The sequence below is a fragment of the Methanobrevibacter arboriphilus JCM 13429 = DSM 1125 genome (assembly GCF_002072215.1).
Classification (GTDB): domain Archaea; phylum Methanobacteriota; class Methanobacteria; order Methanobacteriales; family Methanobacteriaceae; genus Methanobinarius; species Methanobinarius arboriphilicus.
Genome location: NZ_JXMW01000004.1, coordinates 12,501 through 112,763 on the forward strand (window position 1 = coordinate 12,501; position 100,263 = coordinate 112,763).

Genomic DNA, 100,263 nt, shown 5'->3' on the forward strand with positions numbered 1-100,263 from the left:
TATTTGACCAATACAACCATAAATAGCTGCAGCGCCTAGTAATATACCTAAATATCCCCCAATCAATTTTATAATAGCTATACCAGTAAAGTCAGCGATTGCTAATAAGAAGAATAAAATAGATACCAAAGCAAACAATATTTGAAGAATTTTTGTATGCTTTAAAGAGCTTATAAACATCAAACTTGTAAAAGAACCAAATAAAAGTAGATAAAATCCCATTGAAATCGGATCAGCTGGTTGAACTCCCCCTATACCTGGTAAAATCCAGATCATTACCATTGAAATCCAAAAAAATCCAAATGAAACAAATACCGTCGCACCGAAAGTATTTTGAAATTTCATTTCAAAAATTCCTGCAATAATCTGAGCTATTCCTCCTAAACAAGTTGCAGCTGCCAATATAACCATTGAAAGTTCTGTTATTCCTGCATTATGCAAACTGAGTAATATTGTAGTAATTCCAAATCCAAAAAGACCTAATGGAGCTGGATTAGCAAATGTATTTCCTGATGTCATATTAATACCATAGTTTTTCTAAATTTTATTTTTAAGTTTAATTTAATATTTTTTAATAAAAGGCTACAAATTATTAAAATATTTAGAACGTTAGATATAGTTCTAACAATATTATAAAAAGTTTGAGCATATATAGATTAATTGTTATTATATTTAAACACTAAGGTTAATAAACCTCTTTTATGTTGTAGAATTGAATTTTTATTGAATGAAACAATATCTAAAAAATAAATGCAATTTAATAAGATAACTATTTCATTTAATAAAAAAATTAAGGTTTAAAAATAATTTAATTATAATTATATACATAATATTGAATAAATTATAAAATTATTAGAAAATATAAAACTAAAATATAAAAATAAAATAAAAAACTAAAATAAAAAACTAAAATATGAAACTAAAATATGAAACTAAAATATGAAAAATATAGAACTAAAATAAAAAATTAAATTAATAAGATAGTTAAATTTATATAATATAACAATTGTTATATTAATTAATATGGTAAAAATATTTTCTAATAAAATGAGATTTTAAATAAAAAGAGAGATAAAGATGACAGATTATTTACTATTAAAAGCATTATTACTTACAGAAGGTGTGCATTCAGATAAAGAAAGTTTAGAAGGAGTAGGAACTAAATATAAAGAACAAAATCATGGACTTTTTGGTTGGGACTTTGAAACCCACAAGGAAATAAAACTTCCAGATGATTTTTATCTTCCAGATGGAACTGTAGTTCAATATCGTTTAAATTCATCTTCACAATATAATATTAAAAAAGTTGATGAAAATTTAATATTATATAAAAATGAAGATTTTATTTGCGAAGTAAAATGGATGGATCGACCAAAATATTATAATAAAAAAACAAAGACTGGAAAGGAAATGGTTAAAATAGGACAGCTTGGAGGAGAAGATTGTTTATTCTTTTGTTTCCAAAACTATTGTTCAAATTTTAAAAATAATAATCAATGTTCATTTTGCAACCTTGTTCCAACATCAAAAACATATAATTCAGTAGTTAGAAAAAAAGAAGCTCAAGAAATAGGAGAAGTCGCAGCTGCAGCATTTAACGAAGGTCAAGCAAAACACATAAATATGACCGGAGGATGTTATATAAGTGGAAAAGAACTTGAAGTAGTTGGTAATATACTATCTGAAATGAGAAGATATACAGGATTAGAAAAAATTCCAGGATTAGTTGCACCAGCACCAGCAAAAGGAGATAATATACAAGGATATTACGATACAGGTATAGAAACACTTAGCTTTAATATGGAAATATGGGATCCAGAATACTATAAAGCAATATGTCCTGGAAAATCTTCAAGCACAAGTCATGAAGAGTTTATAAAATCTATTAAACAAGCTGTGGAAATTTTTGGAGAAGGAAAAGTTTATGTAGCTATGGTAATGGGATTAGAACCAAAAGAAACATTTTTAGAAGGAATTGACTTTTTATCAAATTTAGGAGTTAATATAATTCCATTTGTATGGGCTCCAAACCCAGGATCGAAATTAGAAGGACATAGAGCACCATATGCTAACTGGTATAAAGAAACAATACGAGAAGCTTCTGATATTGTATATGAACACAAAGTTCCATGGGGATTAGAAAATCACTGCTATAAATGTGATGGAAACTCCCTTTTACATGATGCTTTGAGATTAAAAGGAATTGAATGATAATAATAAAAATAATTATAGTAATAATGATAATAAGATGATAATAGCTTGAATAATAATAGTAATAATAATAGTAATAATATTAATGATTTTAATAAATTTAATAAATTTTAATAAATTGTGATAAAAGTTGATAATAAAAAATAATAAAGTAATATAAATAATAGCTAAAATTAAGAATTTAGAAATTAGAATTTAAAATTTATGAAGTTAAAGATTAAAAATTTAGAAATTAAGAATTACAAAGGAGTAAGAAATTGAAATATAACTTTGATAAAATAGAAAATAGAAAAAATACTTCATGCCTTAAATGGGATATGATGGAAGATATATTTGGTTGTGATGATTTAATTCCAATGTGGGTTGCAGATATGGATTTTCCCTCACCTCAACCAATAGTTGAAGCTATTAAAGAGCGTGCAGATCATCCTTTCTTTGGATATACACAAGCTCCTCAAACATTAATAGATGCAGTTGTTGAAAGGGTAAAAAATAAATTTAAATGGAATATAAAACCTGAATGGATTGTATTTACACCAGGAGTTATATCTGGATTAAATATAGCTCTTAAGTCGCTTACCCATCCAGGAGATAGAGTTATACTTCAAGAACCATGTTATCATCAATTTTTCCCAGTTGTTAAAAATAGTGGCTGTCAGATAGTAACAAATCCACTTAAATTAGTTGACAAAAAGTATGAAATAGATTTTGAAAATCTAAAAGAAATATTTTCCTATAAACAGGGACATAACCCATACTACAAACCAATAAAAACCATCATATTTTGCAATCCAAATAATCCCACAGGAAGAGTTTGGAAAAAAGAAGAAATAGAAAAACTTGGAAATATAGCTATAGAAAACAATTTAACTGTTATTGCAGATGAAATACATAGTGAAATTCTTCTAAATGGAAATAAGCATACTACCTTCGGATCAATATCAAAAGAATTTGAAGAAAATTGTATTGTGTGTATATCACCAAGTAAAACATTTAATTTATCAGGAATACATATATCTCCAATAATAATACCTAATGAAAAGATTAGAAGAGAATTTATAGCTACAATGAATGGTATAGTTCCTTCACCAGACATATTTGCATATACAGCCCTTGAAGCAGGATTTAGATATGGTGATGATTGGTTGAAACAAGTTTTAGAATATTTAGAAGAGAATTTAAACCTTTTAAAAGATTATTTCAAAGATATTAAAGGTATGACACCAATTATTCCTGAAGGTACTTATCTAGTATGGATAGATTGTAAAAACCTTGAAATGGATAATGAAGTGTTAAATGAGTTTTTAAAGAAAAAAGCAAAAGTATGTCTTGAGGATGGATCATTATTCGGAAAAAATGGGGAAGGTTTTATGAGGATGAATATAGCGATGCCTCGTCCACTTCTAAAAGAAGCATTGAAACGAATAAAAAATGCTGTTGATACATTAAATTTATAAATATCTTACAAATTAATTATGAATTATTGATTTTCATCCTTTTTTAGTTGCTATTGCACAAATCCAATTATTACCTTCATTTTTCTTAAATATATTTATATCAATAAAATTAGAATCATTTAAAGCTGATTTAAGATCATTTTCTGAATAAATTTTCATATCCAATAAGTCTATATAATCACTCATTTTTTCAAGAATATGTTCTTCACCAGCAGCTTCATTACAAATAAAAATCTTACCATCTTTTTTTAATACTCGATTAACTTCTTTTAAATCTTCAATAAAATCTGGCCAAAAGTAAACTGTTTCAAACCCTGTAACAATATTAAAGGTTTCATCTTCAAAAGGAAGCTTTGATACTGATCCTTGAATTATCTCAACTTTTCCTTCTTTTATAGCTGTTTTGTTAAAATGTTCAGATTTTTCAACACTAATTTCAGAATAATCCAACCCATAAACTTTTCCATTTGGAGCCATTTCACTAAATCTTTTTACATTAACTCCACCACCACAGCCAATATCAAGAACTACATCATTATTTTCAACATTTAAATGACTAACGCCCCACCTAGCTAATTTTTCATGAGATTCATTCATTCTTTCAATCATCTGAGAGCCTAATTCTCCCTTAGGTTTACGTGCATTGATTATTAATTTTTTATCCATAAGTCATACCCACATATATTATTTAATTTTATATTTAATTTTATACTATTAAATTTATACTATTAAAAATATTGTTTTAATATAAATTTTTATATCATTTGAAAATAAAAAGAGAAATAAGTATAATAAAAAAAGTATAATAAAAAAAGTATAGTATATTTAATAGCTAGACCAATGAAAAATTAAAAAAGTAAATAAGTTATATATTTAATAAGACCAACTATTAAAATAAGAGAAGAAGATTACTATATTAATAATAATTACTTACCACATGCACATATATGTATATACAAATTTAATATTTTTTATTATATTGAAAATATATTTTTAATATCTATTTTATTTATATAAAACGTTAAAACAATTAATTAAAAATAAAAAAAATAAATATAGAATATATTATATGTAATATATAATATATGTTATATAATATAGAATATATGATATAAAATATATAATATGTAACATATAATATATGATATTACTCAAATCTATCCATTTTTATATTTAACTCTTCTTCAACAGAACTATAAATATTATTTAAGTGGTTAAGTAACTGTGAATTTAAAATAATAGATTTATCCTTACTAAAATCAGGGTTATTTGAACTTTGATTTTTAACATTATTAATAATATTACAATAATCCTCAATCAAATGTCGAATATTTTTAGGCATATAATAAAAATCATGAATATTATGACGAGTTATTTCAAAACTGTAATAAATATTTTTTCTACTTTCAATAACACTATCTGTAGATTTAATAAGAGAATCAGATTCAATATCCTCTAAAGAATCCTTATTTTTAAACAAAAGATCAAATAAATCTAATAAAACTCTTTCTTTATCTTTATACCTTAGCTCAAGCTTTAAATTTTTTTCACTATATCTTAATTGTTCCCTAATAACTTCTTTTTGCTCATTAAGCTCTTTTTTTAATCTTTCATCTTGATTAGAAAGTTCAACAGTTAAATTATCAACCTCTGTTTTTAATTGAATTTGTAACCTCTCATCAGCTTTTTCAACCTGTTTTCTTACCATTAAATCATTTTTATAATTTGTATAAATTAAACCCATAAAAGCTAATAATGATGATGAAATTGCTATTGTATCTCCCAGCTGAAATCCATAACCATCTAATATAAAAGCTATTATGGATAACATTAATAACCCAATTATTAAAATATAATAACTTCTATTATTCATGAATTAATATTTATTAAAACAAATATTTATTTCTTTATACAAAAAAATTAAACTAAAAATAAAATTAGATAAAATAAATAAAAAAATAAGTAGATTAAAGAATTTAAAAAAATAAAAAAATAAATGAAAAAAAAGATAAATGAAAATTTAGAATTAATCTAAAAAACATCTATCTATTTTATATTAACTTTTCTTAAGCTTTTACTGGAATAATAATACTTATTTCCAACAAATTTTCCTATAACACTAGTTTTCCCCTTAAAATTAATCTCCTTAAGGTTTAGTATAGCTATACCTTTACTATTAGTCTTTGCTTTACCAACATATTTATTTTTGATATAAAACTTAATATAGCCTTTAGAAATGTATTTTTTAGCTTTAAGATTAATAAGCTTAATAGCAATTTTTCCTCTCTTTTCAAACTTACCTAAAAACTTAGGTTTAGAAAGTAAGGATTTAGACTTAGAAACCTTAATATTCTTGTTTGAAACAAAACTATTATAAATATTATCAGAATTAAATACAGCTTTAATCTTTTTTGTTCCAACAAATTTATTAGCTAAATATTTATAAGTTGCCAGACCTTTAGAATTTGTTCTAACAGTTTTAACTTTAACATTGTTAACATAAAAGCTCACTAATTTTCCAGATAATGCTTTACCAGTACTATCTTTTAAAACAGCTTTTAAAGTTATGTAATTATTAAAACTACCTTTAACAGAACTCATAGTTAAAATAGTCTTTTTCTTATTAATTTTAATAGTATTAGTGTTACTTTTTGAGGAATTGTAATCTTCAGCACCATCAAATGAAGCAAACCAATTTGAATTCATAGCTTTATTGAAAACACTGTAATAAACAGCTAATCCATTAGCATCAGTCTTGTTTTGACCAATAAAAACTCCATTAAGATAAAAACGAACAACTTGATTAATAAGTGGATTACCATCTTCATCTGTTAAAACAGCCGAAAATTTAACCTTGTTATTAACAAATCCATCAATTTTTATAATGTTAATTTTAGTCTTTTTTGGATCTTCTTTTTCAGCTACTATTATTTCAGCATTTTTAACAGAAACATTATTTCTACCAGCAGTAGTATTATAATTACCAGATAGAGAATAAGATCCTAAATTATCTAAAATTATAGTATAATTAGCTAAACCTTCATTTACTGGGACTAAATAAGTCACTCCATCGACTATAAAGCTAACATGACCACCTGTAATAGGATTACCCATATCATCACAAATAGTAGCATTCAATTTTACAGTAGTTCCATTTAAAACTTTAACAGTGTTGTTTCCTAAGAAAGTTAATATTACATTGTTTATTGATCCATTATTATAGATATAGTTTCCTTTAATATTAGCAGAACAGTTAGTCATTGTATTGTTTTTGATATTTAATGTTCCATTGTTATATATTGCTCCACCAATATCTGCATGTTCATTAGAAAATTTTGAATTAATTATATCTAATTTAGAACAATTATTACTGTTGTATACTGTTCCACCAAGCTTTGCAGAGTTTTTAGAAAATGTACAATTATTTACTGCAATTATTCCCCAATATGCAGAAGGGAACTCATAATAGCCATAGTTAAATATAGCACCACCATTTTCTCCTGCAATATTAGAAACGAATGAACTGTTATTTATATTCATAATTCCAAGGCAGTTTGAAATAGCACCACCATCATTTACTGCAGTATTATTTTCAAGCTTAGAATTTGAAATATCTACTTTAGAATATGTATTATAATTATATACTACTCCACCAGCTTTTGCAGAATTCTTTGAAAAAGTACAGTTATCTATTGTGACATTTCCCCAGAATTCGGATGGGAAATTATAATGACCATAGTTAAATATAACTCCACCATTTTCACCTGCAGTATTATTAGTGAATCTAGTATTTTTTATATTCAAAATTCCAAAGTAATTTGAAATAGCTCCACCATTTCCAGTTAGTGCATTATTATTCTCAAATATAGAATTTGTTATGTTTCCATAAGGTACAGAATTATAACCAGCAAAGATAGCACCACCATCAACACCAGCAGTATTATTTATCAATGTACAATTATCGATTACAAACCAATCAATTTCAGTTGTGACATTATCACCAGAATAGATAGTTGTATAAGTATTAGCTAGTTCAAGAGCTCCTCCATTAGCTTCAGCAGTATTATTAATAAATTCTGAATTTTTTAGAACTAAATTTGCAGAATGATCATAAATAGCACCACCAGAAGCAATATAACCAGTACCTTTATCAATAGCTTTATTTCCAATAAATGAACAGTTGATAATATAAGCAGGAGCAATATTTAAGAATATAGCACCTCCACGATTTGCATCATTTTCAATGAATTTACTGTTTGTTATTGTAGTGTTACTTCCTGGATAATTACTACTATCTGCATAAATTGCACCAGCATAAGTATTAGCCCTATTATTAATAAATGTTGAATTATCAATAATTAAGCTACCATAACCACTATTTTGAACAGCACCAGCATAAGTTGAAGTAGCAGAATTGTTTCTAAATATTGAATTTTTGATTATTAAAAGACCCCATGACTGGATAGCACCAGCTTCACCAGCAGTATTATTTTCAAAAATACACTTATCAATGGTTAGATTTCCACCAAATTGAACATGAATAGCTCCACCATAACCTGCATAATAGCTTGTAGAAGCATTACCATTAGCAAGGATAAGATTAATTAAGGTTAAAGAAGAGCCTTTATCAATATTAAACAACCTTGTAAGATAATTTCCAGAGATAATTACAGGATTAGATGGATCTAAAGAAGTTATAGTAATAGTTTTATTAATTTCCCAAGGTTCAATTGGCATATATCTATGACCAACATCAACTTCACTAGTAAGGATGTATAAACCACCAACACCTTTAATAATATCATTAAAGTTAGCTGCATCAACAGCTTGCTGTAAAGTTCTATATCCTTTATCACCAATAAACCATTTATAAACAGCTTGCTCAACAATTACATTAAAAGTTTGATTATCAATTCTTGCTTGGATTAAACCAGCATTTTCACCACCAGTAAATGATATATAAGAAGTACCATTTATTAATAAGACATTTGTCCCATTAAATGATCCAGAACCAGAAGTAACATTTAAAACAACAAAATTATCAGGTAAAGGATTTGATAAATTATTATATGTTGTACCATCAGTGACAGTGTTTAGTTTAACTGTAATATAAAAAATTTCACCAGTATAAACTTTAGTAGTATTAATAGTCATTATCACCCAATAATCAACATTTACACAAGTTGGCTTAGTATTAGTTCCCCACCAATTATAATTAGCAGTTACATTTCCACCATTGTTTTTTATAATAGTATTATTGAGGATAGAGTAACTTATATTTAAATTACCAGTATTATTAATAGCTAAATTATTTGAACCACCTTTCTTGTTATTGATAGTTGAATATGTAATAGATAATTTTCCACTTCTAACAACAATTGCACCATTAGTTGAGTTAGCATTTAGTGTTAGTCCATAAAATGAAACATTTCCAGAAACAATATCAAATATCTGTTCATATCCATTTCCATTAATATCATTTCCATTAATTACAACAGTTCCATTAGCTATAATCTCTAAATCATTATTAATAACTAAATTACCTTCATTATAAGTTCCATTTAAAATAACAATTTTATTAGAACCTCCTTGAGCTGTAGCAATTTCAATAGCTTTTGAAATAGAAGCAACAGGTGAATCTTTTGAACCAATATTTGAGTCAGTACCTGTTTTAGACACATAAACAATACCAGAATACTGAGAACCTACAGTGAAATTAAACTTTTTAAAATTACTTGGAATATTAAAGTTTACTGATTCATAACCGACAGTTGAAGCTGTATAAATCATAGACCCATTAGTATTAATTGTAATTGAATCTTGGTCAAATGAACCTAAAGTAGCATTAGCTTTAATTGTAATATATGGCATTATTTCTGAAAGTGTATAATTGTTTACTCCATCAGTATACTTAGTAAAGTCAATTGTGAAATTAATTTTATCTCCAGGATCAGTTTGTCCTGTGGAATTTGAATTAATTAATAAAATAACCCATTTTGTAATATTTACTCCACTAGATACAGTTAAATTTCCTGGTTTACTATTATTTCCCCAGAAATTATAATCAGCTATAGCTTTAATTCCACTTTTTGTATAAATTCCATTTAAACCAGCACTATTTGTAGCAGTATTGTTAATGAAATTACAATAAGTTATGGTTAAATTATTGTCCTGAACATTAATAACTCCACTATAAGCTTGAGAACCAGTAGCAGTATTATTTACAAATGAAGTTCCATTAATTGTAGTTATCATAGTTGTATAAATTACAGCACCATATGAACCGCTATTATTAATAAAACTACAATTATTAATTATTAAATAACGACCAGCATTTCCATTTCCACCACTTACAGAGCCAGTATTAATTGAACCAGCATTACCATTACCATTAATAAAAGTTAAACCTTCAAATCTAGCATATTTAACTGAAGATGCAGAAAAAAAGAACTGTCTTTTATTATTACCATCAATAATTACATTACCGACACCAATAATAGTAAAATTAGCAGTTACAGTATAATCTTCAACATAATAATATCCTTCTTCAACAATTATTGTATAATTGCCTCCAAGTGCTGCATTTTGGGTTAATGCTTTTGTTATTGTGGCATAAGGATTATCTTCAGAACCATTACCTGTACTATCACTTCCTCTACTACTAGAAACATAAATAACAGTAGAAGGAGTTATAGTATTAACAACAACAGTTCCATTAAAAATATTGGACCCATAATCAACTGTGTTTGAGCCAGAATATGAACCTGTAATTATATAATTACCAGTTTGGTTAAATGTATAATTGTAAATAGCTATTCCTTCATTTAAAGAAGTAGAATAAGTATTTCCCCCAATTATAAAGTTTACAGTTCCACCAGTAATTGGATTTCCCATATCATCAGTAACAGTAGCATTTAATACAAAACTATCACCTTTTGTAACATTAACAGTCATATTATTTAAAAAAGATAGATTAGTAAATCCTAATTTACCAGCATTATAATAGATATAATTACCAGTCGGTGCACTACAATTAACCATTGTATTATTATTTAAAATTACATTACTATTTCGAACTACAAGAGCCCCTCCAGTAGAAGTAGCATTATTTGAATTAAAGTTCGAATTTTTAATATTTACAAGTGCACTTGAACCATAAGAATAGATTGCTCCACCATTTTTTGCTTTATTGAATTTGAAAGTAGAACCCTCAATATTGGTTTTACCACTTCCAGAATAAACTGCCCCTCCATCTTCAGAAGCAGTATTAGATTCAAACGTACAATTAGTAATATTTAAAGTCGAATAGCTAAACCCATCAATAGCAACAGCAGAACCATATTCTGCATTATTGTTTTTAAAATAGCTATTACTAATATTTAGATTTCCTCCACCTTGATAGATGGCACCACCATAAGTAGAATATCCATCTTTAGCATTATTATTAGCGAAATAACAATTATCAATAGTAGTAGTTCCATCACCTATATAAATAGCTCCTCCACCATCATAGATATAATCATTCTCATTATTTCCATTTATAAAAGTAACATTTATAAAAGTAACTTCAATGTCAGAATCTATTAAAAAAATTCTTCCATTATTTCCAGCATCTATTATTACACTATCTCTATCTTCTCCAACAATCCTAACCGATTTAGTTATTTCATAACCAGAATCATCATAAACACTATAAGTTCCATTTTTTACAAAAATAGAACCTCCTTTATCTATTGCTTCTTGAATATTGTTAAATGGGTTATCTATTGATCCATTCCCCCCACTTTGAGCATTAGCCGAAACATAATGGTCATAAGTATTAGGATCTTCTGCAAAAGCTGAAGGCATAGAAATGGCTATAAATAAAAATACTAAAATAATTATTATATTTTTTTTATTAGCTTTCATTTTTATATATTTCCCCTTAATTAAATCTCGTTTTTACGATTTTAAAAATCTTTTTAATAAATTTTAAAGATTTTATTTCTCCCTTTAATTTTAATATATTCTACTATTTTTATTTTCCATCACATATTCACTTCCTCCCCCAAACGAGATAATAAATTTATTCAAATAGAATATTCAAGTAGAATATCTAATTAGAAATGAATAAATTTACAATATGATATGTAATAATATTCACAAAGTCTCTTATTTTCCTAATAAATTTTAAAATAGTAAAGCTATATGAATAAATATACATATCGGTTTATATAAAAAATAATATTTATCAGATTAAATATTTAAATCTTATTACTTGAAAATAATCAAAATAATAAAATTAAAAAAATTAAATAGAGAATTATTTAAATAATAAAATTAATTTAAAAGCATTAAAATGAATAAAATATGTATTATAAGCCATAAAAATTGAATAGATAATATAAATGCATAATGCATATCGATAAATTTAAAAACAAATAAAATGTATCCACCATTCATACAAACACAATTCAAAATACATATGAAATACTTCATATCGACAAATGAAAATAAGATAAAATAATAAAAAAAGTAAAAATAATATAAAAAGGTAATAAAAACAGCACATAAGTAAGATAAAAGAAAAATAAGATAAAAAATAAGATAAAAAATAAGAAAAAAAATAAGAATAAAATAAGAAAAAAATAAGAAAAAATAAAATAGAAAAATTAGTATAAAAATATGATGATTAACTTTAAATAATCAATAAAAATTTTAAATTCAATATTAGAAAGTTATCTCAGCATATCTACCATGTATAGTAGGATTATTTGTGTTCCAATTGTTAACTTTACCTAAACTATTGCTTGAACTGGTTGTATCTGCAATAACCCACTTCCCATCAATATAAACTTCTGCCCATACATGACCTAATCTTCCACTTTGAGTAAATGTAACTTCACCATTAACATATCTAGAAGCTATTCCACTTGCTCTTAAAAGAGCTATCAATAAGTGAGTTTGATCTACACAGTTTCCAGACTTTGCATTTAAGGTTCCTACAGCTCCTTTAGCTGTATTATAGTAAAATGAGTAAGAAATTTTGTCTCTCACATAGTTGAATATTGCTGTTGCTTTAGCTAAATCTGTTGTCAATCCAGCTGTTAATTGGCTAGCTAATGACTTTATATTTGCATTATTTACTTCACAATTTTTTGTAGCTTTTAAGTAAATAGCTAAACTACTATTTGTACTAGAATTACCACCACTAGAAGAATCATTACCACTAGAACTAGACCCACCATTAAGAGTACTAGGATTAGAAGTATTTATAGTAAGAGTGTTTGGCATTACTCCATTAGCATTTAAATAATTCAATACTTTAGAAAGTTCATATACTAAAGATTGGAACTGTATATTTCCAAGTGTTGAACTTGCATAATTTGGAGCTTGTACATTAGCTGCTATATAATTTGATACTCTTAATGCAATATCTGTGTAATTTGCTTTATTAATTGTTCCTGCAACCTTAGCTCCACTTGGATTTGAAGGAGAAGCAACAGTAATAGGACTTATTCCACTTGTTAATCCTTTATTTATATTTACAATAGCTTTAGATAAAAGATATAAAAAGCTTGACATTGAATATTGAGTAGTACCAATTGTTACATAATTTGGCAATACTCCATTAATATCAACATAAGCTTTAACTCTTGATGCAGCATCGATTATACTATTTAAACTTATAGTTCCAGAAGAATTAGTAGAACTTCCAAAATTATAAGAATCAACAGTAGATATTAATTTATTTACTAAATCAGAAGTAACAGATGCACTTTCATACATATAAGTTTCATATAATATAGTAGGTATTCCAGCTTGTACAAGAGGATTGGTTAAAAATGGAGGACTAGTCTGTGAAGGAGGATAATAATAAGTGAGTTCTGGTATTTTACTTATTATGGAATCAGCTATTATTTTTGAAGCAGTATGATTCAAAGGAGCAAAAATAAAGTTAGTTTCCTCATATGAACCACCAGTTGTTCCTTGATTAGAATGAACATCAATCACTAAATTATAATTATTGCTTATAATGTGAGGAAGCACAAATTCCTCTGCAAGTAGCTGTCCATTCATTCTACCTTCACTATAATTATTTGGGTCTTTTGTAACATTTATTCTATAAATATAATAACAATACTTCAAATTACTTTTTGAAATTATTGCATTATACAATGCATTATGTACAGCAGATTCAAGAGGGTGTAAACCAATAACATAAGCTATTTTTACCTTTGAAGAAGTATTACCAAATGCACCGATTAATTCAACAGTTCCTTTATTATTAGATCCTAAAATTTTAGTAGATAAACCATTAGTACTATTATTACCATTAGAATTAGTATTATTAGTGCTATTATTAGAATTACTTGAACTAGTATAAACTGGTAAATATTTATTCATTGAATGAGAACTAGCTACTTTTATAGTTAAAGTGGTTGGAATCGCTTTATTAACACCAATATAGCTTCCTACACAGGATAAACCATATAAAGCAGTTTGATATTGTATATTACCAACACCATAACTTGAACTTAAACAGTTAGGAGCTTTATTATATGTATTTATATATTTTACAAATCTTTTCGCCATATCATTATATTGAGATTTTGTAAAAGTTTTACTGATAGTAGCTCCACTAGGAGATGATGGATTTTTAACACCATATTTAATAGCTATAGCACTAGTTGATCCTGATAATCTTGTGTTTATAGCTTTTGATAATAAATATAAAAACTCTGGCATTGAATATTTATATCCAGAAATTGTAACATAATTCGGTAATTTTCCATTTGAATTAACATAATTTTTAATACTTGTAGATGCAGACCATATAAGACTTTGAGAAATAGTTGTTTGTTTAGAGCCACTAACAACTAATGTTTTATTAGTTTGAGTTCTTTCATACTTTGGTAAATTCTTATTCAAAGTATTTGATTTAGAAACACTTAAACTAACTGTTGATGCCAAACTTCCACTATGTGTTGCACTATAGTAAGCTATTTTATTAAGCATGAATATTGCTGTTTGATATTGAATCTTACCAAGCTTTGTATTAACATAATTTGGAGCTTTATTATACTTTTTAATATATTTAACTATATTTTTAGCATAAACATAATATTGAGCTTTTGTTAAACTACCTTTAATTGTAGCTCCAGTAGGACTACTTGGATTTTTTATATTATATTTTATAGATACTTGAGTTGTTTTTTTATTATATTTATAATAAATAGTCATTCCAAGTAAGTAAATATACTCTGGCATCGAAAACTTAACATCAGAAATAGTAATATAATTAGGTAGTTTATTATATTTACTTATATAATTATTAATAGTTTTAGAAACCTGTAAAATTTGACTTTGACTTAATTTAGTAAGTTCACCAGCAGCTTTAACAGTTGTATTAGTCTTTGTATTAGCACTATTAGTATTGACATTATTAATAGTATTATTACTATTAATAGTATTACTATTACTAATATTATTAATAGTATTATTTGATTTAGAATCAGTGTTAGATTTTACATTAGTATTTTCATCAGTACTATTAACATTAGTATTAATATTATCATAATAAGTAATAATATTATTTTGATCATTGCCTTCATTAGTAGTGCTTGTATTAGTATCCGCTGCAAAACTTGCACTCAAACTAATAAAAAACACACTCAATAAAGCAATAATCATGATTGTTTTATTTAATCTAATTTTTCCACCCCATTGATTAAAATAAAATTTTGAAAAATAATCAAGATAATTTTATTAAAATTACCTCATTGATAAAATTACCTCATTGATTAAATTTACATTAAAAAATTATATTTATTATATATATATATTATTTATTATTTAATTAAATAATATTATAAATTTATAATATGCTTATATATTATTGCTATATATAGAGTTAATAGTTTATAAACATTCCTAAAAAGATTAAATGAAGAAAAAAAAGGTTTATTTCTAAAAATCAGTAATATCAGAAACTATTTACTTAAAATTAATATAGTACTAAAAATTTTCTTTATAAGAGTGATAAATATTATTTAAACAAATATACTTTATTAAAATAATATTTGTCCTTTTAAAAATTGTTTAAATTATTTTTTTCCTAATAATTAATCCTAGCTAATAAAACTATTATTATTACCTAAAACAGTAGTAATATTATTAGACATCAAATTACCAGAAACTAATAAACAGCCAGAATTGTAGATAACACCAACAACATAATTATTAGCTGTATTATTTGTGAAATTAGAACCAACAACATTATAGAGGATTATTTATAACTGATTTTATTATTTTTATAATTCTTAGAATATATTAATAATTTCATATTAAATAGTAATTAATTTATAACATTATTCCTAAATATAATAATAACTCTAAACTTTTTATGATGAGTAGGAGGTGAAAATAAAATGAAAATAATACCAAAATCAATTACGTTAATTATAATCTTTTTATTAGTATTTATATCTTTATCTGCTATTAATGCAGCAGAACATAACATAACCAATACAACTTCTGGAGGTTTAAATAGAACCGTTACTGATGCAGGAAATGGAGATATTATAAATCTTGAAGAAGGAATATACACCGAAAATGTGACTAATATAATAATAAACAAAAATTTAACTATAATTGGGAAAAATCCTCAAAATACAATAATAGATGCACAAAAATTTGGGAGAATATTTAACATAACATCAGGAAATTCATTAATATTGATAAATATTACACTACTGAACGGAACTAGTAGCTTTGGAGGTTCAATACTAAACAATGGAACATTAACCTTAGAAAATACCATATTCACTAAAAATAATGTTACAGGATCTGGTGGTGCAATATATAGTAATGGTACGCTAAATATTATTAATTCTAATTTTATCAACAACACAGCTAACTCTGGTGGTGCAATTTACAGTTATGACAACAATACCCTAAATATAAATAATTCTAACTTTACTATCAATAAAGCAAACAATCTTGGAGGAGCTATAGATTCTGAAACAGGACCCTATTTAATATTAATAATTCTAATTTCATTAATAATACAGCAACAAGTCAAGGAGGAGCTATATACACTCAAGATAGATATGGATCATTCGAAGGATCTAATATAACTAATTCTAATTTTATCAACAATAGTGCAAATTTTGGTGGAGCTTGTAATATTAATGGTAAAAATAATTTTACAATAACTAACTCAAATTTTATCAACAACACAGCAACAAGCAATGCAGGAGCTATAGAAGACTTTTTCAATAACAATATTAAAATAATAAATTCAACATTTCAAAATAACAAAGCCAATACAAATGGAGGAGCCATCAATTCATATTCTATAAACTATATGGAAAACTGTAATTTTACTAACAACACAGCGAATAATGGTGGAGCTATTTATAATAACTATGAAATGAACATAAATAACTCTATTTTTACTAATAATACAGCAAATAATGGTGGAGGAATCTTTAATAATAGATTTATGTTAGTTTCCCAAAATATCATGAAAGATAACATTGCTACAGGATTAGGTAGTGCAATCTATAATAATGGAAATATGAGTGTTCTTAATCTTACATACATAAATAATTCTACACTAATAGTTAATAATAACACTTATTTAATATTATACGCTACTTTAACTGATGATATGGGTAATAATATTACCGGTCAAAATATATCATTTTATGTTAATGGAACATTTATAGGTAATCAAACAGTGAATGAAGGATATGTCAGTGTAAATTATTTAATTAACCATGGAACTGGTATAGTTACTGTAACTGGAGATTATAATGGCCATAATGATGCAGGAATAAATATAAACACTGGTCAACTACTAATAACAAATGAAACTACTGTTAATGGAACAATTAACCTAGATAAAAATAAATATAAAGTTAATGAGACCGCTAAAGGAATTATTAATATTATTAATAATGGCCTGTATACTGCATATGAAATTGTAGTAAATCTCCATCTACCTAATGAATTTAGATTAAATGGAAACACCGTTATTGTATCCCATGGTTACTACGACCCAAATACAAATAAATGGCATATTGGTAATTTAGAACCTGGTGAAGAAGCAACTATGACATTTACAGGTAAATTCACAAAAGCAGATAATTACACATTGAACATAACAACCACTGGTGAAAATTTTAACAATACAACAGATTCTGATTATGTCATAGTAACAGAAAAATCAACCCCTACTCCAACACCAGAACCAGATGACAATAATAAAACAATTAACAATCCAACTGCGAATTCAGCTATGAAAAAAACAGGAATACCAATATTTACATTAGTATTATTGTTATTAAGTAGCTTAGGACTAATAATAAGGAAAAAATAATGTTTAAAAATTTATAAGGATAAATTAGTTGTTTTGTCCTTACTTTTATTTTTTCCTTTTATTTCTGCATTTTCCTTCTTTTTTTCCTTTTTTCCCTTTTCTTTTTCCTTTTCCTTTTCCTTTTCTTTTTCCTTTTCTTTTTCTTTTTCTTTTTCTTTTTTTATTTTTTTCCTTTTTATTCTATTATTTAAGAAAATTAATTACAATAAATTACTATAGAAATAATAATATCAAATAATAAAAAAAATATTAATATTATTTGAAAATACTAATAGTAAAAACAATACTATTTACTTTATAATTCAAAATAAATAAAATTAATAGAAATTAAAAACACAAATAAATAAAACTATATGAACAAAGAATCAATAGCCAAAAAAAAAAACTAAAAATTGTGAAAAAACTTTAAACACCCTAATCAAAAAATTAAAGATTTAAAATTCATCCAAATCAATTTATTGATTTTAATAAAAATCTTTTTTAAAAATATCCATAAAATCGATTGTTTAGCTAATATCAAATATACTGGTTCACATCCATAGGGATGAGATTTTTTCAATTTATTATTTTCTAAGATAAAAACATCTGTAATGTTGAAGTTTTTTTATCAGTACTTCTAATATTATATTGCAAAAAAGCTAGTCTACTATTACATTCAAAATTGTTTTTTATCCAAAATATCCTCAATAACCTTATTTATATCATTGTAAATTTCTTCCATACCTTTATCCATATCATTTTAAATTTATTTACTTTTACATTATCCAAATTCCATTCTTGTTTTAATGTTTTTTCATAACTGATTTAGCAATATTTACACCAATCTCAAAAGCTTTCTTGCAATCGATTGGAAATTGTTCTTCTTTGTTTTTGGCTTTTTCTTCCTCTGAAAACATAGAAGATTCATATTTATCATAATCAGAAAATTGATAAGTATTGTATGCATATAGTAATTTTGATTTCTCCCCTAATATTCTATAAATATAATATTGGAATAATTTTAAATTTTCTTTCAGACCAAATTCTTTCATTTGCTTTTCTGTTATATTCATAGTATAAATAAAAGCAGAAGGTATTTTTTTCGGGAAAACTGTAGGTATTTCATTACTATAAATCATATTAGAAAATAAAAAACGTTCTAAAAACCCACTCATTCCTGAGCTAACATTAGCAAAATAAATAGGAGATGCAAAAATAATAGCATCAGCTTCCTTCAATTTCTCAAGAATCGGACTTAAATCATCATCCACAGCGCATACACCATGTCTTTTATCCTTTCTTTTACAATGAAAACAACTTATACATCCTTTATATTCTAAATTATAAAGATTTATCAATTCAATTTCTGCATTTTCTGATTTTGCACCTTCAAGAACTTTATTTATCAAAGTTCCGGTATTCCAATTCTTTCGAGGACTTCCATTAATAGCTATAACTTTCATGATTTCTCCACTATATATGATTATATTTAAAATTTAATAAATAATAAAAATAATAAAAATAATTAAAGATATCTATTTATTAATTTATCAATATAATTAATTTTTTATCTATATGCTAATTTTTTATAATAGTAAATTATAAAAATTGTCTAATATTTAAAATATATAATAATTCTTGATTGATGCCATTAAAAAAGAAATATAAAAAACTAGAAAAAGTGTTAAAAATAAAAATACACTAACTTTATCTATAATTACAATTTACATACCAAGATTAAACTCATTAAACAAAATAAGATCTTCTTCTCTAGAGATTAATTGATTAACATCACTAATATTGTTTAAAGATTCATTATTTACATTCTCATTACTAGAATCAATTTTATTTCCATAATCATAACTAAGTTTATTAATAGAAATATTATTTTCAGAATTTAAACCAGATATATTATTAGTACTATTATTAGTACTATTATTACTTGAATTAGAACCATTAGTGTCATTAGTAATAATATCTTCAATATTTATTGAATTATTGTCTATTGATTGTTTAATACCATATGTATATTGACTTGCATTATATTCTGTTTTTGTTAAATATTTAGTAGAGCCATTAATATGTTCTTTACCAGATACTAGACAAAAATCTGCATCACATATAGTACAAACCCACATTCCTTCAGGACAAGTAGGACCTTCTTCATAAATCATACAACCATCTTTTTTACAGAATGGACAATAATTTTTAAAGGTTGAATTATGATAATGATAATCTCCTGCTACTCCACAACTACATTTTCCAGTACTAATTAAATATTTATCATTATATTTAACCAATAATGGACCACAAATATAATTAGAGCTATTAATAATAATAAATCCATCACCAACAGGATCATAAGGACCATTTGTATTATTTGATGAATTATTTGTCTTATTAGATGAATTAATTCCTCCTATTAAAGGATTTGTAGTAATATTAATAGTTAAATTATTAGGTAGACTACCATTAGAATCAACAAAATCTAATATTCCTGAAAATTCATATACTAAAGATTGGAATTTTATAGTTCCAAGCTTAGAATTAGCATAATTTGGAGCTTGTTTATTTGTATTTATAAAGTTTAAAACATTAGTAGCTAATGTTACAAACTCTACTTTTTGCAAATTACCAGAAGTAAAATTTCCATTTGGATAGCTAGGTGCTTTAACTGAGATAGGAGTAATATCTCCCTTATTTCCCTTATTAATATTTACGATTGCAGAAGATAATAAGTATAAAAATTCAGACATAGAATACTGTTTCCCATCAATTAAAATAGAAGATGGAAGAGAGTTATTCATCTCAACATAACTCTTAACTTGTTTAGATGCTTTTAAAACTTGATTTATAGATAAGGTTTTTTGAGTAGAAGTTTTATTATTTGGAGTTACTGGATTTATAGTGTTTTTTGGGAATTTAGGAACATATCTATTCATAGAATGAGTTTTAGATACCTTTAAAGTTAAAGTTTTTGGTAAAACACCTTTATTATCTTTAGACCAAGCTAATATCTTACTATTACCATAGATAAATGTTTGAAATTTAATTTTTCCTAATCTAGTGCTAGCATAGTTAGGTGCTACATTATATTTATTAATATATTTGTTTACATTCGATGCATAGGTAGAATATTGCTTTTTCGTGAGTTTTCCAGAAATAGAATTTCCAGTTGGACTTTTTGGACTTTTAACACCATATTTAACCACAATATTTGATTTTGATTTCTTATTTTTATAAACAATTGTGGCTGAAGAAATAGACATATATTCCTCCATAGAATATTTATAATTTCCAATTGCAATATAATTTGGTAGCTTTTTATTCTTTTCAATATAAGTTTTGAGATTTTTACTAGCAGATAAAACCTGCGATTGACTTACTTTATTTGGTTTAACTGCTGAATTAGTGTTAGAATCAGCTGCACTAGTTTCACTCACACATACACCCATAAAAAAAACTATGAGTAAAACTAAGACTATTATATTATACTTATTTGAAATAATTTTTCTGGAAATGCCTAAAATAGTCATACCTCCAAAACCATGAAAAGCTCTCCTTAAAAGCCTATTCAACAATAAAAATCCTATTTTAACAATATAATAATATTAAATAAAATATAATATTAGCTAAAATATAATATTAGCCAAAATACAATATTAGCTAAAAATAGTCAATATTATAAATAATTAATATCCTTATAAATAGCTAATATTCTTATAAATATAATTTATCTTAAAATATTAACTTAAAATCTTATACTATATATAATTTCGATGATAAATTATATAAATTTATCTAAAAAAAAATTATATTAAAAATTAAGTTAATTTACAATGAAAATAACATTATAAAAAATATTACAAAAATAAGAAAGAATAAAAAGTATAAAATGAATGATATTATAATTAAAGAATACAAAACTAAATAAAAAATATAGAATATTAAAAATAAAACTATAGAATATTAAAAATAAAAAATTAAAAATAAAAAATATATAATAAAAAAATTAAATTAATATTCTATATATGTCTTAAATTGATTTTATTCTTTTTTATTGAATTTTTATTCAAATTTGCTGATTTTACAGTGATTAATCCATATTTTTTGTTGCTGGAAATTTTATTTTTGTAAATTATTGTTTTAGTAGCTTTGTTGTAAACACCATAATTAGTGTTTTTATAGACATTATTCTTATTTACTTTAGAATATTTAGCTGTTGATGAAAGATAAATTCCTGCTTTATTATATGTCAAATGATTAGATTGGATTATATTTTGTTTTCCTGAGTCTAAAACACCATAATAAAAGCCATTAAACCTATTTCCATAAATAATATTAGATTTAGAAGCTTTATTCATATAAACCCCATAACCTTTATTTTTATTATTTCCAGTGTTTTTATAGATTTTATTTCTTTCACCATCAATATATACAGAATAAATTGTTGAATACTTGATATTATTAGAATATATTGTGTTATTGTTGCCTTTTACGCATATTCCTTTTTTAACAGAGTTAATTGTATTTTTTGAGACTTTATTTACTGATCCATAGCTATAGATTCCATGATTTTTCAATAATTTTATAGAATTATTATAAATAGTACTTGAATTAGCTTTATTTATAATTGCATTAGTTCCACCTGATATTCTGTTGTATTTTATTTTAGAATTATCTCCTTTATTATAAATCCCATTTGTATTAGTACTTAGGTTGTTTCTATCTATATTAGAGGAAGATCCAGTGTTATATATAGCTATTTTACTTGAGTTTGAGATATTATTGTATTTTATTCTTACATTTGTACCATAGTTTTTAATAGCATATTTTCCATTTGAAATAATATTATAGGATATTTCTACATTTTCACCTTTGTTAGTAATTCCTACATTATTATCTGATATTAAAGAACCTTTTAAAGTAACATCGTTTCCATAATTATAGATAGCAGATTCATTATTGTTTTTTAGAATATTTTCTGTTATTTTAACATTAGATCCATTAGCACGGTTGATAATTCCTTTTCCATTGTTATTAACTATATTTCCAGTGATATTTGTAATAGTAGCTAGGTTTTCAATACCAACACTATTTCCAATAACTTCATTATTAGCTATTATTGTATAATTACCCCCATAACTTGCAATTTCTTCAGGAGTCATCTCATCTTCATATCCAACAAAAATTCCAATATTATTATTTTTAACAACATTATTAGTAATATTTACAAAATGACCTGCAATAAAAAGACCATAAAAACTATTACTAACATTGTTATTCTTAATTAGAGTATTATTACAATAATTACCAATACCCACTAAACCATTGCTAATTATATTGTTAATTATAGTTATATTCTCACCAATACTTGTAGCTATACCACTTACAGAATAATTAGTTAAAATATTATTATCTATAATAATATTACTAGCATTTTGAACAGCAATACTTCCCACAGTTTGGATAACAATATTATTAGTTATATTAACATTATCTCCAACAATAAAAATACCTACAAATTCAATATTAGATATATAGTTATCACTAATAATTAAACCAATACCTTTATTATAAATACCATTCTTACTGTAAGAAATATTATTAAATGAAATATTAGTTACAACATTAGATAATCCATCAGCTAGACCATAATTAGCTATAGCAGAACCAGAGTTATTAAATAAGTAATTATTTAAGATAAAAAGATTAGTTCCATTACTATATATAGCTCCACCACCAAATTCAAAGCTGACAGCATTATCAATAAATTTTGAAGTAGATACAGTCAAATTAGCTTTATTATAGATAGCTCCACCACTATTATTTCCAATATTATTATTGAAATTAGAATTAGCAATGGTTAAATAACCATAATTGTTGATTGCACCACCAGTACTTGTTGCAATATTACTTGTAAAATTAGAACTAGTAACAAATGCACTACCTTTATTGTTTATATAAATCGCTCCACCATTAATAGCAGTATTATTAATGAAATTAGACCCTATGATAGTTAAATTACCACCATAAATTTGTATTGTTCCTGTACCATTATCTGCTGTGTTATTTATAAAGATAGAATTATCAACAGTTAGATTACCATAAGATGAACGAATTGCTCCACCACCAATAGTAGTTGCCCTATTACCTTTAAAAGTAGAATTCCTAATATTAACGATACCTGCATTATTAAGAATAGCACCACCAAGCATAGCAGTATTATTTACAAAATTAGAATTATTTAAATCTAAATAACCATTATTCAGATAAATAGCACCACCAATATAATCAGAAGCATTATTACCAATGAAATTAGAATTATTTATATTCATATAACCTTTATTATTATAAATAGCACCACCTTCATCACCAACATAATTATTAATAAAATCAGAACCACTAATATTTAGTGTACCATTATTATAAATAGCACCACCATCATAAGAAGCAAAATTAGTAGTAAAAATAGAATCAATCACAGTTAAATTGCCTTGATTATAAACAGCACCACCATCCCAATTTACAACGTTATCAGAGAATCTACAATTATCTAAAATTAAGACATTTTCATTATAAATAGCACCACCAGATTTCACAGTATTGTTAATGAAATTAGAAGATTTCACAGAAACATTACCTTTATTATTAATATAAATTGCCCCTCCATTAATAGCAGTGTTATTTGTAAAATTAGAATCTATGACAGTTAAATTACCACCATAAATTTGTATTGTTCCTGTACCATTATCTGCTGTGTTATTTACAAAAATAGAATTATCAACAGTTAGATTACCATAAGTTGAGCGTATTGCTCCACCACCAATAGTAGTTGCCCTATTACCTTTAAAAGTAGAATTCCTAATATTAACAATACCCGCATTATTAAGAATAGCACCACCAAGCATAGCAGTATTATTTACAAAATTAGAGTCAGTCAAATTCAAATAACCTTTATATGAATAGATAGCACCACCAATATAATCAAAAGCATTATTTTCAATGAAATTAGAATTATTTATAACCATAGAACCATTATTATTATAAATAGCCCCACCTTCATCACCAGCATAATTACTAACAAAATTAGAACCAGTTATAATTAAATTTCCCTGATTATAAATAGCTCCACCATCATAAGAAGCAACATTATTAATGAAAATAGAATCAACAATGGTTAAATTACCTTGATTATAAATAGCTCCACCATTATTATTTGAATTACCATTTTTTAAGGTTAAGTTATGTATATTTACATTAACCCCATTTGCTATGTTGAATAATTGATTTAAGTTTTCAGCATCAATTATTGTATTTTCCTGACTTTCACCAAAGATAGTCAAATTTTTATTAATTAATATATTTGTGTTATTTTCTCCTTTATAAATTCCATTTGCAATTATAATATTCCAATTATCACCTGCAGAATCTGTTGCATTCCTAATACTCTTTTTAGCCTTATCCCAAGAAGAACCATCCCAATCATCATTACCACCAGTATCATTTATATAAATAGTGTTAACTTCTTCAATTAATAATTCTTCATTAGGAATTGTAATATTTTCCCCATTAGAAATAATTTCAGCATCTTGTGCTGAAACACCACTAATAGTAATACTAAATATAAAAAGAGATAATAAAATCATTAAACCTCTTTTTTGATGTTTAAAAAGATTATAATCTTTTTTTATCTTTAATTGTTTATTAATCATTTTCGCTCCGTTTTCTTACCAATTATTTTTATATATTTGATTTATTTTCGAATAATTAATTTAAAAAATAAAATATAATTCTTATACAAATTTCATAAACATAATAATAAAATTAATCTACCATAGCATAAGCCATCATAACATAAATCATCATAACATAAACCATTATAACATAAACCATTATAACATAAAACATTATAAGATAAGCCATTATAAGATAAATTATTATAAAATCAAACAAACAAATCTAGTTATTGACAGCTAATAAAGCTACATAAAAGCCACCCCCTAATTAAAATAATATTAATTATCAATCAAAAAACATTAATAAATAAATGTTTATTATTAATAAGAACATGGAAAAAATGAAATCAATAATATGATATAATAAAAGTAGATGTTTATACTATAAAAATATTTTGGTATGCCTAAAAATTTGTATAAATATAAAAATATAACAAACATAATAAAAATATAATAAAATATTAATAAAGTTTAATATAATTAATAAATCTAATATATTGACAAAAAGTGAGTATTTCTTTGAAGATAAATTGGGGATAACTAATGGCAAAAAAATTAGATCTAAATAGTGTTGAAGAAAAATTATCTGAAAATAATTATATTCCTAATGAAAATATATCTACTGTAACATTTCTTGCTATTACACTTAAAAAACCTATTTTAGTTGAAGGACCTCCTGGAACAGGAAAAACACAGCTTGCTAAATCTATTGCAAATACATTTGAAAGAGATTTCTTTAGAATACAGTGTTATGAAGGAATAACTTTTGAACAAATTGTTGGAGAATGGAATTATCAAAAACAACTTCTAAGCCTTGAAATATCAAAGTTAAATAAAAGCCAAGAGGATGTTTTTAAAGAAGAATTTTTCATAAAAAGACCACTTTTATCTGCATTTATGAACAAAAAATCTTCTGTAATATTAATTGATGAAATTGATAAAGCTGATGAAGAAGTAGAAAGTTTTTTACTTCAAGCATTAGGAGAAAAACAAATAACTGTTAATGATTTAGGAACATTTGATTTAAATAATGATTTACTTGTCATAATGACATCAAACTCCCAAAGACAGCTACTTGATGAAACAAAAGATAGATGTTTATATTTATATATTGATTATCCTGATTTTGAAAGAGAAGTTGAAATTGTAAAATCTCATGTTCCCGAATCTTCTGAAAAACTAATCAAAAGTGTTGTGAAAACAACACAACGAATAAGAAAGCTTAAACTTAGTAAAAACCCTTCAATAAGAGCCACAATAGATTGGATTAGAAGCCTTATGATTCTTGAAAAAAAAGAGTTAGATGAAGAATCCTTCGATAAAACACTGAATGTAGCAATAAAAAGTGAAGAAGATGCTAAAAAGGTCAGGAAAAACATAAAAATAAAATAATAATATAAAATAATAAGATAATAAAATAGATAATAAAATAAAACAATAATATAAAATAATGATATAAAATAATAAGATAATAAAATAGATAATAAAATAAAATATAAAATAAACAAAAATAATAAGAAATAAATTAATACAAAGAAATATTAAAACAAAATAGAAATTATGATAAAAGATATAGTTAAATTTTCAGCAAAACTTAGGGAAAATGAAATTCCTGCTAGTATTCGAAGTACTGAATTAGCTTGTAAAGCTGCTCCATTAATAAATAAGAACAATGGAAACTTACAAGAAGCATTAGCAGCTATTTACTTAAAAGATCAAAGATACAGAAAAAAATTTGATACAGTTTATGAAAAATTCTTTATTGAAGAAGAAAATAAAGATGAAGGAAAAAAGGAATTTTCAACAGCTGGAAAAAAATCCCCCTTTAAAACATACGATGTTTCTGTAAGTAGTAAAAGAGTTTCTAGATATGATTCTGGAAAAGATGGAGAAAGCTACAGAATAAATTACATTCAAAATAGTCTAGCTGATATAAATAACAATGGAGATAGAGAAGGGAATTCTGAGCTTTTAAAAAATGACATTACAACCTTAAATATGCTTCAAGTAGACTTAGTTGATCTTTGTCAAAAATTAGGTGAAAAAATAGCTACTAAAAGATCTAGACAGAATAAAATTGCTAAAAAACAAAAGCCTGATATAAGAAGAAGTATTAGAAAGAATATGAAACATGGTGGAACTTTATTAGAGCTTATGAAAAGTAAACCAAAGATCAAAAAACATAACCATTATTTTTTAAGTGATATAAGTGTATCCTGTGATTGGATAAGTATGTGGTTTTTTTGTATGGTTTATACTGCCCAAAACTCATTTACTAAAGCTGAAGCATATGAATTTGACAATAAAACTGTTGAAATAACTCCTGCATTATTTGAAAATGATTTAAAAGATGCATTTATAAAAGTTATGAGAATAAGACATGAAAACTCCATGATTCAAGGTAAATCCAATATGTTTACAGCTTTTACTGAATTTGAAAAAAAAGCTAATCTAAATAGTAAGTCATATGTTCTTATTCTAAGTGATTGTAGGGATTGGAAAGGTCCTAAAGAGGGAAAAATTCCAAAAAGTGCAGAAATAATCGAAAATATGGTTAAAAAATCAAAAAGAGTCTTAATATTAAACCCTGAAGAAAAAAAGAAATGGAATGTTGCAGACAGCTGTGTTTCATACTATGAAGACGTTGGTGCTGAGCTATTTGAAGTAAGAAACTTAGAACAACTAGCAGAACTAATTACTGAAATCTAATAGATTATTCTATTTTATAAAAACTATATTCTTTATAGATAGCTTAATTGTTAGCTTATGATTTTATTATTGCTTTACAGGATTTTCACTTTCACATGGACCCCCCACTAAACAAAGACCACACCCATAAGCCTTTTCTGTTTCAATTCCAAGAGATTTCACATGTTTTTTTGCTTTTTTGCCATAAGACATATCAAAACATTTTAACTTATCAATACCATCTTCAGAAAGAGCATTTACTGGACATCTTTTAATGCAATCTTCACATTTTTCATCATGAAAATGTAAACAGTTAGCTGTACGATTTTCATAAGGTATTATGTCTGATTCAACTACTAAATTTGTGACAAATGATAAAAGTAGAACGGCTCTTCCTTTTTCAGTGATAAACCCCCCATTTAAACAGAATGTTCCTAATCCACATGTATAAGCAATATGTTTTTGAGACCAATTTGAATAAGCATTATCATCAATGACAATCTTAAAAAATTCTTGACTAGAAGGATCAACAACATTATATCCTTTTTCTTTTAAAATATGAACAATATAGTTAGAAAGGTCAGAAATGAAATCTTTTGCAAAACATCCCATTAAAATCCATTTTTTAGAAGGCATTTTTATTTCTTTATTACTTTCTATGATCTCATAACTTAAAGGCAAAACTATAGAGATCACTGTACCATTATCAATGGTTTTTCCATCAAAAAATAATTCATAAGCTTCAGTGGGAGTTAAATGAGATTCTTTTATTATCTCTTTAAAGCTATAAAACATTGGATCTTTTACAGATGCAAAACCTATTATAGGTTCTCTAAAAGCATTTCCATCTAAAAAATCAAAATAATTTTTCCCTTTTTCTGCCACATATCCTTTAATTTCATTTATCAAAAAATTTTTCATAAAAAACCTTCTATTTTTAACTTATACTAAGAATTTTTTGTTTCTTCCATTTTCTAACAGATTCTTGGATATCCTTTTAAAATAAACATCTTTCTAATTTATGCTTTTTATTCTATACCTTTTATTCTATGCCTTTTACTTTATGCTTTTACTTTATGTTTTTTACTTTATGTTTTTTATTTTATGCCTTTTATTTTGTGTTTTTTACTTTATTTGTTTATTTTACACTAAAGCTCTTTAAAAGATTATTAGAAGACACTTTTAAAGAATTATCATTTTTAACAATAGGTTTTAAAGTATATTTACCTTTTTTAGCTTTTAATTTCATAGTTAATGTTGCAGACTTAGTTTTATGAACCTTTAAGTTCTTAACAATCCAAGTCAAAATACGAGTCTTCTTATTAAATTTAACATTACCTACAGAAACTTTAGGTTTTTTATAAGTAAAACCCTTAGATAATTTATATGTTACTTTGAAACTAGATTTGCTTGGTCCAAGATTAGCTAAATTAGTTTTAAAAGTAACTATTCTTTTTTTAACAGATTTAGTATTCTTAATTTTTAGAACACTATAATTTGGAACAGTCAATTTACTAATTTTACTTGAATTAACATAAGAATTATCTCCTTCAAAAGTTGCACCAACAGTTAAGTTACCAGCACCCATAACTTTATAATTAAAGGTAGCTAGACCAACACCATTAGTAATAGCTTGACCAATAAATTTATTATTAACATAAAACTTAATAATCTTACCAGAAATAGCTTTACCCTGAGAATCCTTTAAAATAGCAGTTAATTTAGTAAATTTACCATAAAAACCTTTAAAATTATTAATAGATATTATAACACTTTGAGGACCATTATTTAAATAATTTCCTACTTTGTCCATTGATAAAGCACTATTTCCAATTTTTAATCCATTATTAGAATATAAATAATTATCAATAATAGTGTATGTTGCACCATCTAAACTTGATATTGACTTTATAGCATAATCCCCTCCCTTTTTATAGTAAGATATTATTTTGTTATTAGTAATAGTTGCATATCCTGAGTTACCAGCATAATAAATACCACCATGCCCCTTCATTTCGTCATTATTAGAAAAATCAATGTTACTAACATCAGTTCCCTTAACTGTAATGATATTACTAGTAATTATATCATATTTAGAAAATTTTGCAGCATAAGCAAACCCACCTTTACCAATACCAGTTAAAACATTATTAGATATTGTTGTATTAGATCCCATCCAAGATTCTATTAAGTAGAATATTTCACCATTAGCTACAATATTATTGTTTAAAATCTTTGTATATATTGCACTAGATCCCTCTATGTAAATTCCATACATTAAATTAGAATATAAAGATATGTTATTTTTCTCAATAGTTGTATTTTCAGCTGCTGATGAAATACCTGCAACATAATTTTTACACCTCATATTAATTGTATTTCCAGAAATTAGAGTATTTTTAATGTAATTAGAACTTAATGATATTCCATAAGAATAAAGACTTTCAGACAAGCTATTAAAATAAATCAAATTATCTAAAATTTTGTTATTTTCACTATAACCCTTAATATTAATACAATTTACACTACTAAGAGTCCCTAAGCTACTAGTTATATTAAAAAATATTTTCTGAATTATGTTATTTTCAGAATTTTCAATAGTCAATACAGATTCTGGCGAGTTTTTAAAAGGATCATAAACACCCCTAATATTAAGATTTTTAATTACAGAACCATCAGAACCCTGTATAAGTTTAATATAACCATTTGAAAAAACCGACTTGCTATTTTCTCTATCAATGACTAATCTTTTATCTATGATAATAGTTTTTTTATCTAGGTTAGACAATTTTAAAGTATCATTTTCCTTAATACCATCAGTCAAATCTTGTATACGTCCTTCATCATCAAAATAATCATGATAATTGGTTTCATTTATAACAATTTCTTTTGAAAAAACAGATCCAGTAAAGCTAATTACAATAATCAAGAAGATAATAGTAATAAAAATTATTTTATTCTTCATAATCTAACCTCTTATAATAAATCAATACATAATAAAAAATTATTTTTATTATTTATAAATTTTACTTTATAAATAATCAAATGTTCTTTAAAAATAATAAAATATATAGTAATATTAAAATTTATAAATAATAAAAACTTTAAAAGAGATTTTTCAAAAACATAATAAAAAATTAAATAAAATCATTAAGATTTTAAAAAATATAAAAAAGAATAAAATGAGTAAAAAAATTATAAATCCTCATAAAATAATAGAAAATTTCAAAATGTATTTTTAATCCTGTTTTTTCCAAAGCTAACTGTGAATATACTCATCACTACTAAAACTATAGCCAATAAAATATTGAAATAACTATCATAAAAATAATAAATAAGATACAAACTATTGTTTAATAAAGTGTTTCTTCAAGAATTATTAATAGCTGGAAATACTAGCAAAGTTTCATGAGAAAGATATACACTTAGCTATTGCTAAAGACATTGATAAATATAGAAAATAAGAAAAACTCGTACTAAGATCGAGGAAAAAAATAGTGATAAATAGAATAGGTGAGACCTTATTCTAAAAAAATTAATAAAAACATGCTAAAAAAGAAATAATATAATTTGGAAGGATGGAAAAAATTAAATTTTCCTTCCTAAAAGAAAAAAATAGTTTTTTATAATTTTTTATACACTAACATATCTTAAAGTAACTTTAGATTTTAATAAATTTCCAACTTTATCACTAACTATATTTTTAGGAATAGTGAGGAAATATTTAGTCTTTTTAGTTATTTTAGGAACTTTCATGTACAAATAATTATTTTTAACAGCAAACTTCACTGTAATTTTTTTACCTTTACTATTTTTAACAAGCAACTTTTTAAGATATTTAGAATTTATCTTAATACTTTCAGAAAATCTGATTTTAAGTGTTTGTTTTTTAGCTCTAACCTTCTTATAAGACTTAGTATTCTTATCTAAAACTTTAGGACTTGTTTTATCAATAGTATATTTAACAGTTTTCACTTTAGAATTTTTACCAAGAGTATCTTTAAAGTAGTAGCTAATAGTAGATGTTTTAGTAACAGTAATCGGACTTGTGTAAACTTTGTATGAACCTGAACCTACTTTATAGTATAATGTTTTTCCTGTTTGTTTTGGAAGTGAAACTTTCAAATTCTTATTATAAGCTCCTGATGCAATAGAAGGATTACCTGGAACATAATTCTTATTAATTGTATAACTAAAAGATTTAACACTAGAAGTATTACCACTAGCATCTTCATAATAATAACTTAAACTAGAAGACTTACCAATAGTGATAGGGCCATTATAAACCATATAATTTCCATTATCAATTTTATAATAGATTTTAAGACCATTTTCAGTTGGTAAGGAAACTTTTAAATCATTATAATAAGAACCACTGGAAACAGAAGGATTGCCAGGAACAAAATTATTCCTAATCACATAATTTAAAACAGTAACATTAGAAAACTGACCATCACCAACAACATCAGCATCATAACCAACAATTCTAAGAACACAAGATTCATTAACAATTATCTCAGAACCAGTAAGTAAAATTCTTGTTGGAGAAGTTCTAGGATCACTACCATCAATAGTATAATAAATCACACCTTTATCAACACTAACTTTAACAGTCACATTATTAAAGTAAGTACCAGAATCACCATCAACATCAACAACCGGAGGAACAAAATCATCAGCAATAGCATACAATTGACCACCAGCAGTAAAATACAAAGTACCATCAGCACCAATCACAGGATTATAAGCTCCTTCAACCTCATAACTCCACAAAAGAACACCATTACGATATGCAGACACACGAGAAGATTCAGCAACATAAATAGTACCATCAGCACCAATAGCAATATTTTCTGCAGAATCTCCAACAGAAGCATTATGAGTGTTACTACCTAAAATATTTCCACTATTAGCATCAATAATAATGTTTGATAAATAAATAAGCCCATTATTAGACACACTTAATTCAGGTGATGTGCGTGGAGCTGATGGAAAAGTTTGAGAATAATAATATAAAAATAAATTTTCACTTATCCATTTTTGAGTACCATCAGTATTCACAGCAATAACATATTTTTCAGAATTAGTGTTAGCATTGGTACCTTTATCAACAATAGCATAAATAATTCCATCATTACCAATTGTAATAGCAAAAAAACGATAATCTGTGAGAATTCTTTCATAACTACCATTAAGTGGGTTTATTTTATATAAGCCTCCTGCTGTTGTACTACCAAACATTGATCCAAATATAACATATCCATTAGGATCAATAAGTGGCAAAGTAACAGAACGAGGCAAAGTAATATTGAATATTAATTCACCATCCGGAGTAACAGCAAAAAAATTATTACCTGTTGACGTAGGAGAACGATAGCTATTAACATATATTGTGCCATCAGATCCAATTACTGGAGAAGTAGGGTACTTTGTAGCACCAGTTGGTTTTACTCCAATATCAAATCTCCATTTTTCAGTTCCATCATAATTAATTGCATACAATACTCCTTTAGTAAAAACATAAATAGTTTCATTATTTCCTATTGTAGGATAATAAGCTGCACTTCCACTTTCATTAATTAAACTATATTCCCATTTAACTGAACCATTTGCATAAAATGCATAAACCATATTATCTTTTGCACCATATATTGTACCATCAGACCCAATAGAAATATACAAATCAGAAGGAATAGTTTTATTATACTTAGTATTATTAGTTTGAGGACCAGCATAATCTGATTGTCCAGTTCCATTAACACCATTATAACCAGGACTTGGAGAATCCGCAGGACCAGTATAATTAAAATTAGTTGCATTAGTCTCTTCTGCAGAAACACCTGTTAAAACACAGCACACTGCAAAAAACAAAATAATCAACAAAGAAAAAAATTTAAAGTTAACCATAATTATCACGCATTTTTAAAAATATAAAAAAATTAAAAAATAAAAAAGTCATTAAATAACAATTAATGACCACAATTATTATTTTATTTAGCTTGGAAATTCAGTTCCATTTAGAGTATTATTATCCCACTCACTAGAAAATCCAAATAAAGTCAATAGATCTCCTTCTCCTCCAAAGAAATCATTATTAACTACTATAACTGGGTTAGGACTTGGATCATTAACTAAATCTCCAACTTCTACAGCACTATTATTTCCTTGAATTGTATTATCATCTAAATTCAAGTAAGCATAGTTCGGAGTATCAAAAGCTATTCCTATATTGCTTGAGTTAATAGTATTACCAGTAATAGTTGCATTTACAATACCATTGGTTGTAGCCATTCTACCAACAAATTGTATTCCATAGTTACTAACATCTGTAATAATATTGCTATCAATAGTTCCTAGGAAGTTTCCTCCAATGAACATACCAAAGTTAACATCACTTATTGTGTTGTTAGCTATAGTAGATGGTGAAAGAGAGCTTAAATCACCTAATGAAGAGTGGTGAACTAAGGATATTCCATTACCATTACCAACAGTCATATTAGTAATTGTATTACCAACAATAGTAACATCAGAAGATGCTCCGAAGAGATTTACTCCAGCACTACCATCTGAAATAGTACAGTTACTTATAGTAACACCAACAGTATTATTGCCCCTAATACCGTTTTGAGCATTAGCTATTATGGTAAAATTGTAAATTGAAAAACCAACAGTATTATCAATGATAAAAATGTGGTTAATACCATTTCCATAAAGAGTAGCTCCATTACCATTTAAAGTAAGATTTTCAACTGTACTAGGCACAGTTACAGTAAAATTACTGTAATCTCCATTAGGATCAAAGCTTAATACTGTATTATTATTTGCATTTGAAATATTACCTTGTGCCGAAGTTGTATTAGTAACATCATATGCCCATGCAGAGCTAGAAGCACATGCAAATAGTAATAGCATCAAAGCTGATCCCATTAAAATTTTAGTTTTCATATTTTGTTGTTCTCCTTTTTATTTTTTTTATTTAAAAATTGAAAGCGAACAAAAAACCCTTAGACATTATAAAGCTATTAACATGAAAGTAAATAATTTTATAATATTTCAATTAAAGCATTTTTAGAGTAATCTAAGCTTTCAATTTAAATAAATCTTAAAAAATTCCCTATTTAAAAAAATAAAAAAATAATAATAAACAAATATAATTTTATAAGATTTTCAAATATAACATACATATGATAATAAAAAAAGATTTCTCTTTTTATAATCATATCTATGATATGAATTTATTTACAATACGATATAAATGTTACGATTCAAAACTAAAACATACCTCATATAACACTAAAATTTTAATCATTTATCTTAAAGATAATATGATATATCTTATCATTTTAGATGAAAAATTACTTAAATTTAGAAATATGATTATATGAAGTTTCTTTTAGATTTTGAATTTCACTGCGTTGTTTATATAATCACTTTCAGTTATTTTTTTGTTATAATTCAACCATAGGTATTTATAAAGTGAGCGATGTGTAGAGTATTTAAAGAAATTAATCTTAATTGTAACACTTTTACCAACACCAATAGACGGAACTGTGATTTCCATAATATGATTATCATCATACCACATTAAAATCGTACTAGACTTTGCAACAGCACTACCAATATTACGAATTGTAATACTATAAATATTATCACTTCTTTTAATATCAGTAACCTTCAAATCAGGAAGATACTTATAATAATCATCCTTGAAAGTGAAATAATTATTATTATAATTATCCTCACTTACTTTCTTATTATAATTTAGTGTAACATACTTAGTCAAACGCTCACCAGTTGTTTGATTAGTAAAACCTATACCCCAGTCCTCATCATGATTACGATGATCTTCATTAAAGAAAAACACAGTTAAAGATACACTTCCACCAACTTTTAAAGATGGAACATCAATAATCTTATAATGCTCATCAGTAAGAGCCATTTTAAGTTGAGAAGCACCAACAGCTTTACCACCCTCATTTTTAATAGTCACATTATAAATAGTATGATTATAATACTTAGGATCATTCGGATACTTATCAGCTAAAAACAAACGAACAATACTAGTAACAACCAAATCACCACCACGAACAACAGATTTCAAACCAGAAGAACTAGGACTATAAGAATTACGAGTAATAGAATTCTTAAACTTCACAATATTATTATTATAATTAGACTCCTCTGCCACCTTATTAAAATTAACCTTTGCAAACTTACTCTTAGAGATTAAATTCTTGAAAAATTTAACTTTAACCCATTTAGATTTACCTGAACCTATTTTAGAAACCTTAACAGAATTATATTTTTTACCATAATAAACAATTAAAGAAGATTTAGAAGAGCTACTTTTACCAATATTTTTAATCTTAACATAACAATAAGAACCCTTAACCTTAGTAGAAGTAATAACAAGATCAACATTAGACTTACCGATTATAGAACTTCTAAACTTAACTTTATTATTATAATAATCAGACTCTTTGGATAACTTCTTATAATTAATCTCAGCAACTTTGGTTTTACTAGCTAAATTTTTATAAAATTTAACTTTAAGTATTTTAGTTTGACCTTTACCTATCTTAGGCACACTAACAACTTTATAATTTTTCTTATTATAATAAACTAATAAATTACATTTAGAAGATACAGCATTACCAATATTTTTAACTTTAACATACACAAAGCCATTTTTTGTTTTAGTGGAAACTATTTTCAAATCTGGAAGAACAATAGGCTTAGGTTTAACAGCTTTACTAGCCTTACCACTACTACCACTACTATTACTATTATTCTGACCATTATTTTCTAAAATATAGTTAAAAGTATATATAGGTGAAGGATTACCAGACACATCAACAGCTATTAAACGAAGAACAGTACTTTTATTTATTAACAAAGAACCATTCCATAAATTACCCCCTATAACTGGGTTAGAACCATCAATAGTATAATAAATAAATCCTTCTTCATTTATTGTTACATTAACAGTGATAGTCTTATTATACCTGCCACTTGGATTATTAACACTAATATATGGAGCCTTTTTATCATCAACAGTTACAATAAGTGTGAAAACATCGATATGATTACCTGTAGCAATAGTTAAACTAACAGTATAGTTCCCATTACTACTATACCTATGTGTTGGATTTCTCTCAGATGAAAATGTTCCATCTCCAAAATCCCAATAATAATAAAAACCATTACCATTAGTTCTATCAGTAAACTCAACATCCAAATTAGAACTATTATAAGTAAAATTCGCAACAGCTTTATTAAGAGCATATAAATTGTTTTCATCAACAAAATAAATAGTACCATCATTACCAATTATTATAGGACTTTTAACTGTACCTGTAGTCTTTTTCCATTTAAGAGTACCATTAGGGTTAATAGCTAAAATACCTGAAGTAGTACTTAGATAAATCACCCCATTTTTATCAATAACTGGACTAACATAAGATGAAGCAACACCACCATGATTATATTTCCATAAGATATTTCCATTATAAATTGCATATAACGCATTATTATAAACAATATATATAGTTCCATTAGAACTAATAGCTGGAGAGCCAAAGGCATTTAGCCCAGTGCTATTATCTCCCCATTTCCATAAAAGCTCTCCTTCAGGAGAAAAAGCATATAAACTAGTATTATTTATATAAAAATATTCCCATGTGAAATTATAAGGATAAGGACCATCTATATATCCATGAAAGATTTGACCACGAACTAATCCTTCATTCCATTCTCTACAAGTTGTTATATAAACAGTACCATCACTAGCAACTGTTATGGAATTATATTGAATTGAAGCACCATTTTGATCAAAAATATTCTCCCATAAAATATTACCATTACTTGTATTTACACAAATAAGCACAATACCTGTCTGATAAAAACTACCTACATCCAGATCATGAAGATCAGTTATATATAACCTACCATTAGATACAACAGGAGTCCCAAGAATATAAGGTTTTGTTATTATATTAACTCCACTCATTCGATCAACAGATCCATGAATTTGAATACTCCACCTTAAAACACCATTCTTATTAACAGAACCTAAAATACCATTTTTAGTAGTAAAATAAATATTTTCATATTCATCTAGAACCGGTGAAGAACCAGAATTCTGATCTCCAAGAGATCCAATGGTATACTTCCAATTTAAACTTCCATTAGGATTGATCGAGTATAATATATTTGCTCGATTAATAACATAAATAGCTCCACTTTCACCAACAACAGGAGAGTTTAATATAGTAGTTCCAGTGTTAAATTTCCATTTAAGAGAACCATCCTTGTTAAAAGCAGACACATTACCATTATTTTCACAAACATAGATAGTATTACCATCTTTGCTTAAAACTGGTGAGCCTGAAACATTTAACTTATTAGTCCATTGAGTTATATTGGAATCAACACCTGCATTTTCAGAAGAACTAGATTTACTAGTTGAGGACTTTGTCTCAGCAACCGAATAGCTTGTTTTATCAACCGAAGAATCATTTACACCAATTAAAGAATCATTTCCCACATTATTGGTTGAATTTTCATCTGCAGCAACAAAATTTAAAGCAGAAACACAAATCAAAACTAAAGATACTAAAAACAATATTCTTGACAGATTCGTTAATCTTATTGACTTAACATTCATAAATATTCGCCTATTTATTAATTACAATCATGGTATGATTTTAAAATTATATTTATTAAACTTTATTTATTATACTAAAATATATTTTAGTTAAATTACTTTTTTGTCTATTATTATTTAATAATTCTATTTTTATTCTAAAGTAAGAAAAAAATAATCTTAAAAATACTTTTAAAGCTAAAAAAAGTAATTTTAAGATCATTTCTAAATATATATCAATTTCTTTTTAAAAAAATAATAATTATAAATTATATATAAAAATTATATATCTATATATAATAACTATATATCTATGTATACTAATTATATATTTATGTATAATAATTATATATAAATTTATAATAAAATAATTATAAAAAAAATTTTTTTATAGAATAGTTCTCCTCCTATTAATATAACCAAAAATAAGGGCTATAATAAGTATAATGGCCATAATTATCCAACTAATTGGATTTTGGATAATTTCATTCATAGTAGGATTTTTAACTGTGATTTCACTAGATTTTCCAGAACCTTCAGCTCCTCCAGAAGAAGAACTTAATGAAGGTTTTTGGCTCACACCAATTCCCAATCCATTACTACTTTGAACTGAACTTTGATAATTAGTTGAATCCTGAGAATTAGAATTTTGACTTGAATAATCAGAATTAGAGTTTGAAGAAAACAAACTTGCAAATGATTGTGCTTGATTTAACATAAATTTAGTAAAACCAAATCCAAATCCATCTCCCCATCCATCACCTGAACCAGAGCCATCACCATTACCATCACCCCAACCATTACCAGAATCATCACCAGAACCAGGGTTTTGTGAACTATTAGTGTCATTAAAATCCTTAAAAACAGGTATTACACCAAAACCAGAAATTTCATATAAATCATCAAAAATAGGATCCATATATTCAAATTCCCTATCCCAATTTATACTAGCACCAAAGCCATAATAATCAACAGAAACATCACCAGTTAAATCAGAAAAATCAACAGTTAAAGTAGCAACACCATTAACAAGCTGAACAAGAAAAACCTTAGAACCAATAGTGAAAGTCATAATCCCATCAGGAATATTACTCGCAATCGTACCCTTATCAGTGAAAATAGGGACATTATTCGAAACTTCGCCATTAGCATCACTAATAATATAAGCAGTATAAGTAGAAATACCAGTCCTAATAAGCTTAATATGCATTGCAATAAAATCAATACCACAACAAAAGCCTTTAACTAAGTTTGCCTGAAATACTGCCCCACCATTGTGAGGACCACCAAGTCCATTAGTAATTATATTATTAGAAACAAGATTAGTACTAGTATGCCAAACTACTCCTTCTGGAATGGATTCTATAACACTGAAAATGAGATTTTCAACCATAGTAAAATTTGAAATCCAAGTATTAAAACTAATACTAACAGATTCATTTTCAAAAGTATTTTTATATATTAAAATATTATCACAAATACCCGATATGAAATTCAAACCAACACCACTACGAAATTCAAAATATGTAATACCACCATAATTCCAATAAGTTGGAGCTCCATTGAAAGATAAATTAGACTCTGATACTGACAAATTTTTAACAGAATCTATACCAATTCCATGTCGATTTTCAATAATATTACAACCCTTGATAAATAAGGAAATTACATTATTAATATGAATTCCATAGATACCACTATTAGAGGAGTTTTGACCACAACCTTTAATAAGAGAACTTAAAATATTGGTTCCATTAGAATTAATAATTTGAATACCATTAGCACTAGAATTAATAATATTAAGGTATCTCAAATCTATATTAGTAGAACCATTAACCACAATTCCCTTATTACCACCATTAATTGTTGAATCACTAATAACAACATTATGTGAATTATCTAAAACTATTCCATTATCACAATCTTCAATCAAAAGACCATTTAAATTAATATTAGAACTTGAATTTGAATAAACAGAAGAATTATAACCTCTGAAAATGAATCCAGTAATATTAAGACTAGAAACATTTGGACCAATAATAAAAGCAATCTTATCTTTAGAACCAATAAATTTAGTACCAACATTTGAAACAATATTCAAATTTTTATTAATTTTTAAAGACAAATTATTATATTTAGTTCCAACAAACTCCACAGTATCATTATCATTCGCATTATCAATAATACTTTGAATATCATCTGAACCATTATATTGACTTTCATCATCAACATAAACAGCTTGAACACTACTCAAAGACAAAAAAACCAAAAACACAAAAGAAAAAGCTAATAAAAACTTAAATCCACTATTAAAATGGTCTTTTCCAAATACAGATAAAAACATATCAACCTCCAACATCCAATATAACATATTTTAGATAAGATATTATAAAAAACTAAAAAACTAATCAACGAAAATAACATCTTTTCATATCTATAACATATATACAAAAGAAATATATAAATGTTTCACCAACAAAAAACAATCCCAAAAAATAGTTTCCATCGTGCATAAAATCAAAAATGTTTTATCATAAAGACTAAAACAAAAAAAGCACTATTAAAGCCTAGAAGAAAGATAAAGCTACTTATTAAGACCAGAAAAACAGCAAGAAAGAAAAGACTAAAAAAGACCAAAATAAATATAATCATAATAAAGTCGATGAAAGTAGAAAAAATAGAAAAATAAAGAAAAAATCAAGATAATTAATAACTTGAGAAAATTTCAAATCCCTATATCCAACCCTATTAGATAGTGGTCTGAACCCCTAACATCAAATAAAATATAACTATCTACTACATTACTTTTAAATTCTTCATTTACAAAGAAATAATCAAGTCTCCCCTCGACATTTCTATCTTTTGCCCTTGTTCGATAACTCCACCAATTATATTGTTCAGTTTTGTCATTGAACATTATGAAGGTGTCTACATATCCTGAGCTTAAGAATTTGTCTATCCATTCTCTTTCTATTAACTTATTATATAAAATAATTTCTTTATTAATAAAAAAATAAATATAAAACAAAACTGATTTTTATGATATCTAGTTTTTTTAAAGGAAAGAAAGTTAAAATAATACATCAATCACCTAAACTAGAGTGGTCTGAATAAAGAACAAGTGAAACATAGAATAATAATATTAATCATGAAATCTAGAAATTCACAGACCCATATACAATTATATTATAAAAACAAAGAATATAAAATTTACTAAAAATAATAGAAAAAATATGTCTTAATATACCAAATTTTAATTAATATGTCTTAAAATAGTTAATTATAACAATAATAGCATATAATATCTAAAAACAGTTAATAACTCTAATTAAAATTAAATTAAAAAAATAATTTTTATACAGTTACTAAATTAGCATCCCATTTAGGTATATTAATGTCATTAGCAATGCTTGCATTAGTTACTTTAATTTCTTCATGATTACTAACTGGAAGAGTAAAAATAGCATTAACAAATATCTCATAATCAGAAGATTTTTAATAAATATCACAACTTTTACATGATACTTATCAGATCAGGATGATTATAAAATCAAAAGATTAAACCACACCCTGAGCAAGCATTGCATTAGCTACTTTTATAAAGCCTACAATATTAGCACCAACTACATAATTACCTTCAGCACCATATTTTTTAGAAGCTTCATCTATATTTTTATATATATTAACCATTATCTTTTTTAGTTTAGAGTCAACCTCTTCAAATGTCCAAGATAAGCGTGAACTACGTTGAGCCATCTCTAAAGCACTTGTTGCAACTCCACCAGCATTTGCAGCTTTGCCTGGGAGATAAACAAGATTACTATTTAAAAATACGTTTATAGCTTTCAATGTTGAAGGCATATTTGCCCCTTCAGCTACATAATTTGTTCCATTGGAAACTATAATCATTGCAGATTCTTCACTTAATTCATTTTGAGTTGCACAAGGCAAAGCTATGTCGCATTTAACATTCCATATAACACTATTTTCAATGTATTCAGCAGTTAAATCTTCCTTTTTGAAATAATTTAGATAATCCGATATTCTGCCTCGATTAACTTCCTTGATCTCTTTTATAAAAGGTATATATAAACCATTTTCGTCATGAATATAACCAGAAGAATCACACATAGCTATTACTTTTGCCCCCATCATCACAGCTTTTTCTGCAGCATAAATAGCTACATTCCCAGAACCAGAAATAACAACCTTCTTATCTTTAAAAGAATCATTTCTAACTCTTAAAGCTTCATCAAGAATGTAAATAAGACCATAACCAGTAGCTTCTTTTCGTACAAGAGAACCTCCAAATTCCATTGGCGCACCAGTTAATACAGCTACATGGACAGTAGATAGCTTTTTATATTGACCAAACAAATAAGCTACCTCTCTTCCACTAACACCCATATCTCCTGCTGGAATATCAGTATCTGGACCTATAAATCTAAAAAGTTCACTCATAAAATTCTGACAGAACCTCATAACTTCTCCATCAGACTTTCCCTTTGGATTAAAGTCACTTCCTCCTTTAGCTCCACCAATTGACATACCTGTGAGACTATTTTTAAAAATTTGCTCAAAACCTAGAAATTTAAGAATAGACAAATTTACAGTAGGATGGAAACGAAGTCCACCTTTATATGGACCTACTGCACTATTAAATTGGACTCTAAAGCCTCTGTTTACTTGTATCTCCCCATTATCATCAACCCAAGGAACTCTAAACATTACTATTCTTTCAGGTTCAACTAATCTCTCAAGAACATTATTTTCCTCATATTCAGGATGTTCATCAAGAACAGGAACTATAGATTCTAAAATTTCAGTTGCTGCATCAATAAATTCCACTTGATCATGATTTTTAGCTTTTAAATCTTTTAAGATTCGTTTTACATAGGAAATAAAATCACCTCAATTATTAGTTCATTTAAAAAAAAAAAAGTTATACTTAAATAATTTCAATTTAAACAATTTCAACTCTAATAATCCCTATTTAAATAATTTGAGTATATTTTTTGTTTTTAATTTTGTATTATTTATTAATAAATTTATTAATAAAATTTTACTTTTTTAATTAAATTAACATTAGATATTTATAAATATTATAAATATTATTAATACTATTAATCTTATCATTATTACTATTATTATTAGTATTACTAATATTAGTATTATTACTACTATTATTAATAATTAAAGGAATAATAAAACTCAAATCTCTATCTTCAAACCTATTGGACAATGGTCTGACCCCATAACATCAGATAAAATATAGCTATCCACTACATTATCCTGGAATTCTTCATTTACAAAGAAATAATCTAATCTCCAACCAACATTACGGTCTCTGGCTCGTGTACGATAACTCCACCAAGTATATTGTTCTGGTTTGTCATTGAACATTCTAAATGTATCTAAATATCCATTAGCTAAAAATTTATCTATCCATTCTCGCTCAACAGGCATGAATCCTGAAACTTTCTCATTTTCTTTTGGCCTAGCTATATCTATTGGTTTATGTGCAGTGTTTAAATCACCACATATCACGAGATTGTTTCCAGCATCACGGAGATTGTTGGTGTAGTCTAGAAATGCATCATAAAAGTCGAGTTTGTATTGTAGGCGGTCCTCCCCCATACCACCATTAGGCCAATAAAGATTAAGAAGTATGAAATCATCGAAGTCAAATCTTTGAAACCTACCTTCGTGGTCAAATTTATCAATCCCCATAGTTATAGCTGTTTCTTTTGGTTTTAAAGCAGAATATGTAGCTACACCACTGTATCCTTTTCTTTCTGCTGGATTAAAATAGCTATGATAACCTTCAACGTGTTTTAATTTGCGAGGTAGCTGTTCAACTTGAGCTTTAATTTCCTGAAGACATAAAATATCTGGTTTAGCATTAGAAAACCATTCGAAAAAACCTTTTCTAGCTACTGCACGAATCCCATTTACATTCCATGAAATTAGGTTAATATTTGTAATAGAAACTCCTCCTATTGTTATAATTACATTAAATTAATATAATTATTATTAAATATGATTATTATTAACAAAATATTTAAATATTATTATATTTATTTAAAATATTATATTTATAAATATTATTCAATAGTTTAAATATCATTTAATGGAGTAAATATTACTTAATAGCTTAAATAATTAATAAATAAAATATTAATTAATATAAAATGATTATTATAATAATAAATAATCATGAAAATAAGATTAAAAATAATAGTTAGAGCAATGCAAAAAGAATAAACTATCAAAAGTAGTATTAAATTTATTAAAAATAGTATTAAATAAAACAGTATTAAATAAAATAATATTAAGCTTATTAAAAATAGCGTTAAATAAAACAGTATTAAATAAAATATTATTAAATAAAAAAAATAGTTGTATAATTTATAAAAAATAGTTGTATGATCTATAAAAAAATAATTATATAATATTATATAAAATATAAATAAAAAATAAAAGAATATACTAGCAGAATATGCTAATAACTAAACAACTTACATTTCAGCTTGTTGTTGTCTAACTAACCTAGTAACATATCCAGCTATTTTATTTCTTAAGTGTTTTGTACTTACTGTGGATTTTTCAGCTACTAATTTTTTATTTTCATCGAAATCTGTAGTAAAAACACCTTGATGAATTTCAATAAGTTCTTTTGAAGTTCTTTTAACAAATGAAGTTCTAATATTTCCCATAATATTTCCTCCTATAAATTTTTATCAATAATCTTTTTTTGTTCAGATTTACTTAAACTTGTTAATATATTCACAATTTCAATAATAGAATTTCTAATATTTTCATTTAAATCCTTATCATTAGCTATCTTTATTATTTTTTCATAGATAAGCTTTTCCCTTGATTCATCATAAATATCCATATCTAAAGCTATTTTAGCCATGACGATATCTTTAGCTAATGAAGTTCTCTTTTGAATTAAATCTATCAATTCACTATCAATCTGGTCAATTTCTCTTCTGGAATCTTCAAGAATCTTTTTTGAATTTTCTAGATCCTTAAATCTTTCTTTATTCAATGATTGATGTTCCAAGATTATCTACCTCAGTTTCAATAATTCTTCCAGAATCAGTATAAGAATTCCAAATATCCTTAACATTATCTTTAGATTCATTATCTACAATAGCTACATAAGCAGAACCAGTTCCTGAAAGTCCAGAAGCAATAGCTCCTGCACTTAAAGCATCAATAGCTATTTTAGTATCAAAATCTAAAGCATTAGAATATAATATTCCATTTAAGTTTAAAGCAGTATAATATTCTTTTTGACTAGCTTTTTCAAATGCCATTTCAACTAAAGGAGCTAAAAGCTTCATCCTTTTAACATCAGAATTTGCAGTCATTGAATCTATGTTTGGCATGTATATTAATAGTTTGTGGTTATCCATTTTTTCTTTTATTATAATTTCACGATTTATATTATCTGTAACTGTGACTCCCCCGAAATAAGAAGCAGTAGCATCATCAAATGCTCCAGTGATTGTAACACCTGCTTCTAAAGAAGAATCAATAGCTAGATTAACAATTTCTAAATCATTCATTGGTTTTTTATCAAATTCAGCCACGATTAATTCAGAAGTAGCTAAAGTAACTGCATTTGAAAGTGCACTACTGCTTGAAAGACCTGATGCAGGAGGCAAATTAGATTTTGTTGAAATTTCAATACCAATGCTATCTTCAACACTCCCTAAATCTTCTTTGTTATCTTCAAAGTTGATTTGATAATGATTAAAGACATTTTTTGCACAAAGTTCCATAAGACTAGTATCAATATCTAAATCAGGAGAGCATTTAATCCCAGAATTTGTAGATTTAACTTCAACTACAATATCTAAGTTAATACCAAATGCAGAACCTGAACCAGTAGCTATAGCATTTACAATAGTAGCAGAACCTGGAGATCGAACAATTTTTTTCATTAAAACACCAAAAAAGACAGAATACAAATGATTAAGTATATCATTAAATATTTATTAAAATTAATAATTTATAAATTAGTATTTTACTAGCCAATAATCAACTAATTAATAATTTACTGCTTAATTATAATTAATATTTAATAATATATAAACATGATTAATATATAAAAAAATTAGAAAAACATGGAAAGATAAAAAATTGAAACTTTAAACTAATAAAAAAAGCTATTTTTCAACAAAATTTATATAATTAAAGAAATATAGCTATATAGACAAATTATAATATTATCCTATAAATATAATATTATTATATAAATATACTATTATTATCTAAATATACTATTATTATCTAAATATTTATAAATCTAAATATTTATAAAAATTTATAAAGATTAAATATGTGATAAAATGGAAAAAAAGACAAAATATTTCACATTAGGAATATTAGGCGGATTTGGTATAATAGCTATAGTAATAGCTATTTTAATGTTTATTCCATTAATTGCAATGGTCACTGGCCCTAGTACAGTGGCTGTTATACCTGTAGTTGGTGAAATTGGTTATGGTGCAAGTAGTGAGAATGTAACTATTGCTAACCCTGATGTATTTAGCCAAATGATGGATGAAGCAAATAATGACCCGAATATAGGGGCAATTGTTCTTGATATAAACAGTCCAGGAGGGAGTCCAGTAGCTGGTGAAGAGATGCTTGAAAAGGTTAACAGCTCGCAAAAACCAGTTGTAGCTAGAATAAGTGATACTGGTGCTTCAGCAGCTTATATGGTAGCTAGTGGTGCTGATGAAATTGTTGCTAGTCCTTCTTCATGGGTTGGAAGCATAGGAGTTATTTTAACATTGAGTGACTTATCTGAATATTATAAAAAACAAGGTGTAGATATTTATTCTATTACTGGTGGAAAATATAAGGATATGGGAGCAGACTATAGAAATTTAACTACTGATGAGAAAAACATGCTTCAAACTATGGTTGATGAACAATATAATTCTTTTATAAATATTGTAGCAAAAAATAGAAACTTAACTGTAGATTATGTTAAAAAAATAGCTGAAGGAAAACCTTATACGGGCCAACAAGCATTAAATATTAGTTTAATAGATCGTTTAGGTGGAAAAGACTATGCTATTGAATTAGCTGCAAACAAATCAAATATGAGTTACTATAATGTTTTAGATTATGGTACAGGACTTGGATTTTTTGGTATTTAAAAAACAAAAATAATGAAATTATGGCCCATAAGCAGTCCATCTTCTGCTTTGAATTTCATCAGCAAGTTCATGATTATCTTTAATGAATTTAAATAGCTTTTCTTTAGCTAATTTTTTTCCTTAGCTAATTTTTCATCATCTTCATTTTCAGATAAAGCATAATCAACAACTAATCTAGGATATTCTTTTTCTTTTTCATTTTTAGAATATGAAATATAAACCACTTAATTATTATTATATTTAAGTTTAAAAAGGAATTTTAAAAAATTCCACCCATTATTATTAAATGAATTTAAAAGAATTTAATCCTCAAAAATAAGGTTGATTTATATAAAAAAATTATTATTTTTCAGACCAGCCATGTTTCCCAATCATTGGAACAAAAACAACTTCTCCTAGAGATTTTTCTCTAAATTCATTTTCAGATTCCTTAACTATACATATAAGGTCTTGAAAACCTAACTTATCACCAACAGGAATTATTAACCTTCCTCCAACTTTAAGTTGTTTTTTTAGAGATTCTGGAATATATGGGCTTCCTGCAGTTCCGTAGATTCTATCATAAGGTGCTCCTTTATCATAACCTAAAGTTCCATCACCTATGAGTACATCAACAGTTTCCCCATAACCAGTTTTTTTAAGATTCTCAAGAGCTTTATTAGCAAGAGATTCTATACGTTCTACACTATATACCTGTCCTTTTTTATTCATAGCTTCAGAAATAACCGCAGCATTATATCCAAATCCAGTTCCAATTTCTAAAACATTCATTCCTTCTTCAAGTTCTAATTTTTCACAAATAACTGCAACCATGTGGGGTGCTGAAATTGTTTGTCCTTCTTCTAATGGTAATGGTCTATCTAAATAAGCATAAGGCTTCAACTCATTAGGAATAAATTTTTCTCTGTCAACTGTTTCCATAGCTTTTCTAACTTTCTCTGTTTTTATATAACCAAATTTTAAAAGATTTTCAATAAGTGCTTTTTTATCATTTAACATTGTTTCATATCCTTTTATAATATGTATAATGTATAACCTTAAACCTATCACCTTTACTAATAATTTAAGTTGAAAATACTATAAAAAACTAACTCATAAAAAAAAAATTAATATATACCATATACTGAACCATATTATTAAAGATCACATTATATAAATTTTTCAGCTACTGAAAAACTGAATAACTAAAGTTCACACTTGAAAAAGTTATTCTTGTAATTACAAGGCTAATAATTACAACTAAAAAGTTTAATAAAAAAAGATAATAAAAAATAGTTTATTCATCAAAAAAACTATTGTGTAGTAAGTGTAATACAAGAATCTGCAGGTAAACTATCAGTTTTTAATTTTATAAAGTTAAAAAATACCGAATTTAAATTAATCAACTCAATATCTAAATTAGATACATCATAATCATCAGCAAATACATTAGTAGAACTACTAAAAGTATCATAATTAGAAACCAATACATTAGCAGTACTGTTATAAACTGGTAAAAACTTATTTAAATAATCACTAGCTGCAACATTAACAGTTACATAGTTAGGTAATCTACCATTAGTACCCAAAAAATCAAGTACTAAACTAAACATATAAACTGCAGTTTGATATTGCATGTTACCATAAGCAGTACTAACATAATTAGGAGCTCTACCATTTGTAACCATAAAATCTGCAATATTCATAGCATAATTAATATATTCAGAACTTGTAATTTGTCTATTAAAAGAAACACCTGAAGGACTTGTTGGATTTCCATGTCCTATTTCAACAACATGATAATCAAAACTACCCCCTCCAAAAATATAACGACAGATGAATTGAACTGAATTAGATAAAAAATCAGGCATACTTAACCAATATTCATTATTTTGATCATGAACATATACATAATTAGGTAAACGGCCATTTGCATTAACAAAATTTTTTACATTTGTAGCAGCATTTAAAAAAGCTTGATAGCCAATAGGACCTGCAGTGCTAACACTACTTGTCATAGCTGATTTTTCAACATTTTTTTCAGCATTAGACACATTAGAAACAGCATTAGAAGTATCATTTTGGATTTGTTGTTCTTCTTCAACTATTTTAACTTCCTCTTTTACATCATCACTAGCAATATCATTAGTTTCATCAGAATCATTTATTTCATTTGCAGAAATTGGTGATATACTGACTAAACTAATGATAAATACTGCAAGTAACAATATTTTCATTTTAAATTTCATATTATTTACCTCAAATAAATTAAATAGTTATTATTAAATTTTTTTTATATAATACTAAATTAATCAAAAATAAAAAAAATATAATAACTTATGCAAAATAATATATTAATCATAACATATAAAAATGCCGATTACTACAAAAATAATAAATAAAAAAAATATAATAACTTATGCAAAATAATATATTAATCATAACATATAAAAATGCCGATTACTACAAAAATAATAAATATTCATTCAACAATCCAGCCAGGATTAACACTTACAATAGTATTACTACACCAATGTTCTCCAAACTCATATATTCGACTATTCCAATATACAATGGCCGCTAAATCGATTACTGTTGTTTTAATGAATTCTTTACCAGTTAATATTATTTTAAGATAAATAATATTAGTACATTGCCATTGGACATAATCTGCTTTATAACCATCATGATAGTTATAACACGGTCAATTTGAGACTAATACACACAATTACCCATAAGGCCATTGGTAAGTGCTGATATTTCTTTTTATGTTCCAATAAACCTAGTATTAAAGTAATATTTGTATAAGCCTTTTTTAGTCTTAGCATAACCTTAATCATTCTAAAAATTCAGTGCAATTATTAAACTTACCAATTAACTTTTGAGTAGCTATAATATACTTATTTTTCTTCCATTCATTTGTTGGTTTAATTCTGTTGCTGTTATTTTAAGTTTAACAATCCAGACATTCTCAGGATTTCATTGAAACTAATATCACAAAAATTACTAATTTTCAACTATTGTATTCTGTCTGATATTTACTTATTTTAGATTATAAACTTATAAGAACCTCCATTAATCAAAGATAGCTATCGCTAACATGTATTCAAATCTAATAAAAAAAATAGTAATATAATATAAAAAATAAAAAAATTAAATTTTAATATTAATTAATACTTATAAATAAAAAAATAAATCACAGATGAATTATATTACAAAATTAAATAAAATTAGATTATATTAATATCCTATTAATTAATATACTTTAATTAAATATCATAAGTTTCTGAAAATATTTTTATTTTTTCAGCTAATTTTGGACCTATACCTTCTACATTTTGTAGTTGTTTTAGAGAATAGGGTCTAAGATCTTCACCAAAAGTATCTACCAATGCCCTAGCCCGTTTTCTTCCAAGACGTTTAACACCAAGAACAAGTGTAATTAAATCTTCTTTTACACCATAGTATAGTCTTGCAGAGATATAATCTAAATCCTTAGAATGATTATATTTTCCTATAGTTTCGAAAATATTTTTAAGGAATTTAACAAGTAAAGAAGCTTCATAAGCAGATCTTCTACTAGACGCAGAGTAAACATTATAAGCATTTTCAATCTCATACTCATTTCTCTCATCAATCCATTCAATTAAAGCAACAGTTGTGGCTTCAGGATTACCAATATTTACAGCAAATAAACCTTTTTTAGCCATCATTTCTCTTACAGGTTCTTTACTTTTCCTACTTTTAAATGAAATTAATGGTAAATCTGGAGTAGATGCAAGATGATAGATAAGCTGATTTAAATCAATACTTTCAACCTGCAATGCATATTCTTTTAGTTTAACAGCTGTTTCAACCGAATAATTCGATTTAGCTATCAAATTACCAAATGGAGTTGCACTTAATCCACTTGGAGTAGCCTGTATAATTCCATTCTTAAGTAAAAACTCTAATGCAGATTCAATTTCAAACTTTAATGAATCATCAGCAAAAAGAGCCATTGAAGGATTATTGCTCATTTGATAACCATAAAAAGTCATCTTAAAAAAATCCTGAATCTCTTCAGGAGTTTTAGATAAATTTGAAGCAATTTGAGCTATAATTTGCTTATAAATTGCATCTTTGTTTTCAATTAGCTTAGAGTTAGTAGTTTCAACTTCACCATGAACATATCTTTCTTGTAAATCATATGCTTCATCTAATGATTTAGCTATAAGGTAAGAAAATCCCACATCATCATACTGAGGTCTTCCAGCTCTTCCAGACATTTGTTCATAATCAAAAACAGGAATAGCTTGAGGACCTTGAGAAGTCCAACGAGTATAATCTCTAATAATAACAGATCTTGAAGGCAAATTAACACCATACATTAAACTAGGAGTAGCTGCAATCATTAAAAGATTACCCTCTCTAAATTCTTCTTCAATAATCTCTTTTTGTTCATTGAAAAGACCAGCATGATGAAAAACAGCACCATTTTCTGCAGATTCTGCTAACTTTAAGCAGGTGGAAGTTGGTCTTGATCCTTTTTTCTTTGGAACATCTAAAATAGCCTCAGCTACTTTTTTAAACCTTTTTTTCTGTTCTGAAGTGACTTTCCTTTTTATTTTACCTGAAACGAAATTTGCTAAACTTTCTGTAAATAATCTAGTTGAAACAAAGCTTAAAGTCTGGGAATTATCTTCAATTGCTTTTTCAACAATTTTTACAACAACTTCATTCTTATTACTAGTGTTAAACATTTCTGTGTTTAAAACTTCCTTATTTAAAGGTACTGGACGATAATCATGTTCGACTATTTTAGCATCTAACCAACCTTCAATTTCTTCCATATTCTGTAATGTTGCTGATAAAGCAATAATTCTAAGGTTTGGATTGATTATTTTAGCTCTTGTAATAGCACATTCAAGGGTAGGTCCTCTAGAATATTCTCCAATCATATGAAATTCATCGAGAATTAATGTATCCACATCACGAAGCACATCCCATGAAAAACGAGTTAATGCATCAAAAGATTCAAAAACCATTACAGATAAATCAGAAGAATTTGGATGTTTTCCTATTTTAATCCCATGATTTTCAAACTTTTTAAATTCTTTAACTTTCTCATTTTGTATTGAAATTAATGGTGCTGCATAGACAGCTTTTCCACCATTTAATATAGATTTTAATGCAGCCATAACTCCAAGAACTGTTTTTCCACTTGCAGTTGGAATAGCTATCACATAATTATCCTTAGTTTCCAAATATCCTGATTCAATCACATGTTTTTGAGCTGGATTAAATTCTTTAATATAAGGATAACAATCCTTTATGATTTCTTTAATTTCTTTAGGTAGATTTTCCATAATAATCAATCAATGAATATAGTTTTAGTATAATCTTAACTTTAGTCTAATTTAGCTTTTATCTTAATGTTAGTTTTTAACCTAATTTTAACCTTTAATCCAATATTAGTTTTTAGTCTAATATTTGTTAAAAAATTAAATTTTTTCTTTTTTAATTACACAAATATCTGTAATTGAAGTATCAGGGTATTGACCATCTGAATCCTTTTCAACAGCTTTAACCATATCCCATATAGTTAAAAGGCCTAAACTAACACCAGTAATAGCTTCCATTTCAACACCAGTTTGACCAAGAGAATTTACACTTACGGTACATATGATCTCAGTACTTTTAACTTCAAAATCCACTTCTATTCCAGTAAGATTTAAAGGATGGCAAAGAGGAATCATAGAAGAAGTATTTTTAACACCTTGTATAGCAGCTATTTGAGCAGTTGTTAAAACATTTCCTTTTTTAATCTCTTCATTTTCGATCATAGCTATTGTCTTTTCTTGAAGATTTATTTTCCCAGTAGCTATTGCTTTCCGTCTTTGATGATTTTTATCACCGACTTCAACCATATGAACTCCTTTTTCTGTTAAATGTGTGAATTCTTCCTTTGACATTTAATCAACCTATAAAAACTTTTTAATAAAAATTTTAATAATAATTTTAATAAAAATTCTAATAACTATTTTAATAATGATTTTAATAATAATTTTAATAACAATTTTAATAATAATTTAACAATAATTTGTTATATTATATAAAATATATTTTATAAGTATTATTTTATATTAATACTAGCTTAATATTAATACTATTTTTTTTATAAATATTACTTTATTTATTAATACTATTATATTTATAATTATTACTTTAAATAATATCACTTTAAATTTTAATACTATTTTTTATAAATATTACTTTATTTATTAATACTATTTTATTTATATTTATTACTCAATATATTTATACTTCTTCTAACTTTATTCTTATCTCATATATTATTCTCAAACTATTTCTTATTTGAAAAAGATTAATAATAAGGAATATCAACTTCTGAAAAATCCATTGCCCTATTTCGAGCATTAGATTGAAATTTTTCTCTTAATTCTTTGTCAGACAGAATTAAATCAATTGAATTAGCTAATCCCATAGAATCAGTAGGTTCAACAAGTAAACCAACATCATCAGTTATAATTTCCTTTATTCCACCAACATTACTACCTATAACAGGTTTTCCACAAGCTAAGGCTTCAATTAAAACTAAACCAAAACTTTCTGAATAAGAAGGAAGAATTAAAAGATCTGAACTTTGAATTACATTAGCTACATCATTTCTAGCACCAGTAAAGATAACATCTTCAACATTTTCTATCTTAACTTTTTCTTTCAAGCTGTTTAAAAGAGGACCATCACCAACAACAACTAAAACACAATCAGATTTTAACTGTTTTTTTGCATCTATTATAGTAGCTACATTCTTTCTTTTAATGATATTACCTACAAAAAGAATAATGGGCTTGTTTTTAGGAATATTAAGCTCATTTTTAAAATTATAATTTGAATTATTCTCTGAATGATGATCTGAATCATTATCAGCTATTTTAAACTCATTAATATCAACAGTATTCCAGTTTAATCTAACCTTTTTTTCTATATTTGGAATATTAGTTTTTAAAATTTCCTCTTTTAATGATTCACTAACTGCCAATACTACATCTGCTCTTTTTAAAACAAATCGAATGATAGGTCTCATAAATTTATGCTGAGGATATAAACAAAACATATCAGAACCATGAGAAGTTACATAAACTTTCTTTTTAGTGAATATTCCTCCTAAAACAGCTATTAACCCTGCAGGATAAAGATAATGTCCATGAATAATATCAATATTATATTTTCGAACAATATGAATAAGATTTATAGTTCCAAAAAGAACATAAAACAGGCTTCTAAGACCAGGAATATTAATTCCTCTAGTTCCTATAACTTTAATTCCATTATTATCCATATAATCTTTATTAGCTTCATTTTTAATATCTTTATGAGGATAAGTAATTACAAATACTTCTTCTCCATTTTTAAGAAGTTCTTTAGATAAACTATTAATATGTACTCCAACACCTCCAATATGAGGTGGAAATTGACCAACCATAGCTATTTTCATTTTTTATCCTCTACACACAATTCATTTCTATAATTTCATTATTATAAATAATAATTTTTTTCCTAGGTTTTGAAAAGTAATAATTTAAGCATATATAAACATATATAGATATAATAGGTTATATAGCATATATAATTTAATACTAGTAACTTAATAATAAGATAATAATTATTATAATACTTTTTATATTTAATTTAGATTTAATTAGATTTAATTTAGTTTTAATTTAATTTTAATTTAGTAAACTATCTAAAAAATTAGAATTTAATATACATCATTTATATTTTCGAATTTAACTGATTTCCTGCCATATCAACTAAAATCACATTAATATCTATATCTGCTCTTTCTAAACATCTTTCTTTAATAGCTAAGCTAATACTATTTAGTACTTTTTTATCAATCTTTTTATTTTTAAGTATATCAATCATTTCTTCGGTAGTTTTTGAATCGAAAATTGATTTAATGGTTTCTGTATCTACACCACACAAAGCTGAATGAGTAGCTATTATCTCTCTTCTTCCATCTGCAATACTATGTTTAGTATTGAAAATACCCCCAGCTACTTTAACAAGCTTTCCAATATGGCCAAAAAGGGTGATTTTATTAATTCCTCTTTTTTTAGCTTCTTCAAGCATAAAACCAATATAATTCCCTGTTTGAACAATTTGATCTTTCTTAACCTTTTTATTGTCTTTAAGAGTTAAATCTCTAAGGGCTAATTTTTCCCCAATATTACCTGGAACAAAAATAACCTCATCTTTTCTATACTTTCCTTCATCTATTAAAGCTATAATCATATCGAGTTGACAAAGAAGAGAATCTTTATAAGCTTTTGTTGACATTGCCCTAGCTATACCAGTAGTTCCAAGAATAGAAATCCCGCCAATAATCCCTAGTTTAGGATTCATGGTTTTTTTAGCTATTTTTTCACCTTCTGGAACAGAAATTATAACCTTAGCTATTTTTCCATCAGGAACAAGACCAGCTAAATTTTTTTGAATCATAACCAATGGAACAGGATTTATTGCTGATTCACCAACTGAAATTTGAAGACCTGGTTTGGTTATAGTTCCAACACCAAACCCACCATCAACAATCACCTTATTCTCAATTTTTTCATTAATATCTAAATTATTAGTATCCGTGATCTTCTCATCAATATCTCTTTTATAAATATCTCTTTTATAAATATTTCTTTTAGAAATATCTCTTTTAGAAATATTTATTTTAGAAATATCTTTTTTATCGATTAATTCAACCGAAGATATTATTTCTAAATTAACAGTAACATCTGGATCATTATAAGGATATTTAACTCCAATTGCTTCTGCCTTATTTTCACTTATTAATTTACATTTTTCAATATCAACATCAAGTTCCTCAAAAGGAGTTATAATTTTAACAATATTAAATTCCTCATTAGAATTAATAATCTTTTTAATAGCTGCAAGTGAAGTAGCTGTAGCTATACTTCCAGTAGTTAATCCATAATCAACATTAGAGTAAGTATAATCATTCTTATCTAATTGATTTTCTTTTTCATAGTTATTCATAAAAACAGCTACATTAAATTATTTTAATAAAAAATTAAGTATCTACAAATAATTCATATATTCATCAAAATATCAATTCATATATTCATAATATTAATCCATATATTCATCAATATCTTTATTAATAATGATATTTAAAATAATTGAAAAAAATATGAGAATATAATAAAAACAGAAAAAAATATTTAAAAATATTATTTAAAAGTATTAATAAAAAATATTAATAAAAATCTAAAGAAATATAAAAATAACACACTAAAAAACTCAAAAAAATAAAATTAAAAAATCAATATAGTTAAAAAATAAGATTAACTTAAAGAAATTAAATATATAATTAATAAAAGAATTATAAGAAAAAAAGAATTATAAGAATAAATAAATTAATATAAATTAAATAATTGTCTTAAAATTATTGTCTTAATTTAGCCATTAATTCATTTTTGCTTGGTGCCCCTACAAATTCAACAACACCATTAATAGCTATAGCTGGAACTGCCATTATTCCATAATCAACAGCTCTTTGTCTATCAGTCATTATATTAATAACCTCTACTTCCATTTCGTCCCCAATTTCATTTTTTGCTTCTTCTACAACTTGTTCAGCCATTGGACAATAAGGACAACTTGGAGATGTGAATACTTCTACTTTTAACATTTTTAATCCTCCGAATGTATGATATTATATTAAATAATATATATAAATATTATTAGAATTACTAAATATGATTGAAATTACTCTATTATTTATAGAATAATTTTTTATTAAGAAATTCATTATTAATTGAATGATTTTTTAAATTATTTAATAATAATTTGTCACATTATGATTTTTTATGATTATATATGGATTAATAATCAATAATATACATCTAATTATATCAGTCTAAATTTATCATTAAATAATTAATATCAACAATTATTTTAACTTAGGATTGTTAATATTAACAATATAAATATGTTTTTATTAATATTTAAAATTTTTGATAACTAATAAAATTTGAAATTTAAAAATTTATAAAAAAGTCGAAAAACAAGAAAATAATTAATTCTTATATGTTCCTCTTAAAAAACCAATGAATAACTAAAAATCAAAAGTTAAGCATATAACTATACAAAAAAAATAAAAAGAGAGGAAAAATATTTGAATAAAAAATTTACAATCAAAACAATGAATAATAAATAATTAAATAACAGAAATTTTAATCGTCTAGTTGATCTAAATCATCTACTTGATCAAAATTTCCCATAGCAATAGCAATTCCATCAATAAGTAAGCTGATACCTAAAATTATAGATACATAAATTGGGCTTAACAATGCGAAATATCCAAGAACTATAGTAATAATACCTAATAGGGCCATTAAAGCCGCAGATGCTTTTGTCATCATTATGTTTCTGGTGAATAAACCTATAATACCAGATAATAATAACATAAAACCAATTATATATAAGTATAATCCCACTAAAAGATCAAATATCAATATATTTCCTAAAAGAATTATTCCTACAATAATACCAAAAATACCCAATATTACATGAGCAATAGAACTTCCTTTACTTATTGACCATAAGTTTGATCCAAGAATGATATAATAAATACCTAAAATTAAAATCCCAATTCCAGCTATAATAGATAAAACAAACTGACTCATAAATGGGAAAATCATAATTATAAGACCAAGAATAATTGCCACTATTCCTACAACATTTTTATTTTCCATATAAACACCTTCATTAATATAATCAATATCTATACAATATAGTTATATATTAATCCCCTCTAATAACACAAATAATATGTATATTTATATTTAATACTCTTAATAAATGTTTCCATGAGAAATGTATAAAATGAAACAAGGAAAAAAGAGAAATGTTTAAACAATAAAATTCACAAGATTAAAGTATATAAATTAAAAAATAATTAAAAATTAGATAAAAAGATAAAAAGATAATTAAAAAGATAATTTAAAGCACAAATTAAAACAATATCTAAAAATAAAAATTTAAGAACAGATTTTTTTATTTTTCTTCAGAATCAATCTTTTTATCTTTTGATTCTAAAATTAAAGAAATTCCCTCAATTATCAAAGCTATTCCAATAATGAGTGCTAAGTATAATGGATTTTCAAATATTAAATTAGCAAAAATTAAAAGAACAATACCAAATACAAAGAACAAAAATGAAGATATTTTTGACATATTCTTTTTATTATTAATTATTCCAGCTATACCAAATATTATCATTAAAAACCCAATTATATACAATAAGAAGCTAGAAGTATATAAAAATAGTGGGAAATTACCTGTTAGAACAAGTCCAAAAAAGAATGCAAACAATCCAACTAAAACATACAAAATACAGGTTGCTTTATTCTCATTCCAATGTTGAATACCTCTAATTATCCAATAAATAGCTAAAATACAGACAGATAAACCAGAAGCAACTACAAGAAATCCAACACTAAGAAGAGGAAATACAATTACTATAATCCCAAGAATAAATGCTATTATTCCTATAATTATTTTATTTTCCATTATTTCACCAAAATAAATATTAAAATATTATAAATTAAACCATCAATGCAAATATATCAAATAAGAAATATAAATCAATGCAATATAAGTAGATAAGAAATACAAGTAAGAAGTATAACTAAATGAAATATAAATCAATGCAAATGTAAATAACTGAGAATATAACTAAATGAGAAATGTAAATAAATGAGAAAATATAATTAGTTAAAATATAATTAATTAAAAAATAATTAATTAAAAGATTAAATAATAATAAATTAACCTCCTCCTTCAGCACCACCAGAAGTTAATGAAGGTTCTTCAAAATCATGATTCCTTTCTTTAAGCTCATCAACATTGAATTTTTTATCTTTGAAATCTTTATCTTTAATATTATCTTCATCAACAATTTCAATTACATCTTCAGAATACCATAGATTTGGTTCTTCCATTTTAGCCCAACCAATGCCTTCTTCATCAGTTTTTAAATCTACAACATTACCAATAGTCCCAGTTCCAGTATAACGAATATAAAAGCCAATTTCGATAGTTCTTCCTCTTGCATCTTTAATGTTCATAAAATCCCTACTAAAAATCAAATTAATAATAAAATTAGTCGTATTATTAAAATTAACATAAGATAATGTAAGATAATTTAATTGATAATTTAAGCTATATAAATTAGTATAGTTATGTAACTTAATATAACTTAATATAAATTAATATAAAATAATACAATAAAAATTTACTTAAATATTAATCAAAGATTTAATTAAATAATAAGCTTTAGCTAAATAATAAAGATTAAATAAATAAAAAATTAGCTAAATAATATTAACAGTAAAAACTTAGCTAACTAATAAATAGTTAGCTAAATAATATTAGCTAGTAAAAACTTAGCTAATTAATAAAAGTTAACTAAATAATAAGATTTAACTAGATAATAACCTTAATTCTAACTTTTTTTATTCTAAATAATTTTATTTTAAAAAATTATTTATTCTCAATATTTATTTTCAATAAAACATAATCCCCAATACTTTTAATGTTGTCAAAATGGACTAAAACTTCATCATGAGAAAAAATGTTTTTCTTTAAAGAAACAACTATCTTATTTATTTGACCACTTGTTTCATTAAAATCAACATCAGTAACTTTTCCAATGTCCATTGCATCAATATCGAGTACTTGCATCCCTAATAAGTCTTTAATTCTCATTTAACCCCTCCAATAATAAAAAATATTAAAAGTTACTAAGCCTATTAAAAAGATATTAAAAAATTACTAAAAAATCTATTATTAAATTGATAAATTATTAACATTAATATTATCAATAAATCCTTAATATCAATATCTTTTGGATTAATAATTATCTTTGCAATATATTTTTTAATATTTTATAATAATCTCTTTTTTAGTTTTAATATCTTTTTTATATAATAATTATAATAAATATTGTATTAAAAATATATATAATTATCTATATTATCTAAAAAACTTATTAAAACTAAAAAATCAAATAAAAAGTTTAAAATAAAAAAATTAAAATCAATATGAATTTTATGTAAAAATAAATATTTAAAGTAAATATACTGATTGAAGTAAATATATTATTTAAAACAACTATATTAACGTTATCTATAAATGAAATGTATATTATTATAAATGAAATTTTTATTATTTTATATAAAGCTCAAATAATCTTATATAATGTTGGAATATTATTTACTTTGTTCTTTTGATTATTATCCCATTGTTGAAATCTTTTTCTTGATTTGTTTCTAATCTTATAGCTTCTCTTTCTAAAAGATAAGTTTCCCAAATATTATTTAATTTCTCTCGAAATTCTTCATATTTTTTCATTTTATTGTTTCTATTAATTTCATCTAATTGATTTATAAGAGGGATTAAATCACCTTCTATTAAGTTAATTGTCTCCCACTCATCAGAATTAAATAATAATTTATATTTTGTAAAATACATTACATTAGTACCCTCTAAACTGAATATTAATTCCAGTTCTAAGGTTTCACCATTAAAAAATATTGAATATGTGTTTTTATTATGATTATCCATTTTTTCACATACTTTTATATTTATAATGTGTAATTTTTATTTTATATAATATAATGTCTACTTTATATGTACTGTCTATTTTTATATAATATCTACTTTTAATGTAATGTCTATTTTATAATATCTACTTTATATCTAATGTCTATTTTATATAATGTCTACTTTATAATATCTATTTATGTATAATGTCTATTATGTGCACTGCTTATTTCATGAAACCTTTTGGGGCATCCATTAGCTGTTTATCATAAATTCTTTTATATTCTTCAATGATTAAGTCTCCAGAAGATGTGCCTATTCTATCAGCTCCTGAACTAATTAATCTAATTGAAGTTTTATAATCTTTTACTGCTCCAGAAGCTTTAATTTTAATATTTGGAGCAATTTTTCTCATTAAAACAATGTTTGCAGCTTTTGGACTTTGCCCACTCATTCCAGTTGATGTTTTTATATAATCTGCTCCAGCATCTCTGATTATTTCACTTATTTTAATGATTTCTTCATCATTTAAATGTTCAGCTTCTATTATAACCTTAAGGATTTTACCATCAGTTACTTTCCTCACCATTTCAATTTCTTTAGTTATTGTATCATAATCTTCGGATTTAAAAGCTTGAATATTAACAACCATGTCTATTTCATCTGCTCCAGATTTTATAGCTATTTCTGCTTCTTTTTCTTTTGATTCAGGGGCTGTAAATCCTAAAGGAAAACCTACTACAGTTACTACTTTAATTTCAGTATCTTTTAAAAGATTTTTTGCATATTCAACAAAATAAGGAGATACAACAACTGCACAAAAACCATATTCCTTAGCTTTTTTAGCTAAATGTTCTATATCTTCTTTTTTTGCAAGATTATTTAAATTTGTATGCTCTATTTTAATAGCTAACTCTTCAGAAGAATTTATTTTCATCATAATTATCACACCTACTTTATTTATTCTTAATCAGATCTATTTTATTATTTTTATTTAATCAAATCTATTATTTTTATTTTTAATCGGATTTGATTTATTATTTTTATATTTCATTGGATTTATTTTATTAATTATATTTTTAATTATCATTAAAAATTAATTATAGTAATAATTATAATAATTATAACATTTTATAATAATTATAACAATTATACTATTTTATATAGTTTATAATATATTTTATAATAGTTTATAATAGCATATAATATTCTATAATAGTTTATAATGGTTTATAATAACCTATAATAGTTTATATTAAATTATATTAAAATATATTAAATTATATCAATTTTTTTACCATATAAGGACCTTCTAGTTCATATCCAAACTTACAGTAATAATTTCTAGCTCCTATTCCACTAATTATTACCATCTTATCTTTACTATTTTTAATAGCTATTTCTTCAGCTTTTTTAAGGAGTTTTTCTCCAAAGCCTGTGTGCTGACCAATATTTTTTCCTTTTGATCCTATTTCTAGCATATTTCCATAAACATGAAGTTCTCTAACTATTGCTGTTGATTTTGTAATTTCTTTTCTATGAGCTTTCTCTGATGGGAATCTTAATCTTAAAAAACCAGCTATGGTTTCTTCCATATCATCTTCAAAAGATAAGAAAATTTCTCTACCCCCAGTAGCTTCATATTCCTCTTTAAATAGTTTAAAATCATTATAATTTAATTTTAAGTCTTTTTTTGATTTATTTATTTTATGCCCTATCTCTCTGCATCTTATACAGTTACAGTTCACTTCTTCCTCCTCAAGTTTATTATAAACAAGCTCTCCAAGGTTTGATTTTTTAACTCCTGCTTCTATTAATTTAGCTGGAATATCTCTTTGGATTCGCATCGTTCTTACCCATTTTGGAAGAATTTTTTTAATTTTAACAATTAAATCTACAGCTTCTTCATCTGTATAAGGAGTATATTCTCCTTTTTTCCATAAATCATATAATTTACTTCCTTTTGTTACAAGACAGGGGTAAATTTTTAACATATCTGGTTTGAAGTTTGGATTTTCAAACAATGCTTTAAACATTTCATAATCTTCATCAGGAGTTTGGAGTAATCCTGGCATAAGATGCATAGCTACTTTAATTCCAGAATCTCTAAGTATCTGATTTGCATTTATAACATCTTTTATTGTATGACCTCTTTCCATTTTTTCATATATGTCATCATATAAGGTTTGAACTCCAAGTTCTACTCGTGTGACTCCCATTTTAAGCATTCTATTTACATCTTCTATTTTACAGAAATCCGGTCTTGTTTCAAAGGTCATTCCTATGCAACGAACTTTTGCATCTTCATTAGCTTTTTGAACATCTTCAAGTAAAACATAACCATAGGGAGGATATGTTTTAACCTTTTTAAAAATATTCTCTCTAGAATTATCTTTTTTAGAATTATATGCTTTAAAATTAGCTTCTTTAGAATTAGATTCTTTAAAATTATATACTTTAGATTTATCTCCTTTAGAACTATTCTTTTTAGAACTATCTCCAAAATCATTCATTGCTTTTAAACATTGTGATATAAACCATTCTTGGTATGATGATTCTCTTGAAGGAAATGTTCCTCCCATTATTATTAGTTCTACTTTATCTATTGGGTGTCCTACTGTAGACAACTGTTTAAGTCGATTATATGTTTGGTCATATGGATCAAATTTAAACATTCTAGCTCTAAGTGCTGCTGGTTCTTCACCAGTATAGCTAGGAGGTGCAACATCACTTTCTGGACAATAAAAACATCTTCCATGTGGGCATTCATGAGGATGGCACATAACTGCAACAATAGCTACTCCCGATATGGTTCTTGTAGGCTTCTTTCTAAGAACATTTGATACTAGTTCCCTTTCTTCATCTGTTGTGCATTCTAAAATTTCAGTATTACTCATGAATTTAGGTAGATCATAATCTCTGCAAGCTTTTCTTTTAGCTATTTCTAAATCACGCCTTGTAACTATTTTTCCATCTATAATTTCGTTAATTATAATTTGACATGCTTTTTCCATAGCTATTCTCCATTATTATTATTATTATTATTTTGTTTTAATTAGCTTTATTTTTTATAGATAAAAATTTATATTAATTATTATCCATTGAATTTTCTATATGTCTAATATTTTTTATTATGTTTTTATTATTATTAAAATCTGTTTCTTAAATATTTTTTAAAATTTTTATTTGATTTTTTAATTTTAATAATTTTTTTAGTCTAGTTTTTTTAGTTTATCTATGTTTTTAGTTTAATATTATCATTGCTAGATATTACAAACAATTTCCAAATATTACAAATAATTTAAAAAATTATTAAAGTAATGAAAACAAATAATAATATTATATTATAAAAACAATCCATAATATTATAAATATCTGGTGAGAATATGAGTGAAGAAGTAGGTAAAGGAAAAGTAATCGATGTTATGAACAACTATAACATATCAGACATTGTTGTAAAAGGAAAATTCTTTACAGCAAAATTAGATGATAAAAATGACTTTGATAAAATCAAAAAGCTTGGGAAGTTTGATGTTAAATTGAATAGTGGAAGAATGTTATTTGATTGTGAAATTGATAATCAAACTTTATCTGAAGAGGGATGTATAATCCGAGGATACTTTATAAAGTTCGAATAAAAAAAATATTATACTTATTCTATAATTTATTTTAATTATCATTTATCTTTTTAATAGCTTTACTATTTTTACTGTTTTCATTTTATTATTTTATTTTATTTTTTATTTTTTTCCTTTAATTTTTATAAAAATAAACATACAACTTAATACTATTAATTATTTAATTAAAAATTATTTTTAATAAAATAAGTAGATTTTTTATCACTTTTAGAAAAAATAAAAAATAAAGAAATTTTAATTTTATTAAATACTATTCTACAATCAACTAATGAATCAATAAACAGGTAAATAATTATTAATTGAATGACTAGAAGCAATATTAATAGTCACATAGTTAGGTAACCTATCATTATCCCATTGAAATGCTAATATTAAAGAATACATATATATCACAGTTTGGTATTGCATATTACCTAAAGAAGTACTAAGATAATTAGGCGCCCTACCATTACTATCCATAAAACTCACAATAGACTGAGCATAAGCATAGTAATTAGCTTTAGTTATTTGACCATTAATAGAAACACCAGTAGGAGAAGTAGGATTAGAATAATAATTTGAATATATATCAGTAATTATACCATTATTAAAATTAATTGTAGTTTTTGCTAATACATATAAAAAATCAGGCATAGACAAATTATAATATCCAGTTTGACTATAAACAGTCACATAATTTGGCAATCTACCATTAACATCCACAAAGTTTTTAACTCTTGAGGCAGCATCCGCAATTCCATACATACCAAGTATCCGAGTTGCAGTAACTTCACTAGATGAAATATCCACATTATTTTCCACAACTGGAGCATTTTGAATATCTTCACTACTATTTTCTGTTTCTTCAACTAAGTTTAAATCTTCATTAATATCATCAATTTCAATATCAATTGCTTCATCAGTATTGTTCATTTCCTCTGCATATATAGGAGATATACTAATTAAAGTAATTATTAATATCCCAATTAATGATATTTTCATTTTAAAATTCAACATATTTTCACCTCCAATAAATTAATAAATTAATAAATATTTATTACATAATTCTATATTAATATTAACTAAATGTTAATATAATATAAATATATAATAATTCATATCTAAAACTATATATCAAATGATATATAAATATATTGGGAAATATAATTCTAAAACGTAAAAACATTAATATAAATGATTTAAAAGACTGTTAAACTAACAATCCACTAAAGATAAAACAATCTAGTCAAAAATTATAAAATCTATATTAATATAATCTATATGAATATATAATATAAACAATTAAACAAAAGTACTAATTTTTAATCTATATATTAAAAATTCATTTTTAAGAAGGTTAAAAATTAATCAAATGAAATTTAATTTTTATAAAATGAAATTGAAAAGTTTATATATTAGTATATCATAATATTAAATTAGATGTTAAAATAAAAAATTTAACATCAAAAAATAATGTTCCCAATTAATAAAAAAAATATACAAATATTATTTATTTTTTAAAGTATTTTTTAAAAATTTCCTCTTATCAATTAAAACATACTCTCAGTCATGGAAAAGTTGATTGGGAACATAATTCTTACATAAATAGTTATTATTAATTTTAAAATAAGAAAAATATTCAAAAATATTGAAATAATAGCCATTTAACTCCATTATTCACTTAATAATTAATAGGATAAAATTCTGTATATTTAGAATTTCTTTCAACAGGCAATCTACCAAGATCTTTAACAATATTAGATAGCTGTTCAATAGATGCATCAACACCATTTGGAGCTCCTGAAGCTTGAGATAATTCGTCTCCACCTAAAGTTCCACCTAAATCATTAGCACCAGCTGTTAAAGATATTTGAGCGAATTTAAATCCCATTTTTACCCATGAAACTTGTATGTTAGGTATTAAATCTCTAAACATTAATCTAGAAACAGCATATAGTTTTAAATCTTCTGTACCAGTTGCACCTAAATTTTTCACTCCAGCATTATAAATTGGAGAGTATTCATACATAAAAGTCATTGGAATAAATTCAGTAAATCCTTTAGTTTCTAATTGAATATTTCTTAAAATTTCTAAATGTTCAACACGTTCTTGGATATTTTCTACATGCCCATACATCATGGTAGCTGAACTTGGAATTCCAATATTATGAGCAGATTTTACAATATCTATCCACTTAGAAACATTTACTTTTGAAGGACATATTAAATTTCTTGATCTATCTGTTAAAATTTCTGCTGCTGTTCCAGGTAAAGTATCTAATCCAGCTTTTTTTAAAGCATTAAATGAATCATCAATATCCATTTCAGATTTTAAAGAAGCATCATAAATCATTGTTGGAGAAAATCCATGGATTAAAATATTTGGAAATTCGTTTTTTAATAATTTAAGTAAATCTTCATAATATTCAATATTTGCATCAGGAAGAACTCCACCCATTAAACAAAACTCTCTAGCTCCATTTTCTACAGCTTGAGAAGCTTTTTTTAATATCTCTTCATCAGTTAAAATATAAGCATCATAGTCCCCTAAATCACGTGCAAAAGCACAAAAACCACATTTAACCGTGCAAACATTGGTAAAATTAATATTACAATTATTAATAAAAGTTACATTATTACCAACTATTTCTTTTCTTAAATAATCAGCTGTTGCAACTAAAGCAAATAAATCAGAACCACCAACATTAATTAAATAATTTGCATCTTCATAAGATATAGGTTCATCAAGAGCTTTATCTAAAATTTTTTGGGTTTTAAGAGAAATAGGCAACTTATCTAACATATCATATCACTTTATCAGAATTTTAACAATTATATTTAATATAATTAATATAATTAACATATTCTTTTTAAAATTAAATAAATAATAAGTAATTAAATAAATAATTTAATTAAGAAATAATTTAATTAAATAATATTAATATAAGATTCAAGTATTTAAATATACTAGTTTTGACTCTGATTGTTGTTTTTAGTTGATTTCATATATAAAATAATAATAAAATATATAATAAAATATCAAAAATAACATTCCAAAAATAATATGAATATCCTAGAATTAATACAATATCTTAAAAATAAGATAAAAAGTTCATAGTAAGAATTATAAAATAAAAATAATCAAAAGCAAGTAAAAATAAAAATAATAGGAGAATAAGAGAAAATAATGAATGCTGTGGGCCAAACTTGAACCAGTATCATCTAGATCTCCAGTTTAGCGTTCTCCCGGCTGAAATATCACGGCAATGAACAAAACGAGATTCGAACTCCTGATCATCCATATGTCAAGTAGGTATCATACCCCTAAACTACTGACCCAATACCTTTCTAAGATTTAGATAGAGGATTTAAAGTCAAACAGTACACCAAAGCTCATTTTTAGATAAATTAAATGATTTAAAAAGATAATATAAAACTCTTTATTTTAAGATTAAAGGTTTAAATTTTTTCCATTTCTTTAAATATTTTTGGACTGTTGGAAGTCTAAAAGTTATTAGTATTCTTTTATTTTATTATATTCTAAGCGTTTGTTAGATATAAATCATTAAATATTTTATAAATATTGTTTTTGGAAAATAGAACAAAAATATTTAGTATTATTTAAATAATACTTGATATAAATTTTTATATTACTACTAAACAATTTTTCAAAATATAGTAGTAAATATAATAAAAATTTAGGTATGCCTAAAAATATAAGTATTACTAAAAAGATATTAAAAAAGGGGTGAATAAAAAATGAAAAAAACAAATAAAAAAATAGGAATAATAACATTAACTATATTATTCTCCATACTAGCTATAAGCTCAGTATCAGCGGCTGAAACAGTTAATGTAACTGATTCAGAAACTATTCAAGATGCTATTGATAGTATAGATAATGGTGTTATTAATCTTGAAAATAAAACATACACTGGAGAAAACAATACAAAACTTACTATAAATGCAGGTAAAAACATTACAATTCAAAGTAAAGATCCAAATAAGAAAGCAGCAATAGACTATGAATTTGTTGACGGTAAATATATAATAAATGATGGAAATTTAACTCTAATTAACATGATAATAAAAAATTCAGGATGGATTTTCAATGGATTACTAGTAAATGGAGGTAATTTAACATTAATAAACTGTACAATTACAAATAATCTTTATAATAATAATTATGGAATTATTTATAATTATGGTAATTTAACTATCGATAACTCCATATTATTAAATAATAAAGGAACTATATACAATACAGGATATGCATATATTGTTAATTCTAATTTTACAAATAATACTGCAAACAGTGGAGGAGCAATAAGTTCCTTTAATGAAAAAATAAATATCAATAATTGCATTTTTATCAATAATACGGCAAATGAAGGAGGTGCAATTTACGGAGGAGCAAATATAAAAAATTCTATCTTTGAAAATAACAGTGCAACCTACGGAGGAGCAATATATACATCAAATGATGTATTTAATATTATAAATTCAACTTTTAAACACAACAATGCAACCTACGGAGGAGCAATAGCAGGTCAATTTGAATATATAGGAGGAGCAGTAACTGGTTCTTTAGATATAAGTAACTCTAATTTTTATAATAATACTGCAACACTGGGTGGGGCAATATATAACTATGGACATAATTTGAATATTACACAATCCAGATTCCAAAATAATACTGCAACAAATGGTGGAGCCATATACATTCCAGAAACTAAAAATCTAACTAACTACAACTTAAATGTTTCGATGACTATTGATAAAACTAATTTTACAAACAACGAAGCTAATTCAAATGGTGGTGCAATAAATAACAATGCTACCCTAGATATTACTAATTCATATTTTAAAGATAACAATGCAACAAATGGTGGAGCCATATACAATACAAACTATTTAAATATTAATAATTCGAGTTTTATTAACAATACAGCAAATAGTGGTGGAGCCATAACTAACCATGAGCAAACAGCAGTTTTAAATATTATAAGTGCTATATTCACAAATAATACTGCGAAAAATGGTGGAGGAGGAGCTATAAATCATGGAATGAGTGCAATATTAAATATTGATAATACTAATTTCACAGATAACAATTCAACAAACTATGGAAATACTATCAGCTCTCACTATTCAAACTCAACAACAATAACAAGCTCCATATTCAAAAGTAACAATGGAAGAATTATTTTCAATTCTGTAGGTATTTTAAATATTACTTATTCAACATTTGCAGAATGCTATAACAACGGAAAATATATAATTTCTACTGAAAACGGACCAAACAATCTAAATTTTAATTGGTGGGGATCTAACGATAACCCAAGTTCAAAAATATCAGGAGCTATATTAAATAATTACTATACAGTCTTTTTCACCAATATTAACAAACCATCAAATATTGAGAATGCCATTTTTAAAGTAAGTTTTGTTTTAAATGGTACTAACGACACTAGTGGTTTTGAAAAACTACCAAATATAAATGTCAAAGCTTACAATAATGAAAAATACATTGGAGAATACACATCTAAAGAACTCATTAATATAAAACCAATTATAGGTGTAAATAACATACTATTAAAATTAGATGAAGAATCATATAATAAATCATTTAATATTTCAAAAATAAACACAAAAATATCAACATCAACAATAAAAGGTAGTTATGGACAAACAATAACATTAACCACAAAATTAACCTCAGATGGAAAAGCATTAGCAAATAAAAAGGTTAATTTTTATGTTAATGGAAAATTCATTGGAAGTGCAACCACTAACAAAGAAGGAATAGCTAAACTAAAATACAAAATACCAAAAGTAGCTAAATACACAGTGAAAACTTCATTTATTGGTGATTCACAATATAATAAAATAGAATCCACTAAATCATTCAAAGCAACCAAAGCTAAAGTATCAATGGGATTAAAAAATAAACTTTACAAAAAAAGAATCCTCGTGAAAATATCTGCACTCGGAAAGCCATTAAAAAAGAAAGTAATTAAATTCTACATAAAAGGAAAATATGTGGGAAAAGCTAAAACTAATAGTAAAGGAATAGCTTTATTCAAATACACAAAAAAACACGGAAAAATGGCAGTAAAAACAGTGTTCAGAGGAGATAAAAATTACAACAAAAGCTATAAAACTAGTAAAATAAAACTATAAAAAACAAAAGCAATTAATAATATAAAAATTACTACTTTTTTATTTTTTATATTTTTTAAATTATTTAATATTCAAATTTATAAACATCTCTAAAAGTTTCTTTTCTAATCCTACTATATTAATTAAATTTTAATCATATTTTTGTTATATTATTTTCAAAGCATTTCAAAAAAAATTATAAAAAATAGATAATTTAAAAAATATAATAAACAGAAAAATAAGTAAAAAAGAATGCCGTGGACAGGACTTGAACCAGCGACATCTAGATCTTCAGTCTAGCGTTCTCCCAACTGAACTACCACGACAAAATAGGCCGAATGAAATTTAAATTCGTGACCATATCCATGTCAAGGAGGTATCACACTAGACCACTGGCCTTATATCTTATTATAATAAATATAGAAAGTTTAAATCCAATATAAGCTTACACAATCATTTTTCAGATGAACCAGATAATTTAAGAATAGATTTAGATAATTAAATTACAATAATACGTTTAATTAATAACAAATTAGCAATTAAGAATTATTTTTAATTTATAAAAAATTCATTTCTACAAAATCCTTCATTTTTCATCGAAATTAGCATTTTTTAATACAAATTATTAAAAATACAAGATTTTTGATATTAAAATTACTATATTATGTTATTAATTAAATATCTTTTTCAATGAATGTAATATTTTGAATGTTTAATTAATATAAAATACATAAATAATAGCATAAAATATTAAATAAAAAATAATAATTATAAAATATTAAAGTAATTATAAAATAATAATTTTTTTAAATATCAATACTTAAGTCTTATACTATTGATTTTGAAACATCAAAATCTATATTATGAAGGAGGAATTAGTTTTGATAAAGTTATCTATTTTCTGAAAAGAAATTGAAATTTAATATTAAGTTAAGAACTAAATTTTTTATAAGATATTATTAGGTAACTAATAAAACAAGAAAATTTGAATGTTACTAAAAACAAGGAACAATATTAACATTTCACTATGGTTTTGTAATTAATTAAATAATTTTGATTGGATAGGATACTAATATAATAAGAAAATAAAGAATTTATCCAAATTATATAAATTAATTTTAAAATATAAGGAAATTATATCTTAATGGAGGAAAAATTATGGAAAAAATATATTTGTCAATCATTATAAAGGCACCAAAAGAAAAAGTTTGGGATATAATGTTAGGTAAGGATACTTATCCATTATGGACCGATGTATTTATGCCTGGTTCTTATTACGTTGGGGATTGGAGTGAAGGAAGTAAAATTCTTTTCCTTGCACCTGATGAAAAAGGAAAGACAGGTGGAATGGTAAGTAAAATAAAAGAAAACAGACCATATGAATATATTTCCATTGAACATAGATGCGAGATAGAGGATGGAAAAGAAAAAGAAGCTGAATGGGCAGGTATGCTTGAAAATTATACATTCAAGGAAATAAATAGTAACACAGAAGTTTTAATTGATATGGATGTAGTTGAAGAATTTAAAGAAATGATGCAAGAAATGTGGTTAAAAGCACTTCAAAAACTCAAAGAATTAGCAGAGAAATAGAAACTGGAAAATAAAAAATAATTAAAAAGAATATATCAAAAAAGTGATAAATATTTTTAAAATAAACAGTGATAAACTAATAAAAACATGCAGAAAATAAGTAAAAAAGAATGCCGTGGGCCGGACTTGAACCAGCGACATCTAGATCTTCAGTCTAGCGTTCTCCCAACTGAACTACCACGGCAAAATGGGCCGAACGAGATTCGAACTCGTGATCACCGCCATGTCAAGGCGGTATCATACCCCTAGACCACCGGCCCTATACCTTACTAAGATTTAGTTTAATTCATATATAACCTTTTCTATTTTTTCTGAATTTTTGTATTTTAGAAAGATTATTTATACAAAATATATTTTGAAATAATATAAATCTAATGAAATTTACGATTACACTTTCTAATATAGGTCACACAATGGTGGTTATAAAGTGGTATACTCTATAAAAAAAATATAGATAAAATTTATAATAAAAATTTTTAAGTTAAATATTAAAAATATTTAAAATTAGATAGTAAAAACTGTATAATAAAAAAATAAATTGGTCAGAAACGACCAATAGTAAAAAACTTCCTTATTTAATAGCTAATTTAATGTCTTCAGCTTTTACAGTTTTCCTACCGGCATGGCGAGCATAGCTAACAGCACTTTTAGCTAAAGCTTCACCTTGTTCTTCTAGTGCTTCTGCTAATGCAATTTTTGCGTCATCACTAATTCTTTGAGCACCGGCATTTTTTAATATACGACCTACAGGTGCGATTGGTAATTCACTCATATTTTCACCTCCAATTTAAAGTTGTACAACTTAGTATATAAATGTATCGGTTATAAGCCTATAATATTAGATAATATCATAAGAATAATCTTTTTTAATATAGGATTATACAATGAAAAAATAAAAATCCTAAAATCTGAAAATTAAAGATTAAATAAACTAAGATATGAAAAATAGTTAATATAAAGAACAAAAAGTAATAAGAAAAATTTGTAAATAATTATTAATTTCATTAAAATTAAATAAAATTCATTTAAAAAGTTTGGAACATAACGAATATTATTAAAAATCCATTTAAAGCTTTTATAATGGTTCTAAAGTCTAAAAATTATTATAATAGTGTTTTAAAGAATATTAATAGAATAAAATACGATTATAATAAAAAAATCGTATATTTATCACATTAAATAATTCATATATTAAATAAAATAAAGTTAATAGAATAAATTAAAAAATAAAAAGATAAAAAAATAGAAAATAGAAAATAGAAAATAGAAAATAGAAAATAGAAAATAGAAAAAACAAAAAATAATATTAATAAAGTAATCTAATAAAAAAATGAAACACTATTAAAATATATGTTTTATTAATAAAAATTAAATTATTAAAAATATAACTAAGAAAAATAACTAAGAAAAATCAAATTAGTTCAAATTAGTAAAAATATAGTTAGTAAAAATAAAAATAATAAGATTATAACTAATAAAAATGGAATTAATAAAAATGGAACTGATTCTATGCTAAATATAAGTGAAAAAACCCAAAAAATTTTAAATAAAGCTCTTGATGAAGCTTTATCTTATGATGATGCACTATATTTGATGAATGTGAAGGGACATGATATAAATGGTTTAATAGCTACTGCTGATTTAGTGAGAGAAGAAATTGTAGGAAACAATGTAACTTTTATTAATAATTGGAATATTAATTTTACAAATATATGCTCAGGTACATGTGGTTTTTGTGCATTTAAAAAAAATGAAGGAGAAACAGATTCATTTTTCATGAATATTGATGAAATTGTAGATATAGCTAAAAAAGTTCACAAAAACGGTGCAACAGAATTATGTATACAAGGAGGACTGCATGAAAATGTAGATACCTATTTTTATGAAGATATTGTAAAAAGTGTAAAAGCAGAATGTCCTGATGTTCATTTACATGCATTTTCACCAATGGAAATTTATTATGGATCTAAACAAGCAGAACTTTCAGTAGATGAAACATTGAAAATCCTTAAAAAAGCAGGTCTTGGAACAATAACTGGAACAGCTGCTGAAATCTTAGATGATGATGTTCGAAAAATTATATGTAATGGAAAATTAAGTGTAGATGAATGGAAAGATGTTATAAAAACTGCTCATAAAAATGGAGTTAGGAGTACTTCTACAATGATGTATGGACATGTAGAAACATTAGAAGATAGAGTAAAACACATGGAAATACTCAGAAATATACAAGAAGAAACACATGGTTTTACAGAGTTTGTTCCACTTACATTTATGCACGAAAATACACCAATATACCAAAAAGGAAGGTCAAGTCCTGGAGCAACTGGAGTAGAAGACCTTAAAGTTTATGCAATAGCCAGATTAATGTTTAGAGAGTTAATACCTAATATACAAGTTTCATGGGTAAAATTAGGTTTTAAATTCGCTCAAACATGTTTATTGGCTGGAGCTAATGATATGGGTGGAACTCTTGGAGAAGAAAACATTTCTAAATCAGCTGGTGCTTCTTATGGAAGTAGTACTGAAATAGATAATTTAAAAACAATTATAACAGATATTGGAAGAATTCCTGCACTTAGAGATACTTTATATGAGAATATAGTTGATATTTAAATTTTATCAATAAATTTATCAATTATATTATAAATTGTTAATCTTACAACATCTATTACTGAAAAATACTATTTTTGCTCTTCTTTGTTCCATAAAGTCATTATTTTATTATTTTTAATATAATTTTATATGATTATTAGTAGTCATAATAGTTCTATTAGAATTTATAAGAAATAGAAAATTATAATGAAAAAATATTAAAATTATACTTAATTATATTAAAGACCCTCTTAGATAAGTACTTGTAACTTCAGTTATCTTAACATCAACAAAAGTCCCAATAACAACATCTTCCACAACCACAGGAATATATGAATCAGTTTTAGCTATAAATCCACCTTTAGAACCTTTTTCAACCACAAGAACTTTTTGTATTGATCCAAGTAACTCTTTATTTTCATCTTCAGTAATTTCAGATTTAATTTCTGTTAAATACTTTGAACGTTTTTTCATAACTTTATGAGGTATTTCATCAAGAGCAGAAGATGGAGCACCTTCTCTATGTCTATATTTTGAGATATGAATAAGTCCTGGTTTTAATTCTCTTAAAAGATCAGCTGTTCTCTTAAAATCTAACTCTTTTTCAGTTGGATAACCTACAATTATATCTGTAGCTATAGTTATGCCAGGAATTTCATTTTTAAATCGATTAACAATTTTCATATACTTTTTAACAGTATGTCCTCTTCTCATATCAGACAATATAGAGTCACTGCCTGATTGAATAGGAATATGAATAAACTTATAAACATTAGGGTGTTTGAAAGCTTTTATTAAATCTTCTAGATCATCACCAATATTATTAGGATGCATCATACCTACACGAATTCTAAAATCATTTTTAATATCTGGATCCATTGAAAGATTAGCTATCTCCTTAATTAAATCAGATAATTTTTCATTTGTATCTTTTCCAAAAGCAGCTGTATCTTGAGCAGTTAGCTGAATTTCAGTACAACCATCAAGCAAGGCTTCCTTTGCTTCTTTTTTAATTTCTGAAATAGGATAACTATTAAGTGTACCTCGTGCAAAACGAGTACAACAATAGCTACAAGCACCTAAACAACCCTCACAAATTTGAATAATATGTATAAATTCATCAAAACGGACTTTTGGAATACCTACTTTTGTATCTTTAGAAAAACCACACTCTCTTGATGTTTCACCATTTAAAGTAGTTTTTACAACATTAGTAGTTTTATTAAGCTGATGTGGTCCAATCCATGAAGTATCTGGAGCTATTTTATCCAGTTTTTTTGGATCAATTTCAACCATACATCCACTAACAATGACTTTAAGCTCTGGAAATTGATCCTTTAATTTCTGTATTCTATTAGTTACTTTATTTTCTGTAGGTTGCTTTACATAGCAAGTATTTATAATAGCTACGTCTGCATCATCAATAGAATTTACTATTTCAAAATCATTTTCTACTAAATTACCTGCCATGATTTGAGAATCAGCTTGGTTAAATGTACAACCAAAAGTATCTATAAAAACCTTTGAAACTACCATATTATCCACTAAAATATCAAATAATAAAAATTAACAATATAAAAACTTAAATAACGAGTATGTACTACTATAAAAATATAATATTAAAAAATTATAATTATTATATAAATAAATAATTTAAGATGTTAAATAATTAAGATATTAACTAATTAAGGCATTAAATAGTTAAGGCCTTAAATAATTAATGTGTTAAATAATTAATATGCAATAAAAATAAATATTTATAATCTATTTTTTAGCTCTTTTATCAGTTACTTTCCTTGAAACAATTTTATCAGTTAAATCATAATCATAATTATTAAATTTAACTGGTCTTCCATAAATTCTTTGGATAACTCGAGCTTTTGCATACCCTTTTCTTGTTTTTCTTTCTAAAGTTTTAATAACATTTATACGAATCACATATTCAGCTATTTTAACAAAATCATCAGTAGCAAATTCAGTTTCCCTGTCTACTTCTACCTTAAAAGAATCAACATTACCTGTTAAATCAACAGAAACACCTATTCTTGAAGGAATTTCAATTGAACTTGCCCAAATTGTAGAAACATCATTAGCTATTAAACTTGAAACTCTTCTTCCATCTTTTGTTTCAAGAGAAGTAATTTCAACTTCACCCATATCAGATAATAACACATTATCTTTAGATAGCTTTTCATCAGGATAAATATCAATATGAGTCTTTTTAGAACTTTCATATTCACTAATAATAAGTCTAATTGGAATAGGTTTATTTTCAGTGACTTTATCTTTAAATACAGATTCACAGTTGTTACATTTTAGGAGTAATTCATTAATTTCTCTACTTTTTGACGAGATTCTCTTTGATTTTAATGTATCTATGTTTTCTGACCCACAAATAGGACATTCCATTTTTAATACCTCTTGAAACTTAATTCTTTATATTCAAGAATTAATAAAATTAAAAATTATAAAATTAAAAAAATTATATTTAAAATAACTAAATTAAAAAATTATATTTAAAGTAATTATATTTAAAATAAATAAAATAATTAAAATAATTAAAATAATTAAAATAATTAAAATAATTAAAATAATTAAAATTAAATTAACATTATTTATATTTATTATATCTTTTTATTTTTACTATTTTTATTTGTAATGTTACTATATTAATAGTTTAGGATTAATATTTTAGATAATATTTTAAAAATTAACTATTAAAAAATTAAAAATAAAAACACATTAAAAATAATGAAAATAGCTTCATTAAAAATGATAGCTATAAAAAGTAACACTTATTTAAACAAATGTTTTATTAATTAAATAATAGCTACTATTTTTCATTGAGATAATGTTTAACAAGACCCCCATCACTAAGAATATCTAGCATAAAGTCTTTGAATGGTTCAATTTTAAAGGATTTTCCAGAAGATTCATTGACAATAACACCCTTTTTCAAATCCAATGAGATAATATCTCCTTCTTCAGCACCAATATCAGCTTTAACAACTGGAAGGCCAATGTTGATAGCATTTCTATAGAAAATTCTTGCAAAAGACTTAGCTATTATAGCTGAAACTCCAGCTGTTTTAATAGCTACTGGTGCTTGTTCTCTTGAAGATCCACAACCAAAATTATCATCAGCCAAGATAATATCCCCTGATTCAACCTTACTTGCAAAATCCTCTCTTTCACCAGCCATAACATGCCGAGCTAAATCTTCAGGGTTAAATGTTCTTAAATATCTTCCAGGAATAATAACATCAGTATCAATATTATCTCCAAATTTCCAAACTTTTCCTTTTATCTTATCCATTTTATCAACATTAAACTTATTAATAAAAACAAATTAAATTGTTTAATCTTTTTAATTATGAATTATAATCTTAACAAAAAACGCAATTATAATAATAAATGAATTATCTTTAAAAATATAAAAATTATGAATGATTATTTATTTAATATAAATTATAAGTTATTTAATGTAAGTAATGATTTATATAACTAACGATTAATTAATTAATTAATTAATTAAAAAAAATATAAAAAATTAATAATAAAAATTAATAATAAAAAAATTAATAATTAAATTAATAATTAAATTAATAATAATTAGATTAATAATAATAACTATTATAATAGCTATAACTGTTCATATATGACAACCAAAACATAACCAAAAACAAAGAGATAATCATTATAATTATAGCTATAATTATTTGAATAAACCCATGTTTTTTAACATCAGGGTTTTCACGAGTCAATAGATAAATAGCAAATATTATACCTACAATTGGTACAAATAAACTAAATATATAACCTAAAACAATAGCTGCACTATGGCTTTCTTTAGGTTTGTGAGGATTAACTTCCCCACAAGAATTACATAAATTAGAACTAAATGGAGTTAAAGAACCACATTTAACACAAGGCCCTTTAGGTTCATTTACATATTGATTTTGATTAATATTTTGCTGATTTTTATTATGTTGAGCTTGAGGATCTGTTGGACTACCACAAGCACTACAAAACATGTCCTCATCTTCTATTTCATTTCCACATTGAGTACAAAATTTCGACATAAAAACACCCATAATCTAACATTAAATAAGATTATTAAGAATATTATTCAATAAGTGAAACACCACAACTAGTACAGAATTTATCATCTTTTAAAACTAAATTTCCACAATTTGAACATTTTTTATAATTTTCAGAATCAAATTCCTGAACAAGATCATTAGAATTAGCAATAACACTCAATTCAGTTCCACAACTAAAACAAAATTTAGAACCTTCTTCATTTACATATCCACAAGAAAGGCATTTTAAATCATAGCGAACATTGTTTTGTGGCTTGGATTCAGTTTGTTGTTTAAAAGATTCATTTTTTGAAGGGTTATATTCCATATTACCACTATTATACTCATTTCCAACTTGAATTATGACTTCATCTTTATTTCCACTTTTAACAGCCCAATAAATGAGTGCACCTATAATCAATAATAAAAATAAAATAATAAAAATAGCCCAATCAAAATCATCTTTAACTAATTTAGCATAGTTATTATCCCTAATTTCAAGTTTATATCCAGAACTTATATAATTATTTACCCTAAAATTAAGTTCTTCAACATTATTCACATTTTCATATCGCATATAAATTTTCTCCAAATGTTATTAAATTTAATTTAAGTAGATATTTATTAAAAAATTAATTAATTATTATTAATTAAAATTTATTAAATCTTAGTAAACTTTAGTAAATATTAGTAAATATTAGTAAATCTTAGTAAATATTATTAATTATTATTAAATATTATTAATTTTATACCATTATTAAATATAATACAATTAAGATTGAGTTTATTATTAGTTCTATTTAATGATTACTATATTTTATTACTTGAGTTTTGGAACTACTTATATGAATTTCATTAACTAATTTTTGAAAAATATTATTTTTAATACAATTTTATAAAGATTAATAAATAATACAAAAAATAATATTAAAAATAGTATTAAAAATCCAAAAAACAGGTGACAAAATAGTAAAAATATATAAAAAAAATAAATTAGAAAAAATAATTAAAGAATAATTATAAAATAATTAAAACTATTTTTCAATTTCAAATCCATGATTTTGAGCTTTTGTTTTAAAAACAATACCATCATCGCCAAGATAGTCTTGAGTTGCTTTAAAAACGTCTTGATTATGTTTATCAATTAATCCATAAATAGCTGGACCAAAAGAACTCATTCCCACACCATAGGCCCCAAATTGTCTCATATTATCCATTAAATCTCTAACATTTTGAGACTGGCGAGAAACTTCAATGTTTTTAAAGCCAAGTTTTTGAATAATATTAATTGAATCTCCAACTGATTCAATGTTTTTTTCTAAAAGAAATGGAATAAGGTTCATAAATATGATATGAGATAACTTTTCAACATCATTTTTAGGAACTGGACAGTATTTTTCAAAAATATCATCTTCCTTCATACCCGTAACTGTTGTATCAGCATCAGATATAGCTACAACAATTTCCCAATCTTCTGGAAAATCATAACGGCCAATCAGTTGAGGTGGTTTAGCTGGATTAACTGATGATGGTAAAACAGATCCTCCTTTATCTTTTAAGTCATGCCCTCCATCTACAACAAATCCTCCATAATCAAATGCACCCATTCCAATACCAGAACTTCCACCTCTTCCAAGAATACTTCCAAGTTGTATACTATCAACTTTTTTTTCATTAAATTCACAGATGAGTTTTGCTGTAGCTAAAGACATTTGTGTTCCAGATCCTAAACCAGAATGTGGAGGATATGCCTCTTCAACAGTAAAATGAAAACCTTCATCGAAATTATATTTTGAAATTACTTTTTCTGCAGACATACTAATTTTCTTAAAAGCTTCTTTTCTTATTTCTTCATCAGTAATTTTTTCATTAAAATCAATGGAAATTCCACTTTCTGAATAATCACAACGAAGAGTAAAATTAGGTTTATTTATGGTTAAACCAATACCACCATCTGCCCGACCATAAGAACCATTTAAATCAATTAGGGTCATGTGTAGTCTAGATGGAGTTTTAATAATCATATAATAGCTCCTTAAGTTGTTCCAATAAACTATCGAGAATTTATTAATTTAATTTATGAATTTAAATAAAATCTAGTACAATATACTTTATTATCATATATTAATTTTTATATTTAATTTTAGAATTGATTTTATAATTAAATTATAAGATGATTTGAAAATAAGCTAAAAAATAAAAATAAATCAAGAAATAAATTAAAAATAAATTAGGAATGGTTAAAAATAACTAAAAATAAATCAAGAAATAGATTAAAAGAAATAGATTAAAAATAAGTTAAAAATAAGTTAAAAATAATTAAAAAATAAAAAATTACTAATAAAATTAGTAAATAAAATTACTAAATAAAAAATATAAAGAGTGAAAATAAATTAAGAAAACTTAATAAAAAATAAAAAACAACAATTAAAGAATATTGTTCAATTTAAATCATCAATCCTTTTTAAATGGAACTGAAAACTCTTCTTCAATTTCTTGCCTATACATTGAATTCATTGTACAGAAGGGTATTATACGACCATCAGGAACAGCATAATGAATTACACATTTTTTAACCCTATTTTCATCAAAATTAAAAGGATCCATAAAGTGCATACAAGATATAAGTAAAGAATTATGGTGGAAATCACCTAAAGCTTCATAAGACCTGTCTTTAAATACATTAACCAATATTTTAGATATATCTAAAGAATCTGGAGCTTTACTTCTATCTAAAACTTTTGGAATTTCTCTTGTAGCTTTAGCTAACACTCTTGGTTTTATAGCAAAGCCACCCTCTTCTATTTTTTCAGCATTTTCATCTAAAAATTCTAAGAATCTATCAACATCAATAAACTCAGTTACTGGAATAATTTTCTTATCACTATCAATGAAAATATAGGTAGCTATACCACAATGTTGATGACAATTTAGTGTTACAGATGGTTCTTCTCCTTCAAGAGCACCAATAAATCTAGAAATAGGTTCAACTGAAGATGGAGGATAGAAATCATCTTCTTTAATTTGATTATCAGTTTGTTTAGAAGTTAAATCAATAAAATCAGGAATAGTAATTCTCTGCTCCTCTACTTGATCTTGAGGAGTTCTACCAGCAAAGGACACTGGTTGGAAATTAACTCCATGAATAATATCAATATTATCAATAGCAAAATTAATTATGTCTCCTACTTGATCATCATTAATCCCTTTAACTAAGGTTGGAACTAAAACAACTCCAAGATTAGCTTTTCTACAGTTTTCAATAGCTTGAATCTTTTGAGGAAGAATATTTTTACCACGATTATAAATATAAGGTTCCTCAGTAATACCATCAAATTGAAGATAAATAGTATTTAATCCAGCATCAGCTAATTCTTGAGCTAAAGATTCTTTTCGTGCTAATCTTAAACCATTAGTAGCTATCTGAGTATGAGAAAAACCTTCTTCTATAGCTAACTTAACAAGTTCTACAATATCCTTTCTAACAGTAGGTTCTCCACCAGCATATTGTATTGCTGGAGTAGGTGCTGGATCTAAGCTACGTAAATTTTTTAGCATCTGTCTGATTTCTTCAAAAGTAGGTTCATAAAGTTTTTTAGAAACCGCAGCATTAGCAAAACAAACAGGACATTTAAGATTACATCTGTTTGTAACATCAATAAGGCCAAGTACTGTAGCAGTTTCATGATCTGAACAGATTCCACAATTATTTGGACAACCTAAACCCTCTTCATTTGACATTAAATCAACTTGAGGATTATTTATTGGTTTAATTGACGGTTTATAACCATCAACTCTTTTATATAATTCTGCATTAGTCCAATATGTGTTATCAAAACTACCATGTTCAGGACACTCTTTTTTTATCCAAACTTTCCCATCTTTCTCATAAACTTCAGCTTCTACTGGTTTAAAGCAAGTTGGGCATAGACTCATTGTTTTCTTAATAAACACCAAAATGATCACCTATCTTCTTAACTAATCCTGATTAAAATTTAAATGATATATGTACACATCAATCATTCCTAGAATAAATATTAATAATTAAGATTTGCTGATATTTTAAATAATTGTTAATTCATTATAATAATTAAATTAGTGTAATTAATTGATATAGTATTAATTGATTACTAATGATATAATTATTAACTGAATTATTAATTGATATAATTGATTGATATAATAATATAATTGATTACAATAATATAATATTAATTGGTATAGTAATAATTAATAGTATTAATTGATATAATAATTGATTGATAGAAATTATTGATATAATAATTAAATTGATTAATTAGATTCTCATTATTAATAAAGTTTATTGAGTATTATTAGATAAATCTATTGAATATTATTGAATATTTGAATTTATATTGATAGTAAAAAACTTAAAATAATAATTCAAATTATTAATTAAAACTATCTCATAAAATATCTTTTTATAGTTCTAGATTAACACCCTATTTTTATTAATTATCTAATTATTTTATTCATCCTATTCAATTGTTATCTTATTATTCTCTATTATATTATATTTATATTTAAGCATTATATTTATATATTTAAATTAAATAGTAAAGTTTAGTAAAAATTGATAGAATAAAATTAAAAATAAATAAAAATAGGAAATATTATAAAAAATTAAAATAAAATCTAACATTTAATGAACATTAAAAGAAAAAGATAAATCTTTATATATTATACAAAGAAAAAAACTAGTTATATAAAGAAAAACCTAAATAAAGTTAATATTAACAGATGAAAAAATAAAAGGCAGATTAATAGCTAAATTCTAAAATAATAGGCAAATTAAAAATTAAAGAGCTAATAACAAAAGTGAATAAATTATAAATAACCTCATACTCAATTAATAATTAACTAATAAAAATAAAAAACTGAAAATATAAAGATAGAAACAGTATTCTGAAATTATAATCAAATAAGTAAGTTTATAAATTAAAAAGAATTAATATGAGATAAGTAATATCAATAATTAAAAATTAGAGGAAAATAATGTCAGAATTAGCTGCTTTTATTATGACCTGTCTAAGTGCAGTATACTTTATAATGCCTGCCTATATTGCAAATCTCAGTGGACTTGCATTTGGAGGGACCACACCGGTAGATTTTGGGAAAAATTTCATTGATGGGCATAGGATCATAGGGGATGGAGTAACTTGGAAAGGACTAATTTTTGGAACAATAACTGGAACTCTTGTGGGAGCTATAGAAGGAGTTTTGATTTGGGACCCCGTATATGGATTAATTGTGGGTTTCCTTTTAAGTTTTGGTGCATTATTAGGTGATGCGGCTGGAAGTTTTATTAAAAGAAGGTTAGGCATAAATAGAGGCAGACCTGCTCCAATTTTAGATCAGCTAGATTTTATTGCAGGAGCATTAATTTTAGCATCATTATACACAACCATAAGCTCAGAAACAGTGATAATAATTGCAATACTTACATTAATAATCCATTTAATATCAAACATGATTGCATATCTCCTTGGAATGAAAGAAGTTTGGTATTAGTTGATTTTTTAGTAATTTACTTTATTTAACTCATCTAATTTAATTATTCTTAGTTAATTATTCTTATTTAATTTTTATTTAATTACTTTTTTATTTAATAATTCTTATTTAATTATTTTTAATATTGTTATTTACAATCCCTATTCAATAATTCTTATTTAGTTTTTAATTTAACTAGCTTATTCAATTATATTAATATGTTATATTAATATGTAATAAAAAATATATAAATATTACTTTTTTCATGATTTGTATTAAAAATAGAAAAATTTAAATATTAAAAATAATATAAAAATTATGATTATGGAGCTTAGGTTCATTATAAAATGAAACTACTCTAATTTTTTAAAAAAAGAATATAAATTTATCAATTTAACAACTAATATTCAAATACACTATTATTTCTAAAAATAATGGCTTTTTAGAAATCCTTATTTTTCAAACTTAAAATCTTTATTTTGTTAAATTAACTTGTTAAAATATTTCTTTAATTTTAAAATAAAGCATTTTTTAGTTATATATATTTTTTATAATTATATTAGATAATAAAAGAATTTCTACAGAGCCAAAATAATATAAAATAGGATGATGAATAATTATACTAAAAATAAATATAAAAAAGTATAAATTAATCAATTAAAACAATTAAACGAAGCTCCAATAAGATTATAAGAATTACCAAGAGCTTCAAAAAAGCCTAACCATTCAGGAATTTCATAAACAAAAAGAGGAGTTCCAGTAGCTACAATAGGATTATCAACAGTAGTTATAGAACTACTTTTAGCTGATTGTGTAGTATCTCTCTTATAATAATTAAAGTTAGGAATATTATTAATTGTTTTTTCAGCTAGAGTAACTGATTTTGAATCCATTGAAGGAGTAGCTATATAAAAACCATCTCCATAACCTTCTTCATGATCATGACCTATAATAACAAGATCGAAATTTTCTTTAGCTATATCATTTACAACATAATTATTAACCAATGACTCTCCATTGCTTCTACCAATGTAAAAATCATCAGGATTATCTAAAACCGTGACTTGATAATTAACTATATCTACTTTATTAAAAAGAGCATAAAGTTTTACTGCAACAGGTAAAACATCAGCAGAAAGTTTTTCCCGTGAATGCATACCAGAAACAACTGCAATTTTATGTTCAGAATCTCCATAATGAGAATATGTAGATTTTGTAACATATCCTAAATTATTTGATCCAATAGTTTGAGTTTCACAAAAATTTGCAAATAAATATAGTCCTGCTCCTATTATTATTAAAAATAATATTATAATAAGAACCATACGTCTTTTTTTCATTTATATCTCCACTAATTTTAAATTATAATCTTTTTAAATGTTTTTAAATAATTTAAATAACTTTTAAATAACCTTTAAATAATTTTTAAATATTTTTAAAGCATTCATTCTCTAAATATTCATTCATCATAATTGCAGTTCCAATAGCTGGGGCAACAACACATTCTTCATCTGTTAAAAGCTCACCCATAGATTTTACTTCTAAATCTAAATTTTCAGCTGCTTTTTTAGCAAGTATATCTTTTCCAAGACCAGTAGTAACAACTAAATCTAAATTTTCTCTATTTACAACTTCCATTAATGATTTAGCTATCTGGTCAACTTGAATTTGATGAATATTATTAGAAATTTCAACAATATCATCAAAAGAAAGAATATCTAAATCAGCACATAATACTCTAGAAATTCTTCTTGCAGATTCCTCTTTAGACTTTCCAGCACCATCACAAGTATCACAAACATAATCATCAAGAGTTATCTTATCTAAAACATTGTAAACATCAGCAGTAATTGCAAAAAGCTCAGAAGCTACATTATATTTCTCACCTTTAAAAGAAATACTATCAAGAAAACTTGCTAAATTAGTTCTAAGAGTTCCAGTATATACTAACTCTTTAGTTTTTAATCTTTCAAAATCAGATCTTCCTTTAGCACATTCTTTACCATTTTTAATTGGAATAATATCAGTAGTAGTACTTCCAGTATCAATAAAAATACAATTAGGACTTATTTGAGCAGCCACCTGTGCAGTAGCTATCCAATTCGCAGCAGCTACATCGAAAGAATTAGGTTTTATCTCTTCTAAAGAAAGAACTTTTTTTGTACCTATAAATGCAATTGGAATATTTTTTGATGAATTTTCATTAAAAATCTCTTTTGATTTATTAGCTATATCCAAAACACCGTCTTTTTTAGTTTCATAGGCATCAACAAGCTCTGCAGTCATTGATATACCTATACCATCAATAGAACCAATATCACTGATATTTTGGATTAATTCGAATAAAGTATTTCCTAAATCATCATTATTACTCCACATAGGCAAATACTTAAAATCACAAGATATATCGATGATTTCATTTCTTTTTTCAAAATCAACTATAGCTAAATCAGTGTTTGCACCACCAATGTCAAAACCAGCTATTTTCATAAAATATCCTCCATAATACAAAAGTTAAATAATGATTTATTAAAATAATAATCTATAAGCTAATAATTTATTAATAAATAATCTATTAATAATTTATTTATAATTTATTTAATAATAATTTATAAAACAATGCTTTATTTAGTAATTTATTTAATAGTATATTAAAATAATGATCTATAAAAAATACTTTAATTAATAATTTAATTAATAATAATTTATTAAAATGATTTATAAAACCTCAATATCTAAATTATTACCATTTTTCTTAAATTTAACCATCTTATCAAATTTATTAGATCCAAAACCTTCTTTATATAATTTAGAAATAGAAATTTTATTATCTAAAAGATTAATTATTGATTTTCCTATATTAAATTTAGCTATTTTACTAAGTCCAACATAAGGAGTAGTAAACCTAGAATTAATCTCTAAAAAATAAATAGGATCATTACCAATAGAATCATCATCAGTTATAATTAAATCAACACCAACAAATCCTTTAATACCTTCAATAGATTCTACAGCTTTTTTAGCTATTAAAAAAGCAGATTCAAGATCAGGGTGATTAAAAGGGAGTTTTCCCCCCATATAAGATTGATTTTCTTTATTTATATCTATATATTGCTTATTAAAGCTAATTGGAATGGCTTTTTTACCATCAGAGATTAAACTAACACTAAAATTATCTCCAGGAATATACTCTTGAAGTAGAACTTGAGTGTTATTAGGAAAAACATTTTTTATATTATTTATATCTTCAATTTCAGATATAATAACCATATCCTGACAATCAACACCATAAATAGGTTTAACAATTAATTTATAATCATTAACATCTCTAATTCTAAAATCATTAGAAGATTTATTAATATTACTATCTCTAGAATCATTGGAAAATTTATTAATATCACTAATTTTAGAATCATTGGAAGATTTTAAAGATTTATATATATCTTTAATAGATTCTTCCCACGAACTTTCATCAGAGATAGTGAACTGAAAAGTTCTAGGTTGTTTTACAATACTTTGAAGATGTTTGAAAGTTAAAAATTTGTTAGAACAGATTAAAGTAGAATTTGAATCAGAACCATAAATTTTTACACCTTTATCTTCAATTAATTTAGCTAAATTGTATAGATTCATATTTTCTTCAGCTGAAATAAACATACAACTATCAAATTTATCTATATTACCCTTTAACCAATCTTCTAAAGGCACATCAATAATAATTTTATTTTCATTAATATAATTATAATTATCTCCAATATATTTAAAATCATTAGATACTAGAAAATGAATTTTCGTATCACTATCCTCTGAAAACGAACTTAAGTCATTTAAAAGGGAATCGATTAAACATTTAGCTTCAGAAATAATCATAGGATCGTTTTTTCCAGAAGCAGTGTAATATTCAAAAACTAAAACAGAGTTAACACTATTATCATTTACCATAAGAATCCCTTAAAATTAAAGATTAGATATTAAAAATAAAAATGAAAAATTACAAGTAACAAATTATAGACATTTAAAAATACTTTTAAAAATACTTTAAAAATGATATACAAACACTTAAAATCTACAATATTTTACAAACACTTGCAAACACTCTAAAAATACTTTACAAACATTAAAATCTACAATACTTTACAAATACTTAAACTCCACAATACTTTACAAATACTGAATCTATAAAAATCAGCTCATTTTATCATATAAGATATTCATTCCTTTTAAATTCAAATCATCAGTTGGAAACTTCATTGATTCGTAAACAGGGTTGAAAACTGTTCTAATTAAAGCATTATTATTAATTTCAAAATCAGAAACTGTAATATCTTCATCAACAATTTTCATTAAAGTAGTGAAAGTATCCATAATATCATCAGGAGAATCTAATCTACATTCTCCTTTTTCATAGCTATCTTCAATTATATCTAATATTTGCTTTCCAGCTGTTCCATCACCATAAGGATTTGGAGCTAAACTCATTTTATCATAAAAAGATTTATCATTTAAGATTTTATTAGCACTCTCAACAATAAAATCTTTATCAGCACCAACTAAAATATTTCCACCCATATCAACAGTTTCAGGACGCTCAGTATTATATCTAAGTGTAAGAGAAGGAATATCTAGAGTAATAGCCTCTTCCTGAAGACCTCCAGAGTCAGTGACAATAATTAATGATTTTGACATTAAAAGTAAAAAGTTTAAATATCCTAATGGTTTAATAAGATGAACATTATCTAATTTAGCTAAATCTTCATATAACCCAAAGTTTTCCATTGTTTTTTTAGTTCTTGGATGGATTGGAAAAACAATGTTAAAATCTTTAAGTTCAGCTATTGCATTGATTATATCTGTTAAACGCTTTTTATTATCAACATTTTCAGCCCTATGCATAGTTAAAGTAATAATATTATCTAATTTTAATAGGTTTAATATTTCATTAGAAAATGATGAAGAAGTAGAAGAAGAATCAAGAGAAGTAGAATCATTAGGAGAATTAAAATAATTAGAAGAATTAGGAGAAGTAGGAGAAGTAGAAGAATTAGGGGAGCTAGGAGAAGTAGAAGAGGTAGGAGAAGTAGAAGAATTTTCCATATCATCAATATGTTTTTTAGCTATTTCTAAATTTCTAAAACAAGCATCAACAACAGTGTTTCCAGTTATAAATATATCTTTTCTAGAAATGCCTTCAATAGATAAATTAATAGCAGATTTTTCAGTGGGAACAAAGTAATACTTTGAGCAAACATCAGCAGATTTTCTATTAACTTCTTCAGGCATAGTAATATCATAAGACCTAAGTCCTGCTTCTACATGACCTACAGGAATATGGAGTTTAGAAGCTACTAAAGCTCCAGCTAAAACAGCATTTGTATCTCCTTGAACTAATAGAATGTCTGGGGTTTCTTTGAGTAATATTTCTTCTATTCCTTCCATCATCTTACCAGTTTGTTTACCATGAGAAGAAGAACCCACACCAATGTTATAGTTAGGAGTAGGTAATTCTAGCTCTTCAAAAAACTGATCAGACATTTCATGATCATAATGTTGACCAGTGTGAATAAGAATTAATTCATGACCTCTAAAAATAATTTCATCAATGACAGAAACCATTTTTATAATTTCAGGCCTTGTTCCAAGTACAATAGCTATTTTCATCAATTATCTCCTATTTTTAATTTAATAATTTATTAATGTTTTTAGTATAATTTATTAATGATTTTAACTAATTCTAGTATAATTTTAATATAATTAATCAATATTTTTAATATAATTTATTACTATTTTCAATTATAATTGAAGGTTTTGATAACTAAATTAACAGTTTTAATATACAGTTTTAATACAATTATATAATATAAAGTTTGAATAAGTATAGTATAAATTAATTTTTTAAATATAAATAAATTTGGCTAATCTATTATCTATCATTAATTGTTTTATATACCAATTTTCTAAGAAATAACATTTTTTGAGTATACTTAAAAAATAATTATTAACAAAATTTTTATATGAAAGTGTTAAAAGTCCTATAAATGAAAATCCATGAAAATGAAAATAAAAATATAAAGCAAAATTTAATTTTTATAAAAATGATGAAAAATGATATTTGCTCAGAAATCTATTTGAGCTCTTTTATACCATATTTCATGATTCCAACAATTTTTAACAGACCCTAAACTATTTTGACTGCTAGTTATATCAGCAATCACCCATTTACCATTAACATAAACTTCAGCCCAAGTATGACCTATATGTCCACTAGATTTGAAAGTAGCCATACCATTTACATAACGAGCAGGAATACCAGAAGCTCTTAAAAGCCCAATCAACAAATGAGTTTGATCAACACAATTACCCAATCTACTAGATAAAGTATTAACTGCACCTTTAAGAGTCTCAGTATAAGATTGATATTTAATATTATCCCTTACCCAGTTAAAAATAGCAGTAGCTTTTTGCAATTCATTAGTGCAACCTTTTGTAATTTCCTTAGCTTTAGCCTGAATTCTAGCATCATTCACCTGACAATTCTTAGTAGGTTTCAAATACTCATCTAAACCAATAGGAGGATTAGTATTTCCACCAGTTCCACCATTAATTTTACTAGAGCTATCTACGGTCACATCAACATAATTTGGAATTGCTTTATTATTATGTATATAAGACCCTATTCGTGCAAAAACATAAATCACCGATTGATATTGTAAATTACCAAGACTAGAATTAATATAGTTAGGAGTTTTTTTATTTGTTTTATAATAGTTTGCTGTGGATTTAGCTAAATTAAAAAATTCAGCTTTATAAATTTTTCCAAGTTTATTATTTCCTGAAGAATTAGAAGGAGCATTAGTTTTTAAAACAGCTATATTAGAATTTACACCTGAATTTTTATTAACAAGTGCTTTTGATAATAGATATAAGAAATCATTAGCAGAATAAGTATCAGAACCTACTTTAACTTTTGAGGGTATTGCATTATTAGTTTCAATGTAATTTTTAACCCTATTTGAGGCTTCAAAAATATTAGTCATAGAAACAGATTTAGTTGGATTAACAACTTGAGAACCAGAACCAGAAGAACCAGAAGAACTATCTGAACTGGAAGAATATTTTGGGAAATACTTATTAATAGGATGAGTAGCAGAAATAGAAAGAGTAAGAGTATTAGGCAGTTTACCACCATTATCTGCAGACCATGCTAAAATACGACTGTTAGCATAAATAAATGTCTGAAATTTCATCTTACCTAGTTTTGTAGAAATAAAATTAGGAGCACGATTATAATTTTTTATATATTTATAAGCATTAACATTATAAGTGGAAAACTGTTTTTTAGTGAGTTTTCCATTAATTTTAGAACCCGAAGGACTATTCGGACTTTTAACACCAGGTTTAACTGTAACTGTATTCTTTTTTTGTTTATATTTATAATGTATCGTTAAAGATGATAGATGCATATATTCTTCCATTGAATATTTTTGATTTTTAATAGTAACATAATTTGGCAGTTTTTTATTTTTATCAGTATAAGTTTTAATATTTTTACTAGCCTTTAAAACATCAGATTGAGAAACTTTTTTAGCTTTAGTATTCCCATCACTAGATTCAGCAGCAGAAACACTCGTAAGACTAATTCCAATGACAAAAATAGCTAAAAGAACAAATATAATGATCTTTTTTTTATATTTTACCATATATTTTATACCTCCAAAAAAAACTGATATTCCTCACAATTATCAGTTTCAAATAAGAATCATAACAAAAATGTGATAATAATATATTTAGTTCATACTATATAAAATTTAAGTATTAAACTCATAATTATCATATTTTTTTATTTTAACTGTAACTTACTTATAAAACATTGAATAGTTTATAAATATTGTTTTTAAGAAATAGAATAAATTTAATTAGTATTATTTAAGTATTATGTGAAATAAATTTTTATATTACTACTAAAGAATTTTTTAGAGTATAGTAGTTAAAGTAATAAATATTTAGGCATACCTAAAAATATAAGTATTAATTAGAAAATATAAAAATAGGGGTGAATAAAAAAATGAAAAAAATAAACAAAAAAATAATATTAATCTCAATAATGCTAATTACAACAGCATTAACAATAAGTTCAGTATCTGCAAATGAAATAACAATAAATGAAAATAGTACTGGAGGCATTAAAGAAGCAGTCAATACTGGTAATTCAACTATTATATTAGAAAGTGGGACTTATAAAGGAGAAAACAATACAGAAATTGGAGTTAGATACGAAAATAATATTATTATAAAAAGCAAAAATCCTAATAATAAAGCAATAATTGACTGTAATAATTCATGGTTTATAGGAAATGCAGGAAATTTAACATTGATAAATTTAATAATAGTTAATGGTCAAGGAATGGAAGAAGGGATTACTCAAGGAGTTATTACTAATTTAGGAACAATATACATTATAAATTGTTCTTTCATGAACAATAATCTAACCATAGGCTCAGTAATTAATAATATCAAAATTTCAGATCCAGATGGAATTATTACAGTTGCAGGCAGTGCATATATTATAAACTCAACATTCATCAATAACAAAGCACTTGAAGGAGGAGCAATATTCAATCAAGGAAATATAAGTATTGCAAATTCTAATTTTACTAATAATTCTGCTAATACTGGAGGAGCAATATATAATGATGAGGGATTAATGGAAATTTATTCTTCAGTTTTCCTAAACAATAAAGCGATAGGAGAAAATGGAGGAGGAGCAATCTTTAATGATTATTGTGATATTCCCATAATTATCGATTCTTGTAGCTTTATTAATAATTCTGCAAAAGTAGGAGGATCTATTGGAAGCTCTGGAAGTTTAAATATTCTTCGTTCTAAATTTATAGATAATACTGCTACTAGTGGTGGAGGAGGTATTGCATCAGCAGGAGGAGAATTAGGTTATATTTGTAATATTTATAATTCCTCTTTTATCAACAATAGTGCACCAATGGGAGGAGCAGTATTGAATATAATGCAATTGAATATTTTTAATTGTAATTTCACTAATAATAAGGCAAATGAAACAGGAGAAGCAATAATCAATCTTATTTCCCCTTTAAATGTTTCAAATTCTAATTTTAATAATAATTCAGCTACTAAAGGTAGTGATATTTATTTAAGTACAATCCAATTTCCAGTTTCTATTACATATAATACTTTTTTAAATAGTAAAAATAATTCTATATATTATATTAATACAGAAGAAATGATGCCTGGAATGGTAGGTAATGTTTCAAATGTTAAAATTAGTCATAACTGGTGGGGAACAAATAATATAAAAGACAAAGTCATTGGTGTTAAGCCAATAAACTATTACACAATGAAAATCACAACAAAGATAGCTAACAATAAATTATACGTAACTGATAAACTCACCATATACTATTATTTTGTACTTAATGGTACAAATAATAATGCAGATGCAAAAAACAAGCTAAAATACTTCACAACAAGCTTATATTATAATGGTAAACTTTTAAAAAATATTGATGGAAGAATAAACACTAATTATTCAATTACCTTAAAAACAATAAGTAACACAGTAAAAGCTAAATTAGATAAACAAGAATCTAATATTAAATATACTGCTCGTAAACTAAAAACAACAAACAATTTCCAAATAGCATCTAAATCTAAAAAATACACTAAACTGAAAATCAGTTTAAAAGACAATAAAAAGAAATCAGTAGCTAAAAAATGGATAAAAGTTTACAAAGGCAAAAAATACTTAGGAAAAGCAAAAACAAACACAAAAGGAATAGCATACTTAAAAATCAAAACAAACAAAATCAAAGGCAAAAACAAAATAACAACAAAATATACAGGAACTGGAATATACACATCATCCAAAAAAACAAAAACACTCAAAATATAAAAACAAGAAAATTAAAAGATAAGTAAGAAAAATTAAAATTATTTTTCAACTATCTTTAAATTTTTTTAAGTATTATTTCAATCTTCTTTTTCTATTAAATTGGCTTTGTAGAAACCCTTTTTTTTTCTTGAGATTTTATTGATTTTGAAAAATAGGCAGTTGTGTTTTTAATTTTAATACACTTGAAACTGTTAGTCGTTGTTTTTGGAAAAAATAAGGGTAAATAGTTATTTATATTGGACTGGAGGATATTTAGTATTATGACTAGTAATATAAAGTATCCTCCAATTTGTTGTTTGTTTTCAAGACAGTTAAATCTTTTGGATTTTGGCTTGGAAAAAAAGTTTAATAATTCTACTGCAAAAATCTTAAAAGAAAATAATAAAGATATTACAACAAATAACCTCTTAAGATTCATTGAATTCACATATAAATATGCAAAAATAACTTTAAACAAATATTCTAACACTTTTTCAAATCATTTATACACACAACATACATTATTCACTATTTCAGCAATAAAAATCTACATAAAATCGAAGGGAAATTAATAGTATTAGATGGAACAGGGTTTACAAACGATAATGCAGACAAATATTACGCAAAAGTGAGAAAAAAAGAAAGAAAAAGCTATGTTGAAACCCATATTGCAATTGATGTGAAAACTAGACTAATTCTTCATTATACAGTTCAAAAAAGTCTAAAACACGACACAAAATTTGCAATAGCATCCCTAAGACAAATAAAAAAAAATATAATCCTCCCTATATACTAGCAGACAAAGCATACGACACAGAACTAATAAGAAAATGTATAAACGAAGAAATAAAAGCTTTTGACCAAATACCATTGAAAAAAAGAGCTAAAAAAGGACAATACAGACTAAAAAGCCCAACAATATTCAGACCCCAAATATGCTCAAAAAGAAACAACATAGAAAGTGTAATAAGCGTAAGAAAAAGAAAATTTAATGGAATAAACAAAAGCAAAACACAAAAAACATCAAACAAAGAAAAAAAACTCAAAAACACAATATACAACATATACAGATCAACCCAAATCTCATAAAAAAAAGGGTTTCTACAAAGCCTAAAAAATAATAAAAATTAAAATATAAATAATAAAAATAAATATGGAGGAAAAAAATAAATAAGCCCTCCTAAAAAAAAAATGTTTAATTATTGTTTTCTTCTTAAGCTGATTCCAAATATACTTATCAATACTAGTATAATAGCTATTATTGGTATTCCTGTTTTTTTCATAGTAGCTATTGCTACTGGATTATCGCTTGTTTTATTGCCATTACCATTAGTACTATTAGTATTATTAGTGTTGTTGGTGTTATTGTTGTTTTTGGTTTCAAATTCAGCAAATGCTAAATTACTAAAGTAATTTTCATTGTCAGATGAAACTGTAATCTTATGTTTACCAGAGGTAAGTTTAGAATTTGGTATATGGAATATTCCAACTCCATCAGAATCTGTTATCACAGATCCTATGTATTTACCATCTAATTCAAGATTAACTTTATAATCTGGTATGGTATCACCATCTTCATCAACTACTTTAACAATCAAATCAACAGAACCATTCTTATTTTCATTAACAGTGACATTAGTGAAAGTTTCACCTTTTTTAACATCAAAACTAGTGCTGTTAGTGAAACCTAAATATTTAGTATCACCATTGAAATTAAGTACAACTGTAGTTTTTCCAGTTTTTTCAGGTTTATAAGTTAAATACCAGTAACCATTGGAATTAGTTTTCACTAAATGTTTTTTACCATCAATAGTGATTTCTAATTCACTATCAGCTATTGTATTATCTTCCTCATCGAGAAGAACACCACTTATAACAGTAGTTTTCCCTATTCTAAAATCAGCTGAAAGGTCAATACTAGAATATGTAGCTAATTTATTAACATTGAAGTTAGTATTATTGGTAAAGCTAGTGTAATTATCATTACCTTCCCAAGTAACATTAATATTAAAGTCACCTGCATGAGTTGGAGTGTAATTAATATTCCAACTACCATTATCAGCAGTTGTTACATTAAAGTTTTCACCATCAATAATAACAGTAATAGTAGTATTAGCTATTGGATTACCATTTTCATCAGCTAAAACACCATCAATTATTATAGAATCTCCAACCTTAATATTACTAGGAATATTAATAGAAGAATTAACACCATTCTTAGCCACTAAAAAGCTAGTTGCATTATTAAAAGCAGTATAATTTTCGTTACCAGCATAATTAACACTAACAGTTATATTTCCAGTACGATTAGTTGTATAATTAAGACTCCAACCACCAGTAGAATTAATAGTAACATCATTATAAACATTATCATCAACACTAACAGTTAAAATGTCAGAGCCATTACCAACATAACCAACAAGCTCACCAGAAATAGTAACATTGTTGCCAATATTTACAGTTTCAGGATTAACAACAATACTAGAATTAGTATCATTCAAAATCACAGTAAAACTACTTGCATTAATAAAAGCAGTATAATTCTCATTACCAACATAACTAACAGTAATAATTATGTTTCCTGTACGATTAGTTGTATAATTAAGACTCCAACCACCAGTAGAATTAATAATAATATTATCATAAACATTACCATCAACACTAACAGTCAAAATATCAGAGCCATTACCAACATAACCAACAAGCTCACCAGAAATAATAGCATTAGTACCAATTTGAACACTAGCTACAATAATACTAGAATTAGTACTATTCTTAACAACTTCAAAACTAGTACTATTACTAAAAGCAGTATAATTATCATTACCAGCATAAGTAACACTAACAGTTATAGTTCCAGTACAATTAGTTGTATAATTAAAATTCCAACCACCAGTACCATTAACAGAAACATCTGTATAAAGATTACCATCAACAGTAACATTAACACCAGTTATACCAGTATAATTAGCTAACTGACCAGAAATAGTAACATTATTGCCAATACTCACTGAATCATTACTAACAATTATACTAGAATTAGTAGTTAATTGGAGGGAATTAAAAGCTACATTATCATCTACATTATCTAAAGTAGCAGCTAAAGTTTGAACACCAAATGTAGCTGTTGCATTATAAACAAAACCATCAACACGACTACTATTAAAATCATCACCATTAAAAGTTCCATTAACAACAAAATCAGGTAAAAATTCAACACCATCATTACTAAGCGTAGTATTCAAAACTAACAACATAAAACTAACATTATCACCAAAATGAACACCATCCAAACTAGAAGTATTAGTAATATTCAAAATAAAATGATTAAAAGTATCAACACCCAAAATCATACCAGTAATATCATTAACACCCCACCAATTACGATCAAAAATACTATTATCATTATGACCAGTAACATTAACACCAAAAGAAGCAATAATACGATTATACTCAACAGTAACATTAACCAATGAACCAGCACTTAAACCAGTAAAATTCAAACCAGCATTAGTAGCAAAAATAGTATTACCACTAACAACAAAATCAGTCACATTAGTAACACCACCACCAGTATAGAAATAAAAACCATCACCACTAGTAGCATTAATAGTATTATTCAAGAAATTAACACCCTTAACATTACCATTATACAAATAAACATAAACACCATAACTAACACCAGTAATATTGTTGTTAGCGAAGGTTATATTGGTGTTGTTGCTGCTGTATGCATACAGATAAACACCATATGTTCCTGTGATGTTGTTGTTGGCGAAGGTTATATTGGTGTTGTTGCTGCTGGATGCATACGGCAGCAATAACACTAATTTATCCTTTGCCAACAACAACATCACAGGAACATCCGGCCCTGGTGTTGCTCTGGATGCATACAGTAGCAACAACATCAATATATCCTTCGTCAATAACAATATTACTGGTGTTAGTTATTGTGTTTCTCTGTATGCATACAGTAGCAACAACACCAATATAACCTTNGCCAACAACAATATTACTGGTGTTAGTTATGGTGTTTATGTTTATTTGTCTAATGGTAATGTTAAGGGTGTTAATTTCTTGAATAATACTATTAATGTTACTAATGGTGATGGTTTTTATTTCTATACTAGTGGTGCTGGTGTTACTAATGTGACTGATTTTGTTGTTAGTGGTAATACTATTTTTGCTACTAAGGCTGGTTTGAATTTTACTGGTTTAAGTTCTGGTTCATTGGTTAATGTTACTGTTGAGTATAATCGTATTATTGCTTCTGTTGGTGTTAATATTACTGGTCATAATGATAATAGTAGTTTTGATCGTAATTGGTGGGGTCTTAATAATATAACTGGTAAAATTTTGGGCATTGATACTCTTAATCATTTTATTTTGAATATTACTAATACTTCTAGTTTGGATGGTGTTCATTTTGGTGATAATGTTAGTTTTATGTTGTTAGTTTTGAATACTACGCTTAGTAATGATGGTGTTGAATTTTTACCTGATTTTGTTGTTAATGGAACTTTCAATGGTGATGATTTTAATAGTAGTCGTGTTGATGGTTTTGTTTATAATGCAACAGCTACAGCTGGTGTTCAAACTTTAGCTGCTACTTTAGATAATGTAGATGATAATGTAGCTTTTNATTCCCAATTAACTACTAATTCTAGTATAATTGTTAGTAATGATTCAGTGAGTATTGGCAATAATGTTACTATTTCTGGTCAGTTAGCTAATTATACTGGTATAACTGGTGTTAATGTTACTGTTGATGGTAATCTTTACACAGATGTTTCTGTTAATTGTACTGGTGGTTGGAATTTTAATTATACAACTAATCGTACTGGAACTATAACTGTTAGTGTTAATTATGTTGGTAATGAGAATTAGACTGCTTTTAGTAATAGTACTAGTTTTGAAGTGTTGAGGAA

The 100,263-nt window shown here is 25.3% G+C and carries 65 protein-coding genes, 3 tRNA genes and 2 pseudogenes (1 of these 70 cut by a window edge); 17 read left to right on the plus strand and 53 right to left on the minus strand.

Annotated elements, in window-relative coordinates:
* On the minus strand, window positions 1-519 hold the 5' portion of the coding sequence (locus MBBAR_RS02945) for an acetate uptake transporter (protein ID WP_080459784.1). Its footprint begins 39 nt before the window's first position; the window shows 519 of its 558 coding nt (coding positions 1-519); its start codon is at window positions 517-519; its stop codon lies beyond the left edge, outside the window.
* 558 nt (window positions 520-1,077) lie between these two features.
* On the opposite strand from MBBAR_RS02945, the gene MBBAR_RS02950 reads away from it, so the two are divergent.
* Window positions 1,078-2,211, plus strand: a complete 1,134-nt coding sequence (locus MBBAR_RS02950) for a radical SAM protein (protein WP_080459785.1) — start codon at window positions 1,078-1,080, stop codon at window positions 2,209-2,211.
* 257 nt (window positions 2,212-2,468) lie between these two features.
* Window positions 2,469-3,668, plus strand: a complete 1,200-nt coding sequence (locus MBBAR_RS02955; protein ID WP_080459786.1) for a MalY/PatB family protein — start codon at window positions 2,469-2,471, stop codon at window positions 3,666-3,668.
* 33 nt (window positions 3,669-3,701) lie between these two features.
* Here MBBAR_RS02955 and MBBAR_RS02960 read toward each other — a convergent pair whose 3' ends face one another.
* From MBBAR_RS02960 to MBBAR_RS02975, 4 genes are all read right to left on the minus strand, one after another.
* Window positions 3,702-4,334, minus strand: coding sequence for a class I SAM-dependent methyltransferase (locus MBBAR_RS02960; RefSeq protein ID WP_080459787.1), 633 nt, complete (start codon window positions 4,332-4,334; stop codon window positions 3,702-3,704).
* 481 nt (window positions 4,335-4,815) lie between these two features.
* Window positions 4,816-5,499: a hypothetical protein gene (locus MBBAR_RS02965; RefSeq protein WP_080459788.1), complete on the minus strand. Its 684-nt coding sequence runs from the start codon at window positions 5,497-5,499 to the stop codon at window positions 4,816-4,818.
* A gap of 215 nt (window positions 5,500-5,714) precedes the next feature.
* Window positions 5,715-11,576: a beta strand repeat-containing protein gene (locus MBBAR_RS02970; RefSeq protein WP_080459789.1), complete on the minus strand. Its 5,862-nt coding sequence runs from the start codon at window positions 11,574-11,576 to the stop codon at window positions 5,715-5,717.
* An 801-nt stretch (window positions 11,577-12,377) separates the two neighbouring features.
* A complete protein-coding gene (locus MBBAR_RS02975; RefSeq protein ID WP_158082512.1) occupies window positions 12,378-15,305 on the minus strand; it encodes a pseudomurein-binding repeat-containing protein in 2,928 nt (975 codons plus the stop codon).
* A gap of 773 nt (window positions 15,306-16,078) precedes the next feature.
* On the opposite strand from MBBAR_RS02975, the gene MBBAR_RS02980 reads away from it, so the two are divergent.
* The 3 genes and pseudogenes from MBBAR_RS02980 to MBBAR_RS02985 all read left to right on the plus strand — a co-directional run bounded on the left by MBBAR_RS02980 (window position 16,079) and on the right by MBBAR_RS02985 (window position 18,033).
* Window positions 16,079-16,786, plus strand: a complete 708-nt coding sequence (locus tag MBBAR_RS02980) for a hypothetical protein (RefSeq protein WP_080459791.1) — start codon at window positions 16,079-16,081, stop codon at window positions 16,784-16,786.
* Window positions 16,708-17,001: pseudogene (locus MBBAR_RS10700) on the plus strand (hypothetical protein); the annotation flags it as partial. The gene MBBAR_RS02980 and the pseudogene MBBAR_RS10700, both read left to right, overlap by 79 nt.
* A 15-nt stretch (window positions 17,002-17,016) precedes the next feature.
* The gene (locus MBBAR_RS02985; protein WP_249025021.1) at window positions 17,017-18,033 is read left to right on the plus strand and encodes a DUF11 domain-containing protein; all 1,017 of its coding nucleotides are present in this window, start codon (window positions 17,017-17,019) and stop codon (window positions 18,031-18,033) included.
* A gap of 782 nt (window positions 18,034-18,815) precedes the next feature.
* Here MBBAR_RS02985 and MBBAR_RS02995 read toward each other — a convergent pair.
* The 3 genes from MBBAR_RS02995 to MBBAR_RS03005 all read right to left on the minus strand — a co-directional run bounded on the left by MBBAR_RS02995 (window position 18,816) and on the right by MBBAR_RS03005 (window position 25,727).
* A complete protein-coding gene (locus MBBAR_RS02995) occupies window positions 18,816-19,475 on the minus strand; it encodes a flavodoxin family protein (protein WP_080459792.1) in 660 nt (219 codons plus the stop codon).
* A gap of 261 nt (window positions 19,476-19,736) precedes the next feature.
* The gene (locus MBBAR_RS03000; RefSeq protein WP_143746118.1) at window positions 19,737-21,593 is read right to left on the minus strand and encodes a hypothetical protein; all 1,857 of its coding nucleotides are present in this window, start codon (window positions 21,591-21,593) and stop codon (window positions 19,737-19,739) included.
* Between the two features lie 444 nt (window positions 21,594-22,037).
* Window positions 22,038-25,727, minus strand: a complete 3,690-nt coding sequence (locus tag MBBAR_RS03005; protein WP_080459794.1) for a right-handed parallel beta-helix repeat-containing protein — start codon at window positions 25,725-25,727, stop codon at window positions 22,038-22,040.
* A gap of 567 nt (window positions 25,728-26,294) precedes the next feature.
* On the opposite strand from MBBAR_RS03005, the gene MBBAR_RS03010 reads away from it, so the two are divergent.
* Together MBBAR_RS03010 and MBBAR_RS03015 are read left to right on the plus strand one after the other, a co-directional pair.
* Window positions 26,295-27,143, plus strand: a complete 849-nt coding sequence (locus MBBAR_RS03010; RefSeq protein ID WP_080459795.1) for an AAA family ATPase — start codon at window positions 26,295-26,297, stop codon at window positions 27,141-27,143.
* A 168-nt stretch (window positions 27,144-27,311) separates the two neighbouring features.
* The gene (locus tag MBBAR_RS03015; protein WP_080459796.1) at window positions 27,312-28,460 is read left to right on the plus strand and encodes a VWA domain-containing protein; all 1,149 of its coding nucleotides are present in this window, start codon (window positions 27,312-27,314) and stop codon (window positions 28,458-28,460) included.
* 66 nt (window positions 28,461-28,526) lie between these two features.
* Here the strand turns inward: MBBAR_RS03015 and MBBAR_RS03020 are convergent, their stop codons facing one another.
* The 12 genes from MBBAR_RS03020 to MBBAR_RS03075 form a co-directional block, all read right to left on the minus strand.
* Window positions 28,527-29,360: a hypothetical protein gene (locus MBBAR_RS03020; protein WP_080459797.1), complete on the minus strand. Its 834-nt coding sequence runs from the start codon at window positions 29,358-29,360 to the stop codon at window positions 28,527-28,529.
* A 217-nt stretch (window positions 29,361-29,577) separates the two neighbouring features.
* Window positions 29,578-31,404, minus strand: coding sequence for a DUF11 domain-containing protein (locus tag MBBAR_RS03025; protein WP_080459798.1), 1,827 nt, complete (start codon window positions 31,402-31,404; stop codon window positions 29,578-29,580).
* Window positions 31,405-32,072: 668 nt separating this feature from the next.
* Window positions 32,073-34,346, minus strand: a complete 2,274-nt coding sequence (locus MBBAR_RS03030) for a chitobiase/beta-hexosaminidase C-terminal domain-containing protein (RefSeq protein ID WP_080459799.1) — start codon at window positions 34,344-34,346, stop codon at window positions 32,073-32,075.
* Between the two features lie 87 nt (window positions 34,347-34,433).
* Window positions 34,434-35,384, minus strand: a complete 951-nt coding sequence (locus MBBAR_RS03035) for a right-handed parallel beta-helix repeat-containing protein (RefSeq protein WP_080459800.1) — start codon at window positions 35,382-35,384, stop codon at window positions 34,434-34,436.
* Between the two features lie 448 nt (window positions 35,385-35,832).
* Window positions 35,833-39,105 carry an outer membrane protein assembly factor BamB family protein gene (locus tag MBBAR_RS03040; protein WP_080459801.1) on the minus strand — a complete coding sequence of 1,091 codons (3,273 nt, stop codon included), beginning with the start codon at window positions 39,103-39,105 and terminating at the stop codon, window positions 35,833-35,835.
* 367 nt (window positions 39,106-39,472) lie between these two features.
* The gene (locus tag MBBAR_RS03045; protein ID WP_158082513.1) at window positions 39,473-41,428 is read right to left on the minus strand and encodes a NosD domain-containing protein; all 1,956 of its coding nucleotides are present in this window, start codon (window positions 41,426-41,428) and stop codon (window positions 39,473-39,475) included.
* 381 nt (window positions 41,429-41,809) lie between these two features.
* Entirely contained in the window at window positions 41,810-42,112 is a 303-nt protein-coding gene (locus MBBAR_RS03050; RefSeq protein WP_346218173.1) for an endonuclease/exonuclease/phosphatase family protein, read from the minus strand.
* Window positions 42,113-42,642: 530 nt separating this feature from the next.
* Entirely contained in the window at window positions 42,643-43,986 is a 1,344-nt protein-coding gene (gdhA, locus tag MBBAR_RS03055; RefSeq protein ID WP_080459804.1) for an NADP-specific glutamate dehydrogenase, read from the minus strand.
* A gap of 309 nt (window positions 43,987-44,295) precedes the next feature.
* Window positions 44,296-45,069, minus strand: coding sequence for an exodeoxyribonuclease III (xth, locus tag MBBAR_RS03060; RefSeq protein ID WP_080459805.1), 774 nt, complete (start codon window positions 45,067-45,069; stop codon window positions 44,296-44,298).
* 533 nt (window positions 45,070-45,602) lie between these two features.
* A complete protein-coding gene (locus MBBAR_RS03065; protein ID WP_042703545.1) occupies window positions 45,603-45,800 on the minus strand; it encodes a 30S ribosomal protein S17e in 198 nt (65 codons plus the stop codon).
* 11 nt (window positions 45,801-45,811) lie between these two features.
* Entirely contained in the window at window positions 45,812-46,153 is a 342-nt protein-coding gene (locus tag MBBAR_RS03070; RefSeq protein ID WP_249025023.1) for a chorismate mutase, read from the minus strand.
* Window positions 46,131-47,039, minus strand: a complete 909-nt coding sequence (locus MBBAR_RS03075; protein WP_080459806.1) for a shikimate kinase — start codon at window positions 47,037-47,039, stop codon at window positions 46,131-46,133. Before MBBAR_RS03075 ends, MBBAR_RS03070 begins: the two co-directional genes overlap by 23 nt.
* Window positions 47,040-47,447: 408 nt before the next feature.
* On the opposite strand from MBBAR_RS03075, the gene sppA reads away from it, so the two are divergent.
* Window positions 47,448-48,266 carry a signal peptide peptidase SppA gene (sppA, locus tag MBBAR_RS03080; RefSeq protein ID WP_080459807.1) on the plus strand — a complete coding sequence of 273 codons (819 nt, stop codon included), beginning with the start codon at window positions 47,448-47,450 and terminating at the stop codon, window positions 48,264-48,266.
* Between the two features lie 342 nt (window positions 48,267-48,608).
* On the opposite strand, the gene pcm is transcribed toward sppA, so the two are convergent.
* On the minus strand, window positions 48,609-49,265 hold the full coding sequence (gene pcm, locus MBBAR_RS03085; protein WP_080459808.1) for a protein-L-isoaspartate O-methyltransferase: 657 nt from the start codon (window positions 49,263-49,265) through the stop codon (window positions 48,609-48,611).
* A gap of 293 nt (window positions 49,266-49,558) precedes the next feature.
* The gene (locus MBBAR_RS03090) at window positions 49,559-50,494 is read right to left on the minus strand and encodes a pseudomurein-binding repeat-containing protein (RefSeq protein ID WP_080459809.1); all 936 of its coding nucleotides are present in this window, start codon (window positions 50,492-50,494) and stop codon (window positions 49,559-49,561) included.
* 204 nt (window positions 50,495-50,698) lie between these two features.
* Between MBBAR_RS03090 and MBBAR_RS10025 the strand changes: the two genes are divergently transcribed.
* Window positions 50,699-50,884 carry a hypothetical protein gene (locus MBBAR_RS10025; protein WP_143746119.1) on the plus strand — a complete coding sequence of 62 codons (186 nt, stop codon included), beginning with the start codon at window positions 50,699-50,701 and terminating at the stop codon, window positions 50,882-50,884.
* Between the two features lie 630 nt (window positions 50,885-51,514).
* Here the strand turns inward: MBBAR_RS10025 and MBBAR_RS03095 are convergent.
* The 12 genes from MBBAR_RS03095 to MBBAR_RS03150 all read right to left on the minus strand — a co-directional run bounded on the left by MBBAR_RS03095 (window position 51,515) and on the right by MBBAR_RS03150 (window position 64,888).
* The gene (locus tag MBBAR_RS03095; protein ID WP_080459810.1) at window positions 51,515-53,602 is read right to left on the minus strand and encodes a DEAD/DEAH box helicase; all 2,088 of its coding nucleotides are present in this window, start codon (window positions 53,600-53,602) and stop codon (window positions 51,515-51,517) included.
* 126 nt (window positions 53,603-53,728) lie between these two features.
* Entirely contained in the window at window positions 53,729-54,199 is a 471-nt protein-coding gene (moaC, locus tag MBBAR_RS03100; RefSeq protein ID WP_080459811.1) for a cyclic pyranopterin monophosphate synthase MoaC, read from the minus strand.
* Window positions 54,200-54,612: 413 nt separating this feature from the next.
* Window positions 54,613-55,746: a glycosyltransferase family 4 protein gene (locus MBBAR_RS03105; RefSeq protein ID WP_080459812.1), complete on the minus strand. Its 1,134-nt coding sequence runs from the start codon at window positions 55,744-55,746 to the stop codon at window positions 54,613-54,615.
* A gap of 278 nt (window positions 55,747-56,024) precedes the next feature.
* Window positions 56,025-57,302, minus strand: coding sequence for a cobalt-precorrin-5B (C(1))-methyltransferase CbiD (gene cbiD, locus MBBAR_RS03110; protein WP_080459813.1), 1,278 nt, complete (start codon window positions 57,300-57,302; stop codon window positions 56,025-56,027).
* A 409-nt stretch (window positions 57,303-57,711) separates the two neighbouring features.
* On the minus strand, window positions 57,712-57,957 hold the full coding sequence (locus MBBAR_RS03115) for an MJ0307 family thioredoxin (RefSeq protein WP_080459814.1): 246 nt from the start codon (window positions 57,955-57,957) through the stop codon (window positions 57,712-57,714).
* Window positions 57,958-58,501: 544 nt separating this feature from the next.
* Window positions 58,502-59,023, minus strand: coding sequence for a DUF308 domain-containing protein (locus MBBAR_RS03120; protein ID WP_080459815.1), 522 nt, complete (start codon window positions 59,021-59,023; stop codon window positions 58,502-58,504).
* 301 nt (window positions 59,024-59,324) lie between these two features.
* Window positions 59,325-59,840 (minus strand): DUF308 domain-containing protein, encoded by a 516-nt coding sequence (locus MBBAR_RS03125; protein ID WP_080459816.1) that lies wholly within the window; start codon window positions 59,838-59,840, stop codon window positions 59,325-59,327.
* A gap of 257 nt (window positions 59,841-60,097) precedes the next feature.
* Window positions 60,098-60,397, minus strand: a complete 300-nt coding sequence (locus MBBAR_RS03130) for a DUF2098 domain-containing protein (RefSeq protein ID WP_080459817.1) — start codon at window positions 60,395-60,397, stop codon at window positions 60,098-60,100.
* A 415-nt stretch (window positions 60,398-60,812) separates the two neighbouring features.
* Window positions 60,813-61,037 (minus strand): PRC-barrel domain-containing protein, encoded by a 225-nt coding sequence (locus MBBAR_RS03135; RefSeq protein WP_080459818.1) that lies wholly within the window; start codon window positions 61,035-61,037, stop codon window positions 60,813-60,815.
* A gap of 507 nt (window positions 61,038-61,544) precedes the next feature.
* The gene (locus MBBAR_RS03140; protein ID WP_080459819.1) at window positions 61,545-61,895 is read right to left on the minus strand and encodes a hypothetical protein; all 351 of its coding nucleotides are present in this window, start codon (window positions 61,893-61,895) and stop codon (window positions 61,545-61,547) included.
* 205 nt (window positions 61,896-62,100) lie between these two features.
* The gene (gene deoC, locus MBBAR_RS03145; protein ID WP_080459820.1) at window positions 62,101-62,814 is read right to left on the minus strand and encodes a deoxyribose-phosphate aldolase; all 714 of its coding nucleotides are present in this window, start codon (window positions 62,812-62,814) and stop codon (window positions 62,101-62,103) included.
* Between the two features lie 340 nt (window positions 62,815-63,154).
* Complete coding sequence (locus MBBAR_RS03150; RefSeq protein ID WP_080459821.1) at window positions 63,155-64,888, minus strand: tRNA uridine(34) 5-carboxymethylaminomethyl modification radical SAM/GNAT enzyme Elp3; 1,734 nt, start codon at window positions 64,886-64,888, stop codon at window positions 63,155-63,157.
* A gap of 372 nt (window positions 64,889-65,260) precedes the next feature.
* Between MBBAR_RS03150 and MBBAR_RS03155 the strand changes: the two genes are divergently transcribed.
* Window positions 65,261-65,512 carry a hypothetical protein gene (locus tag MBBAR_RS03155; RefSeq protein ID WP_080459822.1) on the plus strand — a complete coding sequence of 84 codons (252 nt, stop codon included), beginning with the start codon at window positions 65,261-65,263 and terminating at the stop codon, window positions 65,510-65,512.
* A 273-nt stretch (window positions 65,513-65,785) separates the two neighbouring features.
* Here MBBAR_RS03155 and MBBAR_RS03160 read toward each other — a convergent pair whose 3' ends face one another.
* Complete coding sequence (locus tag MBBAR_RS03160; RefSeq protein ID WP_080459823.1) at window positions 65,786-66,508, minus strand: pseudomurein-binding repeat-containing protein; 723 nt, start codon at window positions 66,506-66,508, stop codon at window positions 65,786-65,788.
* A 664-nt stretch (window positions 66,509-67,172) separates the two neighbouring features.
* Entirely contained in the window at window positions 67,173-68,294 is a 1,122-nt protein-coding gene (gene cofH / locus MBBAR_RS03165) for a 5-amino-6-(D-ribitylamino)uracil--L-tyrosine 4-hydroxyphenyl transferase CofH (protein ID WP_080459824.1), read from the minus strand.
* Between the two features lie 956 nt (window positions 68,295-69,250).
* Between cofH (MBBAR_RS03165) and MBBAR_RS03175 the strand changes: the two genes are divergently transcribed.
* Window positions 69,251-71,674 carry an Ig-like domain-containing protein gene (locus MBBAR_RS03175; protein WP_080459825.1) on the plus strand — a complete coding sequence of 808 codons (2,424 nt, stop codon included), beginning with the start codon at window positions 69,251-69,253 and terminating at the stop codon, window positions 71,672-71,674.
* A gap of 232 nt (window positions 71,675-71,906) precedes the next feature.
* On the opposite strand, the gene MBBAR_RS03180 is transcribed toward MBBAR_RS03175, so the two are convergent.
* Window positions 71,907-71,979 (minus strand) — tRNA-Phe (locus MBBAR_RS03180).
* An 832-nt stretch (window positions 71,980-72,811) separates the two neighbouring features.
* On the opposite strand from MBBAR_RS03180, the gene MBBAR_RS03185 reads away from it, so the two are divergent.
* Window positions 72,812-73,246 carry an SRPBCC family protein gene (locus MBBAR_RS03185; RefSeq protein WP_080459826.1) on the plus strand — a complete coding sequence of 145 codons (435 nt, stop codon included), beginning with the start codon at window positions 72,812-72,814 and terminating at the stop codon, window positions 73,244-73,246.
* A 111-nt stretch (window positions 73,247-73,357) separates the two neighbouring features.
* Here MBBAR_RS03185 and MBBAR_RS03190 read toward each other — a convergent pair.
* From MBBAR_RS03190 to MBBAR_RS03200, 3 genes are all read right to left on the minus strand, one after another.
* Window positions 73,358-73,430: transfer RNA gene (locus tag MBBAR_RS03190), tRNA-Phe, on the minus strand.
* 4 nt (window positions 73,431-73,434) lie between these two features.
* Window positions 73,435-73,506: transfer RNA gene (locus tag MBBAR_RS03195), tRNA-Val, on the minus strand.
* Between the two features lie 311 nt (window positions 73,507-73,817).
* Window positions 73,818-74,018, minus strand: coding sequence for a histone family protein (locus MBBAR_RS03200; RefSeq protein ID WP_042703508.1), 201 nt, complete (start codon window positions 74,016-74,018; stop codon window positions 73,818-73,820).
* Window positions 74,019-74,755: 737 nt separating this feature from the next.
* Here MBBAR_RS03200 and cofH (MBBAR_RS03205) point away from each other — a divergent pair.
* Window positions 74,756-75,862, plus strand: a complete 1,107-nt coding sequence (gene cofH / locus MBBAR_RS03205) for a 5-amino-6-(D-ribitylamino)uracil--L-tyrosine 4-hydroxyphenyl transferase CofH (protein WP_080459827.1) — start codon at window positions 74,756-74,758, stop codon at window positions 75,860-75,862.
* A 213-nt stretch (window positions 75,863-76,075) separates the two neighbouring features.
* Here cofH (MBBAR_RS03205) and MBBAR_RS03210 read toward each other — a convergent pair whose 3' ends face one another.
* From MBBAR_RS03210 to tes, 7 genes are all read right to left on the minus strand, one after another.
* Entirely contained in the window at window positions 76,076-77,377 is a 1,302-nt protein-coding gene (locus MBBAR_RS03210; protein WP_080459828.1) for a tRNA (N(6)-L-threonylcarbamoyladenosine(37)-C(2))-methylthiotransferase, read from the minus strand.
* A gap of 228 nt (window positions 77,378-77,605) precedes the next feature.
* The gene (locus MBBAR_RS03215) at window positions 77,606-78,250 is read right to left on the minus strand and encodes an HVO_0476 family zinc finger protein (protein WP_080459829.1); all 645 of its coding nucleotides are present in this window, start codon (window positions 78,248-78,250) and stop codon (window positions 77,606-77,608) included.
* 424 nt (window positions 78,251-78,674) lie between these two features.
* The gene (gene hacB, locus MBBAR_RS03220) at window positions 78,675-79,157 is read right to left on the minus strand and encodes a homoaconitase small subunit (RefSeq protein ID WP_080459830.1); all 483 of its coding nucleotides are present in this window, start codon (window positions 79,155-79,157) and stop codon (window positions 78,675-78,677) included.
* Between the two features lie 301 nt (window positions 79,158-79,458).
* Entirely contained in the window at window positions 79,459-79,923 is a 465-nt protein-coding gene (locus MBBAR_RS03225; RefSeq protein WP_158082514.1) for a zinc ribbon domain-containing protein, read from the minus strand.
* Between the two features lie 43 nt (window positions 79,924-79,966).
* Entirely contained in the window at window positions 79,967-80,500 is a 534-nt protein-coding gene (locus MBBAR_RS03230; RefSeq protein ID WP_080459832.1) for a zinc ribbon domain-containing protein, read from the minus strand.
* 457 nt (window positions 80,501-80,957) lie between these two features.
* Complete coding sequence (locus MBBAR_RS03235; RefSeq protein ID WP_080459833.1) at window positions 80,958-81,947, minus strand: beta-ribofuranosylaminobenzene 5'-phosphate synthase; 990 nt, start codon at window positions 81,945-81,947, stop codon at window positions 80,958-80,960.
* Window positions 81,948-82,377: 430 nt separating this feature from the next.
* The gene (tes, locus tag MBBAR_RS03240; protein WP_282956043.1) at window positions 82,378-83,877 is read right to left on the minus strand and encodes a tetraether lipid synthase Tes; all 1,500 of its coding nucleotides are present in this window, start codon (window positions 83,875-83,877) and stop codon (window positions 82,378-82,380) included.
* A 1,059-nt stretch (window positions 83,878-84,936) separates the two neighbouring features.
* On the opposite strand from tes, the gene MBBAR_RS03245 reads away from it, so the two are divergent.
* Window positions 84,937-85,455, plus strand: a complete 519-nt coding sequence (locus tag MBBAR_RS03245; RefSeq protein ID WP_394325437.1) for a CDP-2,3-bis-(O-geranylgeranyl)-sn-glycerol synthase — start codon at window positions 84,937-84,939, stop codon at window positions 85,453-85,455.
* A 632-nt stretch (window positions 85,456-86,087) separates the two neighbouring features.
* Here the strand turns inward: MBBAR_RS03245 and MBBAR_RS03250 are convergent.
* From MBBAR_RS03250 to MBBAR_RS03275, 5 genes are all read right to left on the minus strand, one after another.
* Window positions 86,088-86,774: a hypothetical protein gene (locus tag MBBAR_RS03250; protein ID WP_080459835.1), complete on the minus strand. Its 687-nt coding sequence runs from the start codon at window positions 86,772-86,774 to the stop codon at window positions 86,088-86,090.
* Between the two features lie 85 nt (window positions 86,775-86,859).
* Window positions 86,860-87,924 carry a hydantoinase/oxoprolinase family protein gene (locus tag MBBAR_RS03255; protein WP_080459836.1) on the minus strand — a complete coding sequence of 355 codons (1,065 nt, stop codon included), beginning with the start codon at window positions 87,922-87,924 and terminating at the stop codon, window positions 86,860-86,862.
* Window positions 87,925-88,152: 228 nt separating this feature from the next.
* On the minus strand, window positions 88,153-89,376 hold the full coding sequence (locus MBBAR_RS03260) for an ATP-grasp domain-containing protein (RefSeq protein WP_080459837.1): 1,224 nt from the start codon (window positions 89,374-89,376) through the stop codon (window positions 88,153-88,155).
* 243 nt (window positions 89,377-89,619) lie between these two features.
* Window positions 89,620-91,092, minus strand: coding sequence for a non-hydrolyzing UDP-N-acetylglucosamine 2-epimerase (gene wecB, locus MBBAR_RS10505; RefSeq protein ID WP_249025026.1), 1,473 nt, complete (start codon window positions 91,090-91,092; stop codon window positions 89,620-89,622).
* 455 nt (window positions 91,093-91,547) lie between these two features.
* Window positions 91,548-93,131 (minus strand): transglutaminase domain-containing protein, encoded by a 1,584-nt coding sequence (locus MBBAR_RS03275; RefSeq protein WP_080459838.1) that lies wholly within the window; start codon window positions 93,129-93,131, stop codon window positions 91,548-91,550.
* Between the two features lie 365 nt (window positions 93,132-93,496).
* Here MBBAR_RS03275 and MBBAR_RS03280 point away from each other — a divergent pair, with 365 nt between their 5' ends.
* The 3 genes and pseudogenes from MBBAR_RS03280 (at window position 93,497) to MBBAR_RS10705 (ending at window position 96,424) form a co-directional block, all read left to right on the plus strand.
* Window positions 93,497-95,356, plus strand: coding sequence for a hypothetical protein (locus MBBAR_RS03280; protein ID WP_080459839.1), 1,860 nt, complete (start codon window positions 93,497-93,499; stop codon window positions 95,354-95,356).
* A gap of 260 nt (window positions 95,357-95,616) precedes the next feature.
* Window positions 95,617-95,907: a hypothetical protein gene (locus MBBAR_RS03285; protein WP_080459840.1), complete on the plus strand. Its 291-nt coding sequence runs from the start codon at window positions 95,617-95,619 to the stop codon at window positions 95,905-95,907.
* Window positions 95,907-96,424 (plus strand): annotated as a pseudogene (locus MBBAR_RS10705) (transposase). Before MBBAR_RS03285 ends, MBBAR_RS10705 begins: the two are co-directional and overlap by 1 nt.
* Window positions 96,425-96,534: 110 nt before the next feature.
* Here the strand turns inward: MBBAR_RS10705 and MBBAR_RS03295 are convergent.
* Entirely contained in the window at window positions 96,535-99,243 is a 2,709-nt protein-coding gene (locus MBBAR_RS03295; protein WP_143746120.1) for a beta strand repeat-containing protein, read from the minus strand.
* Window positions 99,244-100,263: the final 1,020 nt, after the last annotated feature.

What these genes read in the sequence shown, in the direction of transcription:
- moaC (WP_080459811.1), bottom strand. Translation starts at nt 54,199, where the DNA reads ATGTCAAAGGAAGAATTCACACATTTAACAGAAAAAGGAGTTCATATG.
- cofH (WP_080459824.1), bottom strand. Translation starts at nt 68,294, where the DNA reads ATGTTAGATAAGTTGCCTATTTCTCTTAAAACCCAAAAAATTTTAGAT.
- MBBAR_RS03115 (WP_080459814.1), bottom strand. Translation starts at nt 57,957, where the DNA reads ATGTTAAAAGTAGAAGTATTCACATCTCCAAGTTGTCCTTATTGTCCA.
- MBBAR_RS03130 (WP_080459817.1), bottom strand. Translation starts at nt 60,397, where the DNA reads ATGAACATTAAAGATGCAAGAGGAAGAACTATCGAAATTGGCTTTTAT.
- MBBAR_RS03225 (WP_158082514.1), bottom strand. Translation starts at nt 79,923, where the DNA reads ATGTCGAAATTTTGTACTCAATGTGGAAATGAAATAGAAGATGAGGAC.
- MBBAR_RS03275 (WP_080459838.1), bottom strand. Translation starts at nt 93,131, where the DNA reads ATGGTAAAATATAAAAAAAAGATCATTATATTTGTTCTTTTAGCTATT.
- MBBAR_RS03185 (WP_080459826.1), top strand. Translation starts at nt 72,812, where the DNA reads ATGGAAAAAATATATTTGTCAATCATTATAAAGGCACCAAAAGAAAAA.
- MBBAR_RS03020 (WP_080459797.1), bottom strand. Translation starts at nt 29,360, where the DNA reads ATGAAAAATTTTTTGATAAATGAAATTAAAGGATATGTGGCAGAAAAA.
- MBBAR_RS03105 (WP_080459812.1), bottom strand. Translation starts at nt 55,746, where the DNA reads ATGAAAATAGCTATGGTTGGTCAATTTCCACCTCATATTGGAGGTGTT.
- MBBAR_RS03280 (WP_080459839.1), top strand. Translation starts at nt 93,497, where the DNA reads ATGAAAAAAATAAACAAAAAAATAATATTAATCTCAATAATGCTAATT.
- MBBAR_RS03150 (WP_080459821.1), bottom strand. Translation starts at nt 64,888, where the DNA reads ATGGAAAAAGCATGTCAAATTATAATTAACGAAATTATAGATGGAAAA.
- MBBAR_RS03005 (WP_080459794.1), bottom strand. Translation starts at nt 25,727, where the DNA reads ATGATTAATAAACAATTAAAGATAAAAAAAGATTATAATCTTTTTAAA.
- MBBAR_RS03235 (WP_080459833.1), bottom strand. Translation starts at nt 81,947, where the DNA reads ATGATTATTAAAACTCCATCTAGACTACACATGACCCTAATTGATTTA.
- hacB (WP_080459830.1), bottom strand. Translation starts at nt 79,157, where the DNA reads ATGGATAAGATAAAAGGAAAAGTTTGGAAATTTGGAGATAATATTGAT.
- pcm (WP_080459808.1), bottom strand. Translation starts at nt 49,265, where the DNA reads ATGTTAAATGATAAAAAAGCACTTATTGAAAATCTTTTAAAATTTGGT.
- deoC (WP_080459820.1), bottom strand. Translation starts at nt 62,814, where the DNA reads ATGATGAAAATAAATTCTTCTGAAGAGTTAGCTATTAAAATAGAGCAT.
- MBBAR_RS03175 (WP_080459825.1), top strand. Translation starts at nt 69,251, where the DNA reads ATGAAAAAAACAAATAAAAAAATAGGAATAATAACATTAACTATATTA.
- MBBAR_RS03045 (WP_158082513.1), bottom strand. Translation starts at nt 41,428, where the DNA reads ATGTTTTTATCTGTATTTGGAAAAGACCATTTTAATAGTGGATTTAAG.
- MBBAR_RS03155 (WP_080459822.1), top strand. Translation starts at nt 65,261, where the DNA reads ATGAGTGAAGAAGTAGGTAAAGGAAAAGTAATCGATGTTATGAACAAC.
- MBBAR_RS03295 (WP_143746120.1), bottom strand. Translation starts at nt 99,243, where the DNA reads ATGTTGTTGCTACTGTATGCATCCAGAGCAACACCAGGGCCGGATGTT.
- MBBAR_RS03230 (WP_080459832.1), bottom strand. Translation starts at nt 80,500, where the DNA reads ATGCGATATGAAAATGTGAATAATGTTGAAGAACTTAATTTTAGGGTA.
- MBBAR_RS03065 (WP_042703545.1), bottom strand. Translation starts at nt 45,800, where the DNA reads ATGGGAAATATTAGAACTTCATTTGTTAAAAGAACTTCAAAAGAACTT.
- cofH (WP_080459827.1), top strand. Translation starts at nt 74,756, where the DNA reads ATGCTAAATATAAGTGAAAAAACCCAAAAAATTTTAAATAAAGCTCTT.
- MBBAR_RS02950 (WP_080459785.1), top strand. Translation starts at nt 1,078, where the DNA reads ATGACAGATTATTTACTATTAAAAGCATTATTACTTACAGAAGGTGTG.
- MBBAR_RS02985 (WP_249025021.1), top strand. Translation starts at nt 17,017, where the DNA reads ATGGAAAACTGTAATTTTACTAACAACACAGCGAATAATGGTGGAGCT.
- sppA (WP_080459807.1), top strand. Translation starts at nt 47,448, where the DNA reads ATGGAAAAAAAGACAAAATATTTCACATTAGGAATATTAGGCGGATTT.
- MBBAR_RS03040 (WP_080459801.1), bottom strand. Translation starts at nt 39,105, where the DNA reads ATGAATGTTAAGTCAATAAGATTAACGAATCTGTCAAGAATATTGTTT.
- MBBAR_RS03010 (WP_080459795.1), top strand. Translation starts at nt 26,295, where the DNA reads ATGGCAAAAAAATTAGATCTAAATAGTGTTGAAGAAAAATTATCTGAA.
- MBBAR_RS03210 (WP_080459828.1), bottom strand. Translation starts at nt 77,377, where the DNA reads ATGGTAGTTTCAAAGGTTTTTATAGATACTTTTGGTTGTACATTTAAC.
- MBBAR_RS03250 (WP_080459835.1), bottom strand. Translation starts at nt 86,774, where the DNA reads ATGAAAAAAAGACGTATGGTTCTTATTATAATATTATTTTTAATAATA.
- MBBAR_RS10025 (WP_143746119.1), top strand. Translation starts at nt 50,699, where the DNA reads ATGCCGATTACTACAAAAATAATAAATATTCATTCAACAATCCAGCCA.
- wecB (WP_249025026.1), bottom strand. Translation starts at nt 91,092, where the DNA reads ATGAAAATAGCTATTGTACTTGGAACAAGGCCTGAAATTATAAAAATG.
- MBBAR_RS03135 (WP_080459818.1), bottom strand. Translation starts at nt 61,037, where the DNA reads ATGAGAATTAAAGACTTATTAGGGATGCAAGTACTCGATATTGATGCA.
- MBBAR_RS02970 (WP_080459789.1), bottom strand. Translation starts at nt 11,576, where the DNA reads ATGAAAGCTAATAAAAAAAATATAATAATTATTTTAGTATTTTTATTT.
- MBBAR_RS03200 (WP_042703508.1), bottom strand. Translation starts at nt 74,018, where the DNA reads ATGAGTGAATTACCAATCGCACCTGTAGGTCGTATATTAAAAAATGCC.
- MBBAR_RS03025 (WP_080459798.1), bottom strand. Translation starts at nt 31,404, where the DNA reads ATGAAGAATAAAATAATTTTTATTACTATTATCTTCTTGATTATTGTA.
- MBBAR_RS03260 (WP_080459837.1), bottom strand. Translation starts at nt 89,376, where the DNA reads ATGGTAAATGATAATAGTGTTAACTCTGTTTTAGTTTTTGAATATTAC.
- MBBAR_RS02995 (WP_080459792.1), bottom strand. Translation starts at nt 19,475, where the DNA reads ATGAAAGTTATAGCTATTAATGGAAGTCCTCGAAAGAATTGGAATACC.
- MBBAR_RS03030 (WP_080459799.1), bottom strand. Translation starts at nt 34,346, where the DNA reads ATGGTTAACTTTAAATTTTTTTCTTTGTTGATTATTTTGTTTTTTGCA.
- cbiD (WP_080459813.1), bottom strand. Translation starts at nt 57,302, where the DNA reads ATGAATAACTATGAAAAAGAAAATCAATTAGATAAGAATGATTATACT.
- MBBAR_RS03255 (WP_080459836.1), bottom strand. Translation starts at nt 87,924, where the DNA reads ATGAAAATAGCTGGTTTTGACATTGGTGGTGCAAACACTGATTTAGCT.
- MBBAR_RS03285 (WP_080459840.1), top strand. Translation starts at nt 95,617, where the DNA reads ATGACTAGTAATATAAAGTATCCTCCAATTTGTTGTTTGTTTTCAAGA.
- MBBAR_RS03215 (WP_080459829.1), bottom strand. Translation starts at nt 78,250, where the DNA reads ATGGAATGTCCTATTTGTGGGTCAGAAAACATAGATACATTAAAATCA.
- MBBAR_RS02965 (WP_080459788.1), bottom strand. Translation starts at nt 5,499, where the DNA reads ATGTTATCCATAATAGCTTTTATATTAGATGGTTATGGATTTCAGCTG.
- MBBAR_RS03035 (WP_080459800.1), bottom strand. Translation starts at nt 35,384, where the DNA reads ATGAAAACTAAAATTTTAATGGGATCAGCTTTGATGCTATTACTATTT.
- MBBAR_RS03125 (WP_080459816.1), bottom strand. Translation starts at nt 59,840, where the DNA reads ATGGAAAATAAAATAATTATAGGAATAATAGCATTTATTCTTGGGATT.
- MBBAR_RS03120 (WP_080459815.1), bottom strand. Translation starts at nt 59,023, where the DNA reads ATGGAAAATAAAAATGTTGTAGGAATAGTGGCAATTATTCTTGGTCTT.
- MBBAR_RS03015 (WP_080459796.1), top strand. Translation starts at nt 27,312, where the DNA reads ATGATAAAAGATATAGTTAAATTTTCAGCAAAACTTAGGGAAAATGAA.
- MBBAR_RS03160 (WP_080459823.1), bottom strand. Translation starts at nt 66,508, where the DNA reads ATGTTGAATTTTAAAATGAAAATATCATTAATTGGGATATTAATAATT.
- MBBAR_RS03140 (WP_080459819.1), bottom strand. Translation starts at nt 61,895, where the DNA reads ATGGATAATCATAATAAAAACACATATTCAATATTTTTTAATGGTGAA.
- MBBAR_RS02980 (WP_080459791.1), top strand. Translation starts at nt 16,079, where the DNA reads ATGAAAATAATACCAAAATCAATTACGTTAATTATAATCTTTTTATTA.
- MBBAR_RS02960 (WP_080459787.1), bottom strand. Translation starts at nt 4,334, where the DNA reads ATGGATAAAAAATTAATAATCAATGCACGTAAACCTAAGGGAGAATTA.
- MBBAR_RS03075 (WP_080459806.1), bottom strand. Translation starts at nt 47,039, where the DNA reads ATGAAAAAAATTGTTCGATCTCCAGGTTCTGCTACTATTGTAAATGCT.
- MBBAR_RS03090 (WP_080459809.1), bottom strand. Translation starts at nt 50,494, where the DNA reads ATGAAATTTAAAATGAAAATATTGTTACTTGCAGTATTTATCATTAGT.